Source organism: Pseudomonas sp. 10B238 (assembly GCF_000970615.1).
Lineage (GTDB): Bacteria > Pseudomonadota > Gammaproteobacteria > Pseudomonadales > Pseudomonadaceae > Stutzerimonas.
The window spans coordinates 1-115,343 of the sequence record NZ_KQ033933.1; the positions used below are offsets into that span (position 1 = coordinate 1).

104 protein-coding genes and 1 tRNA gene (1 of these 105 running past the window's edge) are annotated in these 115,343 nt (G+C 61.4%); 66 read left to right on the plus strand and 39 right to left on the minus strand.

Annotated elements, in window-relative coordinates:
• From RT21_RS23820 to RT21_RS11655, 18 genes are all read left to right on the plus strand, one after another.
• Positions 1–771, plus strand: a 771-nt coding sequence (locus RT21_RS23820) for an ATP-dependent endonuclease (RefSeq protein ID WP_046162862.1), incomplete at its 5' end; no start/stop codon positions are given.
• A complete protein-coding gene (locus RT21_RS11575) occupies positions 764–2,503 on the plus strand; it encodes a UvrD-helicase domain-containing protein (RefSeq protein ID WP_008733875.1) in 1,740 nt (579 codons plus the stop codon). The genes RT21_RS23820 and RT21_RS11575, both read left to right, overlap by 8 nt.
• A 110-nt stretch (positions 2,504–2,613) precedes the next feature.
• Entirely contained in the window at positions 2,614–2,964 is a 351-nt protein-coding gene (locus tag RT21_RS11580; protein ID WP_023464523.1) for an integrative conjugative element protein, RAQPRD family, read from the plus strand.
• Entirely contained in the window at positions 2,961–3,194 is a 234-nt protein-coding gene (locus tag RT21_RS11585) for a TIGR03758 family integrating conjugative element protein (RefSeq protein WP_012639388.1), read from the plus strand. The genes RT21_RS11580 and RT21_RS11585 overlap by 4 nt, the downstream gene beginning before the upstream one ends.
• Before the next feature lie 18 nt (positions 3,195–3,212).
• Positions 3,213–3,581 (plus strand): TIGR03745 family integrating conjugative element membrane protein, encoded by a 369-nt coding sequence (locus RT21_RS11590; protein WP_023464522.1) that lies wholly within the window; start codon positions 3,213–3,215, stop codon positions 3,579–3,581.
• A gap of 13 nt (positions 3,582–3,594) precedes the next feature.
• Positions 3,595–3,993, plus strand: a complete 399-nt coding sequence (locus RT21_RS11595; protein ID WP_023464521.1) for a TIGR03750 family conjugal transfer protein — start codon at positions 3,595–3,597, stop codon at positions 3,991–3,993.
• Positions 3,990–4,658, plus strand: coding sequence for a PFL_4703 family integrating conjugative element protein (locus RT21_RS11600; RefSeq protein WP_023464520.1), 669 nt, complete (start codon positions 3,990–3,992; stop codon positions 4,656–4,658). The genes RT21_RS11595 and RT21_RS11600 overlap by 4 nt, the downstream gene beginning before the upstream one ends.
• 11 nt (positions 4,659–4,669) lie before the next feature.
• Positions 4,670–5,557 (plus strand): TIGR03749 family integrating conjugative element protein, encoded by an 888-nt coding sequence (locus tag RT21_RS11605; RefSeq protein WP_023835646.1) that lies wholly within the window; start codon positions 4,670–4,672, stop codon positions 5,555–5,557.
• Positions 5,547–6,965, plus strand: coding sequence for a TIGR03752 family integrating conjugative element protein (locus RT21_RS11610; RefSeq protein ID WP_023464518.1), 1,419 nt, complete (start codon positions 5,547–5,549; stop codon positions 6,963–6,965). Before RT21_RS11605 ends, RT21_RS11610 begins: the two co-directional genes overlap by 11 nt.
• Complete coding sequence (locus RT21_RS11615) at positions 6,946–7,380, plus strand: TIGR03751 family conjugal transfer lipoprotein (protein ID WP_023464517.1); 435 nt, start codon at positions 6,946–6,948, stop codon at positions 7,378–7,380. The genes RT21_RS11610 and RT21_RS11615 overlap by 20 nt, the downstream gene beginning before the upstream one ends.
• On the plus strand, positions 7,381–10,263 hold the full coding sequence (locus RT21_RS11620; RefSeq protein ID WP_033960246.1) for a conjugative transfer ATPase: 2,883 nt from the start codon (positions 7,381–7,383) through the stop codon (positions 10,261–10,263).
• Between the two features lie 12 nt (positions 10,264–10,275).
• Positions 10,276–11,025, plus strand: a complete 750-nt coding sequence (locus RT21_RS11625) for a DsbA family protein (protein ID WP_023464515.1) — start codon at positions 10,276–10,278, stop codon at positions 11,023–11,025.
• 203 nt (positions 11,026–11,228) lie between these two features.
• The gene (radC, locus tag RT21_RS11630) at positions 11,229–11,729 is read left to right on the plus strand and encodes a RadC family protein (protein ID WP_023464514.1); all 501 of its coding nucleotides are present in this window, start codon (positions 11,229–11,231) and stop codon (positions 11,727–11,729) included.
• 214 nt (positions 11,730–11,943) lie between these two features.
• Entirely contained in the window at positions 11,944–12,330 is a 387-nt protein-coding gene (locus tag RT21_RS11635; protein ID WP_023464513.1) for a TIGR03757 family integrating conjugative element protein, read from the plus strand.
• Positions 12,327–13,265: a TIGR03756 family integrating conjugative element protein gene (locus RT21_RS11640; protein ID WP_023464512.1), complete on the plus strand. Its 939-nt coding sequence runs from the start codon at positions 12,327–12,329 to the stop codon at positions 13,263–13,265. Before RT21_RS11635 ends, RT21_RS11640 begins: the two co-directional genes overlap by 4 nt.
• A 91-nt stretch (positions 13,266–13,356) precedes the next feature.
• Positions 13,357–14,688 (plus strand): integrating conjugative element protein, encoded by a 1,332-nt coding sequence (locus RT21_RS11645; protein WP_369810895.1) that lies wholly within the window; start codon positions 13,357–13,359, stop codon positions 14,686–14,688.
• The gene (locus RT21_RS11650) at positions 14,685–15,029 is read left to right on the plus strand and encodes a hypothetical protein (RefSeq protein WP_023464510.1); all 345 of its coding nucleotides are present in this window, start codon (positions 14,685–14,687) and stop codon (positions 15,027–15,029) included. The genes RT21_RS11645 and RT21_RS11650 overlap by 4 nt, the downstream gene beginning before the upstream one ends.
• Positions 15,030–15,047: 18 nt before the next feature.
• A complete protein-coding gene (locus RT21_RS11655) occupies positions 15,048–16,568 on the plus strand; it encodes a conjugal transfer protein TraG N-terminal domain-containing protein (RefSeq protein WP_023464509.1) in 1,521 nt (506 codons plus the stop codon).
• A 27-nt stretch (positions 16,569–16,595) separates the two neighbouring features.
• Here the strand turns inward: RT21_RS11655 and RT21_RS11660 are convergent, their stop codons facing one another.
• From RT21_RS11660 to RT21_RS11670, 3 genes are read right to left on the minus strand one after another with little or no spacing between them, the layout of a single operon-like run.
• Positions 16,596–16,955 carry a DUF3742 family protein gene (locus tag RT21_RS11660; protein ID WP_023464508.1) on the minus strand — a complete coding sequence of 120 codons (360 nt, stop codon included), beginning with the start codon at positions 16,953–16,955 and terminating at the stop codon, positions 16,596–16,598.
• Positions 16,956–16,978: 23 nt separating this feature from the next.
• Positions 16,979–17,443: a type II toxin-antitoxin system YhaV family toxin gene (locus RT21_RS11665; protein ID WP_008733842.1), complete on the minus strand. Its 465-nt coding sequence runs from the start codon at positions 17,441–17,443 to the stop codon at positions 16,979–16,981.
• Positions 17,443–17,760 carry a type II toxin-antitoxin system PrlF family antitoxin gene (locus RT21_RS11670; RefSeq protein WP_023464506.1) on the minus strand — a complete coding sequence of 106 codons (318 nt, stop codon included), beginning with the start codon at positions 17,758–17,760 and terminating at the stop codon, positions 17,443–17,445. The genes RT21_RS11665 and RT21_RS11670 overlap by 1 nt, the downstream gene beginning before the upstream one ends.
• 352 nt (positions 17,761–18,112) lie before the next feature.
• On the opposite strand from RT21_RS11670, the gene RT21_RS11675 reads away from it, so the two are divergent.
• From RT21_RS11675 to mobH, 3 genes are all read left to right on the plus strand, one after another.
• Complete coding sequence (locus RT21_RS11675) at positions 18,113–18,871, plus strand: type IV toxin-antitoxin system AbiEi family antitoxin domain-containing protein (protein WP_023464505.1); 759 nt, start codon at positions 18,113–18,115, stop codon at positions 18,869–18,871.
• Entirely contained in the window at positions 18,864–19,784 is a 921-nt protein-coding gene (locus tag RT21_RS11680; RefSeq protein WP_023464504.1) for a nucleotidyl transferase AbiEii/AbiGii toxin family protein, read from the plus strand. Before RT21_RS11675 ends, RT21_RS11680 begins: the two co-directional genes overlap by 8 nt.
• A 204-nt stretch (positions 19,785–19,988) precedes the next feature.
• Positions 19,989–21,836: a MobH family relaxase gene (gene mobH, locus RT21_RS11685; protein ID WP_023464503.1), complete on the plus strand. Its 1,848-nt coding sequence runs from the start codon at positions 19,989–19,991 to the stop codon at positions 21,834–21,836.
• A gap of 18 nt (positions 21,837–21,854) precedes the next feature.
• On the opposite strand, the gene RT21_RS11690 is transcribed toward mobH, so the two are convergent.
• Entirely contained in the window at positions 21,855–22,160 is a 306-nt protein-coding gene (locus tag RT21_RS11690; RefSeq protein WP_012639409.1) for a helix-turn-helix domain-containing protein, read from the minus strand.
• A gap of 94 nt (positions 22,161–22,254) precedes the next feature.
• Here RT21_RS11690 and RT21_RS11695 point away from each other — a divergent pair, with 94 nt between their 5' ends.
• Positions 22,255–22,881 carry a substrate-binding domain-containing protein gene (locus tag RT21_RS11695; protein ID WP_023464502.1) on the plus strand — a complete coding sequence of 209 codons (627 nt, stop codon included), beginning with the start codon at positions 22,255–22,257 and terminating at the stop codon, positions 22,879–22,881.
• Between the two features lie 25 nt (positions 22,882–22,906).
• Here RT21_RS11695 and RT21_RS11700 read toward each other — a convergent pair whose 3' ends face one another.
• The 13 genes from RT21_RS11700 to RT21_RS11760 form a co-directional block, all read right to left on the minus strand.
• Positions 22,907–24,175: a tyrosine-type recombinase/integrase gene (locus tag RT21_RS11700; RefSeq protein ID WP_012639411.1), complete on the minus strand. Its 1,269-nt coding sequence runs from the start codon at positions 24,173–24,175 to the stop codon at positions 22,907–22,909.
• A gap of 494 nt (positions 24,176–24,669) precedes the next feature.
• The gene (locus RT21_RS11705) at positions 24,670–26,835 is read right to left on the minus strand and encodes a putative bifunctional diguanylate cyclase/phosphodiesterase (protein ID WP_052724746.1); all 2,166 of its coding nucleotides are present in this window, start codon (positions 26,833–26,835) and stop codon (positions 24,670–24,672) included.
• 143 nt (positions 26,836–26,978) lie between these two features.
• Complete coding sequence (gene trpE, locus RT21_RS11710) at positions 26,979–28,457, minus strand: anthranilate synthase component I (protein WP_046162863.1); 1,479 nt, start codon at positions 28,455–28,457, stop codon at positions 26,979–26,981.
• A gap of 185 nt (positions 28,458–28,642) precedes the next feature.
• Positions 28,643–29,344 carry a phosphoglycolate phosphatase gene (locus RT21_RS11715; protein WP_046162864.1) on the minus strand — a complete coding sequence of 234 codons (702 nt, stop codon included), beginning with the start codon at positions 29,342–29,344 and terminating at the stop codon, positions 28,643–28,645.
• Entirely contained in the window at positions 29,341–30,015 is a 675-nt protein-coding gene (gene rpe, locus RT21_RS11720) for a ribulose-phosphate 3-epimerase (protein WP_045430671.1), read from the minus strand. Before rpe ends, RT21_RS11715 begins: the two co-directional genes overlap by 4 nt.
• 102 nt (positions 30,016–30,117) lie before the next feature.
• Positions 30,118–31,398, minus strand: coding sequence for a 4-aminobutyrate--2-oxoglutarate transaminase (gene gabT, locus RT21_RS11725; RefSeq protein WP_046162865.1), 1,281 nt, complete (start codon positions 31,396–31,398; stop codon positions 30,118–30,120).
• Between the two features lie 155 nt (positions 31,399–31,553).
• Positions 31,554–33,020 (minus strand): NADP-dependent succinate-semialdehyde dehydrogenase, encoded by a 1,467-nt coding sequence (gene gabD, locus RT21_RS11730; protein WP_082082155.1) that lies wholly within the window; start codon positions 33,018–33,020, stop codon positions 31,554–31,556.
• 13 nt (positions 33,021–33,033) lie between these two features.
• On the minus strand, positions 33,034–33,861 hold the full coding sequence (locus RT21_RS11735) for an ABC transporter permease (protein ID WP_046162866.1): 828 nt from the start codon (positions 33,859–33,861) through the stop codon (positions 33,034–33,036).
• Between the two features lie 64 nt (positions 33,862–33,925).
• The gene (locus RT21_RS11740; RefSeq protein ID WP_046162867.1) at positions 33,926–35,179 is read right to left on the minus strand and encodes an ABC transporter permease; all 1,254 of its coding nucleotides are present in this window, start codon (positions 35,177–35,179) and stop codon (positions 33,926–33,928) included.
• Positions 35,180–35,259: 80 nt separating this feature from the next.
• Complete coding sequence (locus RT21_RS11745; protein ID WP_046162868.1) at positions 35,260–36,291, minus strand: ABC transporter substrate-binding protein; 1,032 nt, start codon at positions 36,289–36,291, stop codon at positions 35,260–35,262.
• Positions 36,292–36,346: 55 nt separating this feature from the next.
• A complete protein-coding gene (locus RT21_RS11750; RefSeq protein WP_046162869.1) occupies positions 36,347–37,456 on the minus strand; it encodes an ABC transporter ATP-binding protein in 1,110 nt (369 codons plus the stop codon).
• Between the two features lie 201 nt (positions 37,457–37,657).
• Positions 37,658–38,287, minus strand: coding sequence for a response regulator (locus RT21_RS11755; RefSeq protein WP_046162870.1), 630 nt, complete (start codon positions 38,285–38,287; stop codon positions 37,658–37,660).
• A gap of 4 nt (positions 38,288–38,291) precedes the next feature.
• Complete coding sequence (locus RT21_RS11760; RefSeq protein WP_046163049.1) at positions 38,292–40,712, minus strand: PAS domain-containing sensor histidine kinase; 2,421 nt, start codon at positions 40,710–40,712, stop codon at positions 38,292–38,294.
• Positions 40,713–40,818: 106 nt separating this feature from the next.
• On the opposite strand from RT21_RS11760, the gene RT21_RS11765 reads away from it, so the two are divergent.
• Positions 40,819–41,826, plus strand: coding sequence for an alpha/beta hydrolase family protein (locus RT21_RS11765; protein ID WP_082082156.1), 1,008 nt, complete (start codon positions 40,819–40,821; stop codon positions 41,824–41,826).
• A 17-nt stretch (positions 41,827–41,843) separates the two neighbouring features.
• Here RT21_RS11765 and RT21_RS11770 read toward each other — a convergent pair whose 3' ends face one another.
• Genes RT21_RS11770 through RT21_RS11780 form a run of 3 tightly spaced genes read right to left on the minus strand, consistent with a single transcriptional unit; the run spans position 41,844 to position 44,299 of the window.
• A complete protein-coding gene (locus RT21_RS11770) occupies positions 41,844–42,614 on the minus strand; it encodes a DnaJ domain-containing protein (RefSeq protein ID WP_046162871.1) in 771 nt (256 codons plus the stop codon).
• Positions 42,615–43,280, minus strand: a complete 666-nt coding sequence (gene murU, locus RT21_RS11775; RefSeq protein ID WP_046162872.1) for an N-acetylmuramate alpha-1-phosphate uridylyltransferase MurU — start codon at positions 43,278–43,280, stop codon at positions 42,615–42,617. It abuts the gene before it with no gap.
• Positions 43,277–44,299: an aminoglycoside phosphotransferase family protein gene (locus RT21_RS11780; RefSeq protein WP_046162873.1), complete on the minus strand. Its 1,023-nt coding sequence runs from the start codon at positions 44,297–44,299 to the stop codon at positions 43,277–43,279. The genes murU and RT21_RS11780 overlap by 4 nt, the downstream gene beginning before the upstream one ends.
• Positions 44,300–44,430: 131 nt before the next feature.
• Here RT21_RS11780 and RT21_RS11785 point away from each other — a divergent pair, with 131 nt between their 5' ends.
• The 11 genes from RT21_RS11785 (at position 44,431) to RT21_RS11835 (ending at position 58,596) form a co-directional block, all read left to right on the plus strand.
• Positions 44,431–47,196 (plus strand): LPS-assembly protein LptD, encoded by a 2,766-nt coding sequence (locus tag RT21_RS11785; RefSeq protein ID WP_046163051.1) that lies wholly within the window; start codon positions 44,431–44,433, stop codon positions 47,194–47,196.
• Positions 47,177–48,484, plus strand: a complete 1,308-nt coding sequence (locus tag RT21_RS11790; RefSeq protein ID WP_046163052.1) for a peptidylprolyl isomerase — start codon at positions 47,177–47,179, stop codon at positions 48,482–48,484. Before RT21_RS11785 ends, RT21_RS11790 begins: the two co-directional genes overlap by 20 nt.
• Positions 48,485–48,571: 87 nt before the next feature.
• On the plus strand, positions 48,572–49,555 hold the full coding sequence (pdxA, locus tag RT21_RS11795) for a 4-hydroxythreonine-4-phosphate dehydrogenase PdxA (protein ID WP_046162874.1): 984 nt from the start codon (positions 48,572–48,574) through the stop codon (positions 49,553–49,555).
• Between the two features lie 261 nt (positions 49,556–49,816).
• A complete protein-coding gene (rsmA, locus tag RT21_RS11800; protein ID WP_045430698.1) occupies positions 49,817–50,614 on the plus strand; it encodes a 16S rRNA (adenine(1518)-N(6)/adenine(1519)-N(6))-dimethyltransferase RsmA in 798 nt (265 codons plus the stop codon).
• A 26-nt stretch (positions 50,615–50,640) separates the two neighbouring features.
• Positions 50,641–51,024, plus strand: coding sequence for a Co2+/Mg2+ efflux protein ApaG (gene apaG / locus RT21_RS11805; RefSeq protein ID WP_046162875.1), 384 nt, complete (start codon positions 50,641–50,643; stop codon positions 51,022–51,024).
• Positions 51,021–51,842, plus strand: coding sequence for a symmetrical bis(5'-nucleosyl)-tetraphosphatase (locus RT21_RS11810; RefSeq protein WP_046162876.1), 822 nt, complete (start codon positions 51,021–51,023; stop codon positions 51,840–51,842). The genes apaG and RT21_RS11810 overlap by 4 nt, the downstream gene beginning before the upstream one ends.
• Complete coding sequence (gene glpE, locus RT21_RS11815) at positions 51,839–52,168, plus strand: thiosulfate sulfurtransferase GlpE (RefSeq protein ID WP_045430702.1); 330 nt, start codon at positions 51,839–51,841, stop codon at positions 52,166–52,168. Before RT21_RS11810 ends, glpE begins: the two co-directional genes overlap by 4 nt.
• A 271-nt stretch (positions 52,169–52,439) precedes the next feature.
• Complete coding sequence (locus RT21_RS11820) at positions 52,440–54,362, plus strand: PrkA family serine protein kinase (RefSeq protein ID WP_045430704.1); 1,923 nt, start codon at positions 52,440–52,442, stop codon at positions 54,360–54,362.
• A gap of 93 nt (positions 54,363–54,455) precedes the next feature.
• Positions 54,456–55,727: a YeaH/YhbH family protein gene (locus RT21_RS11825; protein WP_046162877.1), complete on the plus strand. Its 1,272-nt coding sequence runs from the start codon at positions 54,456–54,458 to the stop codon at positions 55,725–55,727.
• A gap of 10 nt (positions 55,728–55,737) precedes the next feature.
• Positions 55,738–57,291, plus strand: coding sequence for a SpoVR family protein (locus RT21_RS11830; protein ID WP_046162878.1), 1,554 nt, complete (start codon positions 55,738–55,740; stop codon positions 57,289–57,291).
• A 93-nt stretch (positions 57,292–57,384) separates the two neighbouring features.
• The gene (locus tag RT21_RS11835; RefSeq protein ID WP_046162879.1) at positions 57,385–58,596 is read left to right on the plus strand and encodes a multifunctional CCA addition/repair protein; all 1,212 of its coding nucleotides are present in this window, start codon (positions 57,385–57,387) and stop codon (positions 58,594–58,596) included.
• A 53-nt stretch (positions 58,597–58,649) separates the two neighbouring features.
• Here the strand turns inward: RT21_RS11835 and folK are convergent, their stop codons facing one another.
• Both folK and folB read right to left on the minus strand, forming a co-directional pair.
• Positions 58,650–59,186 carry a 2-amino-4-hydroxy-6-hydroxymethyldihydropteridine diphosphokinase gene (gene folK / locus RT21_RS11840; RefSeq protein WP_046162880.1) on the minus strand — a complete coding sequence of 179 codons (537 nt, stop codon included), beginning with the start codon at positions 59,184–59,186 and terminating at the stop codon, positions 58,650–58,652.
• The gene (gene folB / locus RT21_RS11845) at positions 59,177–59,530 is read right to left on the minus strand and encodes a dihydroneopterin aldolase (RefSeq protein WP_046162881.1); all 354 of its coding nucleotides are present in this window, start codon (positions 59,528–59,530) and stop codon (positions 59,177–59,179) included. The genes folK and folB overlap by 10 nt, the downstream gene beginning before the upstream one ends.
• Positions 59,531–59,605: 75 nt before the next feature.
• Between folB and plsY the strand changes: the two genes are divergently transcribed.
• Complete coding sequence (plsY, locus tag RT21_RS11850; RefSeq protein ID WP_046163053.1) at positions 59,606–60,175, plus strand: glycerol-3-phosphate 1-O-acyltransferase PlsY; 570 nt, start codon at positions 59,606–59,608, stop codon at positions 60,173–60,175.
• Between the two features lie 11 nt (positions 60,176–60,186).
• Here the strand turns inward: plsY and tsaD are convergent, their stop codons facing one another.
• Positions 60,187–61,212, minus strand: a complete 1,026-nt coding sequence (tsaD, locus tag RT21_RS11855; RefSeq protein WP_046163054.1) for a tRNA (adenosine(37)-N6)-threonylcarbamoyltransferase complex transferase subunit TsaD — start codon at positions 61,210–61,212, stop codon at positions 60,187–60,189.
• Positions 61,213–61,408: 196 nt separating this feature from the next.
• Between tsaD and rpsU the strand changes: the two genes are divergently transcribed.
• The 27 genes from rpsU to RT21_RS11990 all read left to right on the plus strand — a co-directional run bounded on the left by rpsU (position 61,409) and on the right by RT21_RS11990 (position 87,443).
• Positions 61,409–61,624, plus strand: coding sequence for a 30S ribosomal protein S21 (gene rpsU, locus RT21_RS11860; RefSeq protein WP_003283508.1), 216 nt, complete (start codon positions 61,409–61,411; stop codon positions 61,622–61,624).
• A 138-nt stretch (positions 61,625–61,762) separates the two neighbouring features.
• The gene (gene dnaG / locus RT21_RS11865; RefSeq protein ID WP_046162882.1) at positions 61,763–63,694 is read left to right on the plus strand and encodes a DNA primase; all 1,932 of its coding nucleotides are present in this window, start codon (positions 61,763–61,765) and stop codon (positions 63,692–63,694) included.
• Positions 63,695–63,761: 67 nt separating this feature from the next.
• The gene (gene rpoD / locus RT21_RS11870) at positions 63,762–65,618 is read left to right on the plus strand and encodes an RNA polymerase sigma factor RpoD (protein WP_045430723.1); all 1,857 of its coding nucleotides are present in this window, start codon (positions 63,762–63,764) and stop codon (positions 65,616–65,618) included.
• Between the two features lie 114 nt (positions 65,619–65,732).
• Positions 65,733–65,809: transfer RNA gene (locus RT21_RS11875), tRNA-Ile, on the plus strand.
• Between the two features lie 215 nt (positions 65,810–66,024).
• On the plus strand, positions 66,025–67,815 hold the full coding sequence (locus tag RT21_RS11880; protein WP_046162883.1) for an SLC13 family permease: 1,791 nt from the start codon (positions 66,025–66,027) through the stop codon (positions 67,813–67,815).
• Between the two features lie 92 nt (positions 67,816–67,907).
• Complete coding sequence (locus tag RT21_RS11885; RefSeq protein WP_046162884.1) at positions 67,908–69,185, plus strand: bifunctional O-acetylhomoserine aminocarboxypropyltransferase/cysteine synthase; 1,278 nt, start codon at positions 67,908–67,910, stop codon at positions 69,183–69,185.
• A gap of 85 nt (positions 69,186–69,270) precedes the next feature.
• On the plus strand, positions 69,271–69,705 hold the full coding sequence (trxC, locus tag RT21_RS11890) for a thioredoxin TrxC (RefSeq protein WP_046162885.1): 435 nt from the start codon (positions 69,271–69,273) through the stop codon (positions 69,703–69,705).
• Positions 69,706–70,027: 322 nt separating this feature from the next.
• Positions 70,028–70,747, plus strand: a complete 720-nt coding sequence (locus RT21_RS11895) for a beta-ketoacyl synthase chain length factor (RefSeq protein ID WP_046162886.1) — start codon at positions 70,028–70,030, stop codon at positions 70,745–70,747.
• Positions 70,723–71,532, plus strand: a complete 810-nt coding sequence (locus RT21_RS11900) for a lysophospholipid acyltransferase family protein (RefSeq protein ID WP_046162887.1) — start codon at positions 70,723–70,725, stop codon at positions 71,530–71,532. The genes RT21_RS11895 and RT21_RS11900 overlap by 25 nt, the downstream gene beginning before the upstream one ends.
• A complete protein-coding gene (locus RT21_RS11905; RefSeq protein WP_046162888.1) occupies positions 71,513–71,785 on the plus strand; it encodes a phosphopantetheine-binding protein in 273 nt (90 codons plus the stop codon). Before RT21_RS11900 ends, RT21_RS11905 begins: the two co-directional genes overlap by 20 nt.
• 1 nt (position 71,786) lies before the next feature.
• Positions 71,787–72,044, plus strand: coding sequence for an acyl carrier protein (locus RT21_RS11910; RefSeq protein WP_045430740.1), 258 nt, complete (start codon positions 71,787–71,789; stop codon positions 72,042–72,044).
• Positions 72,045–72,126: 82 nt separating this feature from the next.
• A complete protein-coding gene (locus RT21_RS11915; protein WP_046162889.1) occupies positions 72,127–72,705 on the plus strand; it encodes a COG4648 family protein in 579 nt (192 codons plus the stop codon).
• Positions 72,702–74,381 carry an acyl-CoA synthetase family protein gene (locus RT21_RS11920; RefSeq protein ID WP_046162890.1) on the plus strand — a complete coding sequence of 560 codons (1,680 nt, stop codon included), beginning with the start codon at positions 72,702–72,704 and terminating at the stop codon, positions 74,379–74,381. Before RT21_RS11915 ends, RT21_RS11920 begins: the two co-directional genes overlap by 4 nt.
• Positions 74,378–75,202 (plus strand): glycosyltransferase family 2 protein, encoded by an 825-nt coding sequence (locus RT21_RS11925; RefSeq protein WP_371263609.1) that lies wholly within the window; start codon positions 74,378–74,380, stop codon positions 75,200–75,202. The genes RT21_RS11920 and RT21_RS11925 overlap by 4 nt, the downstream gene beginning before the upstream one ends.
• Positions 75,199–76,140 carry an LpxL/LpxP family acyltransferase gene (locus RT21_RS11930; protein WP_046162891.1) on the plus strand — a complete coding sequence of 314 codons (942 nt, stop codon included), beginning with the start codon at positions 75,199–75,201 and terminating at the stop codon, positions 76,138–76,140. The genes RT21_RS11925 and RT21_RS11930 overlap by 4 nt, the downstream gene beginning before the upstream one ends.
• Positions 76,127–77,665, plus strand: coding sequence for an HAL/PAL/TAL family ammonia-lyase (gene hutH, locus RT21_RS11935; RefSeq protein ID WP_046162892.1), 1,539 nt, complete (start codon positions 76,127–76,129; stop codon positions 77,663–77,665). Before RT21_RS11930 ends, hutH begins: the two co-directional genes overlap by 14 nt.
• Positions 77,658–78,083 (plus strand): acyl-CoA thioesterase, encoded by a 426-nt coding sequence (locus RT21_RS11940; RefSeq protein ID WP_046162893.1) that lies wholly within the window; start codon positions 77,658–77,660, stop codon positions 78,081–78,083. The genes hutH and RT21_RS11940 overlap by 8 nt, the downstream gene beginning before the upstream one ends.
• Positions 78,080–78,700, plus strand: a complete 621-nt coding sequence (locus RT21_RS11945; protein ID WP_046162894.1) for an outer membrane lipoprotein carrier protein LolA — start codon at positions 78,080–78,082, stop codon at positions 78,698–78,700. The genes RT21_RS11940 and RT21_RS11945 overlap by 4 nt, the downstream gene beginning before the upstream one ends.
• On the plus strand, positions 78,684–81,023 hold the full coding sequence (locus tag RT21_RS11950) for an MMPL family transporter (RefSeq protein WP_046162895.1): 2,340 nt from the start codon (positions 78,684–78,686) through the stop codon (positions 81,021–81,023). Before RT21_RS11945 ends, RT21_RS11950 begins: the two co-directional genes overlap by 17 nt.
• 148 nt (positions 81,024–81,171) lie before the next feature.
• Positions 81,172–82,425, plus strand: a complete 1,254-nt coding sequence (locus RT21_RS11955) for an NAD(P)/FAD-dependent oxidoreductase (protein WP_046162896.1) — start codon at positions 81,172–81,174, stop codon at positions 82,423–82,425.
• Positions 82,422–82,949 (plus strand): hypothetical protein, encoded by a 528-nt coding sequence (locus tag RT21_RS11960; RefSeq protein WP_101153417.1) that lies wholly within the window; start codon positions 82,422–82,424, stop codon positions 82,947–82,949. The genes RT21_RS11955 and RT21_RS11960 overlap by 4 nt, the downstream gene beginning before the upstream one ends.
• Entirely contained in the window at positions 82,946–84,133 is a 1,188-nt protein-coding gene (locus RT21_RS11965) for a beta-ketoacyl-[acyl-carrier-protein] synthase family protein (RefSeq protein WP_046162897.1), read from the plus strand. The genes RT21_RS11960 and RT21_RS11965 overlap by 4 nt, the downstream gene beginning before the upstream one ends.
• Positions 84,130–84,582, plus strand: a complete 453-nt coding sequence (locus RT21_RS11970; RefSeq protein WP_046162898.1) for a hotdog family protein — start codon at positions 84,130–84,132, stop codon at positions 84,580–84,582. The genes RT21_RS11965 and RT21_RS11970 overlap by 4 nt, the downstream gene beginning before the upstream one ends.
• The gene (gene fabG / locus RT21_RS11975; protein ID WP_046162899.1) at positions 84,579–85,307 is read left to right on the plus strand and encodes a 3-oxoacyl-ACP reductase FabG; all 729 of its coding nucleotides are present in this window, start codon (positions 84,579–84,581) and stop codon (positions 85,305–85,307) included. The genes RT21_RS11970 and fabG overlap by 4 nt, the downstream gene beginning before the upstream one ends.
• Positions 85,307–86,533, plus strand: a complete 1,227-nt coding sequence (locus RT21_RS11980) for a beta-ketoacyl-ACP synthase (protein ID WP_046162900.1) — start codon at positions 85,307–85,309, stop codon at positions 86,531–86,533. Before fabG ends, RT21_RS11980 begins: the two co-directional genes overlap by 1 nt.
• A gap of 32 nt (positions 86,534–86,565) precedes the next feature.
• Positions 86,566–87,006, plus strand: coding sequence for a hypothetical protein (locus tag RT21_RS11985; RefSeq protein WP_045430774.1), 441 nt, complete (start codon positions 86,566–86,568; stop codon positions 87,004–87,006).
• A gap of 143 nt (positions 87,007–87,149) precedes the next feature.
• Positions 87,150–87,443 (plus strand): hypothetical protein, encoded by a 294-nt coding sequence (locus tag RT21_RS11990; protein ID WP_046162901.1) that lies wholly within the window; start codon positions 87,150–87,152, stop codon positions 87,441–87,443.
• A 55-nt stretch (positions 87,444–87,498) separates the two neighbouring features.
• Here the strand turns inward: RT21_RS11990 and hemE are convergent, their stop codons facing one another.
• The 11 genes from hemE to RT21_RS12045 all read right to left on the minus strand — a co-directional run bounded on the left by hemE (position 87,499) and on the right by RT21_RS12045 (position 102,996).
• Positions 87,499–88,563, minus strand: a complete 1,065-nt coding sequence (hemE, locus tag RT21_RS11995; RefSeq protein WP_045430780.1) for a uroporphyrinogen decarboxylase — start codon at positions 88,561–88,563, stop codon at positions 87,499–87,501.
• 162 nt (positions 88,564–88,725) lie between these two features.
• On the minus strand, positions 88,726–90,144 hold the full coding sequence (locus tag RT21_RS12000) for an FAD-dependent oxidoreductase (protein WP_046162902.1): 1,419 nt from the start codon (positions 90,142–90,144) through the stop codon (positions 88,726–88,728).
• A gap of 111 nt (positions 90,145–90,255) precedes the next feature.
• On the minus strand, positions 90,256–94,704 hold the full coding sequence (gltB, locus tag RT21_RS12005; protein ID WP_046162903.1) for a glutamate synthase large subunit: 4,449 nt from the start codon (positions 94,702–94,704) through the stop codon (positions 90,256–90,258).
• Between the two features lie 171 nt (positions 94,705–94,875).
• Positions 94,876–96,369 (minus strand): AAA family ATPase, encoded by a 1,494-nt coding sequence (locus tag RT21_RS12010; protein ID WP_046162904.1) that lies wholly within the window; start codon positions 96,367–96,369, stop codon positions 94,876–94,878.
• 20 nt (positions 96,370–96,389) lie between these two features.
• Positions 96,390–97,481 carry a 3-dehydroquinate synthase gene (gene aroB / locus RT21_RS12015; protein ID WP_046162905.1) on the minus strand — a complete coding sequence of 364 codons (1,092 nt, stop codon included), beginning with the start codon at positions 97,479–97,481 and terminating at the stop codon, positions 96,390–96,392.
• Between the two features lie 23 nt (positions 97,482–97,504).
• A complete protein-coding gene (gene aroK, locus RT21_RS12020) occupies positions 97,505–98,050 on the minus strand; it encodes a shikimate kinase AroK (protein ID WP_046162906.1) in 546 nt (181 codons plus the stop codon).
• 8 nt (positions 98,051–98,058) lie between these two features.
• Entirely contained in the window at positions 98,059–100,164 is a 2,106-nt protein-coding gene (gene pilQ, locus RT21_RS12025; RefSeq protein ID WP_046162907.1) for a type IV pilus secretin PilQ, read from the minus strand.
• 51 nt (positions 100,165–100,215) lie between these two features.
• Positions 100,216–100,743: a type 4a pilus biogenesis lipoprotein PilP gene (gene pilP / locus RT21_RS12030; protein WP_046162908.1), complete on the minus strand. Its 528-nt coding sequence runs from the start codon at positions 100,741–100,743 to the stop codon at positions 100,216–100,218.
• Positions 100,740–101,363 carry a type 4a pilus biogenesis protein PilO gene (gene pilO, locus RT21_RS12035; protein WP_046162909.1) on the minus strand — a complete coding sequence of 208 codons (624 nt, stop codon included), beginning with the start codon at positions 101,361–101,363 and terminating at the stop codon, positions 100,740–100,742. The genes pilP and pilO overlap by 4 nt, the downstream gene beginning before the upstream one ends.
• Entirely contained in the window at positions 101,360–101,932 is a 573-nt protein-coding gene (gene pilN, locus RT21_RS12040; protein ID WP_045430800.1) for a type 4a pilus biogenesis protein PilN, read from the minus strand. The genes pilO and pilN overlap by 4 nt, the downstream gene beginning before the upstream one ends.
• Positions 101,932–102,996: a pilus assembly protein PilM gene (locus RT21_RS12045; protein WP_045430802.1), complete on the minus strand. Its 1,065-nt coding sequence runs from the start codon at positions 102,994–102,996 to the stop codon at positions 101,932–101,934. Before RT21_RS12045 ends, pilN begins: the two co-directional genes overlap by 1 nt.
• 184 nt (positions 102,997–103,180) lie before the next feature.
• Between RT21_RS12045 and RT21_RS12050 the strand changes: the two genes are divergently transcribed.
• Positions 103,181–105,634 (plus strand): penicillin-binding protein 1A, encoded by a 2,454-nt coding sequence (locus RT21_RS12050; RefSeq protein ID WP_046162910.1) that lies wholly within the window; start codon positions 103,181–103,183, stop codon positions 105,632–105,634.
• A gap of 131 nt (positions 105,635–105,765) precedes the next feature.
• Here RT21_RS12050 and RT21_RS12055 read toward each other — a convergent pair whose 3' ends face one another.
• The 3 genes from RT21_RS12055 to rpmE all read right to left on the minus strand — a co-directional run bounded on the left by RT21_RS12055 (position 105,766) and on the right by rpmE (position 108,193).
• Positions 105,766–107,034 (minus strand): malic enzyme-like NAD(P)-binding protein, encoded by a 1,269-nt coding sequence (locus RT21_RS12055; RefSeq protein WP_045430808.1) that lies wholly within the window; start codon positions 107,032–107,034, stop codon positions 105,766–105,768.
• A gap of 125 nt (positions 107,035–107,159) precedes the next feature.
• Positions 107,160–107,954, minus strand: coding sequence for a thermonuclease family protein (locus RT21_RS12060; protein ID WP_046162911.1), 795 nt, complete (start codon positions 107,952–107,954; stop codon positions 107,160–107,162).
• 26 nt (positions 107,955–107,980) lie between these two features.
• Positions 107,981–108,193 (minus strand): 50S ribosomal protein L31, encoded by a 213-nt coding sequence (rpmE, locus tag RT21_RS12065; protein ID WP_019341291.1) that lies wholly within the window; start codon positions 108,191–108,193, stop codon positions 107,981–107,983.
• 204 nt (positions 108,194–108,397) lie between these two features.
• Here rpmE and RT21_RS12070 point away from each other — a divergent pair, with 204 nt between their 5' ends.
• The 3 genes from RT21_RS12070 to RT21_RS12080 all read left to right on the plus strand — a co-directional run bounded on the left by RT21_RS12070 (position 108,398) and on the right by RT21_RS12080 (position 113,140).
• The gene (locus RT21_RS12070; protein WP_046162912.1) at positions 108,398–110,620 is read left to right on the plus strand and encodes a primosomal protein N'; all 2,223 of its coding nucleotides are present in this window, start codon (positions 108,398–108,400) and stop codon (positions 110,618–110,620) included.
• A 117-nt stretch (positions 110,621–110,737) separates the two neighbouring features.
• Entirely contained in the window at positions 110,738–112,480 is a 1,743-nt protein-coding gene (gene argS / locus RT21_RS12075) for an arginine--tRNA ligase (RefSeq protein ID WP_046162913.1), read from the plus strand.
• Positions 112,481–113,140, plus strand: a complete 660-nt coding sequence (locus RT21_RS12080; protein WP_046162914.1) for an SPOR domain-containing protein — start codon at positions 112,481–112,483, stop codon at positions 113,138–113,140. It abuts the gene before it with no gap.
• Positions 113,141–113,220: 80 nt separating this feature from the next.
• Here the strand turns inward: RT21_RS12080 and RT21_RS12085 are convergent, their stop codons facing one another.
• Positions 113,221–114,198 carry a CDP-6-deoxy-delta-3,4-glucoseen reductase gene (locus RT21_RS12085; RefSeq protein ID WP_045430823.1) on the minus strand — a complete coding sequence of 326 codons (978 nt, stop codon included), beginning with the start codon at positions 114,196–114,198 and terminating at the stop codon, positions 113,221–113,223.
• 33 nt (positions 114,199–114,231) lie between these two features.
• Positions 114,232–115,343, minus strand: the 3' portion of a protein-coding gene (gene ubiD, locus RT21_RS12090) for a 4-hydroxy-3-polyprenylbenzoate decarboxylase (RefSeq protein WP_045430826.1). The gene runs 355 nt beyond the window's last position; only the last 1,112 of its 1,467 coding nucleotides appear in the window; the start codon falls outside the window, past its right edge; the stop codon is at positions 114,232–114,234.

The following is a 115,343-nucleotide window of genomic DNA, read 5'->3' on the forward strand; positions in this document are numbered from 1 at the left end:
CAGGTGTTGCACTCAGTTTTTGCCGCCGCCAAGTTTCTGCATCAGTATATGACGTTGACCCGCTGCGACCTGTTTTTTTCCGACAAAGCGATCCTAGTAGAAGGTTTGAGCGAGCGACTCTTGCTCCCCGCGATCATCGAAAAACTGGAAACCGCAGAGCCAGATCGGCCAAAGCTATCAAGCCAGTACGTAACCACTATGGAAGTCGGTGGAGCATATGCTCATCTTTTCTTCGGGCTCCTGCGCTTTCTTGAGTTGCCAACCCTAATCCTTACCGATCTAGATTCGGTAGAAAAACCGGGCGGAAGCGCGTGCGAGGTCCACAAGGGAACCTACTCCAGCAACGCCTGCCTGAAAGCCTGGTTCTCCGATGATAATCCATTCACCCTCAATGGCCTCTTGACCAAGGATGAATCCGAAAAGGCAAAGCATGGCAACTGCATCGCCTATCAGTGCGCGGAGAAAGAGAACGGGCCATGCGGTCGCACCTTTGAAGATGCTTTCATTCTCGCGAACCGAGCATTATTCGGCTTGAATGGAGCCACACGGGAAGAGCTTGAAGCGGGAGCCAGAAGCCAAGCCAGTAAGATCAAGAAGTCCGAGTTTGCGCTGAAGTACGCAATAGAAGAAAAAGCCTGGACGACCCCCAAGTACATTCTCGATGGAATACGCCGGCTAGCGGCTGGCATCGAGCCAGCTATCCCTGACCCGGCGCTTGCCCTGGCGGCCGAGGCGATGATCGCCAACGAGGAGGATGCCGCTGATGCCTGATCCGCAGTCACCGGCCGAGGTTGCCAGCCAGCGCGCTCTTGATGCCATGTTTCGCAGCCTGGATGCCGGAGAGCACTTCCGGCTAGAAGCTGGAGCAGGCGCTGGGAAGACCTACTCTCTCATCAAAGCGCTCCACTATTTGATCGAGCGCCACAAAAGCACATTTCCAAGGAAAAACAAGCAGATTGCGTGCATTACATTTACCAATGTGGCCCGCGATGAAATTGCCGCCCGTACTGACAGAAGCCCAATGGTGTACTGCGACACCAATCATGCCTTCTGTTGGTCATTGATCAGTGGCTTCCAGAAACAACTCCGTGGTTTGGTTGAGGCGATGCCGGCATGGCAAGAGAGAATTGCGGAAGCTGGAGGCGGCCTGGGTAACCGTGTAATCGAGTACAACTTTGGGCACCGTTCCATTCGTGAAGATCGCGTGTCTCTCCATCACGATGATGTGTTGCCCCTCACTGTTTCATTGATGGAGCATGCCAAATTTAGGCATATAGTGACAGATCGGTTTCCAATCATTCTTGTGGATGAATATCAAGATACCGATAAGGATTGGGTCGAGGCGATTCAGCGGCTGTTTTTGGGGAATCCGCCTTCACCCCTATTCGGCTTCTTTGGCGACCATTGGCAGAAGATATATGGCAATGGATGCGGAAGACTTGAGCATCCGCAAGTCAAGGAGATTGGCAAGGAAGCCAACTTCCGATCAGTCAAAGCCATTGTTGACTGCCTCAACCGGATGCGCCCGGAGCTACAACAATTTGTCGAAGACCCTGACGCTATTGGACAGGTCAGCGTATTTCATACAAATGCCTGGACTGGAGGACGACAAACCGGTGCCCATTGGGGAGGAGATTTACCTTCGGAAGTCGGCCACGACACACTTGAGGGAGTGAAGGCCTCGTTGACACAAGAGGGATGGGATTTTTCCCCGGAAAGTACAAAGGTACTCATGCTGACGCATAGGCTTCTTGCCAGTGAGCAGGGCTATGCCAGCTTGCCATCAGTCTTTCGTTACAACGATTCCTTTGCCAAGAAGGAACATCCGTATATTGCCTTCTTCGTAGACCAGTTGGAGCCTGCGTGCGATGCCTTCTCCGCGAATAGGTTCGGCGCCATGTTCGATGCGCTGGGCGGTAACACGCCGCTATTGCGGAGTCAGGCCGATAAGGCAGCCTGGCACGATGCGATGAGCCAGCTACTGGCGATTCGCGAAAATGGCACGGTCGGAGAAGTCATCGACCACCTGCTCAACCGGCGGAAGCCAAGACTCCCGGAAGCCATCGAGAAGCGTGAGCGGGAACTACGCGAGTTCGATCGAGCAAGCGGCGAAGAGATGCCGGCCGCACTGGCGGAGATAGAGAAGCTACGCGCGGTCAGATACGCAGAAATCAAAACGCTACGGAGCTATCTGGATGGGCACTCTCCCTTTGAAACCAAACACGGAGTAAAGGGCGCGGAGTTCGAGAATGTTCTTGTTGTCATCGGTCGCGGGTGGAACCAGTACAACTTTGGAGAGATGCTCGAACTGGCAGGAAGCGCAGCCATCCCACCCGGGAAGCAGGCGGCCTTCGAGCGAAATCGAAACTTGTTCTATGTTGCCTGCTCAAGACCGAAACGCCGCCTTGCCCTGCTGTTCACACAGCAGCTTTCGCCAGATGCCATCGCAACACTTGAAAGGTGGTTCTTGCCAGAGAGCATCCGTGCTGTCGCTTTTTCGTAGACTCAGCTCGGGCTAGATCAATCCGGTAGCAGCGTTGTTCCTATTTACTGCGGCGCGGCTAGTCCGTGTGCCGCAGCATCGTGCCATCCGCGTCCATGGGGAAAGGCACGATGGGACATACCAACAGCCACGAACTTGCCCGGCGTCTTCCGATCGCCGCGCTATTGGCTATCCCTCTATTGGCGTTCCAAGCCTCGGTGTTCGCCGGTGATGCTACGGAACCAGAGCGACTGGCCGTCCTCATGCGTCAGCTCGACATGCTCGACCGGCTGGCCGAGCACAGCGAGCGCCTGCCGAAGCAGGACGCCTCCCGCTACCACTTCGACTACGCGCGGCTGCGCGAGGACATCGAGCGTGTCCGCAGCGGCATCCGTAACTACCTGACGCCACAACGCGCACAGCCGCGCGACCCCACAACGCTGATCGGCGATTACCGCCAAGAGGCGGAGGACGCGCCATGACGGGCGATCAGGTCACCGCCTTTCAGGCCAACAGCGGTTTCGGCCCTTCGGATGTTTCCGTCGTCCTGGTCGGCGGCGTGTTCGTCGTGCTGTTGCTGTGGGGCGTCTGGGCACTGCGCACAGCCTATGTCGGCTGGGCCGAAAACAGCATCTCCCAGCGCCAGTTCCTCGGCGTCGCGGTGCGATTCGTCGCGATGTACGTCGTGCTGACGTTTTTCCTTCTCTCTTGACGCAATGAGGACACCACCATGACTTTCCGTTCCATCTCCACTCGCTTCGCCCGCCTGGCCGGCCTGCCCGCCGTCGCCGTGATCTCCGCGAGCCTGTCGCCGATCGTGCAGGCCCAGGGCCTGCCGACCATCGAAGACCCGTCGCGGGGCACCGGCAGCGGCATCATGGAGACGCTGCGCAATTACGGTTACGACATCGTGATGCTGGTCGCGCTGCTCGTGGTCGCCTCGATGTTCGTCGGCGTCTGCTACCACGCCTACAGCACCTATTCGGAGATTCACACCGGCCGCAAGACCTGGGGCCAGTTCGGTTTGACGGTCGCGATCGGCGCGATCCTGCTGGTCGTGGGCATCTGGCTGCTCACCGAAGCCACCGGCGTCCTGTAAGGAGGTCGGGGCGATGTTGGGGAGCCAGGACAGCCTGCACGACGGCACGGTGACGTTCCTGCCGCATCGTCTGAACCGCCAACCCGTGGTGGTGCGCGGGCTGACGGCCGACGAGCTGTGGGTCTGCGTGGGGCTCTCCGCCACGGTCGGCCTGGTGCTTGGCATTCCGCTGGCGTGGCTGGCGTCCACGCTCGCGATGGTGCCGACCCTGATCGTAGCGGCCATCGGCATGGGCGTGTTCGTTGGCGGCGGCGCGTTGCGACGCCACAAGCGGGGGCGTCCCGATACCTGGCTGTACCGGCACCTTCAGTGGTGGATCGCGCTGCGCCATCCCGCCTTCGCGCCCTACACGGGCGGCAGGTCGCTGATCACGCGGTCGGGCTACTGGACGGCGCGCAGGAGTGCACCATGAGCCGCTTCAAGAACGAGATCACGCACCTCCAGGCGCACATCAAGACCTTGCGCCTGGGAGCCGGCGCGCTGTTCGTCGTCGCTCTGGTGCTGGGCTTCGGCTGGTGGAGTGCGCCCCGCGATCTGACCATCCACGTGCCGCCGGACCTGCGTTCGGGCAGCGTGCGCAAGTGGTGGGAAGTGCCGCCGGAGTCGGTCTACGCCTTCACCTTCTATGTCTTCCAGCAACTCAACCGCTGGCCGACGAACGGCGAGGACGACTACGCGCGCAACATTCACGCACTGTCGGCCTACCTGACACCCGGCTGTCAGGTCTTCCTGCGTCGCGACTACGAGCAGCGCCGCAGCACGGGCGAACTGCGTCAGCGCGTGCGGGGCATCTACGAGATTCCGGGTCGCGGCTTCGGCGACGACCCGACGGCGCGCGTCCGCGTGGTGTCCGACCGCGACTGGATCGTCACGCTGGACGTGACGGCCGACGAGTATCACGGCGCCGAACAGGTCAAGCGCGCGCTGGTGCGCTACCCGCTGAAGGTGGTGCGTCTGGACATCGACCCGGAGCGCAATCCCTTCGGCCTGGCGCTGGACTGTTACAGCAGCACCCCGCAACGCATCGCGCCGCAGGCGGCAGCCGCCTCCGCCGTCGATGGTCCTGGCGGTCCGTAGGGAGTCCCGCGATGAAACGTCTTGTTCTTAACTTCCTGGCAACCGCCACCTTGACCTTGGGCCTGATCCCGAGCGCTCTGGCGCTGGAGATTCTGCGCTGGGAGCGGTTGCCGCTGGCCGTGCCTCTCGTGGTCGGCCACGAGCGCGTGATCTTCATCGACCGCAATGTGCGTGTCGGCGTGCCCGCCTCGCTGGGCGACCGCCTGCGTGTGCAAAGCGCCGGTGGCGTCCTCTACCTGCTTGCCAGCGAACCGATCGAGCCGACCCGCCTGCAATTGCAGGATGCCAACACGGGCATCCTGATTCTGCTCGACATTGCCGCCGAGCCTGGCGAGGCGCCGCTGGAACCCGTGCGCATCATCGAAGGCGAATCGCACGCGAAGCGCTACGGTGACACCGGCCAACAGCCGGCCGCCGATGCGGCGCGGCTCCCCGCACGGGAGACGCCGGTTCCCGTGGTGCTGACGCGCTACGCCGCGCAGAGCCTGTACGCGCCCCTGCGCACGGTGGAGCCGGTGAACGGCGTCGTGCGCGTGAACCTGCGCCGCGACCTGGCGCTCGGCACACTGCTGCCGACGCTGCCGGTGCGCGCCAGGGCGCTGGCCGCGTGGCGGCTGGAAGATCAATGGGTGACGGCGATCCGGCTGACCAACACGTCCGCCCGGTGGATCGACCTGGACCCGCGCGCCTTGCAGGGCGATTTCGTCACCGCGACGTTCCAGCACCCCGACCTGGGACCGGCGGGCGATTCGCGCGACACCAGCGTGGTGTACCTGGTGACGCGCGGCCGCGGCCTGGCGCAATCGCTGCTGCCAGCCATCAGTCCCATCGACGCTGCGCACAACTTGCCGGCCTCCGCAGCGGCCGGCAGCGCGGAAGGAGCCGGCGATGCGCAGTAACGGTTTGCTCAAGTGGTTGATGCTGCCGATGGCGCTGTTGCTGGTGTTCGTCGGCATCAAGCTGTTTTCCGGCGACCGTGGCGCATCACCGCTCCCCGGCGATGCCGGCGGCCAACTGACGGCGGACGAGATGCGGGCGCTCGGCATCGAAGGCGACACGCCGCACGATACGGTCGCCACGCTGGTGGCCCAGGTGCGGCAGTTGCGCACCGAATTGCAGACCGCGCTGTCCGACAACCGCAACCAGCGGGCGGAGAACGACCGCCTGCGTCAACGCGAGCGGTCGATCGAGCAGCGTATCCAGAATGTCCTGGACACCGAACGCGCCCAACTGCGTCAGGATCGCGAACAGACGGCCAGCGAACGGCAACAGGCCCAGGGGTTGTTGCAGGACTTGCAACGCCAGTTTGAAGGCCTGGGGGGCAGGGCCGGCCACACCGACCTGCCGATCGGTCTCGGGCTGGAGGACGGCGACGGCCAGCACTTCGGCCACGACGGCGTGCGCTGGATCGAGCCGGACGACGCCAGGCCCGCCGAAGGCCGCAGCAGCGGTCGTAGCGGCTTCAGCTTCCCCAATGATTTCAGCCCGGTCGGGGAAACCCTGGACGCCGCGTCCGAGACCCTCGGCCGCGCCACCGGCGGTGCCGTCGGCACGTCGTCGCTTGAGGCGGTCTACACCGTGCCGTCGAACTCGACCCTGATGGGGTCGATCGCGATGACGGCGCTCATCGGGCGCGTGCCCATCGACGGCACGGTGAACGATCCCTATCCGTTCAAGGTCGTGATCGGCCCCGACAACCTCACGGCCAACGGCATCGACATCCCGGATGTGGCCGGCGCCGTGGTCAGCGGCACGGCCTCGGGGGACTGGACGCTTTCCTGCGTGCGCGGGCAAATCCGCTCCATCACCTTTGTGTTCGAGGACGGCACCATCCGCACGCTGCCGGAAGAGTCCGGTCGCAGCAGCAGCAACCGGAGCGACACCGGCACCCAGGGAGGTCTCGGCTGGATCAGCGATCCCTACGGCATCCCTTGTGTCAGCGGTGAACGGCGCAGCAACGCCCAGCAGTATCTCGGCACCCAGGCCCTGATCACGGCCGCCGGCGCGGGCGCAGCCTCGCTGATCGATTCGGACAGCGGCCGGGTGTCCTACGTCGGCAGCGACGGATCGATCGGAACGGTAGGCATCACCGCCAACGAGGCCATGGGCCGCATCCTGGCCGGCGGCGTGCAGGAGATGTCGCAGTGGGTGAACAAGCTCTACGGCCAGGCATTCGCCGCCGTCTACGTCGAGCCGGGCGCCAAGGTCGCCGTGCATATCGAGCAGCCACTCACCATCGACTACGACGCCAAGGGGCGCCGGGTCGATCACCGTCTCGGAGGTTCCCATGTCCCGGATCTGGATTGAACGGCTCGCCGTCGTGCTCACGGTCGTCGCACTGGCCGGCTGCGCGACCAGCAAGGAGAAGCTGCTGACCCACGGCGACCAGACCATGCTCGACATCTGGAATCAGGAAACGGGCGGACCGGCGGGCGGCGGCCGCGCATCGCACGAGCTGCTGGACGCCCGGCAGGCTTTGCGCCGGCCGCTCACCGACACGGACGTGCAGGCCGCGCCCGGCGTGCAGACCCGCTACACCCGCACGGCGCAGAACGAGATTTACCGGCAGTTCCACCGCCTCCCCAACCCGGACCTGGTGATGTACGTGTTCCCGCACCTGGCGGGCACCGATCCGGTGCCGGTGCCCGGCTACAGCACGGTGTTCCCGTTTTATCAGCGCGTGCAGTACGCCCTGCCAGGCGAGCGCGTGGAGGACTATTGAATGGCGTGGTCGCTGCCGTGGCCGCGCAAACCTGTGTCGGCATCCGAGGAATCCGAGGCACAGCAGGCCGACGCCTGGGAACGCCATGTGGCCGACCTGAAAGCGCATGGCATTCCCGAACCCGGCACCCGCCTCGATCCGAAACACCGACCCGCCACGCAGGCGGATGAACAGGCCCTCTACGACGTGGCGCCGTCCTTCGTGGACCTGTTGCCGTGGGTGGAATATCTGGCCGACGCCAAGAGCCTGTTGCTGGAGGACGGTGAATCGGTGGCGGCGTTCTTCGAGCTGACACCGATCGGCACCGAAGGACGCGAAAGCGATTGGCTGTGGCAGGCCCGAGACGCGCTGGAGAATGCCCTGCAGGACAGCTTCGACGAACTCGACGAGCAGCCCTGGGTGGTGCAGCTCTATGCCCAGGACGAAGCCGACTGGACGGGTTATCTGAACGTCTTGCGGGACTACATCCAGCCGCGCGCGCAGGGCAGCGTGTTCAGCGACTTCTACCTGCGGTTCTTCGCGCATCACCTGCGGGCCATCACCAAGCCGGGCGGCCTGTTCGACGACACCACCGTGACCCGCCTGCCGTGGCGCGGCCAGACGCGGCGCGTACGCATGGTGGTCTATCGTCGCGCGCCGGGCGCCTCACACCGTCGCGGCCAGTCGCCCGAACAGGCCCTGGCGACGGTGTGCGACCGGCTGGCCGGCGGTCTCGCCAATGCCGGCGTCAAGGCGCGGCGCCTGGGCGCGGCGGACATCCACGCCTGGTTGCTGCGCTGGTTCAACCCGAACCCGACCTTGCTGGGCGCGACGGCTGCCGATCGTGAGCGCTTCTACCAGTTGGCCGCCTACCCCGAAGAAACGAACGAAGGCGACGTCGAACTCGCCAGCGGCACGGACTTCTCGCAACGGCTGTTCTTCGGCCAGCCACGCTCCGACGTGGCGAACGGCATCTGGTTTTTCGACGACATGCCGCATCGGGTCATGGTGCTCGACCGGCTGCGCGCGCCGCCGGCAACCGGACATCTGACCGGGGAAACGCGCAAAGGCGGCGATGCCTGCAACGCGCTGTTCGACCAGATGCCCGAGGACACGGTGATGTGTCTCACCCTCGTCGCCACGCCGCAGGACGCATTGGAAGCGCATCTGAACTACCTGGGCAAGAAAGCGGTCGGCGAAACGCTGGCGTCCGAACAGGCCCGCCAGGACGTGCAGCAGGCACGTTCGCTGATCGGCAGTTCGCACAAGCTCTATCGCGGCGCGCTGGCCTTCTACCTGCGCGGGCGCGACATGGCCGAACTCGATGCGCGCGGCCTGCAACTCGCCAATGTCATGCTCAACGCCGGCCTCCTGCCCGTGCGCGAGGAGGATGAGGTCGCGCCGCTCAACAGTTACCTGCGCTGGCTTCCCTGCCTCTATGACCCGGCCAGGGATCGACGCCAGTGGTACACCCAGCTCATGTTCGCGCAGCACGCAGCGAATCTCGCGCCCGTGTGGGGGCGCAATCAGGGCACCGGGCATCCCGGCATCACCTTCTTCAATCGCGGTGGCGGCACCGTCGCCTTCGACCCGCTCAACCGGCGCGACCGGCAGATGAATGCCCATCTGTTTCTGTTCGGCCCGACCGGCTCGGGCAAATCGGCCACGCTCAACAACATCCTCAACCAGCTCGTCGCGATCTACCGGCCCCGGCTGTTCATCGTCGAGGCGGGGAACAGCTTCGGTCTGTTTGGCGAATTCGCCCAGCGCCTTGGCCTGACGGTGCATCGGGTGAAGCTCGCGCCCGGCGCTGGCGTGAGCCTCGCGCCCTTTGCCGATGCGTGGCGTCTGGTGGATACGCCCAGCCAGGTGCGGACGCTGGACGCCGATGCCCTGGACGAGGAACAGGAACCCGAAGACGCATCGGGCGAAAGCGATGAACAGCGCGACGTGCTCGGCGAGCTGGAGATCACCGCCCGCCTGATGATTACCGGCGGCGAGGACAAGGAAGAGGCGCGCATGACCCGCGCCGATCGCAGCCTGATTCGCCAGTGCATTCTCGACGCGGCGCATCGCTGTGCGCCGGAGAAGCGCACGGTGCTGACCGAGGACGTGCGCAACGCCCTGCGCGAGCGCGCCAGCGATTCCGCGCTGCCCGAAGCCCGGCGCGCTCGCCTGCTGGAAATGGCGGACGCGATGGATATGTTCTGCCAGGGACTGGATGGCGAAATGTTCAATCGTCCCGGCACGCCATGGCCGGAGGCCGACATCACCATCGTCGATCTGGCGACCTTCGCACGCGAGGGCTACAACGCGCAGCTTTCCATCGCCTACATCTCGCTCATCAACACTGTCAACAACATCGCCGAGCGGGATCAATTCCTGGGGCGCCCCATCGTCAACGTCACCGACGAGGGTCACATCATCACCCGCAATCCATTGCTTGCCCCTTACGTCGTCAAGATCACCAAGATGTGGCGCAAGCTCGGCGCCTGGTTCTGGCTGGCAACGCAGAACCTGGACGATCTGCCCAAGGCCGCTGAACCGATGCTGTCGATGATCGAGTGGTGGATCTGCCTGTCGATGCCGCCCGACGAAGTGGAGAAGGTCGCGCGCTTCCGCGAACTCAATCCGGCGCAGAAGGCGCTGATGCTGTCGGCGCGCAAGGAGTCCGGCAAATTCAGCGAAGGCGTGATCCTGTCGAAGTCGATGGAAGTCCTGTTCCGCGCCGTGCCGTCGAGTCTCTACCTGGCCATGGCGATGACTGAGCCCGAGGAGAAGGCCGAGCGCTATCAGTTGATGCGGCAATACGGCATCGGGGAGCTTGAGGCCGCCTTCAAGGTCGCGGAGAAAATCGACCGGGCTCGCGGCATCGAGCCATTGCCGCTCGACGCCCTCGGTTGAGGCGGAAAGATCATGCGCGCGCCAAGCCTTCTTACCCACACGCCACGACGTTACCTGGGACCGATGCTGGCCGGGATCGCGGTGCTGCTCGTGCTGCTGGCCTGGTCGCTTGGACGCAGCCCACACACTGGAGATCCGGCATCCGCCGAGGCTGCCGCGTCGGCAGGCCCGCCGTGGCGCTACGGTCGCATCGACGCGCGGTTCACGCTGATCGAGTACGCCGATCTGGAATGCCCGTACTGCCAAGCCTACTTTCCTGTGCTGAAGCGCTGGATCGACGCCAATCCCGACGTGAACTGGCAATGGCACCATCTGCCGCTGCCGATGCACGAACCAGCCGCCACGCAATCGGCACGCCTGGCGGAATGCGCGGGGGAAACCGGCGGGCGGGAAGCGTTCTGGAACACCGTCGCCTGGATTTACCAGCATACCCACGGCAGCGGTCGGGGCCTGCCGCCCGGCATCCAGCCGTCCGGCGCGACGCCCGAGCTGCACGAGTGCCTGGCCAGCGCACGGCCCGACGCCGTGATCCGGGCACAGGCCGAGGAAGCCGCGCTGGCCGGCATCACCGCGACCCCGATGCTGCGCGTAATCGACAACCGCACCGGCCAGGCATTGCTGCTGCCGGGTGCCGTCGAAGGCGATGCCTTGCTGTCGGCCATTGATCTGCTGACGTCATCGGGCGATGAGCCGGCGATGACCGAAACCTTGCCCGAGATACCCGAGATGCCTGCTGACAACGTCAGCGACATGCCCAGGTAGCCGCGATCTTCAAGGCTGCGGCGCGGTTCCGACCGCGTTGATCGTTCCAGTTCGCACCGCATCCCACGCGCGAACGTCCGTCGTCTTCGATGGAGGATGCCAATCATCCAGGCCCGATTCCGGGCTTTCATCATCACGTCCCACGGGGGTCTCACCCCCACACGGGGACGGGAACCCCCGTTTCATCTATCAAGGAGGTTCCCATGAATCCGTCCGATACCGTCGCCGACGGTGCATCATCAGCGCTCGTCCGGTACGCGAGCATCCACGAAGATCCGTTGATCCGGCAAGCCATCGGTGTGCTGGAGGAACGTCTATTCAAACACGGTGCCGAGCTAACCAGCCCGGCCAGCGTGCGAGAATATCTATGGCTGAAACTCGCCAGCGAAGCACTGGAAGTCTTTGCCGTCGTGTTTCTCGACTCGCAGCACCGCGTGATCGCTTTCGAGCCGATGTTCCACGGCACCATCGATGGCGCCAGTGTGTATCCCCGCGCGGTCCTCAAGCGGGCGATCGAGCACAATTGCAGCGCGGTCATCTTTGCCCACAATCACCCTTCGGGCGTGACCGAGCCGAGCCATGCCGACAAGGCAATCACGACCCGATTGAAATCGGTTCTCGAATTGGTGGACGTTCGTGTTCTGGACCATTTCATCGTCGGTGAAGGAACGCCTTTTTCCTTCGCGGAAGCCGGCTTGCTGTAGTCCTTGAGGCGCCCCACCAGGCGCCTCTTTTTTCGTGTTCGGGTCGGATGAAAGCGGTCGCGGGACAGTTCCCTTTCTTGATGGTGTCCATCTGCCCGATGGGATCGACTAGCGCGAGTATCGACCCAATGGGAGCCACCCCATGTACCCACACTCTGAACACGTCGAGACACAACGACACCGGCTGCGCTGCCGCCCAACGCTGGCTTCGTGCATGCTGGCAATGGCCGCAGCCGCGATGGCCCACGCCGCAGCGGCGGACGTCCGGGTATTCACCGACCGGCATCACGCCGTAGAGGCTCTCTCCGGCGTCTACGTTGTCGAGTTGGACGCGCCTGCCCGCATCGAAGCGGAGCTGGCCGCTAACCTTCCCGCCGATCCGGCACAGGCGGCCGCCATCGTCCGGCAACGATTGCAGGATGGCGGCACGCCGCTCCAACGCCGCCTGGCCAACGCCTACCAGGGCTTAACCGACGCCTGGAGCCTGGGCGTCACCAAGATTCCCGCCGTGGTCGTCGATCGGCGCTACGTCGTCTACGGCGAAACCGACGTGCCCCGCGCGCTGGCGCGCATCGAGGAATACCGGAGGATGCAGCCATGAAGCTATCCCGCCGCGCATGGCGCACCGGCATGGCGTCCGTCCTGCTGGGTACCGCCGCTTCCGCCTTCGCGCTCAACACCGCCACCATCACCGGCTCGGTGCTGTCGCCCGATTGCCTGTCGTATCGCGTGCAGGGCATTTGCTATTGGCTGTACTGCACGCTCACCGGCTGTACGGTGCGCACCTCGGTCAAGGTACAGCACTACGTTCCCGATGCCGTCGTGTCGAGCTACTCGAACACCGGGGAGAACCCCTGGCTGGAAGTGCGCGCGATGAGCATGCCGAATCCCACCGCTCAAGGTGGGGGTGACGGCACGACGAACGAAGAACACGAGAACAACCTGGCGAAGTTCAAGAACGCCGACGTGATCGGGCATCCAGGCGCTACCATCTTCAGCGAGTTAGTCAGCCAGTTGGGTTACTCCTGCGCCGGTGCGGGCACGGCGTTCATGCCGTACCTGCTGAGCACGCTCGATACCGTGGCCTGGCGCTACAACATCCCCGAATCCGTCTATCCCGAGGCGCTGATCCCTGGGATGCGCGAGATCGGCACGCGCACCGGCCTGAACCTGTGGGGCAACGTCTATCCACGCGGTGGGCTCCTGCATCATGTGGACGACTACAAGGCGGCTGCCGTCGTCGCGCAGCGTGCCGGCGACATCGTGACCCGGCGTGGGCAGGTCCATGTCTATCAGCCGCTGCTTGCCAATGCGAGCGCGGGCTACTGGCCCGCAGGTGCCTTGGTGGAAAGCGATGCCTCCACGGGAAAGTGGCAGGAATTGACGCCTCGGCTGTCATCCTCCTGCGCGGTCTTCCCGCACAACAACGTCCGCATCCAGGCGCAGCAAGGCGACTATGCCTGGGCGCTGTGGCGCCCGTACTCCTGCTGTCAGCGGCGCGGGCAGGTGTTTCTGGGCAGCACGGATTTCAACTGAGGTGCGGCCCATGAGCATGTCCTCGCATTCACATCCTTTCACCATGACGCGGCTGGCGCGCAGCATCCTGTTTGCCGGCATTCTGGCCGCGATGAGCAACCCGCTGTGGGCACAGACCAGCGTCAATGACTACGGCGTGCATCATCGCGGCAGCGTCATCGGCGATGACGTGCTGTACAGCATCGGTGGCGGCCGGGCGGTGTCGATGGGGCCGGTCGGCCAGATGCAGCACCTCGGTGTCGGTATCGGCTGGAACAGCAACCTGATCTGCGGCGACATGAGCATCACCACCACGCTGCAGAACCAGCTCAACGGCATCACCAACGGCTTCCAGACCATCATGAGCCAGGTGATCCAGAACGCCACGGCGGCCGTGGCGTCGCTGCCGGCGCTCATCATCCAGCGCGCCGATCCCGGTCTGTACAACCTGCTGACCAACGGCATCTTGCAGGCACGGCTCGATTTCGACCGCAGCAAACTCACTTGCCGCGCGATCGCCAATCGCATGGCCGACGCAGCGGGTGGCCAACTCGGCTGGGACCAGTTGGCCGAGGGCATGGCGCTCAAGCAGGCCGTGGCCAGCACCGACGCCGTATCGGCGATCGAACAGGCCGAGACCAGTCGCGGCAACGACGGTGTGCCCTGGGTCGGCGGCGGCAATGCCGGCGGCGCCGGACAGAATCCCATCCGCGTGGTCAGCGACGTGACCCGCGCCGGCTACAACCTGCTCAACGGCCGCGGAGCGACCGATACCTCGCCGATCGACAGCATCACCTGCGGTAATCGCCTGAGCTGCCAGACCTGGCCTTCTCCCGAAGCCGCCACCGATTGGGCAACCCGCGTGCTGGGTGAGCAAGAGCATCGGACCTGCGATGGCTGCCTCAAGACCCAGGCCACCGCCGGCGTCGGCCTGACGCCCCTGATTCAGGAAGAGTACGAGACCAGGCTGGAGGCGCTGCGGGATCTGGTGACGGGTGCCAGCGCGACCACGTTCGAGAACCTGGAAGCGGCCGGCAGCACTTCACTGCCGATTACGCGCGGCGTCATCGAGGCGCTGCGCGACGAACCGGACCAGGATGTGCTCGCGCGGCGCCTGGCCTCCGAAGTTGCGTTGGCCAGCGTGCTGGAGAAGGCCCTGCTGTTGCAGCGGACGCTGCTGGCCGGCCGCAAGGAACCCAACGTCGCGGCCAACCAACTCGCGCAGGACGCCATCGCCCACGAAAGCAGCCTGCTGGAACAGGAGATCAACAACCTCAAGACCGAACTGGACCTGCGGCGCGAACTGGCGGCGAACTCGCCGATGGCGATCATCCAGCGGCACGGTACGCGCAGCGCCGGCTCGCGCGGCATCTACCAGGGCGACACCGAGCGCGATCGCCTCGACGCCATCCAGCGACCGCAGAACCCCGGCAATCCGCCATGAGGATCGGGCTGCCGAAGTGGCTGTTCAACCGGCAACTCGGACGCACGCTGGGTTGGATTGCACTGATCGTGTTCGTCGCCGTGGTCGTCAACCTGGTCGGCATTCGCCTCGTCGGTGATGCGAACACCTGGAGCCGGTGGCTGGACGAGCATGCCGGCTACTTCCTCGTCTGGCGGCTGTGCCTGTATGGCGCGACGGCCTACGGGTGGATATGGATGCGTCGCCGCCTCCGGGAACGCGACACATCCCGCGAAGCGCATCAGCGCCTGCTGCGCGCGGAGGTCGGCGCCGTCGCCGCCATCGTGCTGCTCGAAATCAGCGTGCTGCTGCGACAACCGTAGCGATGCGGGACGACGACCATGACCCTCTACACCACGGACTATCTTGAGTATTACCTGACACTGGTTGCCTGGATCATCAACAACGGCATCTGGAATGTGCTGGTGGCCAGCGGCATCTTCGCGCTGCCGTTCCTCGCCATCGTCGTGCAGGAATGGCTCAAGGCCCGTGCGGAAGGCGCGGACGAAGGCAACAAGGGCGTGCTCTCGTCCATGCGCATCGAGAACCGCGTGTGGGTGGCGATCGTGGTCATCATGTTCGCCGGCATTCCCTTCATTCCCGTTGACCTGAGCACCATCCAGTTCGATCGCACGCGCTCGACCCAATGCCAGGTCAATGTGCCGCTGCCCTCGGAAACGAACTGGTCCGCTTCGTTCACGACGATCAACAACCAGAGTGCCCATGTGCCGGTCTGGTGGTTCTTCATGCACTCGCTGTCCAAGGCCGTCACCGGCGCCGCCGTGGCGGCGATCCCCTGCGGCACGGACCTGCGGCAGATGCGCATGGAGATCGACAGCACGCGCATCGCCGACCCGGTGCTGGCCCAGGAAGTCGCCGACTTCACGCACGACTGCTACGGGCCGGCCCGCGCCAGGCTGTTCATGAGCCGGCCGACACTCAGCGAGGAGCAGATGAACGACGTGACCTGGATCGGTTCGCGCTTCTTCCTGGACACGGCCGGCTTCTACGATACGTATCGCTCGCGCGGACCACGCGACGCCTGGCCCTATGACGACACGCGCGACGCCGGCCTCGCCGAAGTCTCCACTGGCGGCGGCTATCCGACCTGTCGGCAGTGGTGGGCGGACAGCGGCGACGGGCTGCGCGATCGTCTGTTAGCCCAGGTTGATCCGGGCCTGCTGTCCCGGCTCGGCCAATGGGCCGGTTTCCTGAGCCAGACCCAGGCCGACGATGCCGTGATCCGTGCCATCGCTTCACCACGGCAACAAGTCATGAACCAGGGGCACGTCTACACCGACTACGGTGGTCAGATCGGTATGACGCTCCCCAACGTCGCCACCCGCGTCGTATCGGATGTGGGGCTGACGGTAGGATCACTCGGAATGTTTCCGGCCATGGATGTGGTGCGTCAGGCGTTGCCCATGATCCTGTCGTTCCTGAAGATGGCGATGGTCATCTGCATTCCGCTGGTGCTGATCTTCGGCACCTACGACTTGCGAACGGTGGTCACGGTGACTGCCGTGCAGTTCTCGCTGTTCTTCGTCGATTTCTGGTTCCAGCTCGCACGCTGGATCGATTCCACGATCTTGAACGCGCTCTACGGCTGGCACTCGCCGCACAGCAACTTCAATCCGCTGATGGGTTTGAACAACGCCTTCGGAGACATGCTGCTGAATTTCGTGATGGCGACGATGTTCATCATCCTGCCAGGCTTCTGGGTCGTTGCATTGACGTGGGCCGGGGTCAGGACGGGGAACATTCTCGGCGGGTTCATCACTGGCACGACGGATGCGAAGTCGGCGGGCGGTAGCGGCTCGCGCCTCGCCATGGCGGCGGCGACGAAAGGCGCTGCGAAGTAAGGAGTCGTTCCCGGTCTGCTGGAACAGCTACGGGTCGTCGGGATCGCCCAGGTCGATGCGCCAGTCGTCCTTGTCGTAGACGCCGGCACCCGAATGACCGTCCCTGAGTTCAGGCTGCTTCTCTTCATCCAGGTCGGCGTTGCGCACAAGCCAGGCTGCGATCAGCGCGAACGCGATCAGCAGGGCCAGCCAGAACGCTGCGTACAGCAGCACGCCGAACACGACGAGTTTCACGATCCAGAACAGCAGCCGTGCTACGCCGGCCGGCAGTCCCTTGCCCCCCAGCCATTGGATGGCACGGGCCTCTTGCCGTGCAAGGCCACGCCACGCACGGCCGAGCCATCTGCCGGCGCGTTCTGCTTTTGTGGTACGGGGCGTCGCGTTCATCACTGTTACCTCATGCGGAGGATTTATCGCTTCTCCTGTGTGGACCAATCAGACCTGCTCGCGGCAACCAGGCTGTCCCAATCGTCCGGCGGATTCCCTCGTTCGAGCATCTTCTCGAACATGGCGTAGGGGTCGGACTTGCTGCCCGCCGACCGCAGCGTCTGCTCATCGTTGACCCAGGCGAACACGATGGTCTTCGCCTTGGAGTCGTAGCGAAAGAACAAGCGAAACCGCCGTCCGACCTTCGCGCGCCGCCAGTGCCGATAGGCTGGCCCAAGGGTATTACCCTGGCGGTATTCGTCCCGTGCCGGATCGCTCGGCACCGTCTCCAGGATCAACTGGCTCAACGCACGAAACAGCTTGACGTTGGCGTTGCGCTCAAAGCCCTTCGGATCGTTGCGCTCGGCGCGTCCGGCCGCCGCGTGCAGCTTCTGAAGCTGCTCCACGATGCACTCATGGAACAGCAGCACCCATCCGTGGCGCTGCATCAAAGTGCCACTTCTCCCTCGATGTCTTCATCGAGGTCTGAGGCGTGGCCCATGTTGGCGAGCATGGCCTGGGCGAGTTCCACCGGCAGCGCTCCGACGTTCCTGCCGCTGCGGATGTCCGCTTCCAGCAGGCCCAGGAAGGCGCTGACCGCCGGGTCTTCGTGCTCGGCCTCGGCGCGGGTGACGACGACTTCGCCGCCGCGCAGCTCGAAGGCCACCTTGCCGCCGGTGGTCACACCCAGCGCCTGCCGGATGGACTTGGGCAACGTGATCTGTCCCTTGGACGTGAGTGTGGCGAGTTCGTGGATGCCGGGCATGGTTGGGCTCCTGTCTTTGATCCTCATGCCTCGATGGTAAGGAAATTTCCTTACCATGTCAATCCAGGAATCCTTTGGTGCGTCGTGCTGCATAAGCTGTGCTCCATCCCACTGCGGAAAGGCTCATCGTAAGCAGGACACAGACTGCCTTCCGCTTTCAAAGCGGCATGGGCCAGAACCCGTTTGTCTGTGGCTGGATACCCACGGTTGCCCTATACACGGCTGGGAAGGTCAAGCAGTAGCTCATCGCTTTGATTAGATATTGCTACAGAAATAAAACATGATGGTATTTTCAATGCGTTTTCCGTGCGGAGCGCTTCTGATTGATTGGATTCTGTGCTATTTTTCGTACATGAACGGAAATCCTAGACATCAGGTAATCAAGCGTCTGCAGGCGGAACTACCGCGTGGGGCGCCGTTCGACCTTGCCACCCTGAACCAGTTCGGGGTGTCGCCCCAACTCGCCGCCCACTACGCCGATGGGGGTTGGCTCGTGCGCCTGGCTCAGGGCGTCTATGCCTTTCCGAACGATGACTTCGGGGTCTACGGTGCCCTGAAGTTCCTGCAACAGCGCGTGCCCGGCCTGCATGTCGGCGGCAAGAGCGCCCTGGCCCTGCAAGGCGTGCAGCACAACCTGGGCAGCCGGGACACCCTGGTGCTGTGGGGCGATAGCCGCTTCACGTTGCCGCGATGGTTCACCTCACGATTTCCGGCCCGCTATGTCCATGCTCGTCTGTTCGATTGGCCGGACACGCCACTGGCCAACAAGACCCTGATCACGCCGCCGGGCCTGCCCGACCTCCTGCGGGTGGCGGTTCCCGAGCGCGCCGTGCTGGAACTGCTGTACGAGGTCGGCGTCAAGCAAAGCCTCGAAGAAGCACGCAATCTCTTCGATGGGCTGCGCTCACCCCGCAAGGAGTTGCTCGGGCAACTGCTGTCCTGCTGCACCAGTGTGAAAGCCGTGCGCCTGTTTCTCACCTGGGCGCGCGAGACGGGGTTGGTGGAGGTCGATGCCCTGCTGGAACAGTACCCGGTCCGCACCGGCAGCGCCGCGCGCTGGATGGGCCGACTCGATGACGGTAGCCTGTTGAGTCTGAGACCTCATGGATAAGACCTACGCGGACACTGTTCGCCTGCTGCTGGCCATCGTGCCCGACGTGTTCGCCAACGACATCTTTGCGATGAAAGGCGGCACGGCGATCAATCTCGTCGTGCAGGACATGCCTCGCCTGTCCGTGGACATCGACGTGGTGTATCTCCCGTGGCAGGTGCCGCGCGACACCGCGCTACAGGCGATCAACCAGGAGTTGGCCGCCATCGCCACGCGCGTTGCGTCGCTCGGCGTACAGACACGCCTGGTCCGCAGCAAGGATCTGGGGGATACCAAGCTGATCGTCGAGAACGAGAGCAGCCAGGTGAAGATCGAGGTCAACGTGGTGTTTCGCGGCACCGTGCTGCCCGCCGAACGACGCTCGTTGAGCGCCAAGACCAGCGACCTGTTCGGCGTCGAACTGGAGGTGCCGATCCTGGCGCCGGACGAGTTGTACGCCGGCAAGCTGGTGGCCGCGCTGGACCGGCAGCATCCGCGTGACCTGTTCGACGTGTGGCAGCTCTACGAATCGGGCGGCATCAGCGACGGCATGGTCGAATGCTTCGTGGTCTACCTGGCGGGGCACAACCGACCGACCCATGAGGTGCTGTTCGGCAACGACAAGAACATCGCTGGCGAGTACGAGCGGGCCTTTGTCGGCATGACCGAAGTGGACTGCTCCCTGGAGACGCTGCTGGAAGCCCGCGCCCGGTTGCGGCACGAATTGCCTGGGCGGTTGAGCGCGCAGCACAAGCGATTCCTGAGCGGGTTGACGCGCGCGCAGCCCGATTGGTCCCTGCTGCAATGCCAGCACGCCGCGCAATTGCCGGCGCTGCGCTGGAAACTCAGCAACCTGGAAACTTTCCGCAAGCGTCGCCCGGAAGACTTCGCAGCCCAAGCCGATGCACTCGACGCCGGCCTGGGTCAAGCCTGACAACGCTTCAACAGCGTTCCCCGCTTGCCGGGATTGCCCCATACCGCATTGATCGTGGCGCCCACGAGGTAACGGCCATATACCCAAAGGCTTCCATAAAGGCCAAAGGGCTGGGAAGGGGCAAGGGAATGGGGTCAAGGGGAAAGGCCCTACCTTGAAAAGGCCAAAAAGGCTCTCCCGCCAGTCCGTCACTTGGGTGTCGTCATGTTCTCGCTGTTCCAACGCAAAAGGGTGCCAACCGCCGGCACACCGTCCACCGCCTCCATAGCGATGCCCCAAGGGCTGACCCGGCCGGAGTCGGCCGCCTCGCTGCTGGCGACGCCACGCCGGCGGAAGCTGCTGGAACACATCTGGCAACGGACCTCGCTGTCGCGCAAGCAATTCGCCACGCTGTACCTGACACCCCTGGAGCGCTACGCCGAGCTGGTGCAACAGTTCCCCGCCTCCGAGAGTCACCATCACGCCTATCCGGGCGGCATGCTGGATCACGGCCTGGAGATCGTGGCCTACGCATTGAAGCTGCGACAGTCGCATCTGCTGCCCGCCGGGGTCACGCCGGAAGCGCAGGCGGCCCAGGCCGAGGCCTGGACTGCGGGCACCGCTTACGCGGCCCTGCTGCACGACATCGGCAAGATCGCCGTCGATCTGCATGTCGAATATGCCGATGGCACTCTCTGGCATCCCTGGCATGGCCCGTTGCAGCGGCCGTATCGCTTCCGCTACCGCAAGGATCGCGAGTATCGGCTGCACGGTGCCGCCACCGGACTGCTGTACACCCGGCTGCTGGACCGCGAGATTCTCGACTGGCTCAACGGCTTCTCCGATCTGTGGGCTTCCCTGCTGTACGTCCTGGCCGGCCAGTACGAGCACGCCGGCACCCTTGGCGAACTGGTCGTGCAGGCCGACCAAGCCTCCGTCGCTCAGGAACTTGGCGGCGACCCGAACAAGGCGCTGGCCGCACCCAGGCACGCGCTACAACGCAAGCTGCTCGACGGCCTGCGCTATTTGCTAAAAGAGGAGTTCAAGCTGAACCAGCCCCAGGCTTCGGACGGCTGGCTGACCCAGGACGCGCTCTGGCTGGTGAGCAAGACCGTCTCCGACAAGCTGCGGGCGCATCTGCTATCGCAGGGCATCGATGGCATCCCGGCCAGCAACACGGCAGTGTTCAACGTGCTTCAGGACCATGGCATCGCCCTGGCCACGCCGGACGGTAAGGCGATCTGGAAAGCCACGGTCGCGAGCGATGCCGGCTGGTCGCACAGCTTCACCTTTCTGAAACTGTCCCCGGCGATGATTTGGGAAGCGTCCGACCGGCCGGCAGCCTTCGCGGGCACCGTACAGGTGGAGCCGGAAGGGTCGGCGGCACAGACACCCGCACCCGAGGCCATCGACGTGGAAACAGGGGAATCCGCCCCGGTGACTACCGAGTCCACCACATCAACGACTGCCGACAGCAGCGTCGAGGAGCTGCTGGAACTGCTCGATTCGTCTCCCGCGTCCACTGCTACGGCCATGCCGCTTCAGCCCCTCGCTGAGAAGCCCGCGCCGTTGCCGGACCATAAGCCCGCCGACACCACGCCGGTCCAGGCAGTACACCAAGGCGACGCCGATCCATCCGGTGCTCATTTTCTCGCGTGGCTGCGTCAGAGCATCCAGACGCGCAAGCTCATCATCAACGACGCCAAGGCGCTGGTACATACCGTGGCCGACACGGCGTATCTCGTGAGTCCCGGCGTGTTCCAGCGCTACGCGCAGGAGCACCCGCAGATCACCGCCCTGGCCAAGCAGGACAAGCTACCGGAATGGCAGTGGGTACAAAAGCGGTTCGAGAAGCTGGGCCTGCACCGCAAACAGGCCAGCGGGCTGAACATCTGGAATTGCGAAGTGACGGGGCCTCGCAAGTCCAGGCGGCTGCACGGATACCTGCTGACCAGCCCCGATACGCTGTTCCATGAGATACCCCCGAACAATCCTTACCTGCGCCTCGCCAACGCCGAGGCACAGCGTGACGACTCGGCGTTTCATGCCAAGAACGATGACGAGCAGGAATAGGATGCGACGCCGGCGCCCTCAGTTGCCGCGCTTGGGCGGGTCCGATTCGGCCAGCTTGGCCTCCATCGCAGCCATCAGGTGGGCAGAGCTGCACTTCAGGGCGCGGGCGATCTTGAGGATCAGAGGAAGCGTGGGAATGTGCTCGCCCCGCTCGATCTTGCCCATGTGCGACCGCTCGATTCCGGCCAGGTGGGCCAGCGTTTCCTGCGCGATCCCCTGGTCCGTTCTTTCCTCCCGCACCACTGCCCCAAACGCGATCGCTGGTTCCGCTTCGTATGTTGTTGTCCCGGCTGGTCGGCCGCGTTGAATCGATCGCTTTTGCATTGCCAAAAGCGTCGATCAGGGCCACGATATAAACCACGTTAAACTTAACTCATTCGATTAAGTTTCCATGCTTTAGCGCCTTCGGAAGTTGCACGTGAGATCGATCGACGTCTCCACTGAAATCCGCCTGGCAGTCCTCGGCGATTGGGTTCCTCCCCAACTCGCCGACGTGCTCGCCATACAGCGCGCCGAAGAACCTGAAACCCTGGCAGTTCTGATCGACACAGCGGCCACCGGACAACAACAGGAACGACCTGGTGACGGCTTCGACTTCGCGTTGTCCGCCACCCATCGGGAGTGGCCTGGCTGGCTCTGCGAACCGCTGTGGCACGACACCCTGGCCGTCGCTGTGGCAAAGCGATCCCACTTGCTGGCCTACCGAGAAGTACCCTGCCAGGAAGCGCTCAAACAGCCGCTGATCTACGCGCGATCAACGGCCGAAGAGTCGTGGCGCACGCTCGCACAGAGCGCATTCGAGAACGAATTGCGGGACCGCGAAGCAGCCGTCAGTACGTTCGAGGTCGCCATGACGCTGGTCGCAGCGGGGTACGGAATCGCCGTGGCCCCATCCACGAGACTTGCCGGGTATCGATGCCAGGGCATCGCCCTGCGGCCGCTGGCGAGCGCACCGATGATCGTGACCGCCTACCTGATTAGACCCGACGTTGCCCTGACGGAGCCTCAAGAGGGCTTTCTTCGACGCGCCCGCTCAATGTCCTGAGCAGCCTCTCAGCCCGGCACGCGCCTCACTCCCGCTCGATGACCCGCAGCAAGGCCCTGCGCCGTTTCGACAGCGGCCCGAAGGTTGCCATGACCTCGTTCATCGAATCGCCACGAGCCATCGCATCGAGGATGTCCGCCCAATCCTGCATGATGATCTTCCGCGATGCGATGTACTTGGTGTGGTCGTAGGGTGCGCGCGACGAATCTTTCTTCCGCTTCGAGTGGGCCAGTTGCAGATCAACCCGGTTCTCTGGGTAGCTCAACAAGCCGAGCAGCGTGGTCGCTGTTGAGCGGAAGCCGTGCGAAGAAAACTGTCCACCGTAGCCCATGCGCTCCAACACCTTGTTGAGCGTCGTAGCCGACATAACCGTTCCCGGCTTCCTGAAGCCGGGAAACAGCACCTTCCCTCCGCCTGTCAGCGTGTGCAGTTCTTTCAACAGCACGATGGCCTGCTTCGAGAGCGGAACGATGTGAGGGTCGCGCATCTTCATGCGCCCCGCAGGAACCGTCCACATCGCACTGTCCAGATCGAACTCGGACCAGTGCGCCTTGCGCAGTTCGGCCGTGCGGACATAAGTGAGGGCCATCAATCGCAGTGCAATGACAGTGACCCGGTAACCTGCATCATCCACACGGCTCAAGAACTTCGGGATCTCTTGCCACGGTAGCGGTGGATGGTGTCGAACTCGGGGGCGCTTGACCGACCGTTTCAGCAGCGCCGTCGGATCACTGTCGCAAAGCTCTTCACCCGCCGCGTATGCGAAGATTTGGCTGCACAATTGCCTGATCAGGATCGCAACGGTGGGAGCGCCGCGCTCCGCAACATCCTTAATGACGGGGCGCAGGTGAGCAGTCCGGATTGAGCTGACCGGCAGCTTGCCCACTTTGGGAAAAACATCGTTCTCCAAAGTGCGCTTGACTTGATCGGCGTAACCCTCGCTCCACTGCACGTTGCTCGCCATCCATCTGCGAGCCACTGGCTCAAAGGTGTTCTCGTTCTTTTCAAGCTGAGTGGAGATGTTGACTCTCTTCTCCACCACGGGGTGTACGCCCTTCTTGACGAGTTCCCGCGCGCGATCCCGCTCGGTCCGCGCCGCCTCCAGTGAGACCTGGGGGTACTTGCCGATCGCGTAGATGGCAGGCTTTCCGCCAAGCCGATAGCGGTAGCGCCACAACTTGCTTCCGCTGGGCGTGACGTACAGAAATAGACTACCCCCGTCCTTGAGCCAGTACGGTTCTTTTTGGGAAGGAATGGTCTCGACCTTCCTGGCCGAGAGCAGGTTCATGGCCATGTGTGTATATCACCTCTCTTGAGGTCCTATATACACAGAAATATACACACTTGCAGCAGATTGGTCTAGCCTTCACCAGACCATCAAGGAAGTCACATCAATACAAATCAACAACTTACACTTTCTCCATGGAACACGGTGGAGCTTGATGGATGCTAATCGTAGTTGTCGAGCATTAGCAGCATTTGCGTCACCCTAGGGCTTGAGGCTGATCCACCACCTGCCATGACGGTCCGAACCGGCGCGATAGCGACTCGGCAGAACGATCGGCAATACAGGTGTGAACGGGGTATTCCGGCACGGGGCCAGCAACGAGGATCAGGCGCGCCAACGCCAGCGGGCATGGGCCTTGAACAGACGCATCAGGAGGGTGCTGCTGAATTTCACGGAAAAGGTCTCGCAGAGCTGACAGCGCAAAGTAGCCCATGCCAGGCCACGATTTCAACCGGACTATACCAGAGCATCGCTTGCCCGCTACAGCCAAGCCGGGCGCCCTATACCGGCAGCGAAGCGATAGCGGCGGGTAGTGCGGATGCCGGAACCGGCCGAGCGTAAAAAAAACCCTGCGCTTGCCGGCAGCCAAGTCGAAGCAGCTCCGCAGCAGTGGCCTCGTCCTCGACCCCCTCTGCCAGCGTGTTCAGCCCGAGCGACCCGGCCATGTGGATGATAGCGGCGACGATGGCATGGCCGTCTTCGTTGGGTAGATCGCTGACAAAGGAGCGATCAATCTTCAAGGTGTCCACCGACAACCGCCGAAGATACGCCAGACATGAATACCCGGTGCCGAAATCATCGATAGACAGCGTAACTCCCAGAGCCTTCAGACCTGCCAGCGCAATCATCACCTGCTCAGTGTTGTCGACGAGGCTGGACTCGGTCAGCTCAAGCTCCAGCGCCGAAGCCGGCAGACCGGTCTGCGCCAAGGCAGCGGCTACAGTCTGTTCCAGCGAGCCCTGGTGCAGTTGTATCGCCGCGACGTTCACAGCGACACGCGGGATGTCCAGCTTTTCAGCCTGCCACCGTGCTGCCTGTCGGCACGCCTCAAGAATGATCCACTCGCCGATATCGACGATCAGACCACTCTGTTCCGCTGCAGGAATGAACTGCCCGGGGGCGACCAACCCCCACTGCGGATGCTGCCAGCGCAACAAGGCTTCAGCGCCCACTACCCTGCCACTGGCGAGGTCCAGCTGCAGCTGGTACTCCAGAAAAAACTCCTCTCGCTCGATAGCAAGCCGCAGGCCGTTGATCAGGTACAGCCGCCCACGCATCTCAGTATCCAGGGCAGCGTTGTAGTAGCACCAGGTCCGACGCCCAGCTTCCTTGGCTTTGTACATAGCCATTTCTGCGTTGCGCAGGAGGCAGGAAAAGTCCATGCCATCGTTCGGGCCGACCGCGACGCCAATGGAAATCGACACCACGATCTGCTGACGCTCAACCATGAAGGGTTCGGCCAATTCGTCGAGGACAAGCTGGATCACAGTCGACGCACCCTCGGCATTCTTCAGGTCCGCCAATAACACGACGAACTCGTCGCCGCTGGCACGTGCGAGCATGGCGCTGTCTGGCAATGCCTGCTGCAGCCTTACTGCGGTTGTGCATAGCAGCTGGTCACCGAAGCTGCGCCCGAACGAGTCATTGACCATCTTGAAATGATCAAGATCGACATACAGCACCGCAACTGCTCCCTTGAGTTTCAGGGCGCTGGCCATCGCCTGACGGGTCCGGTCCTCCAGCTGGGACAAGTTGGGCAACCCCGTCAGGCTGTCGAAGTGGGCCATATAGTCAATGCGCTGTTGCGCAGCGATCCGCTCGCTCATTTCGATCGCCAACCGCTCATACGGCGCCCGCACACTCGAAACGAACACCACCTGATAGATGAAGCCGTAGGAGACGATCTTGTACAGATGCCCGAGCAAGCTGTAGAAGCTGTTTACGCTGGAGTAGGCGGTAAAGCACAGTTCGGCGAGTATCGAGACCAGTGTCGCGGCCAGCATTCCATCAAAATAGCCACCGTCTTCAACCTCGCGAGCCCGCCAGAACACCCATGCCGCCAGCGCGAAGAGGCTGATGATCAACCATTCCATCTGGACCTTGAAGCGGGTCAGCCCCTCCCCTTCGACAAAGGTTCGCGGCCACAGCTGCGGCTGAAACAGCTGCAGATAAACAACCAGGGCGACCAGGCCCAGCGACGATGCCAACAGCAGGTGCCGCGGCAGTGGAATGCTTCGATGGCACAGGCGGCACGCCACGGCGAGCAGGGTGAAGGCGAGCAAGACGCGGGAAACCAGCCAGAAGGCGATCGCCTTTTCCGCCGAAGCGGGTGTCACCCAAACGGGCATACCCCGGTAGGACAGCATATGCGCCAGATCCAACAGCGCGATGGCCAGAAACGCACAGGCGAGCAGCGGATTCGATCGATGCACTGGCTGCTGGCTGTGCCAGGCCACCGCGAACACCAACGCGGCAACAACGATCGAGAAGGTTTCGACAGCGATGTGCAGCGGTAACGGAAACCACACCGGGCTGCCGTTGAGATCCGCCAGACTCGATAACAGCCAGACCAACATCAGCAGCGCAGCGAGGGCAATCACCAGCGATGACGCCAACGGCCAGGACTGACGAACGGAGGATGAGCGGGGACTCGGCAGTTGCGACATGGCTGGCTCGAATTGGCTGGAGTTGGATCGCCGAGCGATCCTGCTCGGCTTCCACGACTATATGGCTAGCCAATAGCCATTACCATATAACTAATAAGGACTTTAGTCGCAGTCGCCGAATGAACCCCTGAGCCGCGCCGAAGTCAGTCGCTCCCGTGCTCCGCCAAGGCCACCGCGCGGAACATCGCGCGGCGTTTGTTCAGTGTTTCTTCCCATTCCAGCGCCGGTTGCGAGTCGGCGACGATGCCGGCACCGGCCTGCACGTGCAGTTCGCCGTCCTTGATCACTGCGGTACGGATAGCAATAGCGGTATCCATGTTGCCGTTCCAGGCCAGATAGCCGACTGCACCGCCATACACGCCGCGTTTTACCGGTTCGAGTTCGTCAATGATCTCCATGGCGCGGACCTTCGGAGCACCAGACAGGGTGCCGGCCGGCAGGATCGCGCGCAGCGCATCCATGGCCGTCAGTGGCGCCTTGAGCTGGCCGGTGACGTTGGAGACAATATGCATCACGTTGGAGTAGCGCTCGATGACCATCTTTTCGGTAAGCCGCACCGAACCATTCTCGGCCACGCGGCCGACGTCGTTGCGGCCCAGGTCGATCAGCATCAAGTGTTCGGCCAGTTCCTTGGCGTCGCTGAGCAGATCCTGCTCCAGAGCCAGATCAGCTTCCTCGTTGACGCCGCGCGGGCGGGTGCCAGCGATAGGTCGGACCGTCACCAGTCCTTCCTCCACCCGCACCAGCACTTCCGGCGACGAGCCCACCACGTGGAAATCGCCGAAATTGAAGAAGTACATATAAGGCGTCGGGTTGAAGCAGCGCAGCGCGCGGTACAGATCGATCGGCGCGGCCTTGAAGGGAATCGACATGCGCTGGGAGATCACCACCTGCATGCAGTCGCCGGCGAGGATGTAGTCCTTGATGCGGTTAACCGCCTGCTCGTAGTCCTCGCGGCTGAAGCTGGAGCGGAAGGTCGGCTCGGTGCCGCCGCCATTCTCGAAGTCCAGGCCCAGGCGCGGCGTGATCGACTGGCGCAGTTTTTCGCGCAGCGCCTGAAGTTGCGCCTGCCCCGCCTCGTAGGCGTCTGGCTGCGCCGGATCGACCAGCACGATGCAGTGCAGTTTGCCGGCAAGGTTGTCGAACACCACCACGGCGTCAGAGACCATCAACAGAATATCCGGCGTGCCCAACGGATCGGGATTGGGACAGGTCGCCAGCTTGCGTTCGACATAGCGCACGCTGTCGTAACCGAAGTATCCGACCAGCCCGCCATTGAAACGCGGCAAGCCTTCGACCGGCGCCACACGATAGCGCTGCTGAAAGGCTTCGACGAAGGCCAACGGATCCTCGACTTCGGACTGTTCGGTCTCGATGCCATCGGTGGTCACGCTAACGTTGTGATCATGCACCCTGAGTACGGTGCGGCACGGCAGGCCGATAATCGAATAGCGCCCCCACTTCTCGCCGCCCTGTACGGACTCGAGCAGGTAGGAGTTAGGCGCGTCGGCCAGCTTGAGATAGAGCGTCAGCGGCGTGTCGAAGTCAGCAAGGGTTTCGAACGACAGAGGGATGCGGTTGTGGCCTTCGGCGGCCAAACGCAGGAATTCTTCGCGGGTCATGTCAGCCTCGTGGTCGGAGGGGAACTACATAAGGTCGAGTTGTGCAAACGTACCGGGCGACGCCGGCAGGAAATGTCAGGCGCGCCAGCGCCAACGGGCCAGGGCCTTGATGACATTCATCCATTGTTTGCGGGTGACCACCACGATCTGATCTCGTCTGCGGGATGTGCGGAACAGAGGCCACACTAGCTCAGCCCCGAAACCGAAGCAACCAGCTCGCGCAGGTCATCGAGCACCAGTGTCGGCGCCTCGTTGGCGATGGGTTCGCCGTGGTTGTAGCCATAAGTCAGCGCGACACAGGGAACGGCCGCCGCTTTCGCCGCGCGCACATCGTTGCGTGAGTCGCCAACGAACAGCGACGCATCGGGCGCGACGCCTGCCTGGCTCATAACCCACAACAGCGCCGCCGGATCGGGCTTCTGCTGCGGCAAGGTATCGCCCCCGACCAGCCACTGGAAGTAACCCGCGAGCCCCTTCTCCTCCAGCAGCGGCTCGATGAACTGCGCCGGTTTGTTGGTGATGATCGAGAGTTTCACGTCACGCTCACGCAGCCAGTCCAGGCATTCCCGAACGCCGGGGTACACCGTGGTCAGTTCGTGGCCGCCGGAATAAGCCTGCATGAACAGCGCCAGCGCCTCGTCGGCTAATTCATCGGCAACGCCGTCATGCTGCAACTTACCGGCCAGAGCCCGACGTACCAGTACCTTCGAACCGTTGCCGACCCAGTCGCGTACGCGCGCCATGCCGGCAGGTTCACGGCCCAGCAGCATCAGCATCTTGTCCACCGCAGCGGCCAGGTCCGGAACCGAATCCATCAGGGTGCCGTCCAGGTCGAACATCACCAGCCGCGGCAACTTGCCATCGAAGAGCTGCTCCAGGCGAGTCATGAGCGGGCCAGCGACAGTTCGGCGCGCATCTGGTCGATCACGGCCTTGTAGTCTGGCTGGTTGAAAATGGCCGAGCCAGCGACGAAGGTATCGGCCCCGGCTGCAGCGATCTCACGGATGTTCTTGGGGTTCACCCCGCCGTCGATCTCCAGGCGAATTTCACGCCCGCTGGCATCGATCAACGCGCGCGCCTCGCGCAGCTTGTCCAGGGTGTTGGGGATGAACTTCTGGCCGCCAAAGCCGGGGTTGACGCTCATCAACAGGACCATATCGACCTTGTCCATCACGTACTTGAGCACATCCAGCGGGGTGGCCGGATTGAACACCAGTCCGGCCTTGGCACCGCCATCCTTTATCAGCTGCAGCGATCGATCGATGTGATCCGAAGCTTCCGGATGAAAGGTGATGTAGCTGGCACCAGCTTCGAGGAAGTCGCCGATCATGCGGTCCACCGGACGGACCATCAAATGCACGTCAATAGGCGCGGTGACGCCGTGCTTGCGCAGTGCCGAGCAAACCATCGGGCCGATGGTGAGGTTGGGCACGTAGTGGTTGTCCATCACATCGAAATGGACGATGTCGGCGCCGGCGGCGAGGACGTTGTCCACTTCTTCACCCAGACGGGCGAAGTTGGCGGAAAGAATGGAGGGAGCGATGGCGAACGGCTGCATGACGACCTCGGGTAGCACGGCGGAATACCGCGCATTGTAACCGAGGGTCGGGGTCGCGGCGCGCCTGACGTCCGTTGCGGATGCCGACGCGCCTCGGGTGGATCAGGTCAGCTCGTCGAAGCACTCGGCGATGATCGCCAGGCCACGTTCGAGCAGCTCGTCCTCTGCAGTCAGCGGCACAAGCACACGTAGCACGTTGTAGTAGGTGCCGCAGGACAGCAGGATCAGGCCCTTGTCCCGTGCCTTGGCGACAATCTGCGAAGTCAGCGCCGCGGCCGGACGCGCATGGTCGCCGTCCTCGAACAGCTCGATGGCGATCATCGCGCCGAGCCCACGAACCTCACCGATTTCCTTGTGCCGCGCCTGGATCGCCTTGAGCCCGGTGGTGAGTTTTTCTGCCACTACCTTGCAGCGGTCGAGCAGCTTCTCTTCCTCGAAGATTTCCATGACAGCCAGCGCTGCCGCGCAGGACAACGGGTTGCCGGCGTAAGTGCCGCCCAGCCCGCCAGGCGCGATGGCGTCCATGATCTCAGCCTTGCCGCAGACGCCGGCAATCGGAAAGCCGCCGCCGACCGATTTGGCGAAGGTGGTCAGATCAGCGACCACACCCATCTGCTCCATGGCGAAGAACGTCCCGGTTCGTCCGGCGCCGGTCTGCACTTCATCGGCGATCAGCAGGATGCCGTGCTCGTCGCATAGCGCGCGCAGGCGGACCATGAACTCTTTGGGTGCGACGTTGAAGCCGCCCTCGCCCTGCACCGGTTCAATGATGATCGCGGCGATATCGCGCGGCTCGGCGTCGTTCTTGAAGATGCGTTCGATACTGGCGATCGACTCATCAACGCTGACGCCATGGATAGCGCAGGGATACTGCGCTCGGAAGATGCCGCCCGGCATCAGGCCCATTCCAGCGGAGTACGGCGCGACCTTGCCGGTCAGCCCCAGGGTCATCATGGTGCGACCGTGATAAGCGCCAGTGAACGCGATCACCCCGGCGCGACCGGTGGCAGCGCGGGCGATCTTCACGGCGTTTTCCACCGCCTCGGAGCCGGTAGTGACCAGCAACGTCTTCTTGGCGAAATCGCCTGGCACCCGCGCGTTGATCTTCTCGCACAGTTCGACGTAGGGCTCGTAAGCCAGCACCTGAAAGCAGGTGTGGGTCAGCTTGTGCAGCTGCGCTTCCACCGCTTTGATGATTTTCGGGTGCAGGTGGCCAGTATTCAGCACAGCAATGCCGCCGGCGAAATCAATGAACTCGCGACCTTCGACGTCGACCACGCTGCTGTTCTTCGCGTGATCGGCAAAGATCGGATGGATCTGGCCGACCCCACGGGGAACGGCGGCGACACGGCGTTTCATTAGGGATTCGTTGGTCTTGCTCATAAGCTCCTCAGTAGCCGCTCATCGTCGGCTCGGGTCGGAATGAACACCTGGAAGCGGGTCCGGCAGCATACGATGATCGACTGCCGGGCCATCCGGGCGTTCGGATAACAGTAATAGCATGTGCAATATTTTGCACGACGCAATTGCTGGCCGGCTCAAAGGCCGCCCAGACACAGATATTTGATCTCCACGTACTCGTCCAGACCGTAGCGCGAGCCCTCGCGCCCGAGCCCGGAGGCCTTCATGCCGCCGAACGGGGCCACCTCGGTGGAGATTACCCCGGTGTTGATACCGACCATGCCGTACTCCAGCGCTTCGGCGACACGAAACACCCGTCCCAGGTCGCGTGCATAAAAGTAGGCAGCGAGGCCGAACTCGGTGTCGTTGGCCTGGTGGATCACATCTGCCTCGTCGCTGAAGCGGAACAGTGGCGCCAGCGGGCCGAAGGTCTCCTCGCGCGCCACGGCCATCTCGGCGGTGACGTCGCCCAGCAGGGTCGGTTCGAAGAAGGTGCCACCCAGTGCGTGCGGCTTGCCGCCGGCCAGCAGTGTGGCGCCTTTGTCCAGCGCATCCTGCAAATGGCGCTGGACCTTGGCCACTGCGGCGGCATCGATCAGCGGGCCGGTGGTGACACCCTCCTCTGCACCGTTGCCAACCTTAAGCCGCGCCACTGCGGCAGCAAGCTTGTCAGCGAAGGCGTCGTAGACACCGTCCTGCACGTAGATGCGATTGGCGCAGACGCACGTCTGCCCGGCGTTGCGATACTTGGAGATCATCGCGCCCTCGACCGCCACATCCAGATCGGCGTCATCGAAGACGATAAAGGGTGCGTTACCACCCAGTTCCAACGAGAGCTTCTTCAGCGTCGGCGCGCATTGCTGCATCAGCCTGATGCCAACTGCTGTCGAGCCGGTGAACGACAGCTTGCGCACGATAGGGCTTTCGCAGAGCTCGGCCCCCACTTCGCGAGACATGCCGGCATCGGCAGTCACCACGCTGAACAATCCAGCCGGGATACCCGCGCGTTCGGCAAGCACGGCCAGCGCCAGCGCCGAGAACGGCGTCTGCGGCGCCGGCTTGAGCACCATGGCGCAGCCGGCGGCGAGCGCCGGGCCGACCTTGCGGGTGATCATGGCGCTGGGGAAATTCCAAGGCGTAATGGCGGCAGTCACGCCCACCGGCTCCTTCTGCACCAGAATGCGCTTGTCGCTGGCGTGCGCCGGGATCACATCGCCGTACAGGCGCTTGCCCTCCTCGGCGAACCATTCGAGAAAGGATGCGGCGTAGGCCACTTCCCCACGGGCCTCGGCCAGCGGTTTGCCTTGTTCGGCCGTCATGATGCGCGCCAGGTCTTCCTGGTTTTCCAGCATCAGCCCGTACCAACGACGCAGACGCGCGGCGCGCTCCTTGGCGGTCAGCGCCCGCCAGGCCGGTTGTGCCGCCTGTGCAGCCTCGATGGCGCGACGGGTTTCGGCGCGCCCCATGTTGGGCACCTCGCCGATGAGTTCGCCGGTGGCCGGGTTGAAGATAGCGGTCCGGCCGCCCTCGTCGGCATCGCACCAGACGCCGTCTAGGTAGGCCTGCTGGCGAAGCAGGCCGGGGTGATCGAGTTGCAGGGTCATGGAAGCGTCCGGATCAGGCGGGTTGTTGGGTACGCATCTTCTCGGAGCGGCCGCGCAGCCACTCCAGGGTCAGCAGCAGCGCGATAGAGAAGCCAATCAGCAAGGTGGCCGCGGCGGCGATGGTCGGGCTGAGGTTTTCACGAATGCCGCTGAACATCTGCCTCGGCAAGGTGATCTGTTCGGGGCCAGCAAGGAATAAGGTCACCACCACTTCGTCGAAGGAAGTGGCGAAGGCGAACAGCGCACCACTGATCACTCCCGGCGCGATCAGCGGCAGCGTTACGCGAAAGAAGGCGGTTAGTGGCGAGGCGCCCAGGCTGGCTGCGGCGCGCACCAGGTTGTGGTTGAAGCCCTGCAGCGTGGCCGACACCGTGATGATCACGAACGGCACGCCCAGCACTGCATGCACCAGAATCAGCGACAAGTAGCTGTTGCCCATGCCCAGCGGGGCGAAGAACAGGTAGCTGGCCACACCGACGATCACAACCGGCACCACCATCGGCGATATCAGCAAGGTCATCACCAGGGCCTTGCCGCGGAATTCGCCGCGGGTCAGGCCGATCGCCGCCAATGTGCCGAAAACCATCGCGAGCGCCGTGGCGGCCGGCGCAATGAGCATCGAGTTCTTCAGCGAACGCATCCAGTCCGCCGAGCTGAACAAGGCCTCGTACCAGCGCATGGAGAATCCCTGCAGTGGATAGACCAGAAACGAGCCTGAGTTGAAGGACAGCGGCACGATGACCAGCACCGGCACGATCAGAAACAGCAGCACCAGCGCACAGAGGATGCGCAGCGTGTAAAACCAGACCCGCTCGATGGGCGACATGTAGGGGCTCAGCATGGAACGGTCTCCTGCCCAAATGAACGAATGGTTTGCCGTGATTGCTGGGTATGCGCCGTCATGCTCAACCCAGCCTCAGCCGGCTGGCGCCGACCAGCCAGCTGTAGACGACGTACAACAACATGGTCGCCAGCAAGAGCAGGCCGCCCAGCGCCGTCGCCATGCCCCAGTTGATGGTGGTGTTGGTGTAGAAGGCGACGAAGTAGCTGACCATCTGGTCGTTGGGGCTGCCGAGCAGCGCCGGCGTGATGTAGTAACCGATGGAAATGATGAACACCAGCAGACACCCAGCAGCCACACCAGCCAGCGTCTGCGGGAAATACACCCGCCAGAAGCTGGCGAAGGGATGACAGCCCAGCGAGATCGCCGCACGCATGTAACTTGGCGAGATGTTCTTCATCACGCTGTAGATCGGCAGGATCATGAATGGCAGCAGGATATGGACCATGGCGATGTATACGCCGGCGCGGTTGAATACCAATTGCAGCGGCTCGTCGATCAGGCCCATCTTCAACAACGCACCGTTGATCAGGCCGCTCGATTGCAGCAGCACGATCCAGGCGGCGACGCGCACCAGGATCGAGGTCCAGAACGGCAGCAGCACCATGATCATCAGCAGGTTGCTCTTGCGCGCTGGTAGATTGGCCAGCAGATACGCGAGCGGATAGGCAAGCACCAGGCAGATCGCCGTGATCACCAGGCCCATCCAGAACGTGCGGGCGAAGATATCCAGGTACACCGCCTGATCAGGCGAGACCGGTGCCAGCTCGCCCATGTCGTCGATGCGGTGATCGAGGGCAGCCAGCAGATAGTAGGGTGTGAGCGCACTGTCGTTACGACGGATGACCTGCCAATAGGCAGGGTCGCCCCAGCGCTCATCGAAAGTCTCGAGCGCTTCCTTATAGGACGTTGGCAATTCCTTGAATGGGAGCGCGCGGGCCGTCTTGGTCATCAGGCTGCGGAAACCGGCCTGCTCCATGTTCAAGCGTTTGGACAGATCGCCCAGCGACTGATTCTGCCTCGCCTCGAGCAGGTCTTCGCTGAGGGCCCGGTACACCGATTCCTCCGGTAGACCGCGGCCATCCCAGGCCGCTATCGCCTCGACCGTGCGCGGCAGACTTCCCACCACCTCCGGGTTGTCGACGCTGCGCCATAGCAACGAGGCGATTGGCAGCACGAAGGTCAACAGCAAGAACACCAGCAACGGCAGAATCAGCGCCTTGGATTTCAACCGGTTCATGCGCTCGGCACGCGCCAGCCGACGCTTCAGGTTGGGCTCGGCGATATCGGGAACAGGCAAGGAGATGGCAGTCGCCATGGCGAACTCCGCAAAGTTTCAGTTTCCGGCGGCGCATGGCCCGCCTCAGGGCCGGCCATGCGAGGGGGTGCCAGGCTTGCTTAGCGCGCAGCCCAGGCGTTGAAGCGCTGTTCCAGTTGCTCGCCATAGTCGGCCCAGAAGGTGACGTTCATAGCCACTTGGTTGGCGATGTTCTCGGGTGTCGTGGGCATGTTCTTCAGCAGCTTGGGATCGAGCAGTTCGACCGCTTTCTTGTTCGCCGGCCCGTAAGCGATGTTTTCTGAGAAGGCTTTCTGCTGCTGCGGTTGCAAGGTAAAGCTGACGAATTCGAGCGCCGCCTTCTGATCCTTCGCACCTTTGGGCATCGCCCAGGAATCGAAGTCATAGATGCCACCGTCCCAAACCACTTGCAGATTGCTCTCGTCCTGCACCGCGGCGATGCGACCGTTGTAGGCGCTGCTCATGACCACGTCACCGGAGGCCAGAAACTGCGGTGGCTGAGCGCCGGCTTCCCACCATTGAATGCTGGGTTTGATCTGGTCGAGCTTCTTGAAGGCCCGGTCCTGGCCTTCTTTGGTCGCCAGGACTGTGTACACGTCTTTCGGCGCAACCCCATCAGCCATCAAGGCGAATTCGAGGGTGTACTTGGCCCCCTTGCGCAGGCCGCGCTTGCCGGGAAATTTCTCGGTATCCCAAAAATCCGCCCAGCCGGTCGGCGCGCTGGCAAGCTTGTCGGCGTTGTAGGCCAACACCGTGGACCAGACGAAGAAGCCGACACCGCAAGGCTGTATGGCACCCTCGATGAAGTCATCCGGATTACCCGCCACCGACGGATCAATTTCCTCGAACAGCCCTTCGTCGCAGCCGCGCGACAGCTCCGGTGATTCGACTTCCACGAGGTGCCAGGACACGCTGTTGGTATCGACCATGGCCTTCACCTTGGCCATCTCGCCGTTGTACTCGCCGGCGATGATCTTGTGGCCGGTCTTGGCCTCGAACGGCTCGTTGAAGGCTTTAATCTGGGCCTGCTTGTTGGCCCCGCCGAAGGTGACGGCCGTGAGGTTTTCCGCCGAGGCCTGGGCAGCGCATACCAGTCCGATGCTAAGGACGGTCAGTTTCAGAGAGTTCAGCATTGTTATTCGCTCCATGATGCGGTTGAAGACAGCTTTCTTGCTTGCTCGCCCCTGCTTATGCCGCTTGCAGCGGATCCAGCGCACGGACGTGTTCCACTTGCCAGCCGATCGGCACGACATCACCAACCGCCAGGGCGGGATCGAACTCGGCGATTGGTTGCTTGACGAAGAAATCGCTGATGCCACAGACCTCGAGGCGGATGCGGATGTGATCGCCCAGATAGACGAATTCGGCCACCCGCCCGGTGAAGCGATTCGGGCAATTGGCGCTGGCGCCGTTGAGGCGGACCCGTTCCGGGCGAATCGACAGATTGACCGGCGTACCCGGCGCACCGACCTTCACCGCAAGGGCCTCGACCCGTTCGCCGCGCCCCAACTCAACGGTGCAGTTGTCGCCATTGCGACTGACCAGCCGTGCCGGCAGCCGGTTGTTCTCGCCGAGAAAGTTGGCGACGAAGGTGTTTGCAGGCCGCTCGTAGAGCGCCCGCGGCTCATCGATCTGCTGTATTTCGCCCTGATGGAATACCGCGACCCGATCTGACATGGTCAGCGCCTCGCCCTGATCGTGGGTGACGTAGACCACAGTGACCCCAAGGCTTTGATGCAGGTGCTTGATCTCCATCTGCATCTGCTCGCGCAACTGCTTATCCAGCGCCCCCAGGGGTTCATCCATCAACACCAGCTGCGGTTCGAACACCAGGGCTCGGGCCAGGGCCACGCGCTGCTGTTGACCACCGGACAGCTGCGCCGGGTAGCGATTGCGGAAACCTTCGAGCCGCACCATCGACAGCGCGCGTTTGACTCGTTCCTTGACATCGAGCTTGGCCATGCCCCGCACGCTTAGCGGGAACGCCAGGTTCTCGGAAACCGTCATGTGCGGAAACAGCGCATAGTTCTGGAACACCATGCCCATGTCGCGCTTGTGCGGCGGCAGCTTGTTAATCGAACGGCCGCCGAGCAGGATTTCACCTGCAGTCGGCGTCTCGAAGCCGGCCAGCATCATCAGGCTGGTGGTCTTGCCGGAGCCGGACGGGCCCAGCAGCGTGAGGAATTCACCCTTGCGGATGTCCAGGTTGAGGTCTTTGACGATCAGCGCTTCGCCGTCGTAACTCTTCTGGATGCCACGAAAGCTGACCAGTACATCGTTCGCTTGGGAATCGAGCATGCCGCACCTGTGTTCCGTTGTTCCGTGACCACAGGTTAGGAGTCCGCGCAGCCCGCGAACATCGGCGCAGCGGAGTGATTGAACTCAGTCAAACGGAGAGACTGATGTAGGGATTGCCCTACAACAGCTGTTGCCCCAGCGGCCTGACCAAGAGGACGAAGGCCGCAGGGTTTAGGCGTGCACGGCGGCGGTGGAGCGAGCTCAGACCAGCTTGTGCTCCATGGCATAGCGGACCAGATCGGCCACTGAGTGCGCGACCAGCTTCTGCATCAGGCGCGCCTTGTGCGTGCTGATGGTCTTGCTGCTGAGCGCCAGCTTGGCGGCGATGTCGTTGACCGAGTCGCCATGTACCAGGCGCTCGAAAACCGAGTACTCACGCTCGGACAGCAGCGCATGGGGCGGCCGGGAATCAGTGAGCCCGACTTCGAAGACCATTCGATCCGCCAGCTCCGGATCGATATAACGGCCGCCGGCGGCGACCTTGCGCACCGCGGTCAGCAACAGCGCCGGGTCGCTGTCCTTGGTTGCATAACCGGCAGCGCCGATTTTCAGCGCACGCGCCGCCATCTGTGCCTCGTCATGCATCGACAGCACCAGGATCGCCGGTGGCTGGCTCAATGCACGGATCCGTGGAATGGCTTCCAGGCCATTGATGCCCGGCATGGAGATGTCCAGCAGCACCACATCGCAAGGCGTCAGCCGCAACTGGTCGAGCAGCTGCTGACCGTTACCCGCCTCACCGATCACCTGCATGTCCTTGGCCAGTCCGATCAGCTGCTTGATGCCCTCGCGAACGATGGTGTGATCCTCGGCGACGATTACCCTAATCATGGCGCTAGCTCTCCAATGTACTGATCAGAACCGCAGGCGCGGTTGGGACATCCAGGGGCACCGAGACGTGAATCGAGGTCCCCTCGCCCGGCTGGCTTTCCAGCAGCAACGTGCCGCCGAGCATCTGCGCTCGCTCGTGCATACCAACCAGGCCGAATGAGGGTCCCTGGCGGCTCTGCTGAACCACGAAACCCTCGCCGTCATCGCTGATGCTCAAGCACAGCATATCCCCTTGCTGCTGCAGGGTGAGGCTCACGGTTTGTGCATTGGCGTGACGCATGACATTGGTCAGGGCTTCCTGAAGGATGCGAAACAGGCCAATGGCCTTGGCATTACCGAGTTGCGGCGGGCATTCCGGCACTTCCACCAGGCAGGCGATGCCAGTGCGCTCCTCGAAGCGCCGAGCCTGCCAGTCGATGGCCGATGCGATGCCGGCGTCCAGAATCGGCGGGCGCAGGGCGGTCGCCACGTCGCGCACCTGCTGGAACAGCTGCGCAATCAACCGCTTCATGCCCTGCAAACGGGCCGCCAGGCCGGGATCGAGCTCGGCGAAGCTGATCTCGCACATGGAGATTTCCAACTTCAGTACCGTCAGCATCTGCCCCAGCTCGTCATGGACCTCGCGGGCTATGTGGGCTTTTTCCTCCTCGCGCACGGTCTCGACGTGCGCCGCCAGCTTGCGCAACTGCGCACGCGAGGCGTCCAGCTCCAGCTCAATCCGCTTGTTGTCAGTGATATCCCAGACGATGCCGTCCCAGACCTGCCGTCCCTCCAGCTGGCCCCGTACCGACGCACGGATATCGGCCCAGCGAATCTCGCCGGAACGAGTCAGAATCCGCCCCTGCCAGTACCAGTCGCTCATGCTGTCCAGGGCTTGCTGCTGGCTGCTCCAGTAACCCGGCTCGTCATCGGGGTGGACCAGGCTGCGGATACCGCGTCCGGGCTGCAGCAACAGCTCAGCCGAGTAGCCAACCAGGCGCTCGCTGGCCTCGCTGATGTAGGCGATGCTGACCGGCGCACCGGCGTCCTGCCGCTCGAGGCGGAACACCAGTCCAGGGACGTTGCCGGCCATGGCCTTAAGGCGCACCTCGCTTTCCTGCAGCGCGGCACTGGCGCGGCGGCGCTCGGTAATGTCAGCGAGGAACACGACCAAGTATTCCTTACTGCCGAATCGCAGGAAACTCAGGGTGACTGCGGCGGGGAACCGGCTGCCGTAAGCACGTTGCCATTCACATTCGTGAACCCGATGGTCCTCCACACCACTGCGGGCGTCACGCCAGAGCTGCAGCCAGTCGTCCATGCTCATTCCCGGCTCCAACGCTTGCAAGGGCTGGTCGAGAAGACTGTCCGAGGCATACCCGAGCAGTTCGACGGCAGCCTGGTTGGCATATCGAACATGGCTGTCCCAGTTCAACCAGAGAATGCCGACCGTACTGTGATCGAGGCAGAACTGAGTCAACCGCTGCGCCTCTTCGGCCGCGGCGCGCGCCTCGATGTCTCGCCGCGCCGATTTCAGCCGGCTCTCCAGAAGCCCCTGCTGGCGGCGCTGCCAGACCAGCATGGTCACGGTAGCCACCAGCAGCAACGTCAACAGTAGGCTGAGACTGCGCCAGTAACTGATGCGGCGCGATTGGTCGATGCTGCGCGATTTCAGCCAGTGCTCCTGCAACTGACTGAACTCACCGGCAGGAAAGTTGCGCAACGCCTGATCGATGACCGCGCTCATCACCGGGCTGTCGCGCCGAGAACCGATGCGCAGCAACAATGGATTGCCCAGATCGCCTACGACATCCAGCGATGCGTATTCGGCCCGCTGCGAGAGTCGGCCGTAGAGCGGCTCATCCACCACTGCGAAGCGCACGCGTGCCTCGAGCAACTGACGCATAGCCTCGAACTGGCTACCGACTTCCAGCACGGGCTGGCTCGGGTAGTTGCTGCGCATGTATTCGGCCACCGCGCCGGGCCCTTCCAGGGCGATCACATCATTGCTGTCCAGACGCTCTAGATCGATCGCACGGGGGCCGTTTACGTCGCCGATAATCAGCCTTGGCACTCTCAGAAACGGATCGCTATAGCGCCAGATACGCAGCCCTTCCCGAGTCTGTCGCAGCCCTGGCGCGAGGTCGATCTCGCTGGCGCGCATGGCATCATTCAATGCTGCCTCGTCGACGAATCGATGCCATTGCAGGGTGACGCCGAGGCTGGCGGCCAGCCGCTCAATGAACTGCACATGGAAGCCGGACAGGCGACGCTGGCGTTGGTCATACTCGGCGTAAGGCGGCGCCATCACGACACCCACACGCCACTGCGGGTGTGCCGCCAGCCACTCCTGTTGCGCATCGCTCAGCGGCACGCTCGAGGCCTGTACGGTCATCGCGTTCAGCGCAAGCAACAGGCAGCAACAACGCAGCAGAAATGACACCATAAGCCTCACGAGATCGGCATTCGTGCCGAAAACGCTTTTGTAGTGCATCTGCACCGCCTGCGCCAGCACCACGGCAGCGCTAGGCCGGCGTCTATCAGGAAAGCCCATGGTTCGAGCTCGCGTTTCAACTGGTTTGGCGGTCGCCTTGTTCGCCATCGTCACCAGTCCTTTGGTCAACGCTGTTGAGGAGCCAGCCGAACCGGAAGCCACTCCGGCTCCGGTGGCTGTTGATCGCCCGCCGCTACCCTCTCGCAGTGCGACCATGGCCACTGACCTGTTGCGCCAGCTGCCGCCCAGCGAGTTAATCAGCCTGAACGCGGACAAGGACGACTTCGTTGCGCTCTGGCGCCCCGCCAATGTGGCTGAACCCAAGGGTGTCATCGTCCTGTTGCCTGGCGAGGGCGAAAGCACCAACTGGCCGCGCGGCATTGGCCCGCTGCGTCGTGGCCTGCCGGACCACGGTTGGCACACCCTGAGCCTGAGCCTTCCGGACTCGCCGGGCTTGCTGTTACCGCCAGCCACTGAGCAAACGCCCGAGCAACCGACCGACGAACCCGAACCTGAACAGCCCACCGAAGAGCCGCCGCCAAGCGAAGCCGGATATTTGCCTGAAGAAGCCGCAGCAGTGCCAGACGAACCGGCAGCCGACGACGGCGACGCGCAAGCCCCGGCCGAAACGGCCGCGCCCAAGCCTGAGCAGGCCGAGCAGATCACTGCACGCATCGAGGCGGCCCTGACCTTCGCCCGCAGCAAACAACCCGCAGCGATTGTGCTGCTTGGCCAGGGTACAGGCGGCTATTGGGCGGCCCGCTATCTTCAGCAACGGGCGCCGGCGGATGTCAGGCATCTGCTGGTGATCCAGCCGCGCCAACCGGAAGGACAAGACGAGCCGCTTGCGCAGCTGGTGCCGACCCTCAAACTGGCCACCGGGGACTTCTATTACAAGGACTCAGGGAGTGAGCAACGGACAGCTCGCGAGCGACTGAACGCCAGCCGCCGAATCCAGCACCCGGCCTATCGCCAAGTCGGATTACCCCAACAGACCGGCGATCGCCCCTCCGATCAGGAAGCGCTCGTTCGACGAGTCCGCGGCTGGCTCAAGCGAGAAATATAAGCGCTGACCGGCTCGCACTAACGAAAGCCTCGCCGCTCGCGAATCAGGCCGTAGGCATGGTGCAGTTCGCGGGTCCGCTCGGTTGCCTCGCGCACCTCGATGGCGGTTGCGCCGGCACCGGCCTGCTTGTCCGGGTGGTGCTTGCTGAGCAGGCGCCGATAGGCCCTTTTGATGGCCTGCGGCTCGCTGTCGGCACGGACTCCCAGCAACCGCAATGCCTGCTCGTAGGCCCCACCGGGGTTGCTCGGCGCGCCCTGGCGGCGCCCCCCTTGCTGGTCCAGCGCCGCCACGGCCACCGAATCCCAGCCCATCCACTTGCCCCAGAGCATGATCAACTCATGCTCACGCGCATTGATCTGCCCCTGTGCCCTGGCCATGCGCCAGCAGGCTTGCAGGAGCGCCTTCGCTTCATCCTGCCGCCCCCTTAATCTTTGCAAGGGCTCGCGTAGTCCGTCCCCACTGGATTTGCCACGGTAAAAGGCATCGATCGCCATGCGTTGTTGAGGCGCGGTCAATTGGAGCCGGCGCATCTCACTGCGGGCGGCCTGGATGTGTGCCTCGCTGATACGCCCGCTGCTTTTCGCCAAGCGTCCGAGCAGGAAAAACAGCAAGTCGTTGCCCTGAATCAGCGGTTTGACCCTTGATAGCAGTTGGCGAACACTCGCCCAGGAGTCGAGCCCGAAGCGACGATCCAGCACCTGCCCGATCAGTGCACCCAACAGGGCGCCCGGAATGCTCGCCAGCAGCCACCCTGCAAGTGCGCCTAGAAACGTGATTGGCCAGAACATTCAGCGCTGTGCCTCAAGCGTGCGCTCGACTTCAGCCAGACGCTCATGCGTCCCAACGTCAATCCAGCGTCCGCGATAATGCTCACCGCTCAGCTTGCCAACAGCCATCGCCTGGCGCAGCAGTGGCGCAAGTTTGAACGCACCGGCACTGCACCCAGAAAACAATTGCGGGCTGAGTACGGCGATGCCGCTGTAGGTCAGCGTCGCAGTGTCCCCGTCGCCAATGCAGCCGTCGATCAAGCTGAAATCACCTTTGAGGTTATGCGCTGGATTGTCCACCAGCACCAAATGCGCCAAGCCTTTGAGTGGCCGCTTCAGCGCACCAAAGTCATAGTCGGTCCAGATATCGCCATTGACCACGATAAAAGGCTCCGCCCCCAGCAGCGGTAAAGCACGATGAATCCCCCCGCCGGTCTCCAGTGGCTCGCCCTCGGCTGAGTACTGAATGCGAACGCCCAAACGCCGACCGTCACCGAGGTACGCCTCGATCTGTTCACCCAGCCAGGCATGATTGATCACCAGCTCATCGATACCGGCCTCGGCCAGCGCCCGGATGTGGTACTCGATCAGCGGCACGCCTCGCGCGCGGACCAGCGGTTTGGGTGTGTGCAAGGTCAGGGGCCGGAGGCGCTCGCCCTTTCCCGCCGCCAAGATCATCGCCTTCATGATGCGACGGGCGCCTGCGGCAACCCTTGCAGGAGCCGCTTGAGATCGGCCAGTTCAGGACGGCGCTTCAGCACGGTGTCGAGATAAGCGAAAAAGCGCGGCACGTCGCTCAGGTAGCGTGGTTTGCCGTCACGGTGACAGATTCGCGCAAAGATACCGATGACCTTGAGGTGGCGCTGCAGGCCCATCAGATCGCTGGCGCGATGAAACTCGGCGAAGCTCTCCTGCACCGGTATCCCGCGCGCGCGCGCGGAATCCCAGTAACCCTGCAGCCAGCCAAGCACCCGCTCTTCCGGCCAACTGAGAAAGGCATCCTTGAACAGCGAGGTTATGTCGTAGGTGACCGGGCCATTCACAGCGTCCTGAAAATCCAGTACACCGGGGTTCGGCTCGCTGAGCATCAGATTGCGTGGCATATAGTCGCGATGCACCAGCACTGTTGGCTGAGCCAGCGCCGAGTCGATCAGCACACGGCAGGTTTGGTCCCACAGCTGTTGCTCATCCGCAGTGAAGCTGTGGCCCAGATGCCGTTGCACATACCACTCAGGGAATAGCTGCAGCTCGCGGCGCAGCAGGGCTTCGTCATAGGAAGGCAGTGCTGCTTGGTTGGCATTGGCCTGGAACGTCAGCAGCGCCGAAATGGCGTCAGCGAAGAGTGCGTCAGCATTATCGCCGTCGATCACGTCCAGGTAGGTCTGCCGACCCAGATCGCTGAGCAGCAAGAAGCCCCGCTCGAGGTCGGCCGCGAGGATTTCGGGCACATGCACGCCAGCCTCGGCCAGTATTGCCGCTATGTTAACGAACGGCTGGCAGTCCTCCTGGGGCGGTGGCGCGTCCATCAGGATAAAGCTGTGCTGCCCTGCCTCCCATCGAAAGTAACGACGAAAGCTGGCATCACTACTGGCAGCAACCAGCGACACCTCGGGCACTTCGCCCCAGCCGCGACGAGCAAAAAGCGCGTTTAGATGGGGCTCCAGCCAGGCGTTGAGGTCCAGCAGACGTTGATCAGGTTGCGGCATATCAGGGGCTCTCCACGGCGCTAGCCGATAAGCGGGTCATGCTTTATTATCCAGCATCTTTTTCAGCCCATCGAGAGGCGTGCGGCCCAGCCCGGCCGATGGCTCGCCGCAAGCACGGACCAAAAAACAAGATGGCAGTCAAATATCCCGCTTTTCGTAAAAAATTCCCTCTATTGGTAACTGGCGGCTTGCTCGCACTGCAACCTGTAACGGCGCCCATGGTCATCGCAGCCGAACAGTTCGCCTGCCAACCAGGCGCCGACGGGGGTTGGAATTGCGCAGCGGATGCCGCCAGCCCGGCCCTGCCACCGCGTCCGACTCATCGTGGCACGTCTACTGGCGAGACCACTAGCGCTAAGCCCAGCGCCAGCAAGGCCGAGCGCCAGGCGGCCACCACCAAACTGGTCACCGAAAGCAAGGGCCGGGCACTGGCCTCGCGCAGCGCCGATTACAGCCATCTGGACTGGGTGCCGCGCGATCAGCTGACCAATGCACAGCTGGCCGAGACAGGTCCTTACTGTGCCGGTACCTATGTTGAACCAAACCGCCCCGGTCAGTTCGACGACACGCCGATGAGCGAGGCACCGACCTACGTATCGGCCAAAGCAACCCGTTACGAGCAGCAGCAGGAAATCGCCACGCTGGCCGGCGACGTGGTACTTCGCCAGGGCAGCATCCAGGCCGAAGCCGACGAGGCGAGCCTGTACCAGCTGGAGAACCGCGGCGAGCTGAAAGGCAATGTCCGTCTGCGTGACGGCGGCGCACTGATGGTCGGTGACCGCGCTGAACTGTTCCTCGACACAGGTGAAGCGCAGGTCGAAAACGCCGAATACGTGGTTCACGAAGGCAAGGTCCGCGGCAGTGCACTGTATGCCAAGCGTACCGAGGACGCGATCATCCGCCTCAAGGACGGGACCTATACCCGCTGCGAACCCGGCGATAACGACTGGTATCTGCAAGGCAACAACGTCACCCTCAACCCGGCCACCGGCTTCGGCTCGGCAACCAACGTCACGCTGCGGGTCAAGGGTGTTCCGGTGTTCTATACGCCTTACATCTATTTCCCGATTGATGACCGCCGTCAGTCCGGCTTCCTGGCGCCGAGCATCAGCTCCTCCAGCGATACGGGTTTGTCGCTGATCACACCGTACTATTTCAACCTGGCGCCGAATTTCGACGCCACGCTTTACCCGAATTACATGACCGATCGCGGCCTGCTAATGGAAGGTGAGTTCCGTTACCTGACCCGTCGCAGCGAAGGCCAGTTTGGCGCCGCCTACCTGGATGACAGCAACGACGAGCGCAAGCTGCAGTCTGAGTACGAGGATCAGCGCTGGATGTACAGCTGGCAACACCGTACCGGCCTGGACACGCGCTGGCTGGCGGAAGTCGATTACACCGACATCAGCGATCCCTACTACTTCCAGGATTTTGACACCCAGCTGGGCATCGATCAGCCGGATCACCTAGACCAGCGCGGCAGCCTGACTTACCGCGCGCCGTCCTACACGGCTCAACTGAACGTGCACGCTTACGAGCGAGCAACCATTGCCGACATCACACCCTACGAGCGCCTGCCGCAGCTGACGTTGAACGGCGCATTGCCGTTCCAGCCAGGTGGGTTGCGGTTCGCTTACGACACCGAGTTCGTCAGCTTCCAGCGCAGCCTGCGCAATGGTTACTTCACCGACCAATATGGCAACACCGGCACGCCGGAGCAGCTGTGGTACGACGCCCGTCTTAGCGGTCTGACTCGAGCGGAAGGCGAGCGTCTGCACCTTGAGCCCGGCGTTAGTCTGCCGCTCGATTGGAGCTGGGGCTTCGTCCGGCCATCGCTGAAATACGCGTACACCAAGTACGACCTGACGCTGGATAATACAGGCCGTCGCCAGGTGAGCGACTTCAACGACTCGCCTGATCGCAGCGTACCGATCTTCAGCGTCGATAGCGGACTGTACTTCGACCGCGACACTCAGTGGTTCGGCAAGAACTACCGTCAGACCCTCGAACCGCGGATGTTCTACCTGTACGTACCGGAAGAAGACCAGGATGACATTCCTGTGTTCGATACCGGTGAAAACACCTTCAGCTACTCTTCGCTGTGGCGTGAAAACCGCTTCTCCGGCAGGGACCGTATAGGCGATGCCAACCAGCTCTCGCTAGGCGTGACCAATCGCTGGATCGAGCCGAACGGGCTGGAGCGTCAGCGCTTGAGCGTTGGCCAGATCATCTACTTCCGCGACCGCGAAGTGCAGCTGCCGAATCTTGAGGATCGTCCAGGCTCGACATCGGACGTATCGCCATATGCCCTTGAGTATCTCTATCGCTACAACCGCGATTGGCACTTCACCTCGACGTTTAACTGGGATCCGGACGAAGGCCGCACCCAATCAGGCAGCGCCATGTTCCACTACCAGCCGGCTAACAATCCGCGAAAAATCGTCAACTTCGGCTACCGCTATCGGAACGACACGGTGCGATTCGACCAAGCCACCGGCGAGTGGGCCTATGGTGGCGACTACGGCGTACCAGGCACGCCTGAGTACATCGAGGATTATTACAAGATCAACCAGCACGATATCTCCACTATTTGGCCGATCCTGCCGCAGTGGAGCGTGATCGCACGCTGGCAGCACGACTACAGCCGCAACCGGACACTGGAGGCCTTCGGTGGCTTCGAATACGACAATTGCTGCTGGAAACTGCGCCTGATCAACCGCTACTGGATCGATTACGACGAAACCAGTCTCAACCCATCGCAGAACGATGAGCCGGACAACGGCATCTTCCTGCAAATCGTCCTCAAGGGACTCGGCGGCGTGTTCGGCAGCTCGACCGAGACATTCCTCGACGAAGGCATACAAGGTTACCGTGAACGTGAAGATCAAGCTTTCTGATTATTTGCGCCCCCTGCTGGCGGGCGCCCTATTGCTGGGCAGCGCGACTGCTATCCTGTCCGCGTCGGCCGAGGTTCGACAGCTCGACCGTATCGTCGCGATCGTGGACAACGACGTGATCATGCAAAGCCAGCTGGACCAACGGACCCGCGAAGTACAGCAGACCATCGAGAAACGCGGCGCGGAAATGCCGCCCGCAGACGTTATGCAGCAACAGGTGCTGGAACGGCTGATCACCGAAAATCTGCAGCTGCAGATCGGTGAACGTTCGGGCATCCGTATTTCCGATGAAGAGCTGAACCAGGCGATGAGCACCATCGCCCAGCGCAACAACATGACCCTGGACCAGTTCCGCGCGGCCCTTGAGCGTGACGGCCTGAGTCTCGACACCGCTCGTGAGCAGATTCGCCGCGAAATGGTTATCAGCCGGGTGCGCCAGCGCAGAATCGCCGAGCGAGTTCAGGTATCGAATCAAGAGGTGGAAAACTTCCTGGCTTCCGATCTCGGCAAATTGCAGCTATCAGAAGAATACCGACTGGCCAATATCCTGATCCCTGTGCCGGAGTCCGCTGATTCGGCGACGATCCAGGCGGCTGAAAAAACCGCGATGGATACCTATCAGCAACTTCAGCAAGGCGCCGACTTCGCCAAACTGGCTGTCTCGCGTTCGGCCAGTGAAAACGCACTGGAAGGCGGCGACATGGGCTGGCGCAAGGCCGCTCAGCTGCCACCGCCATTCGATACCGAAGTCAGCAGCATGTCGGTCGGCGACGTCACCCGGCCGGTGCGTACCCCGCCGGGCTTCATCCTGCTAAAAGTGCTCGACAAGCGGGGCGGTGATACTCAGGTACGCGACGAGGTCCATGTTCGCCACATTCTGATCAAGCCGAGTCAAATCCGCAGCGAAGAAGAAAGTCGACGTCTGATCCAGCGACTGCGTGACCGCATCCAGGCCGGCGAGAGCTTTGCCGATCTGGCGAAGAACTTCTCCGAAGACCCAGGCTCGGCGCTGAACGGCGGTGACCTCAACTGGATCGACCCAAGCTCGCTGGTTCCGGAGTTCCGTGAAGTCATGGCCAACACGGCCAGTGGACAGCTGTCCGAAGCCTTCAAGACGCCGTATGGCTGGCACATCTTGGAAGTGCTCGGACGCCGCGCCACCGATGCCAGCGAAGAGTTCCGCGAGCAGCAGGCCCTGTCTTTGCTGCGCAACCGTAAGTACGAAGAAGAGCTGCAAAACTGGCTACGCCAGATTCGCGACGAAGCCTACGTCGAGATCAAGCTCTGATTTCGCGTTGAGTTGCCCATAAGCGACGCCTCAGCGGGCCGGCCAATCGGCCGGCCCGCTTCACTTCATCAGCTCAAAGGCCTAGAGATGACCACCAAACGTTTCGCCCTGACGTCCGGCGAGCCCGCCGGTATTGGTCCGGACCTCTGCTTGCTTCTCGCACGCGATAGCCACCCTCACGCCTTGGTCGCCATCGCCAGTTCCGAGCTGCTACGCACCCGAGCAGCCGAGCTTGGACTGGACATCACGGTGATCGACGCCGCCCCGGGCAGCTGGCCGAACCAGCCGGCACCCGCCAACAGCCTGTATGTCTGGGACACGCCGCTCGCTGCGCCGGTCATAAGCGGCCAGCTCAACCCGGCGAACGCAGACTATGTGCTAGCGACGCTGACACGCGCCGGTAACGGATGCCTTGATGGCAGCTTTGCCGGCATGATCACTGCGCCGGTGCACAAGGGCGTCATCAACGAGGCAGGCATCTCGTTTTCAGGACACACCGAATTTCTCGCGGAGCTGACCGGCACAGAGCAGGTCGTCATGATGCTGGCCACGCGTGGGTTACGGGTTGCACTGGTCACCACCCATCTGCCGCTCAAGGAGGTGCCGGCAGCCATCACTGCCAAGCGGCTGCAGCGTGTGACGCGCATATTGCACAACGACCTGGTGACAAAATTCGGCATTGCCCATCCCCGGATTCTGGTCTGCGGGCTCAACCCACATGCTGGCGAGGGCGGACATTTGGGCCGCGAGGAAATCGAGGTCATCGAGCCAACGTTGGAAATCCTGCGACGCGACGGGCTCGACCTGATCGGCCCACTACCGGCTGATACAGTGTTCACGCCTAAACACCTCGAACACTGCGACGCGGTGCTGGCGATGTACCACGATCAGGGGCTGCCGGTGCTCAAGTACAAGGGCTTTGGCGCAGCCGTCAACGTCACGCTGGGGCTGCCGATCGTACGCACCTCGGTCGATCACGGCACCGCCCTGGACCTTGCAGGCACTGGCCGAATCGACACCGGCAGCCTGCAAGTCGCGCTGGAAACGGCGTATGAGATGAGCGGCAGCTAAAAGCAGCACGCAGCACAAGCCCTGTTCGGGCGTAAGGCATACACCTGAAACACATCGGCGTGGCGGCCGCAGCCTGCCGAGCAGGGGCCGAACAGCGGTCTCGAGTCGGCAAACAACCGCTTCCGGACTTTCCAGCGTGCCTCCGAACCGCAATGGCCCGCGGCGGGGGCACTCGCCTCAGCTACCGCAGCTGCTAAACTGCGGGCCTTTTCGCTCCCAGCTGCAGGCTTCACGCTTCAGCTGCTCCTGAGACTGCTGTATATGTCCGAGAACTACCAACACCGCGCGCGCAAGCGTTTCGGCCAGAATTTCCTTCACGATGCGGGCGTGATCCATCGCATCCTGCGTGCCATCCATGCCAAGCCGGGCGAGCGGATCGTCGAGATCGGGCCGGGCCAGGGCGCCCTGACCGAAGGCCTGCTAGACAGCGGCGCGCACCTCGACGTGGTCGAACTGGACCTGGACCTGATTCCGATCCTGCAACAGAAATTTGCCGACCGCGAGAACTTCGCCCTGAACCAGGGCGATGCGCTGAAATTCGACTTCGCCCAGTTAAGCTCGGAGCCAAACAGCCTGCGCATCGTTGGCAACCTGCCGTACAACATCTCCACGCCGCTGATCTTTCACCTGCTCGATCACGCCAGCCTGATCCGCGATATGCATTTCATGCTGCAGAAGGAAGTGGTCGAGCGCCTTGCCGCAGAGCCAGGTGGTGGCGACTGGGGGCGGCTGTCAATCATGGTGCAGTACCACTGCCGCGTCGAACATCTGTTTAACGTGGGTCCTGGTGCTTTCAATCCGGCGCCAAAAGTCGATTCAGCCATCGTGCGTCTGGTCCCGCACGAGGTGTTGCCGCATCCTGCGCGGGATCACCGGCAGCTGGAGACCGTGGTTCGCCAGGCCTTCAACCAGCGTCGCAAGACCTTGCGCAACACGCTCAAAGGGTTGCTGGACGCGGACGCCATTGCCGCCGCCGACGTCGATGGTAGCCTGCGTCCGGAACAGCTGGACCTCGCCGCGTTCGTAAGACTATCGGATCAATTATTTGCCCGCGGCTGAAAGCGACCTACGCGAAGGAGCACACCATGCCTGAAGACCTCCGCTACCGGATCGACGTCAATGTCCGCCCGGCTTACCTCGCAGACCAGTCACAGCCAGACCAAAACCGTTTTGCCTTTGCCTACACCGTAACCATCGAAAACAAGGGCGAGCTCACAGCGCAGTTGCTGTCACGCCACTGGATCATCACTGATGGGGACGGTCAGGTGCAGGAAGTGCGCGGCGAAGGCGTGGTGGGTGAGCAGCCGGTACTAGCGCCCGGCCATCGCCATGTCTACACCAGCGCCACGCTGATGGCCTCACGCGTCGGCACGATGCAGGGCAGTTATCAAATGCTTGCCGAGGACGGGCACCGCTTCGATGCCACGATAGCGCCGTTTCGGCTGGCGGTACCGGGAGCCCTGCATTGACTACCTATGCTGTCGGCGACCTGCAAGGTTGCCTCGAACCCTTGCTCTGTCTTCTCAAACAAGTTGACTTCAGCCCATCACGCGACTGCCTGTGGCTGGCTGGCGACTTGGTCAACCGCGGCCCACAATCGCTGGAAGCATTGCGCTTCGCGCGAGACCTGGGCAGTTCGGGTGTCACCGTTCTGGGTAATCATGACTTGCATCTGCTGGCCGTCACGCACAAGGTCGAGCGGCTGAAGAAGTCCGACACGCTCCAGCCGATCCTCGATGCGCCCGACCGAGCCGACCTGATCTTCTGGCTGCGTCAGCAGAAACTGGTCCACCACGATGCCGAACGCCAGGTCACCATGGTTCATGCCGGCATCCCACCGCAATGGACACTAAGCAAATCCCTGCGCCGTGCGGCCGAGGTCGAACAGGCGCTTCGCGATGACGCCATGCTGCAACCCTTCCTCGACGGCATGTACGGTAACCAGCCGGCCAAGTGGAGCAAGGAGCTGCACGGCATCCCTAGGTTGCGTCTGATCACCAACTATTTCACCCGGATGCGCTTCTGCAAAGCTGACGGCACCCTCGATCTCGAAGCCAAAGAAGGCCTCGACTCAGCACCCGCCGGATTCGCGCCCTGGTTCAGCCACCCCACTCGGAAAACCCGCGGCGAAAAGATCATTTTCGGCCACTGGGCCGCGCTGGAAGGCAATTGCGACGAGCCGAACGTCTACGCGCTGGACACCGGCTGCGTATGGGGCAACTCCATGACACTGATGGATGTGGACAGCAACGAACTGTACAGCTGCGACTGTGAGGCCAAGCCATGACCGAGTTCAAACGTATTTCACCCGAGCAGGCGCAGTCGCTGCGCAGTGAAGGCGGCGTGATCGTCGACATCCGCGACCCGAACAGCTTCGCCAATGGTCACGTTACCGGCTCGACACATCTGGACAACCAATCCTTGCCAGACTTCATCGCTACCGCTGATCTCGACCAACCGCTGATAGTCGTCTGCTACCACGGCAACTCCAGCCAGAGCGCAGCCGCCTATCTGGTAGGCCAGGGTTTTTCAGACGTCTACAGCCTAGACGGCGGATTTGAGCTTTGGCGACAAGCGTTTCCGCAAGAGACTGAACAAGGCGATCCCGCCTAAAAAAATCACGCCCGCCTAGGCCGCAGATAATGCGGCCTTGAGCCTCCCTTCCGACGAAACGCAGCGGCAAAAACACCTCTCCTCCCTTGAACTTGCCGAATCCGAACTATCCTTCAGTGCAGGCCATCCAAACAGGTGGAAGCCGTGCAGCGGCTACCGGGCCTCAGTTTCGACCATCAGGTGTTCGGGGGAACTCCACAGGCCGGTAAGGCGGCCGTACCTGAATGCATGATGACAACACCGGCTCCGAGCATCGTCCGAGGTGAAGTCAATGAGCATTTTCAGCCATTTCCAGCAACGATTCGAAGCAACCCGTCAGGAAGAGTATTCGCTTCAGGAATACCTCGACCTGTGCAAGGAAGACCGGGGAACCTACGCAACAGCAGCCGAACGCCTGTTGATGGCGATTGGCGAGCCCGAACTGATCGACACTTCTGCCGACTCGCGACTTTCTCGGATTTTCTCCAACAAAGTCATCCGCCGGTATCCCGCCTTTGAAGACTTCCACGGAATGGAAGATTGCATCGACCAGATCGTTTCCTATTTCCGCCACGCCGCGCAGGGCCTGGAGGAGAAGAAGCAGATCCTCTATCTACTCGGCCCGGTGGGCGGCGGTAAGTCATCGCTCGCCGAGAAGCTCAAGCAACTGATGGAGCGAGTACCCTTTTATGCAATCAAGGGCTCGCCAGTGTTCGAATCGCCCCTGGGGTTGTTCAACCCGGCTGAAGATGCACAGATCCTCGAAGAGGATTACGGCATTCCCCGTCGCTACCTCAGCTCGATCATGTCCCCCTGGGCCACCAAGCGACTGCAGGAGTTCGGCGGCGACATCAGCCAGTTCCGCGTGGTCAAGCTCTATCCCTCGATCCTCAATCAGATCGCAGTGGCCAAGACCGAGCCGGGCGATGAGAACAACCAGGACATCTCGGCGCTGGTGGGCAAGGTCGATATCCGCAAGCTCGAGGAATTTCCACAGAACGACGCCGACGCCTACAGCTACTCAGGCGCGCTGTGCCGCGCCAACCAGGGCATGATGGAGTTCGTCGAAATGTTCAAGGCACCGATTAAGGTGCTGCATCCGCTGCTGACCGCCACCCAGGAAGGCAACTACAACAGCACCGAAGGGCTCGGTGCGATTCCCTACAACGGCATACTGCTGGCCCACTCGAACGAGTCGGAATGGCATACCTTCCGCAACAATAAGAACAACGAAGCCTTCATCGACCGAATCTACATCGTCAAGGTGCCGTACTGCCTGCGGGTGAGCGACGAGATCAAGATCTACGACAAGCTGCTGTTCAACAGCTCGCTGTCGAAAGCCCACTGCGCGCCCGATACGCTGAAGATGCTGGCACAGTTCTCAGTGCTGAGCCGCCTGAAGGAGCCGGAAAACTCCAACATCTACTCCAAGATGCGGGTCTACGACGGCGAGAACCTCAAGGACACTGACCCCAAGGCCAAGTCGATGCAGGAATATCGCGATACGGCCGGGGTCGACGAGGGCATGAATGGGCTTTCCACCCGCTTCGCCTTCAAGATCCTGTCCAAGGTGTTCAACTTCGATCCCCATGAAATCGCCGCGAACCCGGTGCATCTCCTTTACGTGCTGGAGCAGCAGATCGAGCAGGAGCAATTCCCAGCCGAGGTGCGCGAGCGGTATCTGCGCTTTATCAAGGAGTACCTGGCGCCGCGCTACGTCGACTTCATCGGCAAGGAAATCCAGACCGCTTACCTCGAGTCCTACAGCGAGTACGGCCAGAACATCTTTGACCGTTACGTGCTCTATGCGGATTTCTGGATTCAAGATCAGGAATACCGGGACCCGGAAACCGGCGAGATACTCAACCGTATGGCGCTCAACGAAGAGCTGGAAAAGATCGAGAAGCCAGCCGGTATCAGCAATCCGAAGGACTTCCGTAACGAGATCGTCAACTTCGTGTTGCGTGCCCGCGCCAACAACAACGGCAAGAATCCGTCCTGGCTCAGCTACGAGAAGCTGCGCGTGGTGATCGAGAAGAAAATGTTCTCCAACACTGAGGATCTGCTGCCGGTCATCAGCTTCAACGCCAAGGCCAGCAAGGAAGATCAGAAAAAGCACAACGACTTCGTCGTGCGCATGGTCGAGCGCGGCTACACCGAGAAGCAGGTTCGCCTGCTCTCGGAATGGTATCTGCGCGTACGTAAATCGCAGTAAGAGCAGCTGGGGGTTTGGAGCCGGAGCTGGAAGCCAAAGCAGCACGCTTCCGGCTCGCGGCTCGCGACTTCCAGCTCAGCCCGGAGGGCTCGTATGAGTTACGTGATCGACCGCCGTCTGAACGGCAAAAACAAGAGCACGGTCAATCGCCAGCGCTTCTTGCAGCGATACCGAGGACACATCAAAAAAGCCGTGGAGGAGGCCGTTGGACGCCGCTCCATTACCGACATGGAACACGGCGAACAGATCAGTATTCCCGGCCGAGATACCGATGAGCCGATCCTTCACCACGGTCGCGGCGGTCGGCAAACCATCGTTCATCCCGGAAACAAGGAGTTCATTGCCGGTGAGCGCATCCCTCGCCCACAAGGCGGTGGTGGTGGCCAAGGGGCTGGCCAGGCGAGCAACAGCGGCGAAGGCATGGACGACTTCGTGTTCCAGATTACCCAGGAAGAATTCCTCGACTTCATGTTCGAGGATCTGGAACTGCCCAACCTGGTCAAACGCCATCTGACCGGCACCGATACCTTCAAGACCGTCCGCGCCGGGATCAGCAACGAGGGCAATCCGTCTCGGATCAATATCGTTCGCACGTTGCGCTCGGCCCATGCGCGACGCATTGCCCTGTCGGGTAGCAGCCGCGCCAAGCTGCGCGAGGTCAAGGCCGAACTGGCGCGTCTCAAGCTGGAAGAACCCGCCAATTTCACTGACATCCAGGCGGCTGAAGAGGAGATCGAACGACTCAGCGCGCGCATTCATCGCGTGCCTTTTCTGGACACTTTCGACCTCAAGTACAACCTGCTGGTCAAGCATCCCAACCCAAGCTCGAAAGCGGTGATGTTTTGCCTGATGGACGTGTCCGGGTCGATGACCCAGGCCACCAAGGACATCGCCAAGCGCTTCTTCATCCTGCTGTACCTGTTCCTCAAGCGGAACTACGACAAGATCGAGGTGGTGTTCATCCGCCATCACACCAGCGCTAAGGAAGTCGACGAGGAGGAGTTCTTCTACTCCCGCGAAACCGGCGGCACCATCGTCTCCAGTGCGCTGAAAATGATGCAGGAGATCATGGCCGAACGGTATCCGGCCAACGAGTGGAACATCTATGCCGCGCAAGCTTCCGACGGTGATAACTGGAACGACGACTCGCCGGTATGCCGGGACATTCTGATCAACCAGATCATGCCGTTCGTCCAGTACTTCTCCTACGTCGAAATCACCCCTCGCGAACATCAGGCTCTGTGGTACGAATACAACCAAGTGGCCGAGGCCTTCGGCGACTCGTTCGCCCAGCAGCAGCTGGTGACAGCGGGGGACATTTATCCGGTGTTCCGCGAGCTATTCCAGCGGCGCATGGCTAGCTGAGGTAAGCAGCATGAAACGACAGCCCATTTCCACCGGCTCGGAATGGACCTTCGATCTAATCCGTACCTACGACCGTGAGATCGGCCGCATCGCCGAGCGCTATGCGCTGGATACCTACCCCAACCAGATCGAGGTAATCACTGCCGAGCAGATGATGGATGCGTATGCCTCCGTAGGCATGCCGCTGGGCTACCACCACTGGTCTTACGGTAAGCATTTCCTAAGCACAGAAAAATCCTATACCCGTGGGCAGATGGGCCTGGCGTACGAGATCGTGATCAATTCCGATCCTTGCATCGCCTACCTCATGGAAGAGAACACCATCACCATGCAGGCGCTGGTGATCGCCCACGCCAGTTACGGCCACAACAGCTTTTTCAAAGGCAACTACCTGTTCCGCACCTGGACCGACGCCAGCTCGATCATCGATTACCTGGTATTTGCCAAGCAATACATCATGCAGTGCGAGGAGCGCCACGGCATCGACGCGGTGGAGGACCTGCTCGATTCCTGCCACGCCCTGATGAACTACGGCGTCGACCGCTACAAGCGTCCCTACCCGATTTCAGCCGAGGAAGAGCGGCGGCGGCAGAAGGATCGAGAAGAGCACCTACAGAAACAGATCAATGATCTCTGGAGAACCATTCCCAAGCTTGGCGATAAAGGGGACGAGCGCCAGCAGAACCTTCGTTTCCCGGCCGAGCCACAGGAAAACATCCTCTACTTCGTCGAGAAGCACGCGCCGCTGCTGGAGCCCTGGCAGCGCGAAGTGGTGAGGATCGTGCGCAAGATTGCGCAGTACTTCTACCCGCAGCGCCAGACGCAGGTGATGAACGAAGGCTGGGCAACCTTCTGGCACTACACGCTGATCAACGACCTGTACGACGAAGGACTGGTGACCGATGGCTTCATGATCGAGTTTCTTCAGTCCCACACCAGCGTGATCTATCAGCCCGGCTTCGACAGCCCTTACTACAGCGGCATCAACCCCTACACACTGGGCTTTGCGATGTACCAGGACATTCGCCGGATTTGCGAGCACCCCACCGAGGAAGACAAACACTGGTTCCCGGATATCGCCGGCAGCGACTGGCTCACCACGGTCAAGTTCGCAATGAACAACTTCAAGGATGAGAGCTTCATCCTGCAATTCCTTTCACCCAAGGTTATCCGCGACCTCAAACTGTTCAGCATCCTCGACGACGATCGCAAGGATGAACTGCTGGTCCCCGCCATCCATGATGAAAATGGCTATCACGCCATCCGCGAACTGCTTGCAGCCCAATACAACCTCGGCAATCGCGAACCCAACGTGCAGGTCTGGAGCGTCGATCGCCGCGGTGATCGCTCGCTGACCCTGCGCCACCAGCAGCACGACCGCAAACCCTTGGGCGGCTCCACCGACGAGGTCCTCAAACACCTGCATCGGCTCTGGGGGTTCGATGTGCACCTGCAATCGATGCAGGATGACAAGCTGATCGCCACGCACCACATGCCGCCGAGAGTCGACACTGACGTTGAGGCCAAATACCCCGGTATGAATCTGGCGCTGCCACCCATCTGACGATTACACGCCACTTCAGAGCGGATCCCCGAGAGCAGTCGCAGCTTGCTGCTTCGGGGCATTCGTTTATCCTCCGCCGCAATGGAGGACTGCATGCGAATCTATAAAGTCGGCGGAGCGGTACGTGACCGGTTGCTGGGGCGCCCTGTGACCGAGGTGGACTGGGTGGTCGTCGGCTCCAGTGCCGAAGAGATGCAGGCCAAAGGTTTTCGCCCGGTGGGCGCAGATTTCCCTGTGTTCCTCCATCCGGTCACTGGCGAGGAATACGCACTGGCCCGCACCGAGCGCAAAAGCGGTCGCGGTTACGGCGGGTTCACCTTCTATGCCAGCCCCGAAGTGACTCTCGAAGAAGACCTGATCCGCCGCGATCTGACCATCAACGCCATGGCCGAGGATGAGCAGGGCCAGCTGATCGATCCCTACGGCGGCCAGGCCGACCTCGCCGCTCGCCAGCTCAGGCACGTATCCCCCGCCTTCGCCGAAGATCCTTTAAGGGTGTTGCGCGTGGCGCGCTTTGCCGCGCGTTATGCCGAGCTCGGCTTTGGCGTGGCGCCTGAAACCCAGGTACTGATGCGCCAGCTCGCGGAATCGGGTGAGCTACTGGCCCTGACACCGGAACGCAGCTGGAAGGAAATCGCCCGCGCGCTGATGGAGCCTCGCCCTGACGTCTTCATACAAGTCTTACGCGACTGCGGCGCCTTGAAGGAGCTGTTTCCGGAAATCGACCGGCTATTCGACGAGACGTTACCGCTCGAGGATGGTACCCAGGCCGGCAAACACACACTCGAGGTGCTACACAGATGCGCCGCTCATGCTCAGCCCCTAACAGTGCGTTGGGCCTGTCTACTGATGCCGCTGGGACAGACAGCTGACCTCGATGCGCCGAGTTCGGAAACAGCCAAAACATCGCCAATTGACATCGTCAGCACGCGTTACAAAGTGCCGCGGGACTGCCAGGAGTTGGCCAGACTGGTCGGCGAATTCTACTCGCTCGGCCATCAGGCCATGTCACTGCCGGCGCAGACGTTGTTCGAGTTGCTGCAGCATTTCGACATTTACCGCCGCCCGGAACGCTTCGAGCAGTTCGTCGCCTGCTGCGCTATGGACGCGCAGAGCGGTCACGAGGGGCACGCCTATCCGCAGGCCGAATACCTGCGCGGAGCCGCCGAGCATGCCTGCGCGGTACAGGTGAAGCCACTCATTGAACAGGGTCACAAGGGCGCAGAACTAGGAGAGGCACTCAAACGCGAACGGCTGGAGGCTGTCCACCAATATCAACGCCTCCATCAAGGCAACGCCAACTGATCAGCGCTTGTCGTGTTGCGACGCGAGGAACCCGCGCTCCTCGCAAGGCGACGTCAGCGCGGGTCCGCGGCGGACAACAACGACGCTGGCGTCAACTCCTCGCCTTTCCACTGAAAACGCACCGGCCACAGCTGCTGCTCGATGACCGATTCCCGCCACAATTCAGCGAAGCACCGCCCGGCTTCGGGATGCATCACCTCCGGCGAAAGCAATGCCAGTGGCCAGAGCACGAAAGCGTTTTTCAGCGTCTCCGGCCGCGGCAGTTGCAATCCATGAAAATTGCCCTGCAGATCGCCATACATCAGCACATCGATATCCAGCGGTAGACCTTTGCGATCCGGCGCGTAGCGTCCGTTATCCGCTTCGATGAACTTGAGCCGTCGGTCCAGCTCCATCAACGGCAACTCGGTGCTACCGGACACCACGAGGTTGTAGAAATGGTCACCCTTGTAGCCCACCGCAAGGCTTTCAAAAACGGGTGAACAGCGCATGTCTCCGAGCAGCTTTTCCAGCGCATCGAGACCGGCAGCCAGATTCCGCTCACGGCGGTTATTGCTGCCGAGCCCCAGCAGTACGCGAGTCAGAGGCATCCGCGTTCGATCTCCACACCCAACGCTTTTGCGCGCGGGTTGACGCCCGGTTTGGTCACCCGTAGCCGCAACCATGGAATGCCGAACTCACTCATCAGGGAAGCAGCCAGGCGTTCGGCAAAGGTTTCTACCAGCTCGAAGCGTGACGTTTGAGCGAAACGATCAATGGAGGCAGTCACTTCGGCGTAGTCCAACGCTTTATCCAGTTCGTCGTTCTGGGCGGCGGGACGGATGTCCCAGCCGAGGGTCAGATCCAGCCGCAAGCATTGTCGAATGCCGCGCTCCCACTCATAGGCGCCGATCAGCGTATCCACTTCCAGCCCTTCGATGAAAACTGTATCCACGCAACGTTCTCCCTCGGCACGACAACTTCATGACAGGCCGTTAGACTCAGGAGCTCCTTGCCCCGGATGAATGCCATGTTCTGGCAATTAGCACTGCTCGCCTATCTGACCGGCTCGCTTTCATTCGCCATTCTACTCAGTCGCCTGACCGGCGCACCCGATCCACGCGCCGGCGGTTCCGGCAATCCCGGCGCCACCAATATGCTGCGACTGGCCGGCAGAGGCCTGGCCATCAGCACCCTGTTCGGTGATTTGCTCAAAGGCCTACTGCCGGTGCTGCTTGCCGCCGCACTGGGCCTGACGATCGAGCAACAAGCCTGGATCGGCCTTGCCGCAGTATTGGGCCACTCATATCCGCTGTACTTCCGCTTTCGTGGGGGCAAAGGCGTGGCCACCGCCGCTGGCGTCTTGCTTGGCCTGCATCCCGCAACGGCATTGCTGGCGCTGCTCATCTGGCTGGCTGTTTTCACGTTGTCACGCACCAGTTCACTGGCCGCACTGGTCGCACTACCGCTCTGCCTGCCCCTTCTTGCCTGGATGCAACCTACGGCGCTCTGGCCTATGGCATTGTTGGCCGCGCTCATCGCCTGGCGTCACCGTAACAACCTGCGCGACCTGTCTAAAGGCAGAGAGCGACATTTTTAAGCTAACCGGCGTCAAATTGCCGGAAGCGTTTCCATTGGCCAGCGCGCCTGTACCGATATCTCGGGACCATCCTGCTGACCCGCCAGCAAACGCTGGCAGCCGGCGTAGGCAATCATCGCCCCATTGTCGGTACAGAAACGCGGACGGGCATAGAACACCCGCCCCTTCAGCTCGGCGAGCATCGTCTCCAGGCTCTGGCGCAATGCCGTATTGGCGCTCACACCACCGGCGATGACCAGACTATTCAACCCCGTCTGCAGCAGAGCACGTCGACATTTGATGGTCAGCGTATCGACAACGGCTTGCTGAAAAGCCAGCGCGATATCACAGCGGGTCTGCTCACCGTCGTCGCCGGTGCTCTGACGTTGCTGCCAAGTCGTCAGGGTGGATGTCTTGAGGCCGCTGAAACTGAAATCCAGCCCGGGCCGATCTGTCATTGGTCGGGGAAAAGTGAACCGACCCGGCGTGCCGCGCTCGGCAAGCGCTGCGATTTCCGGACCGCCCGGATAGCGCAGCCCCATCAGTTTGGCCGTCTTGTCGAACGCCTCGCCAGCGGCGTCGTCCACCGACTCGCCCAGCAGTTCATAGCGTCCAATGCCATCTACTCGAACCAATTGGGTATGCCCACCGGAAACCAGCAACGCGACGAAGGGAAACGCCGGCGGTTGCTCTTCAAGCATCGGCGCCAGCAGATGTCCTTCCATATGGTGCACGCCGATTGCCGGCACACCCCAGGCAAGCGCCATCGCCTGTGCGCAAGAAGCGCCAACCAGTAGCGCGCCCACCAGGCCGGGGCCGGCCGTATACGCCACCGCGTCGATCTGGCTGGATTCGCGGCCGGCCTCTTCGAGCACCTGACGAATCAGCGGCAGCATCCGCTTGACATGATCACGCGACGCCAACTCTGGCACCACGCCTCCATAGACGCGGTGCAGATCGATCTGACTGAACAGCGCGTCGGCCAACAGGCCGTGTTCGCTGTCATACAGTGCGACACCGGTCTCGTCACATGAAGTTTCCAGCCCCAGAACCAGCATGGGCACGACCTTTCCTAAGAAGCGAATGAAGCCGCGCATATTAATCGCCGGTGCCAGCGACCGACCAGCGCTTTTCGATAAGGGGCTTTGCATTCCACGCGGCAAGGCGTTAACATCCGCAACCCTTAAAACCAGCGTGCTCGCGATATTTGCCGAAGCGCGTTGTAACCGGTAAACAAGTGAAGGTACGTCCTGGATGCCCAACGTTAAAGTTAAAGAGAACGAACCATTCGACGTAGCTCTGCGTCGCTTCAAGCGTTCTTGCGAAAAGGCCGGTGTTCTGGCCGAAGTCCGCAGCCGTGAGTTCTACGAGAAGCCTACTGCTGAGCGCAAGCGTAAAGCTGCTGCCGCAGTCAAGCGTCACGCTAAGAAAGTGCAGCGCGAACAGCGCCGTAGCGTTCGCCTGTACTGATCCAGTACTGCTGACGCTGCATCAAGCCCGGCCAATGCCGGGCTTTGCATTTGAAGGAGACTCCGCTTCGCCAGCCGGCGAAAGGCCGGAGTTTTTTTCATTCCGGCCTGAACACTGCGAGCGTATTCTCATACCCCTATGGCCGGCTTGATCCCGCAATCATTCATTGATGACCTACTCAACCGCTCCGACATCGTCGAGGTGGTAAGTTCGCGCATCCAACTGAAAAAAGCGGGCAAGAACTACACCGCCTGCTGCCCGTTTCACAAGGAAAAGACCCCCTCATTCAGCGTCAGCCCGGATAAGCAGTTCTACTATTGCTTTGGTTGCGGCGCTGGCGGCAACGCGCTCGGCTTCATCATGGATCACGACAGCTTGGAATTTCCCCAGGCAGTCGAGGAGCTAGCCAAGCGCGCCGGCATGGAAGTGCCGCGCGAAGAAAGCGGACCGGGGCGCAAACCACGTCAGCCCGTGGACTCGCCGCTCTACCCCTTGCTCGAATCCGCCGCCGATTACTATCGACAGTCCCTCAAGGGTCACCCGGCGCGCAAGGCCGCGGTGGAGTACCTGAAAGGGCGAGGCTTGTCAGGTGTCATCGCTAGGGATTTCGGCCTCGGCTTTGCCCCGCCCGGCTGGGACAACCTGATGAAGCACCTGGGTGGCGATGCCCTTCAGCAGAAGGCCATGATCGACGCCGGACTGTTAATCGAAAACGCTGAAACCGGCCGGAGCTACGACCGTTTCCGCGACCGGGTGATGTTTCCGATTCGCGACAGCCGAGGGCGCGTCATTGCTTTCGGTGGACGCGTGCTGGGCGATGACAAGCCAAAATATTTGAATTCGCCGGAAACACCTGTCTTTCATAAAGGCCAGGAACTTTACGGGCTCTACGAGGCACGCAAGGCCAACCGCGACCTGGATGAAATCATGGTCGTTGAAGGCTACATGGACGTCATTGCACTCGCACAGCAAGGGCTACGGAATGCCGTCGCGACACTGGGCACCGCGACCAGTGACGAACACCTCAAGCGCCTGTTCCGCATCGTGCCCAGCGTGCTGTTCTGTTTCGATGGTGACGCAGCCGGTCGCAAGGCTGCCTGGCGCGCTCTGGAGTCGGCGCTGCCAAACCTGCAGGATGGCCGCCGCGCACGTTTTCTGTTCCTGCCGGAAGGCGAAGACCCGGACAGTTTGGTACGCAGCGAAGGTACCGATGCCTTCAGAGCCCGAATCCAGCAACAGGCGCAACCGTTGGCCGATTACTTCTTCCAGCAGCTTAGTGAAGAAGCAGACCCACGCTCACTGGAAGGCAAGGCCCACCTGGCGACTCTTGCAGCACCGCTCATCGAAAAAATCCCCGGCAACAACCTGCGCGCACTGATGCGACAGCGCCTCGGGGAAATCACCGGCCTGCACAGCGAAGCGCTTCAGCAGATGAGTTCAGCATCGCCGAACCCCGCGCTGGAATATGACGACAGCGTGTATTACGACACCGCGGCGCACGACGAAGGCGACTACTACGCACCGCCGGCCACCACCCAGCCGAAGACCGGCGGCAAGAAAGAGTGGAAAAAAGACTGGAAAAAGCCCGGCCAGCGTCCAGACTTTAAAAAACCACGCGCACCGAGAACGCCCGCCACAGTAGAACCACCGGCCCTGACCACACTTCGTACGCTCCTACACCATCCTGAGCTTGCGCAGAAGGTCGAAGATGCCAGCCACTTCGCGGCGGAAGACGACACTTACGCACAACTGCTTGTCGCCCTGCTGGGAACGCTGCAAAAGAACCCCAAACTGCGCAGCCTGCAATTGATTGCACGCTGGCATGGAACCGACCAAGGGCGCCTTTTGCGCGCACTTGCCGAGAAAGAATGGCTAATCTCGGCCGATAACCTTGAACAACAGTTTTTCGACACCATAACAAGCCTTGCTGCCAGACAACGCGACCGCAGCCTTGAAACGCTGCTGCGCAAAGCTCGCCAGGGTGAACTCAGCGCAGAGGAGAAAGAGCAGCTGCGCAGCCTGCTAAATCGCAACTCAACACCCGCTATATCGACCTCAACTGGCGCGTGAGGTCCTTGCTCGGCTATAATGCTCAGCTTGTTTTCAGCCCGCCAGAACCGTCAGTGGATAGGGTTATATGTCCGGAAAAGCGCAACAGCAGTCCCGTCTCAAAGAATTGATCCAGCGTGGCCGTGAGCAGGGTTACCTGACTTACGCCGAGGTCAATGACCACCTACCGGAGGATATTTCCGATCCGGAACAGGTGGAAGACATCATTCGCATGATCAACGACATGGGTATCAATGTATTCGAGGTTGCCCCGGATGCTGATGCCCTGTTGCTGGCCGAAGCCGATACCGATGAAGCCGCAGCCGAAGAGGCCGCGGCGGCACTTGCCGCTGTCGAAACCGACATTGGCCGCACCACCGATCCCGTGCGCATGTACATGCGTGAAATGGGTACTGTCGAACTGCTGACCCGCGAAGGCGAGATTGAAATCGCTAAACGCATAGAGGAAGGCATTCGCGAGGTGATGAGTGCCATTGCCCATTTCCCGGGTACCGTCGACAGCATCCTCGCCGATTATGATCGCGTCACCACCGAGGGTGGGCGTCTCTCCGACATTCTCAGCGGCTATATCGACCCTGACGATGACGGCGCGGCCGGCCCTCAGGCAGAAGTCGAGCCCGTCGCACCGCAGGCAGCAGCAAAGCCGGCCGGTGACGACAAGGACGACGAGGAAGAGGACGATTCCGACAGCGATGAAGAAGAAGGCGATGGCGGTCCGGATCCGGAAGTTGCTCGCGTTCGCTTCGGCGCCGTCGCCGAGCAATTGGACGTCGCCAAGAAGGCCTTGAAGAAGCATGGCCGCGGTAGCCAGCAGGCGACCGATGCCCTGCAGGAACTCGCCACGCTGTTCATGCCGATCAAGCTCATCCCTAAGCAGTACGATGCGCTGGTCGATCGCGTACGTGATGCTTTGAGCCAGGTCCGTGCCCAAGAACGCGCCATAATGCAAATCTGCGTGCGAGACGCACGTATGCCCCGCGCCGATTTCCTGCGTCAGTTTCCTAACAACGAAACAGACCTTGATTGGGCAGAAAAGCTGGCCAATGGCAAAAGCAAATACGCCGAAGCCATCGCCGCACGCAAGGAAGACATCCAACGCTGCCAGCAGAAGCTGCTCGCGCTGGAAGAAGAATGCATATTGGCTATCGCTGACATCAAGGACATCAACCGTCGCATGTCGATCGGTGAAGCCAAGGCTCGCCGGGCCAAGAAGGAGATGGTCGAGGCCAACCTGCGTCTGGTTATCTCCATCGCCAAAAAGTACACCAACCGCGGCTTGCAATTCCTCGACCTGATTCAGGAAGGCAACATCGGTCTGATGAAAGCGGTGGACAAGTTCGAATACCGTCGCGGCTACAAGTTCTCGACCTACGCTACCTGGTGGATACGCCAGGCGATCACTCGCTCCATTGCCGACCAGGCGCGGACCATCCGTATCCCGGTCCACATGATCGAGACGATCAACAAGCTCAACCGCATCTCTCGTCAGATGCTGCAGGAAATGGGCCGCGAACCCACGCCTGAAGAGCTTGGCGAGCGCATGGAAATGCCCGAGGACAAGATCCGCAAGGTACTGAAGATCGCCAAAGAGCCGATCTCCATGGAAACCCCGATCGGTGATGACGAAGATTCGCACCTGGGCGACTTCATTGAAGACTCCTCCATGCAATCGCCAATCGACGTGGCGACGGTGGAGAGCCTCAAGGAAGCCACTCGCGAAGTCCTCTCCGGCCTCACCGCACGGGAAGCCAAAGTACTGCGCATGCGTTTCGGCATCGACATGAATACCGACCACACCCTAGAGGAAGTCGGCAAACAGTTCGATGTCACCCGCGAGCGGATTCGTCAGATAGAAGCCAAGGCGCTGCGCAAGCTGCGCCACCCGACGAGAAGCGAGCACCTGCGCTCCTTCCTCGACGAGTAAAACAGAACCCCCGGCCCGCGCCGGGGGTTTTGCTTTCAGCCCGAAAAAAAACCACGTACGTTCGCTTCCCTTGGCGCACGCGCAACACCACCGGTATAATCCGCCGGCCTCTGAGGGCCTATAGCTCAGTTGGTTAGAGCAGAGGACTCATAATCCTTTGGTCCACGGTTCGAGTCCGTGTGGGCCCACCACCTTTAAAGCCGCGCATTGCGCGGCTTTTTCGTTTGCCTCCGACCTTTCTTGTTGCAACGCCTCGCGCCACGCGACCTGAGCTCTATTAATCGTGCTAATACCCAAAACGCATATAAACCGGAATAAACGTTCCTAGACTCTCTAAGTGCTCGACCCTATCGTGCGCGCGGGGCCGTTGTCTGCGGTCGGTCGTTACGCCACGTTAAGGACGCTCATGCCCTCCGATTCGATGCCGCTGCTTTTCGTCTGCGCCTTGCTGGTCTGGGTGCTGGTGTCTTTCGTGCGGGAGACCTGGAGTCCGGACATCGTCGTGGCGATTGCGGTGGCAGTGTTGATCGCCAGCCAGTTGCTGACCCCATCGGAAGTGCTCGGAGTATTGTCCAACTCTGCACCCGTCACCATTGCCTGCATGTTCGTGATATCCGCCGCACTGGAGCGCACCGGCTGCATCGATGCGTTGGGTAACTGGCTGGGTGGACTGGTCGGCACCAGCCCGACCCGCGTGCTCGGCGGGCTGACGATTACTGCGCTGGTCATTTCGGCCTTTCTCAACAACACGCCCGTGGTAGCGATTCTGACACCGGTGGCGATTTCGCTGGCTACGCGGGCCGGCACCACACCTTCTAAGCTGTTGATTCCGCTGTCCTACGCCACCATCCTTGGCGGCACGCTGACGATGATCGGCACCTCGACTAACATCCTGGTCGACGGTGTGGCGCGCAAGGCGGGCCTCGCGCCATTCGGCATGTTCGAAATCACCGGCGCTGCGCTGGTGCTCGCCGCGGCCGGCATGCTGTATATGCTGACCATCGGCAAGCGGCTGCTGCCGGAGCGCGACACTCTCTCCAAGCTTCTCGGGCCTAGGCTCGATCGCACCTTCATGAGCGAATTGCGGGTTCCTCAAGGCTCGCCCGTGGTCGGCAAGAGCATTGCCGAGGCCAACCTCAACGGTGGCAGCGGACTGCAGGTGCTGCAGGTGAACCGCGGGGTTCATTTGCACAGCCGACCGGAACAGGATTTCAGCTTGCTGGCCGGCGATGTGTTGGTCATCCACGGCCAGGTCAAGGATGTAGTTGAGCTACGCGGCAGCGGTCATCTGAGCTTCAACCGCAGCGATGCCTTCGAGACCCTCAGCAGCGAGGATGAAGTGCTCGCTGAAGCCATTGTCGGGCGCAACTCGCGTTACAGCCACCGACCGATGCGCGACCTCGACCTCAGCGCCCGCTACGGGATCAATGTGCTGGCCGTGCACCGGCAGGACGAAAACATCCAGGGCAACCTCGACGATTTCCAACTGCAGTTCGGCGATGTGATGCTGGTCGAGGGCACACCGGCGCAGATCAAGCGTTTCGCCGACAACGGCGAGCTGATCAGTCTCAACGCCGTACAGGAGCGCGCTTTTCGACGAGACAAGGCGCCCATCGCCATTGGCACGACGCTGATGGTGATGCTGCTGGCAGCGTTCGGTGTGATGCCGATCGAAGGCCTGGCGATCATCGGTGCCGCGGCGGTTCTGGCGACCCGCTGCCTGGACGTGGAGGACGCCTACAAGGCGGTCGATTGGAAGATCCTCAGCCTGATCTTCGGCATGCTCGCCATCAGCGTAGCGATGAACAAGGTAGGGCTGGTCGGGCTGATTGTTTCCAGCGTGGTCGACCTGACGCCTTGGGCCGGCCCGCTATTCATGCTCGGGTTCATCTATCTGTTCACCTCAGTGCTTACTGAGATCCTCTCTAACAATGCCGTCGCCGTGCTGGTCACACCAATCGCCATCGGCCTCGCCCAGCAGCTCGGTATCGATCCGCGTGCGTTTGTCGTCGCGGTGATGTTCGCTGCCAGCGCTAGCTTCGCCACGCCGATCGGTTACCAGACCAACACATTTGTCTATAACGCCGGTGGCTATCGCTTCGCTGATTTCCTCAAGGTGGGAATCCCGCTGAATCTGTTGCTGTGGGTCGTCGCAACGCTGGTCATCCCGTTGTTCTGGCCGCTCACACCGCTTTGATAACGGTGCTTGCCCTGGATCATTGACCGCATCGGCGTTCAGTTTCATGCTCTCGGGCCTTTGCCCCGATGAACAAGAACAAGGAGCGCGTCATGAAGCTGGAAACCCTCGCCGTCCATGCCGGCTACAGCCCAGACCCAACCACCCGCGCAGTGGCTGTACCGATTTACCAGACCACCTCCTACGCGTTTGACGATACCCAGCACGGCGCGGACCTGTTCGACCTGAAGGTGCCGGGCAACATCTATACACGCATCATGAATCCCACCACCGACGTGCTCGAACAGCGCGTCGCGGCACTGGAAGGCGGTGTGGCGGCATTGGCTGTGGCCTCGGGAATGGCGGCGATCACCTATGCCATTCAGACCATTGCCGAAGTTGGCGACAATATCGTTTCGGTCGCTAAACTCTATGGCGGCACCTTCAATCTGTTTGCCCATACCCTGCCGCGCCAGGGAATCGAGGTGCGCTTCGCTGCCCACGACGATATCGCTGCGCTGGAGTCGCTGATCGACGAGCGCACCAAGGCGGTGTTCTGCGAATCGATCGGCAACCCAGCCGGCAATGTCATTGACCTCGCCGCGCTGGCAGACGCCGCACACCGCCACGGCGTACCGTTGATCGTCGATAACACCGTCGCTACACCGATGCTGTGCCGCCCCTTTGAGCATGGCGCGGATATCGTCGTGCATTCGCTGACCAAGTACATGGGCGGCCATGGCACCAGCATTGGCGGCATCGTCGTCGACTCAGGGAAGTTTCCCTGGGCACAGCATAAGGAGCGCTTCGCGCTGCTCAACACGCCTGACGTGTCCTATCACGGCGTCACCTACACCGAGGCGTTCGGCCCCGCCGCTTTCATCGGCCGCTGCCGCGTGGTGCCGCTGCGCAACATGGGCGCGGCGATTTCGCCGTTCAATTCGTTCCTGATCCTGCAGGGGCTCGAAACGCTGGCGCTGCGCATGGAGCGGCATTGCGAGAACGCCTTGAAGGTTGCCGAATACCTGCAGGCACACCCGCAGGTGGCGTGGGTGAAATATGCCGGCCTGGCCGATCATCCGGAGCATGAATTGGCGCGCCGTTATATGAGCGGCACGCCGGCGTCGATCCTCTGCTTCGGCATCGAAGGGGGCATAGAGGCCGGCGCGCGCTTCATCGATGCGCTCAATCTGATCGTGCGGCTGGTCAACATCGGCGACGCCAAGTCGCTGGCCTGTCATCCCGCCAGCACCACGCATCGCCAGCTGAACGCCGAAGAACTGGCCAGGGCAGGCGTTTCCCAGGATCTGATCCGGCTGTCGATTGGCATCGAGCACATCGATGACATTCTGGCCGACCTGACCCAGGCCCTGGACGCGGCCAAAGGCTGATTTCGCAAGACCGCTTTGCCCGCGACGCTTGATATCGGCCAGCGAGGCTCCACATTACTGCGACAGACCGCTGTGGAGCCTCGCCATGACCGACTCGCTGATCATCCCCTGCGCACATTGCGCCAGCCTCAACCGCATCCCCGCCGACCGGCTGCACGACGCGCCGCGCTGTGGACGTTGCAAGGAAGAAGCCTTGCCGAACACGCCGTTCGAGCTGCAGCAGAATCAGTTCGCCAACCAGATAAAGGGTGATTTGCCGCTGCTGGTGGATGTCTGGGCCAGCTGGTGCGGCCCGTGCCGCAGTTTCGCCCCAACCTTCGCCCAGGCGGCCGCCCAGCTGCAGGGCCGTTGCCGATTGGCCAAACTGGACAGCGAGGCCAGTCCGCAACTGTCTAGCCAGCTCGGCATTCGTTCGATTCCCAGTTTGATCCTCTTCAAGCAAGGCAAGGAAGTGGCGCGCCAGAGCGGTGCGATGCCATTGCCGCAGCTACTGGCCTGGCTCCAACAGCACGGGGTATGACAGGCGCCACGCAGTAGTCTGCTCGGCTTCTGAGGAGGCGGAAGAAGGTCTGGTAGCCAAGCGGCTCGACGCCGGCATCGTCACGGCACGCGCAGCCTTGGCGATCGGGCTTTTTGGCAAACCTAGAAAAGACCACCGACTGTCCCCGCAGTTCCGTGCATTAGGCCTGCCTTTTATCCGGATATTTCACGCAACGTTTGCCTAGGCTCGACCGCGATTGGATAATGCCGCCGTTTTCACGGCAGACATTTACCGATAGTCGCTGTACAAGGACGTCGACACGCCAATAACAAAGGCTCGAGGATGAGCCGGTGAGTTCAGCGTGATTCAATTCGAAATCGATCAATGGCAGGCTTGGGCTCCAGGCCTGGCGAGCACTGATGACTGGGCCAATTGGGCCGGGGATCCGTGCGAGCTCGAAAGCAGTGACGCACAACCGGACGTCAGCTTCCTGCCGGCCATGCAGCGCCGCCGCCTGAGTCGCCTGGCGCGCATGGTGTTCGCCGTGGCCACTCCGCTGGCGGCCAACCGGGCGCCAATGCCGCTGGTCTATGCCTCCCGTCACGGCGAGACCACGCGCACTTTCGCCATCCTCAATGACCTGGCGAGCGACGAGCCACCTTCCCCTACCCAGTTCAGCCTGTCGGTGCACAACGCGATAATCGGTCTCTGGTCTATCCAGCAGCAGGACACCAGCGAGATGACGGCGCTCGCAGCTGAAGGTGACGGATTGGAGCATGCCGTACTCGAAGCAGCCTTGTTGCTCGGCGAAGGCGCTCCCGAAGTCCTGGTGGTGGTCGCGGAAGATCAGCCCCCTGCGGTCTATGCGCCCTGGATCAACGACGTCAGCTTTCCTTATGCCGTGGCGCTGTTGCTGAAGCCGGGTAAGACCTGGCAATTGAGCCTCGAAACAGCCGAGCCAGCCGCTAGGCAGGCATCGCACCCGCATGCGATCAAACTGGTCCACGCACTGCTCAAGGACCAACCAACCTTTCAAAACACCTGGGAGAGCCGCCAATGGAACTGGCAGCAAACCTGTTGAACCGCCGATACAGCGCGCCTTGGCTGTGGCGCCTGGTCGCGACCGGGCTGTCGTTTGCCCTGTTCGGTCTCGGCGGGCTCTGCCTGCGAATGATCGTTTTCCCTGTGCTGGGTCTGCTGCGAGACGACACGATCGAACGCCGCAGTCGGGCGCGGCAGACCGTGAGCCGGCTGTTCTGGCTGTTCGTCCAGTTCATGTACCGCAGCGGCGTACTGACCTATGAAGTCGAGGGTGCCGAACGGCTCGGCCGACCTGGGCAGCTGGTGATCGCCAACCATCCTTCGCTGATCGACGTGGTGGTGCTGATCGCACTGATCCGTGACGCCAACTGTGTGGTCAAGCAGAGTCTGTGGGACAACCCCTTCACTCGCGGGCCGATACGTGCGGCTCAGTACATCAGCAACAACGGCAGCGCGGAGATGCTCGACGACGCAGCCGATGCGCTGAGGCAAGGCCAGACGCTGATCATCTTTCCCGAAGGCACGCGCACCACGCCGGGCCAGGCGCCGCAGTTTCATCGGGGCGCGGCGGCTATCGCGCTTCGTGGCGCACGGCTGGTCACACCGGTCGTGATCACCGTAACGCCCACCACCCTGACCAAAGCCGAGCCCTGGTATCGGATTCCGGCAAGACGTTTTCATGTTCATCTGCGCGTCGGTGAGGATATCGACCCGCAGATGTTCGCTTCGCGTGGCGCAGCACCCATTGCCTCTCGGCAACTCAACGATCATCTGCATCGACACTTCATAAAGGAGCTCGCACTCGATGAGCCAACTGCAGCTTGAAATCAAGCAACTGATCATCGACGCCCTGGGTCTGGAAGACCTCGGCCCGGACGACATCGCGGCTGACCAGCCGCTGTTTGGCGAAGGGCTCGGGCTGGATTCGGTCGATGCGCTGGAGCTGGGTCTGGCGATCCAGAAGCGCTTCGGCATCAAGATCGACGCCGATGCGAAGGACACCCGCAAGCATTTCGCCAGTGTCGATAGCCTGACCGCCTACGTCAGCGCCAACCTCGCCGTCACCGAGGAGGCTTGAAATGGAAAGCCGCAACGAAATCTTCCAGACCCTACGCGATGCGCTGGTCGAGCTGTTTGAACTCGAACCCGAGCGAATCAGCCTGGAAGCCAACCTATACCAGGATCTTGAAATTGATAGCATCGACGCCGTCGACCTGATCGATCACATCAAGCGCCAGACAGGCAAGAAGATTGCTGCAGAGGAATTCAAGTCGGTACGAACCGTGGGCGATGTCGTCGAGGCGGTGTATCGGCTGGTGAACCCGCAACCGGCCTGACCCACCCGATCAACCAACCAAGCATTGTCCGGTGAGCCCAGAGCTCCCCGGATCAAGCTCCCATGCGCAAACGGACGGCACGATGCAGACACCCGCTCGAACAGGCACTGCGAACGCCAGTCGGCTAACAGGCCTCGGCCTGTTGCTGGTCGGCCTCGCCTACCCGTTCGTTGTGTATCTGGGCCTGGAGCAGCTGTCTCCTCGGCTCTTTGCGCTGCTGCTCGGCGCGCTCTGGCTGGCTCGCCTATGCAGTGGCAAGCAGACACCGCTGAGCAATACGGTGGCAGCGACCGCGCTGCTGTTCTGCCTGTTGCTGGGGCTGGCTGACGAGCCGGCGTTGTTACGCTGGTATCCCGTACTGATCAGCCTGGCGCTGCTTGGCCTGTTTGCCGGCAGCCTCTACTCCGGCATGCCGATCATCGAACGCCTCGCGCGGCTAAGCGAACCCGAGCTCCCACCCGCGGCGGTGCGCTATACGCGGCAGGTGACCTGGGTCTGGGTGGGCTATTTCATCGTCAACGCCGGTATCGCCAGCGCACTCGCGCTCTGGGCGCCGCTGAGCTGGTGGACGCTTTATACCGGCTTTATCGCCTATCTGCTGATGGGACTGTTGTTTGCTGGTGAGTGGTTGATACGCCAGCGCGTCAGGAACGTTACATGAACTGGATTCCCCTCGAACATCTGCTCGACCAGACGCCCACGTCGCGGCCGGTCACGCTCGATCCCGTGCTGGAGCATGCCGAGCTGCGCCAACGAGCGCTGCGTGTGGCTGCTGGGCTGCGTAACCGCGGCGTTGCCAGGCTCGCAGTGCATCTGGAGGACGCCGGCGAGCTGGCGATTGCCCTGCTCGGCGCCTGGCGAGCCGGCGTAACAGTATTGCTACCAGCCGACCTGCAGCCCGCCAGCCGAGCGCGACTGGCCCACCAGGCCGATCTCTGGCTGACCGATCAGGACGGCGATGCTCATCTCTCGGAGCTGTTCGCCGAGCCGCTCGAAGGGGCGAAGCTTGATCTGGACCAGTGCCGACTGCTGCTCTGCACCTCCGGCTCCAGTGGCGAGCCGAAACTGATCGACAAACGCCTGCGCCAGCTGGCGAACGAAGTTAAAACTCTCGAAGCCTGCTGGGGCGCCGACCTCGGCGACGCCTGCGTGATTGCCAGCGTCGCCGCGCAGCACATCTATGGACTGCTGTTCCGCTTGCTCTGGCCGTTGTGCGCCGGCCGTCCCTTTCTGCGCCGCGCGCAACCCTTTTCCGAAGACCTGCAGCTGGCCAGCCGTCAGCATCCGCGCTTCTGCTGGGTGGCCAGCCCGGCGCTGCTCAAGCGGATGGGGGACAACCTCGACTGGCCTGCTTTGCGCAGCGTGCGCCGGGTCTTTTCCTCGGGAGGAGCCCTGGATGTCGAGGCAGGGCAGCGACTGCAGCAGCGACTGGGTCAGCTACCGACCGAGATCTACGGCAGCTCCGAGACCGGTGGCATCGCCTGGCGCCAAGGCGGCGCCCTGTGGCAGCCGTTCGCCGGGGTGCAGTTGAGCCAGGACGATCATGGAGCGCTGCGCACCGCCTCGCCTTGCCTACCTCCAGGCCACGTCGAACAAACCGCCGATGCGGCGCGCATCGAAGCAGATGGACGCTTCGAGCTGCTCGGCCGACTGGATCGTATCGTCAAGCTGGAAGAGAAGCGCATTGCTCTGCCGATGCTCGAAACAGCGTTGGCCGCTCACCCTTTCGTCAGTGACGCGCGGCTGGGGGTGATCAATGACAATCGCGCCTACCTCGCGGCGCTGGTCGCACTGAGCGAAGCCGGCCTGCATGCGCTGCGCAACGGGGGTCGACGCGCATTGACCGAGACGTTGCGTAAGCACTTGGCAAACCACTGCGAAGCGCTTGCCTTACCGCGCCGCTGGAGGCTGGTCGCCCAGCTGCCCTGCAACAGCCAGGGCAAGCTCGCGCAGGCACAACTCGACGCGCTGTTGCAGGCGCCGCGCCCGCTGCAGCCGGAGCGACTCAGCGCTTCCCAAGCAGAAGACCAGTGGCAGCTGCAGTTGGCCGTCCCGCTGGACCTCGCGCACTTCACCGGGCATTTCCCGCAGACCCCGGTTCTGCCCGGCGTGGTGCAGATCGACTGGGCCATCGCCCTCGCCCGCGAGCTGATCGCCGACCTGCCACCGAGCTTTCAAGGCATGGAAGTGCTCAAGTTCCAACAGCTCGCCCGTCCGGGTGACCAGTTGAGTCTGACGCTGCGCTTCGACCGCGAGCGCAGCAAGCTGCACTTCGCATACCGCAACGGCGACGCACCCTGCTCGTCCGGCCGCATTCTGCTGGGAGATCCGCTGTGACCATGCTTACCCCGCTTGAGCCTGCGATGGCGACCGTGCCCGTTACAGACAGCCCTCAACAGTTGTCGCTAGCGATTGACGAAGACTGGTTCAAGCCCTGTGCGGTGGTGCCGGTGTACAACCACGAGGCCAGCCTGCCCGGCGTCGTTCGCGCGTTGCTCGCCGAAGACTTGCAGTGCGTGCTCGTTGATGATGGCTCCAGCCCGGCAGCAGCGGCGGTTATCGATCAGTTGGCAGAACATCCCTCAGTGCACCTGCTCCGCCACAGCCGCAATCAGGGCAAAGGCGCAGCGGTCGCATCCGGCCTGCGCGAGGCGTCGCGCCTGGGATTCAGCCATGCACTGCAGGTGGATGCCGACGGCCAGCATGACCTGGGCTGCGTGGCGCTGTTTCTCGACCGTGCCAGCCAGGCGCCGGATGCACTGATCTGCGGTTATCCCCAGTACGACTCGAGCGTGCCGAAGGGGCGTCTTTATGGCCGTTACCTGACCCATGTCTGGGTCTGGATCAACACCCTGTCCTTGTCGATCCGCGACTCCATGTGCGGCTTTCGCGTCTATCCGCTGCCCCCCACCCTGGCCCTGCTCGACGCGATGACGTTGGGTCAGCGCATGGACTTCGACACCGAAATCCTGGTTCGCCTGCACTGGCGACAGCAGCCGATGGTCTGGCTGCCGACGCGGGTGCACTACCCGGCCGATGGGGTTTCGCACTTCCGTCTGTGGCGCGACAACCTGCTGATCTCGTCGATGCACGCACGGCTGTTCGGCGGCATGCTGGTGCGCGCTCCCGGGCTGCTCTGGCGGCGGTTGTGCCGATGAGCGATAAGACTGCCGAAAGCTCGCACTGGGCCGCGCACCGCGAGCGGGGCAGCTTTGCTTTGATGAAGCTAACGGCTTGGGCCGTACGCCTGCTTGGACGGCGCGCCATGGCACCGCTGCTGTACTTGATCGTGCTGTATTTCTATCTGTTCAACCGCAGCGCACGGCAGAGCGCCAGGCAGTATCAGCAGAACCTCGCGGCCTACAGCGGTCGCCTCGACCTGGCGCCCAGTTGGCGCTCGGTCTACCGCCAGTTCATGGCTTTCGCCGACGCCTTGCTGGACAAGCTCGATGTCTGGGGAGGCCGTCTGTCACTGGATCGACTGGTGCTGCACGACAGCGGCGACCTGCACGCTTGCATCGAGGCGCCGCGTGGCCAACTGCTGGTCGGATCGCACCTTGGCAACCTGGAAATCTGCCGCGCCCTGGCGGAAATGGGTCGCATGGTGAAGATGAATGTCCTGGTGCATACCCGCCATGCCGAGCAGTTCAACCGGCTGCTGGGCGAATCCGGCGCGAACAACCTGCGGCTGATCCAGGTCAGCGAGCTCGACCCGGCGATCATGATGGAATTGTCCCACCGGCTTGACCAAGGGGAATGGCTAGCCATTGCCGGTGATCGGGTGCCGCTGCAGGGCGCGCGCATTGCGACGGCCAGCTTTCTTGGCCAGCCGGCCGCGTTTCCACAGGGTCCTTGGCTGCTGGCCGGGTTGCTGCAGTGTCCGGCAAATCTGTTGTTCTGCCTGAAACAGGGCGAGCAATTTCATGTCCATCTGGAGCCCTTCGCCGACTGCATCGAATGGCGCCGAGGCGAACGCGATGCCGTCGTGCAGCGCTGGGTGCAGCGCTACGCGGATCGACTGGCGGCACGCTGCCTGGAGGCACCCTTGCAATGGTTCAACTTCTACCCTTTCTGGGACACCCATGAACAACGCTGAGCCCGTGATCTTTGGCGAAAACCACCTGCGCATCGAGGACCTGCTGGCCGTGGCCCAGGGCCGTGCGCCCGCCCGGCTGCAGTCCGACGCGGCGTTCCGCGAACGGATCGCCCGCGGTGCACAGTTTCTCGACACCCTGCTCGACCGCGAAGGTGTGATCTACGGCGTGACCACCGGCTATGGCGATTCCTGTGTGGTGGCGGTACCGCTGCACCAGGTCGAGGCCCTGCCGCAGCATCTGTTCACCTTTCACGGCTGCGGCCTGGGCAAGCTGCTCGACGCGGAAGCCACGCGCGCGGTCCTGGCCGCCCGCCTGCGTTCGCTGACGCACGGCATGTCTGGGGTACGCATCGAGTTGCTCGAGCGCATGCAGGCGTTCCTTGAGCATGACGTGCTGCCATTGGTCCCCGAAGAAGGCTCGGTCGGCGCCAGCGGTGACCTCACACCGCTGTCCTATGTCGCGGCGACCCTGGCTGGCGAGCGAGAGGTGATGTATCGGGGCGAACGCCGCAGCGCCGCCGAGGTACACCGCCAGCTGGGCTGGACGCCGCTGACTCTCCGTCCCAAGGAGGCCCTGGCGCTGATGAACGGCACCGCAGTGATGACCGGCCTGGCCTGCCTGGCCTATGCCCGCGCCGATTACCTGCTGAAACTGGCGACCCGGATAACCGCGCTCAACGTCGTCGCACTGGAAGGCAATCCGGAACATTTCGACGAGCGCCTGTTCGCTGCCAAGCCGCACCCTGGGCAAATGCAGGTGGCCGCCTGGATTCGTCAGGACTTGGCCATCGAGGCGCCGGCTGCGCCGCTGCATCGCCTGCAGGACCGTTACTCGCTACGCTGCGCCCCGCACGTGCTCGGTGTGCTCGCCGACAGCCTGGGCCTGCTGCGCCAGTTCATCGAAACCGAACTGAACAGCGCCAACGACAACCCGATCATCGACGCGGAAAACGAGCGGGTGCTGCATGGTGGGCATTTCTATGGCGGACATATCGCCTTCGCCATGGACAGCTTGAAGAATCTCGTCGCCAACGTCGCGGACCTGCTCGACCGGCAGCTCGCGTTGCTGGTCGATACTCGTTACAACCACGGCTTGCCGAGCAACCTGTCCGGCGCCCCCGAAGCCACAGCGATGATCAACCATGGCTTCAAAGCCGTGCAGATCGGCGCCAGCGCCTGGACCGCGGAAGCCCTGAAGAACAGCATGCCGGCCAGCGTTTTTTCGCGTTCGACCGAGTGTCACAACCAGGACAAAGTGAGCATGGGCACCATTGCCGCGCGCGACGCATTGCGCAGCCTGGAGCTGACCGAGCAGGTCGCCGCCGCCACGCTGATCGCCGCGAACCAGGGCGTCTGGCTGCGTCAACGTCAGCAGGGCGCTCGGCCGCTACCGGCACCACTGTCGTGGATGCACGAGGCGCTTGGCGAAGACTTCCCACCGCTGATCGAAGACCGTGCGCTGGAACGCGAACTGCGCCTTTGCCTCGAGCGGATTCGTGCGCAGCACTGGGGGCTGTATGCGTAAGAGCGGCGTACTGCAGGCAGAGGTCGAAGTGCTGGTGCCCTTCTTCGACGTCGACTCCATGGACATCGTCTGGCACGGCCATTACGTCAAGTATTTCGAGATGGCGCGCTGCGCCCTGCTCGACCGCATTGGCCACAACTATGTGCAGATGAGAGAAGCCGGCTACGCCTGGCCGATCATCGACGTACAGCTGCGCTACATGCGCGGCGCCCGTTTCAATCAGCGCATCGTTGTTCGCGCTGATCTGGTCGAGTGGGAGAACCGCCTGAAGATCAACTATCTGATCAGCGACGCCGAGACCGGTGAGCGCATGACGCGCGGCAGCACCGTTCAAGTTGCCGTGGAGATCGCCAGCCGCGAAATGCTGCTGGCTTCGCCGAAGGTGCTGGTCGAAGCCGTGGAGCGCGCGCTGCTGTGAAGCGTTTATTCAACAGCCCTTGCTGGGCCTTGCTGGTCGCACTGAGCCTGCTGTTGGCGCAGACCACCCGCGCCAACGCCTTCGATCTGGTCCAACTCAGCCTGCAGTTGCACGAACCCACGGTTGTTCGTGGCACCTTCACCCAGGAGAAATACCTGCGCGCACTGCCCCAACCGCTGGTCAGCGTGGGCACCTTCGTCCTGGCGCGCGACAGGGGACTACTGTGGTTCCTGCAAGATCCGGTGCAACAGGATTACCGCATCAGCGCCGCCGGCATTGCCCGACGCACGCCAAACGGCTGGAAGCAGACCAGTCAGCAAGGGCCCGCGGCGCGACAGAACGAACTTTTTCTAGCCGTACTGCAGGGTGATACCGAGGCCCTGCAGCGCGATTTTGAACTGCAACTGACGGGAACTGCGCAGGCCTGGGCGCTGACCCTGACGCCGCGCTCTCGACTGCTTGCACAGATTTTCTCCACCATTCTGATTCAGGGGGGTGCCACCGCCGAGCGTATCGAGCTGGTCGAAGCCCAGGGCGACAGCACTCTGCTAATGCTGACTGACATTCAGATCGACGATCAGTTGAGCCCCAGCGAACACCATGACCTCGCCGACTGATCACGCGCTCAGGCTGCCGGCCTGGCTCTCCTCGCTATTCTTTTTGGCGCTGCTCGGACTGGTCGCGTTGACCGCATGGCAATGGCGCAATGGCCCGCCGATCAGCGCCAATTTGCTACAGCTGCTGCCCAGCGGCGCGCCAGGGGAACTGGAGCAACTCGCCGAGCAGCGCGTGCAGGCCCCGCTCAATCGCGACCTGATGCTGCTGGTTCAGCATGAAGACGAAGACACGGCCGTCGCGCTGGCCCAGGAGGTCGCTGGCAACCTCAAGGCCAGCGGCCTGTTCGCACAGATTCGTCGCTCTGTGCAGGCCGATTTGCCAGCGATGCGCCAGCAGTTGCTGGATCAACGACTGGTATTGCTCGACCGGGCCAGCCGCGAAGCCCTGATCGCCTCACCCGAAGACTTCATTCAACAACGCCTGCAGCGCCTGTTCAGCCCGTTCGAAAGCACCAGCCTCGTGCCGGTCGAAGAAGACTGGTTCGGCCTGGCCGACCTGGCGCAGCGTCGGCTCCCGCATCCGGGCAATATCCATCCGCGCCTCGATGGCGCATTGCTGGCCGAACATGACGGCCAGCGTTGGGCCGTGATCCATGCGCAAATCCACGGCGACGCCTTTGATGACAAGCTGCCACTCCTGATCGACGATCAGGTCCATGCCGCTCGCCACCGGGTCGAGTCCCAGCAGGGCGAACTGCTCGCGGCTGGCGGCGTGCTACATGCGGCGTACGGGCAGCGCCAGGCGCGTGAGGAAGCGAGCCTTATTGGCAGCGTCTCGCTCGTCGCCACGCTCGCTTTGCTCCATCTGCTGTTTCGTACATCGCGCGTCCTGCTGGTCGCGTTACCTGTGCTGGTCGGGGCGCTCAGCGGCGCCGCGGCCTGCGTTGCACTGTTCGGTCAGATCCATGTGCTGACCCTCGTGCTAGGCGCAAGCTTGGTCGGTGTCAGCATCGATTTCCCGCTGCATTACTTGTCCAAAAGCTGGACGTTGCAGCCCTGGCAGGCATTTCGGGCCCTGCGCTTGACGCTGCCAGGCCTGGCCCTGGCGCTGGCGACCAATGTCATCGGCTATCTAGCCATGGCGTTTACCCCGTTTCCAGCGCTGAGCCAGGTCGCCGTTTTTTCTGCCGCCGGGCTGCTGGGCGCCTTCGCCTGCGCGACCTGCCTGCTCCCCTCGTTGGTGAACGTGCCACTGCAGCCGTGGGCGGCCCCGCTGAGCTGGGCTGAACGCGCCTTGGCCCTGCGTCAACGGCTGCTCTGTCGGCTACCGTCGAGCTGGCTGCTGACCGGCTTCGTGGTGTTCTGCCTGGCCGGCATCAGCCAGGTGTCGTTCAAGGATGACCTGCGCCAATGGGTCAGCCGCGCGCCGGCGCTGCAACAACAAGCCGAGCGCATCGGCCAGATCACTGGCTTCGAGCCGACCAGCCAGTATTTCCTGGTTCGCGCGCAGACGCCTGACGAGTTGCTGGAGCGCCAGGAAGCGCTCGGCACCCGCCTTGACGAGCTGGTGGCGGAGCAGAAGCTGCGCGGTTATTTAGCCCTGAGCCAGTTGGCGGCCACGACCGTCGCCCAGGAAAGCCTGCATCTCGCCCTGCCGCGCCTGCTGGAATACAGCCAGCCACTGCTGGCGCTTGGCATGACTGCTGGGGCGCTCGAAAAGGAACTTGCCGCCCTGCAGGCGAAACCAGTGACAGGCCTGGATCAGGTGTTGGCAGGACCGATTGCCGAACCGTGGCGCCCGCTTTGGCTGGGCACGCGGAGCGACGGCACGGTTGCTGGCCTGATCAGCCTGCAAGGCCTGCGCGACAGTTCGACGCTGCACGGCATGGCAGATGGTATTGACGGGGTCAGCCTCATCGACCGGCCCGCAGAGCTGAATCGCTTATTTGCCGAGACCCAGCGCCAGGCGGCGCTGCTCAAGATGTTTGCCGCTGTCGTTATCCTGGCTCTGCTGTGCCTGCCGTTCGGCTGGAGCGGCGCCCTGCGCTGCCTGGCTGTTCCGCTACTTGCAGCGCTTGGCAGCCTTGCCTGCCTCGGCTGGCTGGGCCAGCCATTGACCCTGTTTGGCCTGTTCGGCCTGTTATTGGTCACGGCAATCGGGGTGGACTACGCGATTCTCATGCGTGAGCGGATCGGTGGCGCTGCGGTGAGCCTGGTCGGCACGCTACTCGCGGCCGTCACGACCTGGCTATCGTTCGGCCTCCTGGCCTTGTCGAGCACACCGGCTGTGAGCAACTTTGGCCTGGCGGTGGGCATCGGTCTGGTATTTGCGTTCCTGCTCGCGCCTTGGGCGGCGAAAACCACCGAAGAGCCAGCATCTTGACCGCCCAGCGTGACGCCTGGTTATGGCCTCGACGGACCTTGGCTGAGTTTCCAACGCGATCAGACCAAGGCAATCGCCCGAATAACGACCTGTCTTATCCTACCCGCCGGCAACAACCGGCATCCGCCACCCTTGTCGAGTCGAATACATGAAGGCTTCCTCGCATTCAGAAAAACGTAGCGTCGTCGTTATTGGCGCGGGGCCTTCTGGGGCCATCGCCGCTGCCCTGCTCAAGCGTCAGGGGCATGACGTGCTGATCATCGAACGACAGCGGTTTCCACGCTTTTCGATCGGAGAAAGCCTGCTCTCGCATTGCCTGGATTTCATCGAGGAAGCCGGGATGCTTGAAGCGGTACAGGCCGCAGGTTTTCAGATCAAACATGGCGCAGCGTTCGGTTGCGGTGACCGCTACACCGAGTTCGATTTCCGCGACAAATTCACCGAAGGCCACGGCAGCACCTATCAGGTGCAGCGCGCGGATTTCGACCAGCTGTTGGCCGATCAGGCCGCTCTGCAAGGCGTAGAGATTCGTTACGAAGAGGAAATTACCGCCGCGGATTTCGACGGCCCGCACCCGTATTTGCAGGTCCGCCGCCTCGACGGTAGCGAATATGCGCTGCACGCCGACTTTGTCCTCGACGCCAGCGGCTACGGCCGGGTGCTGCCGCGCTTGCTTGATCTGGAAGCGCCGTCGAGCTTTCCGCTGCGCCGTGCGGTGTTCACTCACATCAGGGACAACATTGACGATCCACATTTCGACCGTAACAAAATCCTCATCACCACCCACCCTGAATGGCGCGATGTATGGTTCTGGACCATCCCCTTCAGCGATGGTCGCTGCTCTCTGGGCGTCGTCGCCAGCGCGGAACGTTACGCAGGACGCCCGCTGGATCTGGACGCCTGTCTCAAGGCGTTCGTCTTGGAGGCCCCCAACCTGCAGCGCATCCTCAAGCACGCTGAATGGGACACGCCGGCACGCCTGATCAACGGATACTCGGCGAACGTCAAAGCGCTGCACGGCCCCGGCTTTGCGCTTCTGGGCAATGCGGCCGAGTTTCTCGACCCAGTGTTTTCGTCCGGGGTCACCATTGCGATGCGCTCGGCAAGCATGGCGGCTGCGGTACTGCACCGGCAGCTGAACGGCGAGGCCGTGGACTGGGAAGGCGAATTCTCGACCCCTCTGAAGCGGGGCGTGGATACCTTCCGCGCCTATGTCGAGGGCTGGTACGACGGTAGCTTTCAGGACGTGATCTACTACGAACGCGCCCAGCCGGAGATTCGCCGCATGATCTGCTCGATCCTCGCCGGTTACGCCTGGGACAACAGCAACCCCTACGTCGCGGAGCCCAGACGCCGCTTGCGCGTACTGGCCGAGCTCTGCGCCACTCCGGCGCCTGCATGATTTCGATGAAACACAAGCTGTCACGTCTGATCTGGCTACCGCTGCTGCTGTTGCTCGGCGCCTGCGCGCAGCAACAGCCCTTGCCGAGCCAGGCGCCACGGCTGTCGCTGCCGATGCAGTTGCATATCCAGCGTCACGAGCAGGGCGAAACCGGCGATTGGCTATTGGTGATTCAGCAAGAAGGGGCTGCATTGCGTTGGTCGCTGTTCAACCCACTGGGCGTACCGCTGGCGCGCCAGCTACTCCTTGATGGACGCTGGCAAGCCGATGGGCTGCTGCCTCCGAATGCCGAAGCGCGCGCGCTGTTTGCCGCCTTGCTATTCGCACTCAGCCCCGCAGAGCAGCTGGACGAGCTCTATGCTGGTAAGCCTTGGGCACTTCACCAAAACGGCCGGTCGCTGGCAGACGATACCTCGGCCTGGCACGTTCGCTATGAGAAAAATGGCGGCTTCGAACTCGACGTCGAACCGACGCTGACCTATCGTGTCGCGCCTATCGCGCCAGCCGGAGCCCGCCAACAATGACTGCCTACCTCAATGCACTCGGGCTGATTTGCGCCCTGGGGCGCGGCAAGGCTGAAGTCGCACGCCGCCTGCTGGCAGGCGACAGCTCAGGTATGCAGACGCATCTCCAGATGATTGCCGGGCGCCGCCTGCCGGTCGGCGCAGTCACTGTCGAGCTACCCTCGCTTGCCGATGCGCCGCTGCAGCACGCCACCCGCAACAACCAGCTGCTGTTGGCTGCCCTGGACGAAATCGAACACGAAGTGCATGAAGCAATTTCCCGCTTCGGCCCAAGCCGGGTCGGCGTGGTCATGGGGACGAGCACCTCCGGTATTCAGGAGGCGACCCAGGGAATAGCCCGTCTGGTACGTGACGGCCAATTGCCATCCAGCTATCACTACACCCATCAAGAGCTTTGTGCACCGGCCAGCTTCATCAGTGAGCGACTGCAGCTCAGCGGCCCGAGCTACGCGATATCCACGGCGTGTACATCGAGTGCACGCGCACTGCTCAGTGCCAAACGACTGCTGGATGCGGGCGTCTGCGATGCAGTGATCTGTGGCGGGGTGGATTCGCTGTGTGACCTGACCCTTCGTGGTTTCAGCTCGCTGGAGGCGACCAGCGCCCATGTCTGCAATCCGTTTTCGGTCAACCGAGACGGCATCAATATTGGCGAAGCGGCGGCTGTGTTCCTCATGACTCGTGAACGCGCTCCGATTGCCCTGCTAGGCGGCGGCGCCAGTTCCGATGCGCATCACATCTCGGCCCCCGACCCGCAGGGGCTAGGCGCGATAGAGTCGATGGGCAAAGCATTGCGCAGCGCCGCAGTTCTAGCCGAGCAGATCAGCTACCTGAACCTGCACGGCACCGCTACGCGACACAACGATGCAATGGAAAGCCTGGCTGTGGCTACGGTTTTTCCGGCCGGCGTGCCCTGCTCATCCACCAAGCCGCTCACCGGCCATACCCTGGGTGCTGCCGGAGCGCTGGAAGCGGCGTTCTGTTGGCTGAACCTGTCCGACCATAACCCTGCACAGCAGCTGCCGCCGCATCGCTGGGACGGCGAGCAAGACGCCGACCTGCCATGGTTGAATCTGGTTGCACCCGGCACCCAAGCGACAGCGGCCGGGCAGCGGCGAACGATGAGCAACTCCTTTGCTTTTGGTGGCAATAACATCAGCCTGATCCTGGGAGATGCGCCATGATTGATTGGCCAGTAGCCGAACTACTGCCTCATGCGGGAGATATGATCCTGCTCGGCGCCGTCGAATCATTCGATGCGGATAGCATTACCGCGCAATTGCAGGTGAAGCCTGGCGGTCTGCTCAATTCGCCCGACGGTAGCCTGCCGGCCTGGGTCGGCATCGAGATCATGGCGCAGACGGTCGCTGCCTTTGCTGGCTGCCAGGCGCGCCAGGCCGGACAACCAGTGGAACTGGGCTTTTTACTGGGCACCCGCCGCTTCCAATGCAATGTAGAGCACTTCCCAGCCGGTAGCCGGTTACGCATCCATGCGCTGCGTTCACTGCAGGATGACAACGGCATGGGCGTGTTCGAATGCCATCTCGACGGGCCCGGCATCCATGCCGAGGCGCGCCTCAACGTGTACCGCCCGCCCGAAGTGGCGAGCTATCTGCAAGAGCCTTCCCCATGAGTAACAGCATCCTCGTCACCGGTTCCAGTCGCGGCATCGGCCGCGCCATTGCGTTGCGCCTGGCACAAAGTGGTCACGACATCGTCCTGCATTGCCGCGCGCGGCGGGACGAGGTGGAAACCGTCCAGACGCAGATTCAGGAGATGGGCCGCGCGGCGCGGATCCTGCAGTTTGACGTGGCAGATCGCGCACAATGTCGTGAACACCTGGAAGCCGATGTCGAAACCCATGGCGCCTACTACGGCGTGGTGTGCAACGCCGGGCTGACCCGCGACGGCGCCTTTCCCGCCCTGACCGAGGACGACTGGGATCTGGTCATGCGCACCAACCTGGACGGTTTCTACAATGTCCTGCAGCCACTGACCATGCCGATGATACGTCGCCGCCAGCCTGGACGAATCGTCTGCATTACCTCGGTGTCGGGGCTGATCGGCAACCGCGGCCAGGTCAACTACAGCGCGTCAAAGGCTGGCGTGATCGGCGCGGCGAAGGCTCTGGCTGTGGAACTCGGTAAACGACGCATCACCGTCAACTGCGTCGCGCCCGGGCTGATCGATACCGACATGCTCGACGACAACCTGCCCATCGAGGAGATGCTCAAGATGATTCCAGCACAGCGCATGGGCACGCCTGAAGAAGTCGCCGGCGCGGTCAACTTTCTGATGTCGGAAGAGGCCAGCTACATCACCCGTCAGGTTCTCGCGGTCAACGGCGGGTTGTGCTGATGAAACGCGTCGTTGTCACCGGCATGGCCGGCATCACCTCACTGGGCAGCGACTGGGCCAGTATCGAAGCCCACTTCAGCAGCAACCGCAGCGGCATTCGCTACATGCACGAGTGGGACCGGTTCACTGAGCTCAACACCCGGCTGGCGGGACCGGTTGACGACTTTGCCGTCCCCAGGCACTGGACGCGCAAACAACTGCGCAGCATGGGCCGGGTCTCGCGGCTGTCGGTGAAGGCCGCTGAACAGGCGCTCACCCATGCCGGCCTGCTCAATGACCCGTCGATCCGCGACGGCCGGATGGGCGTCGCCTGTGGCTCATCCACCGGCAGTACCGAGGAAATCAAGGCCTTCGGCAATATGCTGCTCAACTCGGTGGCCGACGGGCTGAACGCCAACTCCTACATCCGCATGATGCCGCACACCACGGCGGCCAACATCAGCATTTTCTTCGGCCTGACTGGCCGAGTGATTCCTACGTCGAGCGCCTGCACCAGCGGCAGCCAGGGAATCGGCTACGCCTACGAGGCGATAAAGTTTGGGCGTCTGCCCATGATGCTTGCCGGTGGCGCCGAGGAACTCTGCGCCACCGAAGCCATGGTGTTTGATGCGCTGTATGCCACCAGCCTGAAGAACGACGCGCCGCATACGTCTCCGCGTCCCTACGACGCCGGCCGCGATGGCCTGGTGATCGGCGAAGGTGCGGGCATACTGGTGCTGGAGGAGCTCGAGCATGCCCTCGCCCGTGGCGCCACGATCCACGCCGAACTGATCGGCTTTGGCAGCAATGCCGACGGCCAGCACGCGACAAAGCCCGAACAACTGACCATGCGTCGCGCCATGGAGCTGGCGCTGGAAGACGCCGGCCTGCAACCCGGCGCCATTGGCTACGTGAACGGTCATGGCACCGCCACCGAGCAGGGCGATATCGCCGAAACCCTGGCCACCCAATCGCTATTCGGCAGTGGCATGCCGATCAGCTCGCAGAAGAGCTTCCTCGGCCACACGCTAGGCGCCTGCGGCGCTCTGGAATCGTGGTTCAGCATCGAGATGATGAACAGCGACCGTTATATTCACACGCTAAATCTGGGCAGCATCGATCCGCGCTGTGGCGAGCTGGACTACCTCATCGACGCACCACGTGCGATGCAGCACGAATACGTAATGAACAACAATTTCGCCTTTGGCGGCATCAACACTTCGTTGATCTTCCGCCGCTGGGCTTGACCCTTTCAACCAAAACACCGCAAGGAAAAGCAATGAACAAGAACACATGGATCGGCGCAGCACTGGTGCTCTGCGCATTACCCGGAATCAGCCAGGCCCGCGACACCACTCACTACCTGCCATTCGATCAGGTCGTGGCCGAGGCAACGGCCTCAGGCAAACTCGACGGCAGCGTGAAGTTCTACCTGGCTGGCAAGACACCCAAGGGCGCCCAGGTCATCCGCCGGGACGTTACTACCAGCAAGAAAACCAACGCGTTCAACAAGACTGACGAGGGTGCCTGCAGCTGGGCAATGCAATCGGCGCTGATCGGTATGCAGCAGGCCGCCAAGGCGGCTGGCGCCAATGCCGTGGTGGACATCGCCAGCAATTACAAGCACGTCGAATACAAAGACAGTCAGAAGTACGAGTGCCATGCCGGCGCGATCATGGCCGGGGTTGCGATCAAGGGCAACCTGGCGAAGGTCAAGTAAAGCCCGCAGCGCTCGGGGCCATAGAGCGAAACCGAGCGCTGCACCCGGCGCGCGAGACAACGATCCAGTTGTCTTCCTTGCCGAACGAATAACTGGACCGGCGAGTCAACAGAAGCAGAACCTTCCACTTCAAGGAGCTGCCCATGTTTGGCAAGTCAACGCACAAGTTCGAAATCAACTACCTCTTCCAGAACGATCCGCGTAACCACGTCATTGACTCGGAAGAAGAACGCATGTCGCAGGCCAGTGCCGCTCGGCATCTCATCGAGCTTCACAACGGTGACGCCGAAAACAGCCTGGTGATGCCGGAGGCAGGAGCTGACGAGGGCAAGATACTTGAACAGGCCGAAGTCATCGGTATTACCGATATCCGCGTAACCAAACTTGTTCACGAACATGAACCAGGCACTACGCCAGGCCACTATCAACAGCCCTGAGCGAAAGCCTGAACAAAAAAGAGCCGCTTTAAGCGGCTCTTTTTTCGGCAACGAATCAGCGGTGGTATTGCGCCGAGAGCTCGTGAACCGACTCGATGAAGGCGCCGGCGTGAGCCGGATCGACTTCGGGGGTAATGCCGTGACCCAGGTTGAATACATGCCCGTTGCCATGACCGAAGCTGGCCAGGATGCGCCCGACCTCGGCACGAATGGCATCCGGCTTGGCGAACAGCACGCTGGGATCCATATTGCCCTGTAGCGCGACCTTGTCGCCCACTCGCGCCCGCGCATTGCCGATATCGCAGGTCCAGTCGAGGCCCAGCGCTTCAGCTCCGGTATCTGCCATGGTTTCCAGCCACAACCCACCGCCTTTGGTGAACAGAATCACCGGCACACGGCGACCATCCTGTTCACGGATCAGCCCATCGACGATCTTCTGCATATAGGCCAGGGAGAACTCCTGGTATGCCGCAGCTGACAGGCTGCCGCCCCACGAATCGAAAATCTGCACTGCCTGGGCTCCGGCGAGGATCTGCCCGTTGAGGTAGCTGGTCACCGACTGCGCGAGCTTATCCAGTAGCGCATGCATCGCTTGGGGATTTTCGTAGAGCATGGCTTTGGACTTGCGGAAGTCCTTCGACGAACCGCCCTCGACCATATAGGTTGCCAAAGTCCAAGGGCTTCCGGAAAAGCCGATCAGCGGTACGCGGCCGTTAAGCTCGCGGCGAATGGTGCGGACCGCGTCCATCACGTAACCCAGGTCTTTTTCAGGATCCGGAATGGGCAGCGCCTCGATGTCGGCCATGTTGCTGACGACCTTCTTGAACCGTGGCCCTTCGCCTGTCTCGAAATACAGCCCAAGACCCATCGCGTCCGGCACGGTGAGGATGTCGGAGAACAGGATCGCCGCATCCAGCGGGTAGCGCTCAAGCGGCTGAAGGGTGACTTCACAGGCCAGTTCGGGATTCATGCACAGGCTCATGAAGTCGCCCGCCTTGCTGCGGCTGGCCCGGTACTCCGGCAAGTAGCGTCCGGCCTGACGCATCATCCACACCGGGGTGACGTCGACAGGTTGCTTGAGCAGTGCGCGGAGAAAGCGGTCGTTCTTCAAGGCAGTCATGTCTGGGTTCCAGCTGAAAAGTGGCGGCATTGTCGCAAAGCGGAAAACAAAAGGCACGGCGAGCGCCGTGCCTTTTATCTATGGGCTTGATTCTGGTCAGGCTGTTCCGGCGTAGCGGCGCGCCCGTTCGGCGGGTCAGAGAAGCATGACCCACCTTCCAAATCAAACTTCGAGATAGTCGAGGATGCCTTCGGCAGCCTGACGCCCTTCGAAGATCGCCGTCACTACCAGATCGGAGCCGCGCACCATATCGCCACCTGCAAAGATTTTTGGATTGCTGGTCTGGTGTTTGAACTGCCCCATCTCTGGTGCTACGACGCGACCCTGGTTGTCGGTCTGGATGGCCTGCCCTTCGAACCAGTCGGCCGGGCTCGGACGGAAGCCAAACGCAATCACCACCGCATCGGCCGGCAGCACTTCTTCGGAGCCGGGAATCGGCTCAGGGCTGCGACGACCGCGCGCGTCCGGCGCGCCGAGACGGGTTTCCACTACCTTGACGCCTTCGACTTTGCCTTCGCCGACAATGGCGATGGGCTGTCGGTTGAAGAGGAATTTCACGCCCTCTTCCTTGGCGTTTTTCACTTCCTTGCGCGAGCCCGGCATGTTCGCTGCATCGCGTCGATAGGCGCAGGTCACGCTCTTGGCGCCCTGGCGAATGGAGGTGCGGTTGCAGTCCATGGCCGTGTCGCCACCGCCCAGAACCACGACTCTCTTGCCTTTCATGTCGACGAAGTCTTCCGGCGACTTCTCGAACCCGAGGTTGCGGTTGACGTTCGCGATCAGGAAGTCCAGCGCATCGTGGACGCCAGGAAGGTCTTCACCGGGGAAGCCTCCCTTCATGTAGGTGTAGGTGCCCATGCCCATGAATACGGCGTCGTAGTCGGCGAGCAACTGGTCGATGGTCACGTCCTTGCCAACTTCGGTGTTCAGGCGGAACTCGATCCCCATCCCGGTAAAGATTTCACGGCGACGGCTGAGGACCGTCTTCTCCAGCTTGAACTCTGGAATACCAAAGGTCAGCAATCCGCCGATTTCCGGATTCTTGTCGAACACCACCGGGGCCACGCCGCTGCGCACCAGTACGTCAGCACAGCCCAGACCGGCCGGTCCAGCGCCGATGATGGCGACTTTCTTGCCGGTCGGCTTGACCTTGGACATGTCTGGACGCCAGCCCATGGCGAAGGCGGTATCGGCGATGTACTTTTCCACGGAACCAATGGTAACCGCGCCGAAACCGTCATTCAGCGTGCAGGCACCCTCGCACAGGCGATCCTGCGGGCAGACGCGCCCGCAGACTTCCGGCAGGGTATTGGTCTGGTGCGCCAGTTCGGCCGCGGCGAGGATGTTGCCTTCCGAAACAAGCTTCAGCCAGTTGGGAATGTAGTTGTGAACCGGGCACTTCCACTCGCAGTAAGGGTTGCCGCAACCCAGGCAACGGTGGGCCTGCTCGCAGGCCTGCTGCGGCTTGAAGGGTTCATAGATCTCGACGAACTCTTTCTTGCGCTGTCGCAGCAGCTTTTTCTTCGGATCCTTGCGCCCGACTTCGATGAACTGGAAGTCGTTATTCAGACGTTCAGTCATTTCAAAACCTCTTAGCGGCAGCCGCAAGCCCAAGGCTGCAGACTGCGTGACAATCACGGAGCGGGGCAAGCCTCGGGCATCTTGCCGAGGCTTGCCGCTTGAACCTGCTTCTTATTGGGGGTTGGCCCGAGTGCTCGACAGCAGTGACGCCAGGTTGGCCGCCTTTGGCTTCACCAGCCAGAAACGACGCAGATAGTCGTCGAGGTTTTCTAGGAGTTTCGCGCCCCATGCGCTGCCAGTTTCGGCGACATATTCGCGCAGCACTTCCTGTAGATGGCTACGGTGGGCTTCCATGGCCTCACCCGTGATCCGCTGCAGGTTGACCAGTTCGTTGTTCACCCGGTCGACGAAGCTGTTGTCCATATCCAGAACATAGGCGAAACCGCCGGTCATACCGGAACCGAAGTTATAACCGGTCTTGCCGAGGACACAGACAAAACCGCCGGTCATGTACTCACAGCAATGGTCGCCGGTGCCTTCCACGACCGCATGGGCGCCAGAGTTACGCACGGCAAAACGCTCACCCGCGGTACCCGCAGCGAACAACTTGCCGCCCGTGGCGCCATACAGACAGGTATTGCCAACGATGGCCGAATACTGCGATTCGAAAACGCTGCTCTTGGGCTGGGTAACCACCAGTTTGCCACCGGTCATGCCTTTACCGACGTAATCGTTGGCATCCCCTTCTAGATACAGATGCAAGCCGCCCGCATTCCAGACGCCGAAGCTCTGACCGGCGGTGCCCTTGAAGCGGAAGGTGATCGGCGCGTCCTTCATGCCCTGGTTGCCATGCACTTGGGCGATCTCGCCGGAGACCCGGGCACCGATGGAGCGATCGCAGTTGCAGATGTCCAGTTCGAACTCACCGCCGCTCTTGGCGTCAATGGCAGCACGAGCGAGCTTGACCATTTCCTCAGCCAGCAACCCCTGATCGAACGGTGGATTCTTCTCCACCTGACAGAACTGCGGTTTGTCGGCCGGAATGTGATCGCTGCCGAGCAACGGCGACAGATCCAGATGGTTCTGCTTGGCGGTTTCACCTGGCAGCAGCTCGAGCAGATCGGTACGCCCGATCAGCTCCTGCAGGGTGCGCACACCAAGCCGCGCCAGCCACTCGCGGGTTTCTTCAGCCACGAAGGTGAAGAAGTTGACCACCATGTCGACCGTGCCGATGAAATGGTCCTTGCGTAGCTGATCGTTCTGCGTGGCGATACCGGTGGCGCAGTTGTTCAGATGGCAAATACGCAGGTACTTGCAACCCAGCGCAATCATCGGGGCGGTGCCGAAACCGAAGCTCTCGGCGCCGAGAATAGCGGCTTTGACCACGTCCAGACCGGTCTTCAACCCGCCGTCGGTCTGTACGCGAACCTTGCCCCGCAGGTCGTTGCCCCGCAGGGTCTGGTGCGTTTCGGCCAGACCGAGTTCCCAGGGTGAGCCGGCATAACGAATGGAGGTCAACGGCGAGGCGCCTGTGCCGCCATCGTAGCCGGAGATGGTGATCAGGTCGGCGTAGGCCTTGGCAACGCCAGCGGCAATGGTGCCGACCCCGGGCTCTGCCACCAGCTTGACCGAAACCAGCGCCTTGGGATTGACCTGCTTGAGATCGAAGATCAGCTGGGCCAGATCCTCGATCGAATAGATGTCGTGGTGCGGCGGTGGCGAAATCAGCGTGACGCCCGGCACCGCGTAACGCAGCTTGGCGATCAGGCCGTTGACCTTGCCACCCGGCAGCTGGCCACCTTCGCCGGGCTTGGCACCCTGCGCAACTTTGATCTGCAGTACTTCGGCGTTGACCAGGTATTCAGGCGTGACACCGAAGCGGCCAGTGGCCACCTGCTTGATCTTCGAGCTGCGTTCAGTGCGATAACGCGCAGGATCTTCACCGCCCTCACCGGAGTTTGAGCGTGCACCAATGCGATTCATCGCCGCGGCAATCGCCTCGTGCGCTTCCGGGGACAGCGCGCCGAGCGAAATGCCGGCGGAGTCGAAGCGCTTGAGGATCTGTTCCAGCGGCTCGACTTCTTCAAGCGCAAGCGGCTGTTCCGATACTTTGAGCTTAAGCAGGTCACGCAACATCGCGGCCGGACGCTGATCGACCAGTGCGGTGTATTCCTTGAAGCGGCTGTAGTCGCCTTCCTGCACGGCGATCTGCAACGCCGCTACGACGTCGGGGTTGTAGGCGTGGTATTCACCACCGTAGACGAACTTCAGCAAGCCGCCTTGCTGGATCGGCTTGCGTGCACTCCAAGCCTCGGTCGCCAATGCTTTCTGTTCAGCTTCCAGATCGACGAAGCGCGCACCCTTGATACGGCTGGCGACTCCACGGAAACTGACATCGACAATCTCGTCAGCCAGACCCACGGCTTCGAACAGCTGGGCGCCACGGTACGAGGTGATGGTCGAGATGCCCATCTTCGAGATGATTTTCAGCAGGCCCTTGGAGATCCCCTTGCGGTAGTGCTTGAACACCTCGTAGAGGTCGCCAAGCACTTCGCCAGTGCGGATCAGGTCGCCAAGCACTTCGAACGCAAGGAACGGGTAAACGGCGGTCGCACCGAAACCGATCAGAACGGCGAAGTGATGCGGATCGCGTGCAGTGGCGGTTTCTACCAGAATGTTGCAGTCACAGCGCAGGCCTGTTTCGATCAGGCGGTGGTGTACCGCACCTACGGCCAGCGATGCATGCACCGGCAGCTTGCCCGGCTGGATATTGCGGTCGCTGAGGATCAGCATGACCTTGCCGCTGCGCACAGCCTCTTCAGCTTGGTCAGCGATATTGCGCACCGCAGCTTCAAGGCCGAGGGATTCGTCGTAGTTGAGGTCGATCAGATGGCGCTCGAAACCTGGACGGTCGAGCTCCATGATCGTCCGCCATTTCGCTGGAGAGATCACTGGCGTGGTCAGGATCGCGCGATTGGCGTGATCGGCGGTTTCTTCGAAGACGTTACGCTCTGCGCCCAGGCAGGTTTCCAGTGACATCACGATCGACTCGCGCAGCGGGTCAATCGGCGGGTTGGTGACCTGCGCAAATTGCTGACGGAAGTAGTCGAACGGTGAGCGAACTCGGCGCGACAGCACAGCCATCGGGGTGTCGTCGCCCATGGAGCCGACGGCTTCCTGACCCTGCTCCGCAAGAGGCCGCAGAACCTGGTCACGCTCTTCGAAGGTGACCTGGAACATCTTCATGTATTGCTTAAGCTGGTCGGCATCGTAAAACGCCGAGCCATGGTCGTTATCGTCCAGGGTCGACTGGATACGCAACGCGTTCTGGCGTAACCAGGTCTTGTACGGATGCTGAGACTTCAGACGGTTATCGATGTCATCGGTATGCAATACCTGTCCGGTTTCGGTATCCACCGCCAGGATCTGCCCCGGCCCGACACGGCCCTTGGCGATCACGTCTTCCGGCTTGTAATCCCAGACACCCACTTCCGAAGCCAAAGTGATGTAGCCGTTCGTCGTCGTAACCCAGCGCGCAGGGCGCAGACCATTGCGGTCGAGCAGGCAGATCGCATGGCGTCCATCGGTCAGCACTACGCCCGCAGGACCGTCCCAAGGTTCCATGTGCATGGAGTTGAATTCATAGAAGGCGCGCAGATCGGGATCCATGGTCTCGACGTTCTGCCAGGCCGGAGGAATGATCATGCGCAGGCCACGGAACAAATCCATACCGCCGGTGACCAACAGCTCCAGCATGTTGTCCATGCTTGAGGAGTCTGAGCCCGTACGGTTGACCAGCGGATCGAGGGCTTCCAGGTCCGGAAGCAGCTCATTGGCGAACTTCAGTCGGCGCGCCTGCGCCCAGTTGCGATTGCCGGTGATGGTGTTGATCTCGCCGTTATGAGCGAGGAAACGGAACGGTTGAGCCAACGGCCATTGCGGCATCGTATTAGTGGAGAAGCGCTGATGGAACACGCAGATGGCCGTGGCCAGACGCTCATCGCCGAGATCGGGATAGAACTGCGCCAGGTCCGCCGGCATCATCAAACCTTTGTAGATGATGTCTTTGTCGGAGAGGCTGCAGACGTAGAATTCCTTGTCACCTGCGAGGGCGACTTCGGCACGGCGGCGAGCGAAGAACAGCTTGATGCCGAAATCACGTTCGGACAGGCCTTCCGCCGAGACGAATACCTGTTCGATGCGCGGCAGGCGCTCCAAGGCGAGACGGCCCAGAACGGTGGTATCGACTGGAACCTCACGCCAGCCAACCAGGGTCAGACCCTGGGCAGCAATCTGCTCGTTGAGGCTGGTCCGGGCCGTTTCCGCCTTGGCCGCGTCCTGGCTGAGGAAGATCATCCCGACGGCGTAAAGCGCCGGCAGATCGGCATCGAAATGCTGCTTGGCCATGGCGCGAAGAAACGCGTCAGGCTTCTGCATCAGCAGGCCGCAACCATCGCCGGTCTTACCGTCAGCGTTGATGCCGCCCCGGTGAGTCATGCAGGTGAGTGATTGAATTGCGGTCTGAAGCAGGTGATGGCTTGCCTCGCCTTGCATGTGGGCGATCAGACCGAAGCCGCAGTTATCCTTGAACTCTTCAGGACGAAACAGACCTGCTCTCATAGGCACTCCACCAGCTAAATGCGTTGTAAATCAACCCCTTATTGACGGCGCACAGAATCGCCCCGTCATACACGTGGGCAAAAGGGGGAGCAGTTTACAAAGCCCGGTAGAGCGACACAATTTTATTTTTGCAAGCCCCAAAATAGGGCATTGCGCACTATTTTGGGGCAATCACTGGCGAGTCGGCGAGATTTCCTGCTGGACGCTCGTGAAACTCCGCACCCAAGGCTTACCAGCCTGCAGCGAGGGCGGCAATTTCTTGATGGCCTCCAATGCAGCATTACGACTTGGGAAACTGCCGTAGGTCACAACATATAGAGGCTTACCCTCATGCTGCTTGACGAAATATCGGAAACCGTCACCTTGCCGTTTGACCAATGCCTCAGCGTTCGCTTGGGTCCGCGTACCCAGCACCTGAACCAGGTAGTTAGTTTTGGACTGGTTGGCGTACCAGTTCGCAGGGGAAGCAGGCGTATCCGCGACAACTTGACGCGCAGGCTCCCGCGGCACCTCGGCTACGCGATTGGGCTGAGCGGCCGGAGGCTCCACCGCCACCGGGACGGCGATTTCTGCAGGCGCCTGGGCACTGTCGCCAGCCAGTTCCTCAACAGGCACCGGCTCCTCGACAGCCGGTGTCGATGAATCATCCGCCTCGGCACTACCAGCAGCAGCAAGTGGCTCTCGAATAACCGGTTGAGCAGGCGGCACCGGGACGATCTCCGACGCCGTATCGGCCTCCTCGTCAAGCGCCTCGGTTACCGGGGCCGTCCCCAGCGGCAATGCGGTGGTGACAGCCGTCGCTGACGAGTTATCCGAGTCTCGCATCATCAGCAAGGTGATCAAGACGATGAAAACGACGACGACCAGAGCGAGCACGTGTTTCATGGGTAACGGCAAGCTCCATCCGGCTGACTTCCGACGCCCTTTCGACTGCTGCATTGCCTCGAGAAGCTCCTCTCTAGCGGTCTGGTTTATGGCACCCGGCCATCCGCCGGAATCGACATGAATTCGCTCGACCTGCTCTTCAGTGAAACAATCCAGCCCAGATCCAGCCCCTTCGAGGCGCAGCGCGAGATACTCGCGAGTTTCATCTTGCTCGTACGGTTGAAGCGCAATCACATGGAAGCGCTCCTCACCTTCTACCAACGCCTCCAGACGCGCCACCAGAGCATGCTCACCGAAGAGAAAGACGTGCGGCCGCCCTTCAGGGCTACCCTGAGCGAGTCGCAGCAAGGTTTCGACGGCCGCCCCCGTAAGCCGTTCGGCATCGTCGACCAGCAGATACACTTCCTGACCGGTCAACGCCAATTGAATAATCTGCGCCATAATCGAGTCGAAGTCGGCGCGCTGACTGCCAAGCGCTTGAGCGATCTGCTGCAAAAGAATGTTCGAATCGAGCGTTTCCTGGGGCGAGATGACCACGCTCTGAACCGCCTGCTTGTTACTGCTGGCCACAAGGGCCTGACGCACCAGTGTTTTGCCGCTACCCTCGGGCCCCGTCACTACCAGTAGCAACTGGCTGTAGCGAGCAAGGTGATGCAACTGCCCAAGCACTGGCTTGCGCTGAGCTGGGAAGAACTTGAAGCCGGGTACGCGTGCAGCAAAGGGATCATGACTGAACCCATAATGATTCAGATACGAATCGTCAGCAGACAAACTGGACATGGAAATCTCTTAGGTTCTGACTATTGCGTAAGCGCGTCGTAGTTGACGTTCAATGTGGCCTCTAGCACTTCACGAGGGAAGTCACCGGTTACCACGGCTTCGCCCAGGCGCTTGAGCAGCACCAATCGCAACTGGCCGTTCAGCACTTTCTTGTCGACTGCCATGTGCTTTAGGAAATCCTCAGCACTCATGTCGACTGGAGGCACAACTGGCAAACCGGCACGCGACAGCAAGCGCACTGCGCGATCTCGCTCATCGGCACTAATCCACCCCAGCCGGCTCGACATCTCGAGGGCCATGACCGTGCCCGCCGAGACCGCCTCGCCGTGCAGCCATACTCCATAGCCCTGATGGGTCTCGATGGCATGGCCGAACGTATGCCCAAGATTGAGCGTGGCGCGAATGCCTGACTCTCGCTCGTCCGCTCCAACCACCTTGGCCTTAGCCTCACAGGAACGCTTTATCGCTTCGGTAAGCGCCACTTGATCCAACGCTCGAAGCCTGTCGATGTTCTCCTCAAGCCAGCCGAGGAACGGCTCGTCACAGATCAACCCGTATTTGATGACCTCGGCGAGGCCGGCGGACAACTCGCGCGACGGCAGAGTTGCCAGAGTGGAAGTGTCGATCAGCACTGCCTGCGGTTGGTAGAACGCACCGATCATGTTCTTGCCGAGCGGATGATTGATACCCGTCTTACCGCCCACCGAGGAATCGACTTGAGATAGCAGAGTTGTCGGAACCTGAATGAAGTCGACGCCTCGCTGGTAGCTGGCAGCTGCGAAACCGGCCATATCGCCGATCACGCCACCACCCAGCGCGACGATCGTGGTGTTGCGATCATGCCTAGCCGAGAGCAACGCATCAAAGATCAACTGCAGGGTCTGCCAGTTCTTTTGCGCCTCTCCATCGGGGAGCACGATCGGGATCAGCTTGAATTCGCCAAGGCTGCGCGAAAGGCGCTCAAGATAGAGCGGCGCAACGGTGTCATTAGTAACGATTGCAACCTGCTTGCCACGGATATGGCGGGCCAACAGCTCACCCTGATCGATGAGCTGCGCACCAATCATGATCGGGTAGCTTCGCTCGCCGAGATCGACCTGTAGAGTATGCATGGGGCCCCCATGATTAAAGGGGACTAGGATAGCGCAGATCGGCCCAAGCTTTCACGAGCCCCAGGAGACTGGAGCTGACTGAGAATCTCCTGCACCACCAGGCGCGGTGGGCGCTCGTCCGTCTGAATGATAATGTCGGCAATTTCGCGATACAACGGGTCCCGAACAGCCATCAGACCGGTCAGCACCTCGCGGGGGTTCGAAGCTCGCAGCAACGGTCGATTGCGATCCCGAGAGGTACGGTCAAGCTGCTGATCGACCGAAGTGCACAGGTAGATAACGCGCCCCCCTGTGCGCAACACCTCGCGATTGTCCTTTCTAAGCACCGCACCGCCACCCGTTGCCAGCACGACGCCGTGCATTTGGCATAGCTCCTGAATGGCGACGTGCTCCCGCTCCCGAAAACCCTGCTCGCCTTCAACATCGAATATCAGCGGAATGCTGGCACCGGTGCGCTGCTCGATCTCCTTGTCGGAGTCCCGGAAGGGGAGACGAAGCTCCTTTGCAAGCAGGCGTCCGATGGTGCTTTTTCCAGCCCCCATCGGACCCACGAGAATGATATTCGGCATCAAGTATTTTAACGACTGGCTTGAATTGCCTGATTATTCATGATCCGCGGAGTAATGAATACCAGTAGCTCGGACTTTCTGTCCTGTACGAGGTCACGCCGAAATACACGACCCACGAAGGGCAAATCACCTAGAAACGGAACCTTATCGACCGACTTGCTCTGAGTATTGGAGAACACGCCGCCAATGACGATCGTCTCCCCATCGGTCACCAACACCTTGGCATTGACCTCATTCTTACGAATCGACGGGATACCGCCAGTGCTAGCGGCTTGAGAGAAGTCCGGCTCGTCCTTGGTGACCTTGACCTCCATGATGATGCGGTTGTCAGGGGTAATCTGCGGCGTGACCTCCAAGGATAGCGCTGCCTCCTTGAAAGAGGTGCTGGTGGCGCCGCTGGAGCTTGCTTCCTGATAAGGAACTTCAGAACCTTTAAGAATTTTGGCAGTTTCCTTATCAGCGGTAACGACTTTCGGCTGGGAAACCACCTCACCATTGCCCGTTTTTTCCATAGCCGAGAGCTGGAGGTCGAGGATGGCGTTGTTCGTGACAAAACCCAAACCAATGCCAGAAGTAGCGCCAATTGCCCCCATATCAACGAAAGGCAAGTTGAGCGGCGTTTCACGTATGCCAGGGAAACGACCAACCTGCCCCTCGTCCCCATCCTCTACGCCCAGATTGCCGCCTTTGCCCCAAGCGTTCCACTTGTCGCCGGCCCAAAGATTTCCACCCCAACGAACACCGAGGCTCTTGTCATAATCGACATTAGCTTCGACGATCCGGGCCTCGATCATCACTTGGCGCACTGGAATGTCGAGCTGAGCCACGATACGGCGCAGTTCGTCAAGACGCTCCTGGGTCTGGTAAGCGATGATGTTGTTGGTGCGGTCGTCAACAGCAATCGAACCACGATCCTCGCTGTCGCCACCTTTGTCGGTGACCGACTGGAATAAGCGCGCGATGTCTGAAGCCTTGGCGTAGTTCACCTGTACAACCTCGCGACGCAGCGGTGCGAGCTCGGCGATCTGGCGCTGCGCCTCCAACTCTTGACGCTCCCGCGCGGCGATCTCGTCTGCCGGCGCCACCAGCAGAACATTCCCCACCTGGCGTTTGTCGAGGCCTTTGGTTTTCAGCACCAAGTCCAGTGCCTGATCCCAGGGTACGTTCTGCAAACGTAGAGTGATATTGCCCTGTACGGTATCGCTAGCCACCAGATTCAGATCAGTAAAATCGGCAATTAGCTGCAGAACAGAGCGAACGTCAATGTCCTGGAAATTCAGTGACAACTTCTCACCGGAATAGGTGAAATGTTCGGCCTTGCGCTGCTCGGCATCTGCTTCACTGAGCGGCTTGACGCTAATGGTCAGCTTGTCGTCAGTCTGGTACGCCAGGTAGTCGTATCGACCGCTGGGCTCGATAGCAATACTGGCGCCATCTGCCTTGCTGCTTGAATCGACAAATTTAACTGGCGTAGCAAAGTCTTGGACGTCCAGCCGAACACGCAGCGATTCCGGCAATTGCGTCTTGGCGAAGGAAACTCGAATTTTACCGCCTTGCTCTTCAATACTTGGGCTGATCGAAGGGTCAGACAAGGTAATGACTACATTGCCGGCCCCATCATCCCCACGGCGAAAATCGATATTGCTGATGGATTTTCCAACAGCCAGGGGAGTGCTCTGCGCGGCCGACGTCGTCGATACCGTAGGAGCAGCTGAAGCAGCAGCTGGGGCACTAGCGGATTCGCCAAGCACGACGAACAGGTTGTTGCCGTCAACACGGGTCGAGTACGGAACCAGAGAAGTGAGATTCACGATGAGCCGGGTACGGCCCTGCGCCTCCACCACGGTCACGCTTCGCGCATTACCGACACCCAGCTCATGATTTTTCGACCCCAGCTTGCTGGATACGCCTGGCAGATCAAGAGCGATGCGGGCTGGCTGGTCGAGCGTATAGCCACGAGGGGTGGGAACCGGTTCGTCGAAAGCCAGCTTCAGCTCAACGCGGTCGCCGGGCAACGATGCGACATCAAGTGAATTCAAATTTGCTGCCAGCAATGCAGGCGAAATGAACGCTGCCAGCAACGACAAACCGAGACGAGTGAGAGTGCTATTCATAAAAGGCTTCCGTTGTGCAGACCGGTATAGGTTTTCCATTTTTGCCATGACTCAAGAGCGCTCTTTCAAGGTCAGGCTACGCGGGCGCTCAAGCCACCCACCCTCTCCGTCCGGAACGATTTCAAGCACACCCACCTCGGCTTCGCTGATCTCAACGATACGGCCATGGTTGCGCCCCAGATAGTCACCGACCTTGACTCGGTGAACCCCGTCACCACCTTTGATCAAGGCGTAGTTACCTGCGCCATTGGCCAGCGTGCCAACCATGACGAAGTTTTCAATGTTGAATTCCTCAAGAAACTGCTTGATGCGGCTTTCATCGGGCTTTATATCCTTTGTCCCTTTCTGCCGCTGAGTCAGATCAATCTTCATAGGCGGCTGGAAGGGATGGCGCAACGAGGCCGCGCTGTAGGTAAACGCCTCGTACGGAAGAAACGCCGGAAGGGGCTCGATCGAACCTTTCGGCTTGGCACGCACTTCATCCATGTAACTGCGCAGATCGTCGAAATCTCCGCTGACACCGCACCCAGCCAGCACCACCATGCCCAGGCCTATCGCCACAAGTCGGGCTCCTTTCATTTCTGCAGCCCCTTATCGTTATAGCGATAGGTCTTTGCCAGGATGCTCATGTGCAGCTTGGAAGACGAATCCTTACTGTTCGGCTTAATCTCGAAATCATGCAGGGTAACGATGCGTGGCAAGCTCGATACGCCGCTCACGAAAGTGGCGAGGTCGTGATAAGCGCCAACGACTTTGATCTGTATCGGCAACTCGATATAGAACTGCTGTGTCACTTCTGGCTGCAGCTTGATTTCTTCGAATTCGAGCCCGCTGCCCAGGCCGGTACGGGTGATATCCTCAAGCAAACCCGGCACCTCGGTATCACTCGGCAACTGGCGCAGCAGAGCACCAAAAGACGCTTCCATCTCAAGCATCTGCGCCTTGTACGCCTCCAGGTTCGCCGCCTGAAATGCTTTCGTGGAGAACTGTTGCTTGAGCCTATCTTCCTCTGCCACTTGCTGGTCGAGGCTGGCCTGCAGATCACTGAGATAGAAGTAGTAACCACCGCCGAGAATCAGGGCCATCAGCAATATCGCAGCGATGACCTTTACCGCTGCGGGCCAGGACCCCAGGTTGTTCATGTCCAGATCAGACAGATCGACGCTACGGAGACTCTCCATCGAGCTAGCCAGACTCATGGTTTCTCTCCTTCGACAGCAGCAGCCGGTTGTGTCTGTTGTACCGTTAACTGGAACACGTTCTCCTGGTCGATCGCCCCTGCGGTGACGGCCTTCACTTCGTTCAGGTTCGGCGCATCCAGCCAATCAGAGCCATCCAAATTACGCATCAGGTTAGAGACTCGGTTGTTTGACTCAGCAGCGCCGACGATGGCGATGTTTTTCCCGGTCATCTTCAACCCGGTGAAGTAAACGCCATCGGGAAGCGTGCGAACCAGTTGGTCGAATACACGGCCGATGATTGGACGATTCCCCTGCAGATCCTGGATAATTTTCATCCGCTCGAGCAGTTGTTGCCGACGCTCTCTCAATTCCTTGATTTCTGCGATTCGGGTATCCAGAACGGCAATTTCCTTGCGAACGAAATCGTTACGCGCGTTCTGTTGCTCGATGGCATGAGTGAAGTACTGGTCTGCAAGAAACAATAAACCCACTGCCACAACGGCCACCCCGGCCAGCGACACCAGGAAACGCTGTTTACGCTCTTCGCGTAGCTGCTCGCGCCAAGGTAAAAGGTTAATCCGGGCCATCAGTCGAAACTCCTCAAGGCCAACCCACAAGCGATCATCAGGGACGGGGCATCACTGGCGAGAGCGCCAGCGTTGACCTTGCTGCTCAATGCCATATCGGCGAACGGGTTGGCGACTAAAGTCTGGGTTCCGATTTTCTGCTGAATCAGCCGATCCAACCCTGGGATCGATGCCGTACCGCCTGCCAGAAGAATGTAATCCACATCGTGGAACTGCCCGGCAGCGAAGAAGAACTGCAGAGAGCGCGAAACCTGTTGAACGACCGCTTCCTTGAACGGCTGCAACACTTCGCTGTCGAAGTCGTCTGGGAGGCCTCCCTGTTTCTTGGCCAGGCCCGCCTCTTCCATTGACAACCCATAACGCCGTTGTATTTCCTCGGTGAGCTGACGACCACCGAACAGTTGTTCTCGCGTATAAATAGTACGGCCGTTGTGCAATACGCTGAGCGTGGTCATGGTCGCACCGATGTCGACGAGCGCGACGGTCAGCTCGTCATGTCCAGCACCCAACTGGGGCGCCAGCAAGCCATAGGAGCGCTCCAACGCATAGGCTTCGACATCAACGACCTTTGCAGTCAGCCCCGCCAAGGCGAGCGCCGCTTCACGTATTTCCACGTTTTCCTTGCGACACGCTGCCAGTAACACTTCAACCCGACCAGGCGAACGAGGGGCAGGCCCCTGCACCTCGAAGTCGATGGCAACCTCTTCGAGAGGATAGGGGATGTACTGGTCAGCTTCGATCTTCAACTGGTTTTCCAGCTCTTCGTCGCTGAGCCCGGCTTCCATCTCGATGCTTTTAGTGATGACCGCCGAACCAGATACCGCCACAGCAGCCGACTTGACTCCAGTTTTTGCCTTGCCTAACAGTCGGGAAAGCGCCTGCCCCACGCCCTCCAGCTCAGCGATGTTTTTTTCAACCACAGCATTTGGCGGGAGTGGCTCAACCGCATAGGACTCAACCCGATACCGGGAACCTGAGCGGCTTAATTCCAGTAGCTTGACGGACGTCGAACTGATGTCGATCCCAAGCAGCGTGTTCGCTTTCTTAGTGAATAGCCCTAGCACGGCTGATTTCCTATCTCTATCCGCTACTTACGGATTAATTATGTATGTCAGCATTAGATAACAGCCTTGACAGAAGCGCAAATGGCTCCCCTACAGAAAAACCGCTTATAATGTGAACGGTTTTTCCTTTCAGCACCGTCTGCGGCATACACCTCATTCCCCATCCTGGATTCAACGAAACCCGATGCGTTTTCTGAAGTTTTTCCTATGGTCGTGCTTGGCTGTTTTCTGCGGACTTTTGCTCAGTCTCAGTGGCGCGTTTCTCTATCTCAGCCCCAACCTGCCATCTGTCGACTCGCTACGCAGCATACAGCTCCAGATTCCGCTGCGTGTCTACAGCCACGATGACAAGCTGATCGCCGAATATGGCGAAATGCGTCGCTCCCCTATCAGCTTCGATGAAATACCCAAGGATTTCATCGCCGCTTTGCTGTCGGCAGAAGACGATAACTTCGCGAATCATTATGGCGTTGATGTTTCCAGCCTGATGCGCGCTGCCACGCAATTATTGAAAACCGGCCATATTCAGACCGGCGGCAGCACCATCACCATGCAGGTGGCGAAGAATTACTTCCTGACCAGCGAGCGCAGCTTTTCGCGCAAGATCAATGAAATCCTCCTCGCTCTTCAGATTGAACGAGAACTGAGTAAGGATGAGATCCTTGAGCTGTACGTTAACAAGATCTACCTAGGAAACCGCGCCTACGGAATAGAAGCTGCAGCGCAGGTGTACTACGGCAAATCAATCAGCGAGCTGAGCTTGGCGCAGATGGCGATGATAGCCGGCCTGCCCAAGGCACCTTCAGCCTTCAATCCGCTCGCGAATAGGGAACGAGCCAAGGAGCGACGAGACTGGATTCTCGGCCGAATGTATCGCCTCGGGAAAATAGACGAGACCCGCTATCACCAAGCATTGGCGGAACTCGTCGATGCGTCCTATCACGGCTCCTCGCCCGAACTTGACGCACCTTACATTGCCGAAATGGCACGCGCCGAAATGGTCGGCCGCTTCGGCAGCGCCGCATACACAGACGGATTCCGCGTCCATACCACCGTCAGCAGCGAACGTCAGATCGCTGCCAACCAAGCCCTTACCCAGGGACTGATCGAATACGACCAGCGCCACGGCTATCGTGGCCCGGAAGCTCACCTGGCCGGCACGGATGAAGCAGACTGGCTGAGGCAGCTCGGTGACTATCGCAGCCAGTCCGGGATTCAACCGGCTGTCGTCAGTAGCACCTCAAAAGAGTCCGTTCAGGCGCTACTTCGAGACGGCAGCGAACACAGCATCGCCTGGGAAAGTATGAAGTGGGCCCGCCCATTCATTAATACCAACAGCCTGGGGCCGCAACCGAAGGCACCGTCCGACGTGGTTAAACCGGGAGATGTCATTCGGATCCGCATTGTCGAAGGCGAAGCGCTGTTCAGCCAGATACCCCAGGCGCAGGGCGCACTGGTATCTCTCGATCCGCTTGATGGATCCATTGAAGCACTGACCGGAGGGTTTTCCTTTGGGCAAAGCAATTACAACCGCGCCATTCAGGCCAAGCGCCAGCCCGGCTCGAGCTTCAAACCCTTCGTTTATAGCGCCGCCCTGGATGCAGGGTTCACCCCTGCCACGCTTGTTAACGATGCCCCCATCGTGTTCGTCGAAGAAGGCTTAGACCGCGTTTGGCGACCCAAGAACGACAACAACACCTTCCTCGGCCCGATTCGCTTGCGAGAGGCACTGTACAAATCACGCAACCTAGTGTCGATTCGCCTGCTGCAAACGCTCGGCATCCCGCAAACCATCGACTACATCACACGTTTTGGATTCAAGCCCGAAGACCTGCCAGCGAACTTGTCGCTTGCGCTTGGCACAGCAACCTTGACACCAATGGAAATCGCTACCGGCTGGACAGCATTTGCCAATGGCGGCTACAAGATAGAGCCCTATTTGATAGAGCGGATAGAGGATAGAGACGGGAAGGTGATATTCAGCGCAGATCCTGTGCGCGTGCCAGAACGAAACACTGCTGATCCAACCTCTGGAGCCGCGCCCGAGGCGACAGCCATTGCCTACGCACAGAACGACTCGTTCATTGCCGACGACCGCTCAGAGCTGGCCCCCCAGCCCCCCAGGTACGCCGAACAGATCATTGATGATCGGACCGCTTACATCATGACCAGCATGCTGCAAGACGTCATTAAACGAGGCACGGGGAGAAAAGCCTTGGCGATGGGCCGTGGCGATATCGCGGGAAAGACCGGGACCACGAACGAATCAAAAGACAGCTGGTTCTCGGGCTATAACGCCGACATCGTCACCACCGTCTGGACCGGGTTCGATCAGCCTCAGAGCTTAGGTCGCCGTGAGTACGGCGGCACGGTGGCCCTTCCCATATGGATGAAATACATGAGCGCTGTGCTGGAGGGCAAACCTGAACATGCTCCTGCTGAGCCTGAAGGCATCCTGACCCTGCGCATCGACCCTGACAGTGGCCGCGCAGCGGCACCAGGGACACCAGATGCCTATTTCGAAATATTCCGAAACGAAGATTCACCGCCCGGCATGAACGATGAGCTGATGCCAGGCGCAACCATCCCTGGCAGTCCGCTACCGGCCAGCGACACGGCACCTATGGATCTTTTCTAAAAGCCGAGTACTACGTGAGAGCGTAGCCGAGCTCAGCTAAGTGTTCTGCGGGATTTCGATGATAAAAAAACCGGCCTTGGCCGGTTTTTTTCTAACTACAGCCCCGTCAAAGCGGAGCCATAGACCACCATTCAACCACCGAAGACGTCGTCGACAGACTTAAGCGGGTAGTTCGAGGGGTAGGGCAGAGTCGCCACGCCACTTTCAATGGCAGCCTTGGCGACCGCATCGGAAACCAGTGTGATCAGGCGCCGATCCATAGGCTTCGGGATGATGTACTCCCGACCGAACTCCAGACTGTCAACGCCATAAGCGGCCGCCACCTCGGCCGGCACCGGCAGCTTGGCAAGGTCACGCAGCGCCAGCGCGGCTGCTATCTTCATTTCCTCGTTGATGCGCTTGGCCCGGACGTCCAGCGCACCGCGGAAAATGAACGGGAAGCCCAGCACGTTGTTGACCTGATTCGGATAATCCGAACGACCGGTTGCCATGATTACGTCGGAGCGCGTCGCGTGCGCCAGCTCCGGACTGATCTCAGGGTCCGGGTTGGAGCAGGCAAATACCACCGGATTGGCCGCCATACGCTTAAGACCTTCAGCACTCAGCAGGTTGGCGCCCGACAGGCCCACGAAGACGTCGGCACCGTCTAGCGCGTCATCCAGGGTGCGCTTGTCGGTCTCATGTGCAAACACTGCTTTGTACTGGTTTAGATCGTCACGACCCGCATGGATAACACCCTTGCGATCGATCATGAAGATGTTCTCGATTTTCGCGCCCATGCTAACCAGCAACTTCATGCAGGAGGTTGCAGCGGCGCCGGCGCCAAGGCAGACGATTTTTGCCTGTTCCAAAGACTTACCGGCAATTTCCAGTGCATTGAGCATGCCCGCTGCAGTGACGATAGCCGTGCCGTGCTGATCGTCATGAAATACGGGAATGTCGCATTGTTCGATCAAGGTCCGTTCGATCTCGAAGCACTCAGGCGCCTTGATGTCTTCCAGATTGATCCCACCAAAGGTGATGGAGATACGCTTGACGGTATCGATGAAGGCCTGCGGACTCTCCGCATCGACTTCGATATCAAACACATCGACCCCAGCGAATCGCTTGAACAGTACACCCTTGCCTTCCATAACCGGCTTGGATGCCAGTGGCCCAAGGTTGCCAAGACCGAGAATTGCGGTGCCATCGGAAATCACCGCAACCAGATTGCCTTTGCCGGTGTATCGATAAGCCAACTCAGGATCTCGGGCGATCTCCCGGACCGGCTCCGCCACACCAGGACTGTAGGCCAGCGAAAGATCGCGAGCGGTGGACGTGGGCTTGGTCAGCTCGACGCTCAACTTTCCCGGACGGGGCTGGGAATGGTAGTCGAGAGCGGCAGTTTTCAGGTCAGTCATGGGGCAATTCCGCTTATTTTACTGGGACAGACAGGTGGTCGAGGATACGCCAAGACCGAGCGCCGTCACAAGGGAACGGAAAACCTGACTGTCAAGGGCTGGCCGTACGACTTTTGGCGACGGCTTCAGGACAAAGGCATGAGCATCGACGGGTGGCTTAGCTTCAACAACCAACGCGCCCGCCGCGACCGATCACCACGACTCTTTCGATCGATGACCCAGCCCCTGACCTCGACATCCTTGCCAGACAAACCCTTCAGCGCATCATGGAAAGCGGCAACGACCTGAGGAGGGATCTGCACCACAAGCGAACCACCCAGTTCCAACCAGACACCTCCCCGGTTGGTCTCCATGCGCTCGACGCGGGCCCTGACAATCGCAAACCCACCGCCACGCACGCTGTCCGCCGCGATCACAGGAGGTTGCCGCCAAACCCCTTTGCCAGCAGAACGCGCCTGCAGCTCCGCCGCTCGCTGGCATTCGGCCAACGATACGTTCGGCGCGATGGCGACAAAGAAGCCCAATCCTTCGGCAAGCATTTGCGCTTCCAGATTTTCGCCATGTTTGTCGAAGGCGTGAGCAAGAACACGCCCGTAGTGATCCCTGGATTGCCGACCAATCCTTATACCGACATAACCATCATTGGTGCTCACCAACGATTGCAGCCGATTTCGTGCAGCCACTGCAAACGGCTCGGCACTGCGCCCTTTACGGCCCATTTCGGTGGCATTCAACCCAATGAGTCGCACACTGCGACCATCGACCAGCCGCAGCGTATCGCCATCAATAACTGTCGCGACCTTCACACGCGAGAGCGGCTCGCTGGCCGGGCAAAGCGCCGCAGCTTGCAAGCTGAAGAAGATAGAAACGAAAAAGGCGCCCACCAGGGACGCCTCTTTCAGATGCTCGGAGAATCTCATCGGACTCCCGTAGCAACGACAGCTTGTTACTTGGCGCCAAACACACCAAAGCGCTGCTTGAAGCGGTCGATACGGCCGCCGGTATCCAGCACTTTCTGCTTGCCGGTGTAGAACGGATGGCACTCAGAGCAAACGTCAATGCTCAGGTTCTTGGCCAGCGTAGAGCGAGTCTTGATGACGTTGCCGCAGCTGCAAGTGGCGTCGATTTCTACGTAATTAGGATGGATATCGGCTTTCATGGAAAAATCCTCTAGGACTTGTGCCGCCACCCGACCCTATGTCGAGTACCGCACGGAAGGGCGCGAATAATAACAGAGCAAGTAGGCGATGCAAGGGCTGCTGATCGGACACACACCCGCCTCGCCCCACAGCCCGGGACTACAGGCCAGCCTGCTACCCCGCCGGATCGTTTAAGATCGGCACTCGCCGCCAAGGACTTTCGCGTGCCCCGATCCATACTCCGCCTCGCGCTGCCCTCGCCATTGCGCAGGCTCTTCGATTACCTCCCACCTGCTGGGGCCTCAAACGCCGGGCTGCAGCCGGGTATGCGCCTGCGCGTGCCGTTTGGCCGACGCGAAATCATCGGGATACTGGTAGAGGTCGGCAGTCACAGCGAAGTCCCCGACGCGAAGCTCAAACCGGCTCTGGAGTTGCTCGATGCGCGACCTCCCCTACCGTCGCCGCTGTTCAAGCTATGCCTGTGGACTGCCCAGTATTACCAGCACAGCCTCGGCGACACGCTCAGCTGGGCGCTGCCAGTCCTGCTGCGCCAGGGCGAACCCGCCGAGGCGAGACAGGAGCGCTTCTGGCATGTAGTCAACGGCGCGCGGCCCGAAGATCCGAGACTGAGCCGGGCGCCACGCCAACGCGAAGCACTGAAGACCATTGCTCAGCATCCTCACGGCGTGGCGCATGCCCTGCTTTCGCAGCTGCAGCTGAGCAAAGACAGCCTCGATTTGCTGTTGCAGAAAGGTCTGCTGCGCGTCGAGACCCGGCGCTGCCACCAGACTCCGCGGCACCAGGGCAGCTGGCTGCTGCAGGCGGAATTACCGCTGAACCAGCAGCAACGCGCCGCCTTCGAAGCCATTCGCTCAGGCCTGGATGGTTTTCAGGCATACCTGCTTGCCGGCGTCACCGGGAGCGGCAAGACCGAGGTCTACCTGCAGCTGATCCATCAGGTGTTGGAGGCTGGCAAGCAGGCTCTGGTGTTGATTCCCGAGATCAACCTCGGGCCACAGACCCTGGCGCGCTTCGAAAAACGCTTCAATGCCCGCATCGCCCTGCTCCACTCCAATGTCAACGACCGCGAACGTCTAGATGCCTGGCTTGCGGCGCGGGACGGCGAGGCCGACATCATCATCGGTACCCGCTCAGCATTGTTCACCCCGATGAAAAACCCGGGGTTGATCATTCTCGATGAAGAGCATGATGCCTCTTATAAACAGCAGGAAGGCCTGCGCTATCATGCACGCGACCTCGCCGTGGTCAGAGCGCGCCAAGAGAACGTCCCGATTTTGCTGGGGTCGGCGACGCCGTCGCTGGAAAGCCTGCACAACGCGCACAGCGGGCGCTACGGACTATTGAAGCTGACCGAGCGTGCCGGAGGGGCACAAGCGCCACGTTTCCTGCGCCTGGACATAAAGAGCCGCCCGCTCGATTCCGGCATCTCCGGTCCGTTGCAGCAGGCCATGGCGCAGACACTTGCCGCCGGACAGCAGGTGCTGGTGTTCCTCAACCGGCGCGGCTTCGCCCCCTCGCTGCTGTGCCACGATTGCGGATGGATCGGCCAGTGCCCTCGCTGTGACGCCAGAATGACGCTGCATCAGCGTCACAACGAGCTGCGCTGCCACCACTGCGGCCATGCCGAACGCCCGCCGCATAACTGTCCAGACTGCAACAAGCTCGACCTGAGGCCCGTAGGCGCGGGCACCGAGCGAGCGGAGGAGCGACTCGCAACGCTCTTTCCTGACTACCCAGTGCTGCGCATCGATCGTGACAGTACCTCGCGCAAAGGCTCGATGGAGCAGCTGCTGGCCACCATCAACCGTGGCGAGCCATGCGTGCTGGTGGGCACTCAGATGCTCGCGAAGGGCCACCACTTCCCGCGCGTGACCTTGGTCGCCATTCTTGATGCGGACGGTGGTTTGTTTTCGGCCGATTTCCGCGCCAGCGAACGGATGGCTCAGCTGATCGTGCAGGTAGCCGGCCGCGCTGGGCGGGCCGAGGAGCCCGGCAAAGTGATCATCCAGACCCACCTGGCTGACCACCCGCTGCTGGTTCAGCTGACCGAGCAGGGCTACTTCGCCTTCGCTGAACAGGCACTGAGCGAGCGTCGCGCGGCTGGCTTGCCTCCTTTCAGCCATCTTGCGCTGTTGCGGGCCGAGGCGGTGAAGCCCGGCCAGGCAGAAGACTTCCTCGATCAAGCCTGTATTCAGGCCGAACAGCTGATAGCGCAACTCGGCCTCACGGGTGTCGAGCTGCTGGGGCCGGTGCCCGCTCCGATGGAGCGACGTGCCGGACGTTTTCGTGCGCAGCTGCTGCTACAAGCTAACGCCCGCGCACCACTGCATAACCTTATGAGCGCCTGGATGCCGCAGGTAGAGGCATTGCCGGGTAGCCGCACCGTCCGCTGGTCGTTGGATGTTGACCCGATCGACCTGTTCTGATGTTGGCCTGTCGCACAGACTCCAGCGCAACTAAGCGCCTTAAGCCTTGAAGGTTCGGCCTCGGGGCACCGATAATGCCCAGTTTTCGACCAAAGCCTTCGGCCGACCGAGCACATCATGAAAGACAGCATTCGCCATCTGATCCAGCAAGCCCTGGCCCGTCTCACCGCTGAAGGCGTGCTGCCGGAGGGGTCGAACCCGACTATCCAGGTGGAGAACACCCGCGACAAGACCCACGGCGACTTTGCCAGCAACGTCGCGATGATGCTGGCAAAGCCAGCCGGGATGAAGCCGCGCGATCTGGCGCAAAAGCTCATCGAAGCATTGCCAGCAGACCCCAGCGTCAGCAAGGTTGAGATCGCCGGCCCGGGCTTTCTCAATTTCTTCCAGAACAGCGCTGCGTTGGCGCAGCGGTTAGAAGCCGCCCTCGCCGACCCTCATCTCAGCGTCAGCAAAACGGGCTCCAAGCAACGCGTTGTGGTCGACCTCTCCTCACCGAACCTGGCGAAGGAAATGCACGTCGGCCACCTGCGCTCGACCATCATCGGCGACGCCGTGGCGCGCGTGCTCGAATTCCTCGGAGACGAGGTTATCCGGCAGAACCACGTGGGCGATTGGGGCACCCAGTTCGGCATGCTGCTGGCTTACGTGAAGGAACAACCGAAAGGGTTCGACTCACCGGAGCTGGCGGACCTGGAAGGCTTCTACCGCGCAGCGAAGCAACGGTTCGACGAATCGACCGAGTTTGCCGAACGCGCGCGCAAGCTAGTCGTGGAGCTGCAAGCAGGCGATGCCGAATGCCTGCGGCTGTGGAAGCAATTTAACGAACTCTCACTCAGCCATGCGCAAGAAGTCTACGACCGCCTCAATGTCATGCTCACCCCGGACGATGTAAAAGGCGAAAGCGCCTACAACGCCGAACTCGCCGACATAGTCGCATCGCTCAAGGTCAAAGGGCTGCTGACTGAGAGCAACGGAGCCCAATGCGTCTTTCTCGATGAATTCAAGAACGCCGAAGGCAACCCGCTCCCGGTGATTGTGCAGAAAGCCGGTGGCGGCTACCTCTACGCCACCACTGACCTGGCCTCCATGCGCTACCGCAGTCAGCAGCTAAAGGCTGATCGCGCGCTGTATTTTGTCGATCAGCGCCAAGCACTGCATTTCCAGATGACCTTCGAGGTTGCTCGACGCGCCGGCTTCGTCCGCAGCGACATGCAGCTCGAGCACATGGGTTTCGGCACCATGAACGGTGCCGATGGGCGCCCCTTCAAGACCCGGGATGGCGGCACGGTGAAGCTGGTTGACCTGCTCGATGAAGCCGAGCAGCGCGCCTACAGCCTGGTTAAAGGCAAAAACCCGGATCTTGACGAAGGGGAGCTGCGGCAAATCGCCCGCGCTGTGGGCATCGGCGCAGTGAAATATGCAGACCTGTCCAAGCACCGCACCAGCGATTACAGCTTCAACTTCGAGCAGATGCTCAGCTTCGAAGGCAACACCGCCCCCTACCTGCTTTACGCCTACACCCGGGTGGCCAGCGTGTTTCGCAAGCTGGGTACCGGCATGGATGGACTCGGCGGCGAGATCAACCTGGAAGCCGAACAAGAGCAAGCACTAGGCGCGAAGCTGGCTCAGTTCGCCGAGGTGCTCAACGGTGTGGGTGAGAAAGGTGTTCCCCATCTGCTGTGCAGCTATCTATACGATCTGGCAGGGCTGTTCTCCAGCTTCTACGAACACTGCCCGATACTCACCGCTGAGAGCGAGACGGTTAAACAGAGTCGCCTGCGCCTCGCCGCCCTGACCGGCAAAACGCTGAAACAGGGCCTTGCCCTGCTTGGCCTGGAAACGCTGGAGCGGATGTAAGTGGCAGCCAGGAAAAAACCCGCCCCGAAACGTGGCGCGAGCCGCTACCAGGCACCCGCCAAGAAGCCGGTACCCGGCTGGATCTGGCTCGTGTGTGGACTGGTCATTGGCGGCTTCATTGTGTTCCTGATGAACCTCGAACCTGGCGGCGATGAGATCCAGCGCACCAAGGACACAGCGAAATCCAAGGAGCAGCCGAAGCGTTCGCCTCCCGCCACGGGCCAGCCAGCCAAACCGAAGTACGACTTCTATACGCTGCTGCCTGAGTCGGAAGTGATCTTGCCGCCAGAGGCGCCAAAGCCCGAGCCGCCCAAGCCGGCCACACCGGAAGAGGCTGCAAAGATCGACGCGGCGCGCGCCGAAGCCGCTCTGAATGGCCAGGTACCACCGCCTCCGCCTACAGTGGCCAAGGCACCGGTGACTCAGTTTTTCTTGCAGGCCGGCTCGTTCCGCAAGAAGCCCGAAGCGGAAAAGGTTAGGGCGCAGATCATTCTGCTCGGCCAGGATGTACGGGTTGAAAGCGTGACCGTGCGTGACGAGGACTGGTATCGGGTGCTGGTCGGGCCATTTGCCGACCGAGCAAGACTCGATCAGGCCCAGAAGGCGCTATCAGCAAGCGGTTACAAGAACCTGCTGCTTCAACAGCGCCAGGCGCGCTGAGCCGAGGCTTTAGTTCAAGCACGGGAGCAGCGCTGTAGCCGGCGCTGCTTCTCTGTCGACGGGCAGCGCCCGCCCGGCGCTCAGCTCTTACGATCCCGAGGCGCATAGGCGAATACGTCTGCACGCATCTGTTTTGCATCCATTCCCGCCTCCACCAACGCATCCAACGTGCCGTAGACCATGGCGGGAGAGCCGCTGGCGTAGACGTGAACTGGCTGGAGATCGGTGAAGTCCTCGCAGACTGCTTGATGCAACATGCCGCGCCGCCCCGCCCACTCACATACATCACTGACAATCTGATGCAGACGGAGATTGGGCAGCTGTTGCCACTCCTGCCAATGCGTCAACTGATAGAAGTCTTCCGGGCGACGCACCCCCCAGTACAGATGCACCGGATGGGCGAAGCCCTCGGCTCGGCAATGCTCGATCAGACTGTGCATCTGCGCCATCCCGGTGCCTGCAGCAATCAGCACCAATGGCCCCTCTGGCAGCTCGGCGAGGTGGGTATCGCCGAACGGCATCTGCACGCGAGCCGTCCCGGTGCGCCTGATTTGCTGCAGCAGGTCGATCGCTGACGATTCACGCGCTAGCACGTGGAGCTCCAGCTCACGTCCGCGCCCTGGCGCGGACGCTAGCGAAAAGGCGCTGTATTCGCCATCCTCCCGCTCGAGCAGCAAATACTGCCCAGCATGGTAGCGTGGCAGTTTACCGGCCGGCGCACGGAGTAACAGGCGAAACACGTCGCCCCCCACCTCTTCACAGCTGACGAGCTGGCAACTCAGCGTACGCACCGGTAGCTCCCCCGGCGCAAGCACACCATCCCACAGCAGAACGCAATCTTCCTCTGGCTCAGCCAGGCAGGCGAAAACTTCGCCATGATCATGGCTTTCGCCACGCTGACGCACCCGGCCGTCAACCAGCAGTGCAGCGCATATCAGGCAATTACCGTTGCGGCATGCTTGCGGACAGTCGTAGCCCAACCGCCGCGCGGCGTCGAGAATCAACTCACCACGTTCGACGTCGAGCACTGCTCCGGAGGGTTGCAGGGTTACTTTCATCAATTCAAAACCTGAGTAAATGCGCGGCTGTCATCAGTCGATGCCAAGCTCGGCCCAGAGTTCGTCGACCCTACGCTTCACCGCCTCATCCTGCACGATGGCGCGCCCCCATTCACGAGTAGTCTCGCCGGGCCACTTATGAGTGGCATCGAGGCCCATCTTGCTGCCGAGACCGGACACCGGAGAGGCAAAGTCGAGATAGTCGATTGGTGTGTTCTCGATCAGCACCGTATCGCGCTTGGGATCCATGCGCGTGGTGATGGCCCAGATAACGTCATTCCAATCCCGTGCGTTGATGTCATCGTCGGTAACGATGACGAACTTTGTGTACATGAACTGCCGTAGAAAGCTCCATACGCCCAGCATCACGCGCTTGGCGTGGCCGGGGTATTGTTTTTTCATGGTTACCACCGCCATGCGATAGGAACAGCCTTCCGGCGGCAGATAGAAATCAGTGATCTCGGGAAACTGCTTCTGCAGGATCGGTACAAAAACCTCGTTGAGCGCGACACCAAGTATCGCCGGCTCATCTGGCGGCCGACCTGTGTAGGTGCTGTGATAGATAGCGTCGCGACGTCGGGTGATGCGCTCCACGGTGAACACCGGGAAGCGATCGACCTCGTTGTAGTAGCCGGTGTGATCACCGTACGGCCCTTCATCGGCCATCTCGCCAGGCTGAATGTAACCTTCCAGAACAATTTCGGCACCGGCCGGCACCTGCAGATCGCTACCCCGGCATTTGACCAGCTCGGTACGGCTGCCGCGTAACAAGCCAGCAAAGGCATATTCGGAGAGCGAATCCGGAACCGGAGTAACAGCGCCGAGAATCGTGGCCGGATCGGCGCCGAGCGCCACCGCCACTGGGTAAGGTCGGTCAGGATACTTCTCGCACCACTCACGAAAGTCCAGCGCACCGCCTCGATGGCTGAGCCAGCGCATGATCACCTTGTTGCGACCAATCACCTGCTGGCGATAGATACCGAGGTTCTGCCGCTCCTTGTTAGGGCCCTTGGTGATTGTCAGCCCCCAGGTGATCAGTGGCCCAGCATCGCCTGGCCAGCAGGTCTGAACCGGCAGCAGAGACAGATCAACATCCTCACCTTCGACGACCAGCTCCTGACAGGGCGCATCCTTGAGCACCTTGG

Coding starts and splice junctions, on each gene's coding strand:
- pdxA (WP_046162874.1), top strand. CDS start 48,572: ATGACCACCAAACGTTTCGCCCTGACGTCCGGCGAGCCCGCCGGTATT.
- RT21_RS11585 (WP_012639388.1), top strand. CDS start 2,961: ATGACGGGCGATCAGGTCACCGCCTTTCAGGCCAACAGCGGTTTCGGC.
- folK (WP_046162880.1), bottom strand. CDS start 59,186: ATGCCTCTGACTCGCGTACTGCTGGGGCTCGGCAGCAATAACCGCCGT.
- RT21_RS11920 (WP_046162890.1), top strand. CDS start 72,702: ATGAACTGGATTCCCCTCGAACATCTGCTCGACCAGACGCCCACGTCG.
- RT21_RS11970 (WP_046162898.1), top strand. CDS start 84,130: ATGATTGATTGGCCAGTAGCCGAACTACTGCCTCATGCGGGAGATATG.
- hutH (WP_046162892.1), top strand. CDS start 76,127: ATGAACAACGCTGAGCCCGTGATCTTTGGCGAAAACCACCTGCGCATC.
- dnaG (WP_046162882.1), top strand. CDS start 61,763: ATGGCCGGCTTGATCCCGCAATCATTCATTGATGACCTACTCAACCGC.
- RT21_RS11755 (WP_046162870.1), bottom strand. CDS start 38,287: ATGATTAGGGTAATCGTCGCCGAGGATCACACCATCGTTCGCGAGGGC.
- radC (WP_023464514.1), top strand. CDS start 11,229: ATGAATCCGTCCGATACCGTCGCCGACGGTGCATCATCAGCGCTCGTC.
- RT21_RS11930 (WP_046162891.1), top strand. CDS start 75,199: ATGAGCGATAAGACTGCCGAAAGCTCGCACTGGGCCGCGCACCGCGAG.
- fabG (WP_046162899.1), top strand. CDS start 84,579: ATGAGTAACAGCATCCTCGTCACCGGTTCCAGTCGCGGCATCGGCCGC.
- RT21_RS12010 (WP_046162904.1), bottom strand. CDS start 96,369: ATGTCCAGTTTGTCTGCTGACGATTCGTATCTGAATCATTATGGGTTC.
- RT21_RS11825 (WP_046162877.1), top strand. CDS start 54,456: ATGAGTTACGTGATCGACCGCCGTCTGAACGGCAAAAACAAGAGCACG.
- RT21_RS11940 (WP_046162893.1), top strand. CDS start 77,658: ATGCGTAAGAGCGGCGTACTGCAGGCAGAGGTCGAAGTGCTGGTGCCC.
- RT21_RS11750 (WP_046162869.1), bottom strand. CDS start 37,456: ATGCTCGATTCCCAAGCGAACGATGTACTGGTCAGCTTTCGTGGCATC.
- RT21_RS11660 (WP_023464508.1), bottom strand. CDS start 16,955: ATGAACGCGACGCCCCGTACCACAAAAGCAGAACGCGCCGGCAGATGG.
- mobH (WP_023464503.1), top strand. CDS start 19,989: ATGTTCTCGCTGTTCCAACGCAAAAGGGTGCCAACCGCCGGCACACCG.
- RT21_RS11885 (WP_046162884.1), top strand. CDS start 67,908: ATGAAGCTGGAAACCCTCGCCGTCCATGCCGGCTACAGCCCAGACCCA.
- RT21_RS12050 (WP_046162910.1), top strand. CDS start 103,181: ATGCGTTTTCTGAAGTTTTTCCTATGGTCGTGCTTGGCTGTTTTCTGC.
- gltB (WP_046162903.1), bottom strand. CDS start 94,704: ATGAGAGCAGGTCTGTTTCGTCCTGAAGAGTTCAAGGATAACTGCGGC.
- RT21_RS11980 (WP_046162900.1), top strand. CDS start 85,307: ATGAAACGCGTCGTTGTCACCGGCATGGCCGGCATCACCTCACTGGGC.
- RT21_RS11620 (WP_033960246.1), top strand. CDS start 7,381: ATGGCGTGGTCGCTGCCGTGGCCGCGCAAACCTGTGTCGGCATCCGAG.
- rpoD (WP_045430723.1), top strand. CDS start 63,762: ATGTCCGGAAAAGCGCAACAGCAGTCCCGTCTCAAAGAATTGATCCAG.
- RT21_RS11835 (WP_046162879.1), top strand. CDS start 57,385: ATGCGAATCTATAAAGTCGGCGGAGCGGTACGTGACCGGTTGCTGGGG.
- pilO (WP_046162909.1), bottom strand. CDS start 101,363: ATGAGTCTGGCTAGCTCGATGGAGAGTCTCCGTAGCGTCGATCTGTCT.
- RT21_RS12000 (WP_046162902.1), bottom strand. CDS start 90,144: ATGACTGAACGTCTGAATAACGACTTCCAGTTCATCGAAGTCGGGCGC.
- RT21_RS12055 (WP_045430808.1), bottom strand. CDS start 107,034: ATGACTGACCTGAAAACTGCCGCTCTCGACTACCATTCCCAGCCCCGT.
- RT21_RS11820 (WP_045430704.1), top strand. CDS start 52,440: ATGAGCATTTTCAGCCATTTCCAGCAACGATTCGAAGCAACCCGTCAG.
- plsY (WP_046163053.1), top strand. CDS start 59,606: ATGTTCTGGCAATTAGCACTGCTCGCCTATCTGACCGGCTCGCTTTCA.
- RT21_RS11770 (WP_046162871.1), bottom strand. CDS start 42,614: ATGTTCTGGCCAATCACGTTTCTAGGCGCACTTGCAGGGTGGCTGCTG.
- RT21_RS11675 (WP_023464505.1), top strand. CDS start 18,113: ATGAACGGAAATCCTAGACATCAGGTAATCAAGCGTCTGCAGGCGGAA.
- aroB (WP_046162905.1), bottom strand. CDS start 97,481: ATGCATACTCTACAGGTCGATCTCGGCGAGCGAAGCTACCCGATCATG.
- RT21_RS12085 (WP_045430823.1), bottom strand. CDS start 114,198: ATGAAAGTAACCCTGCAACCCTCCGGAGCAGTGCTCGACGTCGAACGT.
- trxC (WP_046162885.1), top strand. CDS start 69,271: ATGACCGACTCGCTGATCATCCCCTGCGCACATTGCGCCAGCCTCAAC.
- RT21_RS11705 (WP_052724746.1), bottom strand. CDS start 26,835: ATGTCGCAACTGCCGAGTCCCCGCTCATCCTCCGTTCGTCAGTCCTGG.
- RT21_RS11635 (WP_023464513.1), top strand. CDS start 11,944: ATGCTGGCAATGGCCGCAGCCGCGATGGCCCACGCCGCAGCGGCGGAC.
- rpsU (WP_003283508.1), top strand. CDS start 61,409: ATGCCCAACGTTAAAGTTAAAGAGAACGAACCATTCGACGTAGCTCTG.
- RT21_RS11765 (WP_082082156.1), top strand. CDS start 40,819: ATGGTTCGAGCTCGCGTTTCAACTGGTTTGGCGGTCGCCTTGTTCGCC.
- RT21_RS11615 (WP_023464517.1), top strand. CDS start 6,946: ATGTCCCGGATCTGGATTGAACGGCTCGCCGTCGTGCTCACGGTCGTC.
- RT21_RS11580 (WP_023464523.1), top strand. CDS start 2,614: ATGGGACATACCAACAGCCACGAACTTGCCCGGCGTCTTCCGATCGCC.
- rpe (WP_045430671.1), bottom strand. CDS start 30,015: ATGCAGCCGTTCGCCATCGCTCCCTCCATTCTTTCCGCCAACTTCGCC.
- RT21_RS11830 (WP_046162878.1), top strand. CDS start 55,738: ATGAAACGACAGCCCATTTCCACCGGCTCGGAATGGACCTTCGATCTA.
- RT21_RS11645 (WP_369810895.1), top strand. CDS start 13,357: ATGAGCAACCCGCTGTGGGCACAGACCAGCGTCAATGACTACGGCGTG.
- RT21_RS11760 (WP_046163049.1), bottom strand. CDS start 40,712: ATGGTGTCATTTCTGCTGCGTTGTTGCTGCCTGTTGCTTGCGCTGAAC.
- murU (WP_046162872.1), bottom strand. CDS start 43,280: ATGAAGGCGATGATCTTGGCGGCGGGAAAGGGCGAGCGCCTCCGGCCC.
- apaG (WP_046162875.1), top strand. CDS start 50,641: ATGCCTGAAGACCTCCGCTACCGGATCGACGTCAATGTCCGCCCGGCT.
- RT21_RS11880 (WP_046162883.1), top strand. CDS start 66,025: ATGCCCTCCGATTCGATGCCGCTGCTTTTCGTCTGCGCCTTGCTGGTC.
- rsmA (WP_045430698.1), top strand. CDS start 49,817: ATGTCCGAGAACTACCAACACCGCGCGCGCAAGCGTTTCGGCCAGAAT.
- RT21_RS11740 (WP_046162867.1), bottom strand. CDS start 35,179: ATGGCGACTGCCATCTCCTTGCCTGTTCCCGATATCGCCGAGCCCAAC.
- RT21_RS11955 (WP_046162896.1), top strand. CDS start 81,172: ATGAAGGCTTCCTCGCATTCAGAAAAACGTAGCGTCGTCGTTATTGGC.
- RT21_RS11990 (WP_046162901.1), top strand. CDS start 87,150: ATGTTTGGCAAGTCAACGCACAAGTTCGAAATCAACTACCTCTTCCAG.
- RT21_RS11905 (WP_046162888.1), top strand. CDS start 71,513: ATGAGCCAACTGCAGCTTGAAATCAAGCAACTGATCATCGACGCCCTG.
- RT21_RS11665 (WP_008733842.1), bottom strand. CDS start 17,443: ATGCAGCGCCACGGATGGGTGCTGCTGTTCCATGAGTGCATCGTGGAG.
- hemE (WP_045430780.1), bottom strand. CDS start 88,563: ATGACTGCCTTGAAGAACGACCGCTTTCTCCGCGCACTGCTCAAGCAA.
- trpE (WP_046162863.1), bottom strand. CDS start 28,457: ATGACCCGCGAAGAATTCCTGCGTTTGGCCGCCGAAGGCCACAACCGC.
- RT21_RS11910 (WP_045430740.1), top strand. CDS start 71,787: ATGGAAAGCCGCAACGAAATCTTCCAGACCCTACGCGATGCGCTGGTC.
- RT21_RS11950 (WP_046162895.1), top strand. CDS start 78,684: ATGACCTCGCCGACTGATCACGCGCTCAGGCTGCCGGCCTGGCTCTCC.
- RT21_RS11745 (WP_046162868.1), bottom strand. CDS start 36,291: ATGCTGAACTCTCTGAAACTGACCGTCCTTAGCATCGGACTGGTATGC.
- RT21_RS11595 (WP_023464521.1), top strand. CDS start 3,595: ATGTTGGGGAGCCAGGACAGCCTGCACGACGGCACGGTGACGTTCCTG.
- RT21_RS11680 (WP_023464504.1), top strand. CDS start 18,864: ATGGATAAGACCTACGCGGACACTGTTCGCCTGCTGCTGGCCATCGTG.
- aroK (WP_046162906.1), bottom strand. CDS start 98,050: ATGCCGAATATCATTCTCGTGGGTCCGATGGGGGCTGGAAAAAGCACC.
- RT21_RS11780 (WP_046162873.1), bottom strand. CDS start 44,299: ATGCCGCAACCTGATCAACGTCTGCTGGACCTCAACGCCTGGCTGGAG.
- RT21_RS11700 (WP_012639411.1), bottom strand. CDS start 24,175: ATGGCCATGAACCTGCTCTCGGCCAGGAAGGTCGAGACCATTCCTTCC.
- rpmE (WP_019341291.1), bottom strand. CDS start 108,193: ATGAAAGCCGATATCCATCCTAATTACGTAGAAATCGACGCCACTTGC.
- tsaD (WP_046163054.1), bottom strand. CDS start 61,212: ATGCTGGTTCTGGGGCTGGAAACTTCATGTGACGAGACCGGTGTCGCA.
- pilP (WP_046162908.1), bottom strand. CDS start 100,743: ATGAAAGGAGCCCGACTTGTGGCGATAGGCCTGGGCATGGTGGTGCTG.
- RT21_RS11640 (WP_023464512.1), top strand. CDS start 12,327: ATGAAGCTATCCCGCCGCGCATGGCGCACCGGCATGGCGTCCGTCCTG.
- gabT (WP_046162865.1), bottom strand. CDS start 31,398: ATGAGCAAGACCAACGAATCCCTAATGAAACGCCGTGTCGCCGCCGTT.
- pilQ (WP_046162907.1), bottom strand. CDS start 100,164: ATGAATAGCACTCTCACTCGTCTCGGTTTGTCGTTGCTGGCAGCGTTC.
- RT21_RS11785 (WP_046163051.1), top strand. CDS start 44,431: ATGGCAGTCAAATATCCCGCTTTTCGTAAAAAATTCCCTCTATTGGTA.
- argS (WP_046162913.1), top strand. CDS start 110,738: ATGAAAGACAGCATTCGCCATCTGATCCAGCAAGCCCTGGCCCGTCTC.
- RT21_RS11600 (WP_023464520.1), top strand. CDS start 3,990: ATGAGCCGCTTCAAGAACGAGATCACGCACCTCCAGGCGCACATCAAG.
- RT21_RS11605 (WP_023835646.1), top strand. CDS start 4,670: ATGAAACGTCTTGTTCTTAACTTCCTGGCAACCGCCACCTTGACCTTG.
- gabD (WP_082082155.1), bottom strand. CDS start 33,020: ATGACCCTGCAACTCGATCACCCCGGCCTGCTTCGCCAGCAGGCCTAC.
- RT21_RS12060 (WP_046162911.1), bottom strand. CDS start 107,954: ATGAGATTCTCCGAGCATCTGAAAGAGGCGTCCCTGGTGGGCGCCTTT.
- RT21_RS11610 (WP_023464518.1), top strand. CDS start 5,547: ATGCGCAGTAACGGTTTGCTCAAGTGGTTGATGCTGCCGATGGCGCTG.
- RT21_RS11655 (WP_023464509.1), top strand. CDS start 15,048: ATGACCCTCTACACCACGGACTATCTTGAGTATTACCTGACACTGGTT.
- RT21_RS11715 (WP_046162864.1), bottom strand. CDS start 29,344: ATGACTCGCCTGGAGCAGCTCTTCGATGGCAAGTTGCCGCGGCTGGTG.
- RT21_RS11670 (WP_023464506.1), bottom strand. CDS start 17,760: ATGCCCGGCATCCACGAACTCGCCACACTCACGTCCAAGGGACAGATC.
- RT21_RS11735 (WP_046162866.1), bottom strand. CDS start 33,861: ATGCTGAGCCCCTACATGTCGCCCATCGAGCGGGTCTGGTTTTACACG.
- glpE (WP_045430702.1), top strand. CDS start 51,839: ATGACCGAGTTCAAACGTATTTCACCCGAGCAGGCGCAGTCGCTGCGC.
- RT21_RS11900 (WP_046162887.1), top strand. CDS start 70,723: ATGGAACTGGCAGCAAACCTGTTGAACCGCCGATACAGCGCGCCTTGG.
- RT21_RS11650 (WP_023464510.1), top strand. CDS start 14,685: ATGAGGATCGGGCTGCCGAAGTGGCTGTTCAACCGGCAACTCGGACGC.
- RT21_RS11590 (WP_023464522.1), top strand. CDS start 3,213: ATGACTTTCCGTTCCATCTCCACTCGCTTCGCCCGCCTGGCCGGCCTG.
- RT21_RS11690 (WP_012639409.1), bottom strand. CDS start 22,160: ATGCAAAAGCGATCGATTCAACGCGGCCGACCAGCCGGGACAACAACA.
- RT21_RS11915 (WP_046162889.1), top strand. CDS start 72,127: ATGCAGACACCCGCTCGAACAGGCACTGCGAACGCCAGTCGGCTAACA.
- RT21_RS11985 (WP_045430774.1), top strand. CDS start 86,566: ATGAACAAGAACACATGGATCGGCGCAGCACTGGTGCTCTGCGCATTA.
- pilN (WP_045430800.1), bottom strand. CDS start 101,932: ATGGCCCGGATTAACCTTTTACCTTGGCGCGAGCAGCTACGCGAAGAG.
- RT21_RS11960 (WP_101153417.1), top strand. CDS start 82,422: ATGATTTCGATGAAACACAAGCTGTCACGTCTGATCTGGCTACCGCTG.
- RT21_RS11965 (WP_046162897.1), top strand. CDS start 82,946: ATGACTGCCTACCTCAATGCACTCGGGCTGATTTGCGCCCTGGGGCGC.
- RT21_RS11625 (WP_023464515.1), top strand. CDS start 10,276: ATGCGCGCGCCAAGCCTTCTTACCCACACGCCACGACGTTACCTGGGA.
- RT21_RS11575 (WP_008733875.1), top strand. CDS start 764: ATGCCTGATCCGCAGTCACCGGCCGAGGTTGCCAGCCAGCGCGCTCTT.